Raw genomic sequence first — 86,262 nt, forward strand, 5'->3', positions numbered from 1 at the left:
TCCGGTGCAGTGCCTCCGCCAGCCGGGTCGGCGACATCGGGGCCGCCCCGTACCACAGGCACCGCAGCGAACCGAGGTCGCGGTCGTCCAGGTCCGGATGGTCCAGCACGCCGTAGACGACCGTCGGCGGGAGAAAGGCGTGCGTGATGCGGTGCCGCTCGATCAACGCGAGGAACTCGCCGATGTCGGGCGACGGCATGATCACGACCTCGCCGCCGAGGCTCAGGATCGGAAAGGTCAGCACGCCCGCCGAATGGGTCAGTGGCGCGAGCGCGAGATATCTCGGCCGCTCGCCGAACGGATAGCTCATCAGCGCCAGGGCCGTCGAGGTCATGATGTTGTCCTCGGTGAGCCGCACGCCCTTCGGCCGCCCGGTGGTGCCGCCGGTGCCGGCCAGCATGCACAGGCCGCCCTCGGGTCGGCGCGACTCGTCGGGTGCCGCGCGATGCGCGGCGACCCAGTCGTCGAAGCGCGTCGCCCACTCGATGTCACCGTCGAGGCAGACGAGCCATTCCAGGCGTGGCAGTTCCCCGCGGATCCGGTCGACGAGTGCGGCGAACTTCTCCTGGAAGAACAGCAGCCGGCAGCCGAACAGATCGAACAACTGCCGGTTCTCATCGGCCTCGTTGCGAGGGTTCACCGGGCACCACACCGCGCCGGCCCGCGATATGCCGAACACACAGGTGAGTGCGAGGGGGTCGTTGGCGGACAACACCGCCACCCGATCGCCCGCCCCGATGCCGGTGTGCTGGAGCGCACCGGCGATACGGACGGATCGATCCTGGACCTCGCCGTAAGTGGCGCTCACGCCGCCGGTCGTGAGGCAGGGCTCCGCACGACCGAGCGACGCGCCTTTGTCGAGATAGTCCGCGAGACGCATCGTCGACCTCAGTGGTGAACGGTGACAATCGGGTCCAGCACGAGGCCGAACGAGCGGAGCGTCCCGAGCAGTTCGCGGTGGCCGAAAGCCTGGCAGCTCGAGGCGAATCCGACGCGCCGTGGTGGGCCCTGCAGCAGTTCCGCGGCGGCGTGCGCGTTGAGCAGGGCCGTCTGCTTGTAGTTGCAGTTGCCGTGAATCACACAGTGCGCGCGCCCGAGCGGGCCCGAGGCGTATACCGAGTCCAGCGAGGTGTTGATCCGGGGGTTCTCCCGTGGCGGCATCTCGCTGCGGATCGCCGCCGACTGCTCGTCGATGATCCGGTACTTCTCCTCCTCCGACTTGCCCTCCATCTGCTGTAGCGCCGCGGCCACCAGCACCGGAACGCCCTGCATCAGTGGACGATTGAACACGCCGCCCAGTGCGCGGGCGTTGGCCACGCGCGGGTCGTTCTTGAACCACACCGGGTGCGAGGTGCCGCCCCACGGCAACGCCAGCCCGAGCTCGTGCTGGCCCGGCACGCTGACCGTGTAGAGCCCTTCCTCGGAAGGCCATTCGACGTACTCGTTCTGTTCGAGGTAGAACGCCTTGGCGAACGCCGCGTTGGTCAGGATGGTGTTGGTCGACGCGACGGTCGGATGGCCCTTCCAGAACACCTGGATGTCCAAGGTGTCCAGGCCGGGGTTCTCCAGGCAGATGTTCGCGGCGATCTCTCCGATCGAGTACATCTGCGCGAGGCCGGGCGTGAGAAGCAGTCCGCGCGAGGCGAAGTCGGCGCTATAGCTGCTCTCGGCGTCGATCATCCAGTTCTGCTCGCCGTTGGTGTCGGTGTAGTGCGCCCCGATCTCGAGGCAGGCCTGTACGACCTCGTGACCGTAGCGGGCGAAGGGGCCGACCGTGTTGAGCACGACGCCCGCGCCCCGGAACGCCTCGGTCAGTGCGGCGGTGGTGTGCTCGACCTCGACGATCTCGTGGTCGACGGTGTCGATGCCCGGTACGGCCTCGACCGCGGCCTTGACGCGTCCGTGGTCGCGTCCGGCGGCCAGGAAGGGAATGTTGTACTCGCGCAGGTATTCACAGATGAGACGACCGGTGTAACCGGAGGCTCCGTAGACGACGACGCGCTTGTCGGTGGGCATGGCGGTACTCCTCGAAAGATCGGATATGAGCGAAAGCTGTTGTGGTAGTGCGGAACCGACGGGTTACATGCCCATGCCGCCGTCGACGGGCAGACCCGCTCCGGTGATGAATTTCGCCGCGTCCGAGGCGAGGAAGACCACGGCGTCGGCCATATCGTCGACCTGGCCGAGGCGGCCGAGCGGGGTCAGTTCGGCGACCGCCTGCGCGGCTGCCTCGGGGGAGGGGAACAGACCGAGTTCGGCGCAGTCGACGGCGAGCTTGTTGCCCATGGCGGTCGGGGTCAATGCCGGGTAGATGCAGTTGACCCGCACGCCGTACCCGAGTTTGCCGGATTCTGCCGCGGCGACCCTGGTCAGGCGGTCGATACCGGACTTGGTCGCCGAGTACATGCTGATGCCCGGGAACGCGATCGTCGCGGCGACCGACGCGATGTTGATCACCGCTCCACCGTTCCCGGCCGTGCCGCCGGGACGCATGGTGCGAAAGGCGTGCTTGATGCCCAGGGCCGTACCGAGCAGGTTGATCTCCAGCATCTTCGACGCGGCGACGGGGTCGAGGTCGACCAGCAGATCCGTGACCTCGATACCCGCGTTGTTCACGACGATGTCCAGCCCACCCAGGGCCTGCACCGTCGTGGCGACCGCCGTCTCCCAGGCTGCGTCGTCGGTGACGTCGAAGGCGACGAACTCGGCCTTGACCCCCGTCTTGCGGAGCGCATCGACAGCCTGCTGACCTCCGTCGACGTTGACGTCACCGATCGCCACCGAAGCTCCCGCCGCCGCCAGCGCCTGTGCCATGCCCGCCCCCAGGCCCTGCGCCCCGCCCGTCACCAATGCGGTACGTCCGGCCAGGTTGTAGCTCGTCATGTGGATACCTCTTCGTTGAGATCCGCAAGCGCGAGGGGCTCGCGGGTGTGATGTAAGGCACATGTGGTGTGCCGTAGGCCACAGTAAGTGAGAGTCTTGACAGTCGTCAAGACTTTCTTTGACAGTCGTCAAGATATTCTTGGACGCTTGTCAAAGGATGCTGATCCGCTACCGCTACACTCGGAGGGCAGATACGACGTGACCCGACAGGATTCGATGTGACGCAGGTCGTCGGCCCCAAAGCTCGTGTGGAAGAACGCGCCCGCGACAAGTTCCAGGCGCGGCGTACCGAGCTGGCCAGGGCGACCCTGCACACGCTGGCGGAACTCGGCTACGCACGCACCAGCCTGCGTGAGATCGCGCAGAACTCCGAGTACTCGCACGGTGTGCTGCACTATTACTTCTCGGACAAGCTCGATCTGATCGCCCACGCCGTGCGCGAGTATGAAGCGGTCTGTGTCACCCGATACGACGAGGTCGTCGCCGCGGCCGAGAGCGCCGAGGAACTCCGCGCCGAGTTCACCGCCACCTTCTTCGGCACGTTGGCGGCCGATGCCGCGGTCCACCGGCTCTGGTACGACCTACGCAACCAGAGTCTGTTCGACGACTCCTTCCGTGCCGACGTCCTCGACATCGATGCTCGCCGCGAGCAGATGATCTGGCGGGTGGTCGCGCGCTATTGCGAACTGTCCGGCACCGAACCGGCCCTGAGCTCCGCTACCGCCTATGTCACCATCGACGGGATCTTCCAGCGCGCGCTGCTGCACCACATCGCCGGCCGAACAGCCGAGACCGATACGGCCCGCGATCAGCTGAACGCGGTGTTCGCCCTGCTGGCCACTCCTTGCGGTCGAGCTCGGGCCACGGCCGGCGATTCACCGGCGAATCCGTCCTGAGGCGTTGCGCGCCAACGCAATTCGCGTGGGCCGGGTGGAGTTGCGGCCCGCGGGCGATCGCCGAGCCCGCCGTCACCGCTCGTGGCGGTAGATGGGCGTGAGCAGGTCCGCCTCGAGCGGTTCGCCGGTATTGCGGTCGTAGCGGACGCCGACCACAGCGGAGAACGGGTGCGTGCCCGCGCGTTCGTGGAGGGTGGCCAGGCGGGTCGCGAGCAGGCGGATCGCGCCGAGGGATCCGGGCGGGTGCAGGCCGTCGATGAGCAGGACGGTGCCCTGGCTGTCGGGCCGGTGTAGACGGGCCAGATAGGCGATGTCGTAGGGTTCGGTGCCGCCGGGGCGGTAGACGCGGCGGGCCGCCCGATCCTCGATTCCGCGACGCACCCGTCCGGCGCGGGCGATGGTGCGGCGCAGGCGCGGATCGGCGGCGGCCAGATAACGCAGGCTCGGTGAGAGCTCCGGACCGCCCAGGACGATCAGCCCGTCCCGTTCGAGATCCAGCACCCGGCCGGGTAGGAAACGTTCGACGGTCACCGAGAAGCCCAGCTCACGGAGTAATTCCTGGAGGCGGTGCGGCGCCGTGGCATCGGGCGCGCCGACCAGCGGTGCGGTGCGGGTGGTGCTGCGTAGCTCCGGGGTGAGGATGGTCAGCGGGCCGTGTCCGAAGAACAGGCCCTCGGGTACCGGCCCCTGCGTGCTCACCTGATGGATTCGGGCTCGCGAAAGCCCCGCGGCCGCACCGATTTTGGCGAAGGTCCACCCTTCGGCATGCAGGTCTCGGATGACCGCGCGCCGGATGCGCGTGAGCTCGTTGATGGTCTGTTGCGCTTGGGCAACTCCGTCGGTGGCCGCCTTGAGGCGCTCGACCTTGTCATCGATCGCGAACACCCGTGCCACCTCATCGGCCGACATGTGCGCAGTCTAGATACCTCGACAGCGGTATGCGTCTAGACCGCTTGACGTGGCATTTCCGATCAGCGCCCCTCGTCGGGGCTCTACCTTGCCGAACACCGCTGGACGACCGGCCGGTCCGGCTCGAAATCGTTATGTCGCGTCGGAATCGATGGGTGGCTTCTCGTTGTGTCCCAGCGGTTTCGGCGAGGGCGCGGCCGGCGGGGTGTACGGCGCAACCGGCTCCGACGAAGTACCGCTCGGTTTGTCGAAATTGCCGGTGAACAGCGAATCGTCCCCGTTCAACAGGTGTTTGGTCACCATCGAACGCGGCGACATCCCGCGCAACTCGTCCAGCGGCTTGCGCAACTCGTTGAATTCGTCGAGGGGTTTGCGCAGTTCGTCGAACTCCGGACCGAGTTCACTGCGCAGCTGGCTGGTGGCGCCACTCGCGTAATCGCGCACCTGACGCAGACTCTGCGCGGTCCAGCGGATAGCCCCGGGCAACCGTTCCGGCCCGAGCACGACCAAGGCGGCAACCACCAGGATCATCATCTCGGGCCAGCCGATATCGAACATGAGACCAGGTTACTGGGGCGGCTTGGGTGCGTTCCGGTCGGATTCGAGCGTCACCGGAATCGTGACCTGCCGGCCATCCCGCACGATCTGGAAATCGACCTTCTGACCGATCTGCTGGGACATCACCGCGACGGTGAGTTCGGCCTGCTCGGTCACCTCGCGATCGCCGACCTTCACCACCACGTCGCCCTCGGTCAGACCGGCCTTGGCCGCCGGACTGCCGGCCACCACGTCGGCGATGGCCGCGCCGCTGAGCGTGTCGTTCTCGACCTGCTTGGTCTTGGCGCTCACCCCGAGCCAGGGGTGTTCGATCCCGCCGTGGTGGATGATCGTCTGCGAGACCCGCTTGACCAGATCGACCGGGATCGCGAAACCGAGACCGACCGAACCGCCGCTCTCACTGCGGATCGCCGTGTTGAGGCCGATGAGCCTGCCCTGACCGTCGACCAGCGCGCCACCGGAGTTGCCGTGGTTGATCGCCGCATCGGTCTGCACGGCGTCGAAGGCGCCGGCGGTGTCGTCCCCTGCCTCCGGGGTTTCCACCATCGCGCGATGCAGCGCGCTGACGATGCCCGCGGTCACCGTCTTCTGCAGACCCAGCGGGGAGCCGATCGCGAGAGTGGCGTCGCCGACCTGCACGTCATCGGATTTACCGAGCCGCGCGACGGTGAGGTTCTTGACGTTGTCGACCTTGAGCACGGCGAGGTCGGTCTTGGGGTCGCGGCCGACCAGCGAGGCCGGCACCCGGGAACCATCGGAGAAGGTCACCTGGATCTTGCCGTGATTGGTCTTGTCCATCGCGACCATGGAGATCACGTGATTGTTGGTGACGATATATCCGCCGCCGTCGATGACCACGCCCGAACCGAGCGCGCCGTTATCGCCGACGGTTTCGCGGATCTGTACCACCGAGGGCATCACGGAGTCGACCACCTTGGACACCGAACCCTGCGGTTTCCCCGACACGCCGTCCTGGGCCAGCGTGACCTTCTTGGAGGTCAGCACCGAGGTGGCCTCTGCGGTGAGCCGACCGACCAGACCACCGGCCAGGCCGATGACCAGAGCGATCGCGCCGAGAATGGCCAGAGCCTTGGGCGCCACGCGGCTGCCGAAGAGAACCTCGCGAGCGGTGAGTTCGATGCCCGGAAGCAGGCGTGCGGGCTGCGGAGTCTCGATCGCGGGCGCGCCGAGCCGGGCCGCGGCCTCCGGATCCCGCCACGGGTCGGCGGGCGGGGCGGGTGCGGCGGAATCGCCGGCCGCGTCCGGATCGCGCTGGAGCAACTCGTCGGAACCCGCGGGCCGCCCGAATGCCTCGGCCAGCACCGCGTCGGGCGGCCGGTTCACCAGTTCGGGTGCGTCGGCCTGCTGCTGCGGCGTCGCGGTGTGCGGGGCGAAGGATCCGCTCTGCCCGTCGGGGCGGCGGAACGCGCGTGCGGTGTGCTTGTCGATCTCGGGCCGGTAAACCGGCCGTGGGCCCAGTACCGGTGCGTCCGACGGCCTCAGATTCCCCCGATCGGCCGCCGAATCCGACGCGGGCGACTGCCCGGCAGCCCCGCCCGCCGCGGATTGTGATCCGGTGTTCGTCGATTCGGTAGTCACGACGACACCTCGCTAGCGCTCGGCCCCGCCGCGCCCACGCGGTGCTCTGTTAATGGTTCACTCCGCTGCGCTCCGTTCACGGTCCAGACTCTACTTGCGCCACCAACCGGTCCACCGCTTGCTGTCGGAACTCAATTCCCGGTCCGCCGAAAAGGCGAAACGGAACGAATCCGTGCGCAGGCCCAGGAAACTCGCGCCGCGGGAGATATCCTCCACGCCACTGCCGGCGAGGTCGGCCAGCGGAATCCGGCTCAGCGTGTCGTGCAGATCGTGCGGTGCGGAAATCTGCATCTGGGCGGCTTGACGCAGGGCGATGCGGGCCTGCTGTTGCGCGTCGACCTCCGCGGCGCATTCGGGGCAGCGGGCCAGATGCTCGGCCGCGCGTAGGTACGGGTTCATCCGCAGCTCACCGTCGACGTAGGCGGCGATGGCCTCGCTGGCCAGGTGTTCGGTCGGAGCGAAGCGAGGCCGGCGTTGGGGCGCTCTACCGGCCGCGTTACCCGAATCGCGCTCCTGGCCACTCATACGGTGCACACACCCTTCCGACCTGACAACAGCTGGCACCAACAGAATTCTCGCCGTCGGCGACGGCCGTAAATTACCCGACCTTCTCCGCGGCGGCGAACCGCGGCTGAGATCCATTATGCGCAAGGTACTCCCGCAGCGCTTGACGCCCGCGGTGGATGCGACTGCGCACGGTGCCCAATTTGACGCCGAGCGTGGCGCCGATCTCCTCGTAGGACAGGCCCTCGATATCGCACAGGACGACCGCGGCGCGGAATTCGGGCGCGAGTGCGTCGAGTGCGGATTGCAGGTCCGGGTCCAGGCGCGCGGCGTGATACGCCTGTTCGGGATCGGGGCCCTCGGAGGGCACGCGGTCGTAGTCCTCGGGCAGCGCCTCCATCCGGATCCGATTGCGTCGTCGCACCATGTCCAGGAACAGGTTCGTGGTGATGCGATGCAGCCAGCCCTCGAACGTGCCGGGCTGATAGCTCTGCAACGACCGGAAGACGCGGATGAACGTCTCCTGGGTGAGATCCTCGGCGTCCTGCGGATCGCCGGTGAGACGGTATGCCAGCCGGTAGACCCGATCGGCGTGCTCGCGGACCAGCTCGTCCCAGCTCGGCATCATGGCGCGGTCGCCGGTGGCGTCGAAGGCCGCGGTGCCCGACAAGGGATCGGGCTCGGCGAGTTCGGCCTCGACGGCCTCGTCGGGGTGGACGGTGACCACGACAGGATCGCTGCCGTCCGCCGCGGGCAGGGCATATTCGGCCGAGTCGTTGTCGACCGGCAGACTCGACTCGGGAAGGGTGGCGAACTCACGCGCCGCATCGACCATGTGGATGGGGTTACCTCCTACTCGGGACCGTGCCCCGGCATGCGCACGACTCGTATCGTGTATCGGGTACAACCGCCGATCCGTATCGGGTTGTTCCCGGGTGCCGGGCCGACGGTCGGTCGGCCTTTGCGTAGTGCTTACTAAACGTGGTCCCGATGTGGCCGTGGTATGGGGAGCCTGAGCGACACCTGAGAAAAACTGCGCTGCGTCGCCGGGCCGTCCCGGTGATCCGCGATTAGCCTCATACGCGTGAGCGTCATACCCACCGCATCGGCCCTGCAACGCAACCTCGCGTATGTCGAGGATTCCGTGGTCGAGGACGAGGTTCTGCTCGCCGCGCGGGAGCGGGCCACCGAATTGGGCGCCACGCCCGTGCCGCCGTCGGTGGGCGCGCTGCTGAGTATGTACGCGCAGCTGCTCGGTGCGCGGGCGGTGGTCGAGGTGGGCACCGGTGCGGGGATCAGCGGCCTGTGGCTGCTGGACGGCATGCGTGAGGACGGCACGCTGACCACGATCGATTCCGAACCCGAACACCAGCGCTCGGCCCGCGACGCGTTCCGCGCCGCCGAGGTCGCCCCCGCGCGCACCCGGCTGATCAACGGCCGCGCCCTGGACGTACTGCCCAGGCTCGCCGATGGCGTTTACGACCTGGTGTTCATCGATGCCGCACCACTCGAGCATCCGCAGTACGTCGAACAGGGTGTCCGGTTGTTACGCGAGGGCGGCGCGATCATGTTGCACAACGCGTTACTGGGCGGGCGGGTGCCCGATCCGTCGCAACGGGACGCCGCTACCCAGGCGGTGCGCGCGGCCACTCGGGCGATCGCCGAGGATCCGCGGTTGACGAGTGTGCTGATTCCGCTCGGCGACGGCTTGCTCTGCGCTTCGCGCGGATAGCACCGCAGGTCACAGGCCCGATCGCGGTTCGTCGCGCCGAACCGCGAGTACGACACGCCGGAAAAACCGGACAACTCTTGCGTGCGGATTGAACGGCTGTTTAGTATATTGAACATGTGTTTAAAGATGTCGCCGTACCGGAAGGATCCCCCGAGGATCTGAGTACTCGCGCCCGCATCCGTGAGGCCGCGATAACAATTTTCGGGGAGCAGGGTTTCGGGGTCGGGGTGCGTGCCATCGCCGCCGCGGCGGGCGTGTCACCCGGCCTGGTCAACCATCATTTCGGCTCGAAGGACGGGCTGCGGCAGGCATGCGACGACCATGTCCGCGGGTTCATCCGCAAGGCCAAGATGGAGTACATGAGCAACCCGTCTCCGAAGGGGCTGCTGCAGGCGATGGCCGAGGTCGAGGAGTTCGCGCCGTACCTGGCCTACCTGATGCGCACCCTGCAGGCCGGCGGTCCGCTGGCGGTCGAGATGTTCGACCACATGATCGCCGATATGGAGACCTATCTGAAGGTCGGCATCGAGAACGGGTCGTTGCGGGCGCCGCTCGACCTGAAGGCGACCGCTCGCTACATGGGCCTGCAGAACGGCGGGGGCTTCCTGTTGTTCATGCAGCTCTATCTCGCCCGGCACGACGGCGTGCCCGACTATCCGAAGATGCTGCGGGAGTACGCCGACGTGATGATGCTGCCCGCGATCGACCTCTACACCAACGGCCTGCTCACCGATTCGATGGCGCTGGACACCTTGCTGTCCGGCCGCGAAAGCACTGACGCACAACATATTCCACCCACGAACCCATCCGGTGCGGGGGGCTGATTCCGGGGACGAATCCCGCGGAGTCACGGTCCGCGCCACGAATACAGGAGATCCGATGTCATCGGCAATCGTCGTCCGGCAGTTGCACAAACATTTCGGACAGGTACGCGCCCTCGACGGTCTCGATCTGGACGTCGTCGAGGGGGAGGTGCACGGCTTTCTGGGCCCCAACGGCGCGGGGAAGTCGACCACCATCCGGATTCTGCTGGGCATCCTGACCCACACGTCCGGCACCGCCGAGATCCTGGGGCGCGACCCGTGGACCGACGCGGTCGCACTGCACCGCGATATCGCTTATGTACCAGGCGATGTCACGTTGTGGCCGTCGCTGTCCGGCGGGGAGACCATCGATCTGCTCGCCCGGATGCGCGGTGGGCTGGACGCCGATCGCCGGGCCGAGCTGATCGAGCGTTTCGAACTGGATCCGCGCAAGAAGGCGCGAACCTATTCCAAGGGCAATCGGCAGAAGGTCGCCCTGGTCTCGGCCTTCTCCTCGCGGGCCCGGCTGCTACTGCTGGACGAGCCCACCTCGGGCCTGGACCCGTTGATGGAGCAGGTATTTCGCGAATGTGCCCGCGAGGCTGCCGAGCGCGGGGTGACGGTGCTGCTGTCCAGCCACATCCTTTCCGAGGTCGAGGCGCTGTGCGACCGGGTCACCATCATCCGCGCCGGGAAGACCGTGGAGAGCGGTTCGCTCACGGAGATGCGGCATCTGAGCCGCACCTCGATCAAGGCCGAATTGATCGGTGACCCAGGCGATCTGAGTCGGATCGCGGGTGTGGAGGACATCAACGTCACCGATCACACGTTGAGCTGTCAGGTCGACGGCGAACATCTCGGTGAGCTGATCCGCGTGCTCGGCGACGCGGGCGTGCGGAGTCTGGTCAGCCAGCCGCCGACACTGGAAGAGCTGTTCCTGCGCCACTATTCGCTCGACGCCGATGCCTCGTCCGCCGACGGCCATCACCTCGCGGAGGCGGCGAAATGAGCACAGCGACCCTGGCCGGACCTATCGGCCGTGCCGAATCATCCAGTACGGCATCGGAATTCACTGGTACCTGGCGGCTGCTGCGGCTGTATCTGCGGCGTGATCGGGTCGTGCTGCCGCTGTGGGTGCTGCTACTGTCCCTGCCGCTCGGCAGCGTCTACGTCAAGAGCACCGAAAAGGTGTACTCGAGTCCGGATCAGTTGGCGCACTTCGCGCATACGATCAACACCAGTCCCGCCCAGCTGGCCATGTACGGGCCGGTCTACAACACGACATCCGGCGCGGCCGCCGGACTGTGGAAGGCCGGGATGTTCTTCACCATCATCGGCATCGCGACGATTCTGACCGTCATTCGGCACACTCGCGCCGAGGAGGAGACCGGTCGCGAGGAGTTGCTGGCCTCGACCAGGGTCGGTCGTCTGGCCAATCTCACTGCCGCGCTGCTGGTTTCGTGTACCGGCGCACTGGCCACCGGTCTGCTCGCGGTGGTCAGCATCAAGGGGGCGGGCGTGGATGCGCACGGGGCCTTGGCCTTCGGGCTCGCGCTGGCCGGATCGGGCATGGTGTTCGCCGCCGTCGGCGCCGTGGCCGCCCAACTGTCCGCGAGTGCGCGCACCGCCCGCGGGGTCGCCTTCGCCGTACTCGCGGTGACCTACGTGCTGCGCGCGGTCGGTGATGCGCGCGCCGCCGACGGCCCCGCCGCTCCGCTCAGCTGGTTCTCCCCGCAGGGCTGGTCGATTCAGGTGCGTGCGCTCTCCGGGGATCACTGGTGGATTCTGCTGCTGCACCTGGCGACCACGATCGTGCTGATCGGAGTGGCGTATGCGCTGCTGCGGCGGCGTGACATCGGGAGCGGGCTGATCGCCGAACGTCCCGGTGCGCCCGTCGCCGCGGCGGCTCTGTCCGGACCCTTCGGGCTGGCCTGGCGGCTGCAGCGCGGCACCCTCGTGGCGTGGGCCGTAGGGCTCGGGCTGTACGGGTTGGTCATCGGCAGCGTCGTCAACGGGATCGCGAACGAGGTCGGCGGCAGTAAAGCGGTGCAGGACATCATCGCTCGGATGGGCGGGGCCAGTGCGATCGAGGACGCCTTCATCACGACCGCGTTCACGCTGCTGGGCCTGGCCGCGGCCGCCTACGCGATCTCGGCCACGCTGCGGCTGAATTCGGAAGAGTCGGCCGACCGCGCGGAGGTTGTGCTGACCGGATCGGTCGGCCGGATCCGCTGGGCCGCCTCGCATCTGGTGTTCGCGCTGCTGGGACCGGTTGTGCTGCTGCTGGTCTCGGGCGGGCTGGCCGGCCTGGCGTACGGGATCGCCGCGCACGATATCGGCGGCAAGGTGCCGCGGGTGCTGGGTGCGGCGCTCGTGCAACTGCCTGCCGTCTGGCTCTTCACCGGCGCCGCGGTACTGCTGTTCGGGGTGCTGCCGCGCTGGGCCTCGGTGGCCTGGGGCGTGTTCACCGCTGGCGTGGCGTTGTTCCTGCTCGGCTCGATCGCCGGTATGCCGCAATGGGTTCTGGACATCGACCCGTACAGCCATCTGCCGAAACTGCCCGCCGAACCGTTCGCCTGGACTCCGGTCGTCACCCTGGTGGTGATCGCCGCCGCGCTGCTCGGCGCCGGGGCGTACGCCTTCCGGCGGCGGGATCTTCGCTGAGAGTTCGTTCGCGGATTCCATTCGATACGCCCCCGCTCCGATCCGGGGGCGTATCCTTCTTCGTCGGATCGCTCCAAGTCTGTGCAACCACCTGCCCTACGGCTACCCGCAGAAAGCCGCCGCGCAGCCGGTCGAGTGGTCACGAGGGGTGACGCGGCATGATCGAATTCGTGGAAATCCAGGACGAACTGGGTGAGCACATGCCCGGCGGCTTCATCGGGCCACTGCTGGTGGTCTTCGGTCTGGTGGTCGCCGTCGCGCTCCTGGTCCTACTTCTGGTCAGCGGCGCCCACTTCGACGACCAGCAATCCTCGGTCCTCACCACCCCCGGCACCTGCGCCCCCTTCTGCGCCGCCGACCCCACCGCCACACCGCCATCCGTACATCCGAGTTGACCGATTTCGGCCTGCCGAGCCCGCGCCGCAGGGCGACCGGATTCTCGCGATTCGACACCGGTTGCGGCGCGAACCCCGACCGCTCACCCGGGCTGACCAGCGTGCCGACCGATCCGGAACCTCCGGCCACCGGATTCGTCCCGAACCGATATCATTGGGGCAGTTCGCGATTCGGTTGTGGGGTGATGGGCAGTGGTGATCCAGCGTGCAATCCTTATCGAGGTCTTGCCGCGCGGTTGGATCGTGCTCGTCGGAGTGGTCCTCGGCTTCGCCGTCTTCGTCGCCCTTCTGGTCATGCTTCTGGTGACCGGCGGGTTCAGCGGTCGTCACTCCACGACTCCCACGCCCACCCCGACCCCGGGTACCTGCTATCCCTTCTGCACGGCGGGGCCGAATACGCCTCCGCCGGGCTGGAAGTAGCGTTCGGCTCGGACAACCCTCGACTGGTGGCCGATCCGCCGCCCTATCGGCCCGCCGCCACCCTGCGCGGCCCTCGGCATCCGTGGGTCGACGTGGATCGAATCCTGCCCTGACCCGGCTACACCCAGACACCTTTGCCGACGGTCACCACGCCCCCGTTGCTGACGGCGAATCGCTCACGGTCCCGCTCCAGGTCGACACCGATTATCTCGCCCTCGCCGACCATGACGTTCTTGTCCAGGATCGCGCGCCGCACCACCGCCCCGCGGCCCACTCGCACGCCGGGGAGCAGGACGCTGCCCTCGACGGTCGCGCCGTCCTCGACGAACACATTCGAGCTGAGTACGGAATTGCGGACCGTGGCGGCGGACAGGATGCTGCCGGAGCCGACTATGGACTCCTGGGCCAAACCGCCCTGGGCGAATTTGGCGGGTGGGAAGTTTTCCGCGGCGCCGCGGATGGGCCAGTGCCGGTTGTAGAGGTTGAAGACGGGGTGCACCGAGACCAGGTCCATGTGGGCGTCGTAGAAGGCATCGATGGTGCCGACGTCGCGCCAGTAGCCGCGGTCGCGGTCGGTGGAACCCGGGACGTCGTTCTCGGCGAAGTCGTAGACCCCGGCCTCACCCTGGGAGACCAGGGTCGGGATGATGTTGCCGCCCATGTCGTGATCGGAATCCGAATCGTCGGCGTCGGCGCGTATCGCGTCCACCAGCGCTTTGGTGGTGAATACATAATTGCCCATCGAGGCGAAGGTCATATTCGGATCGTCCGGGATGCCGGGCGGATGGGCGGGTTTCTCCAGGAATTGGGTGATCCGGCCGGATTCGTCGGAATCGATACAACCGAACGCGCCGGCCTCGCTGCGCGGCACCCGAATTCCGGCCACGGTCACCCCGGCACCGGAATCGATGTGATGGGCAACCAGCTGTTCGGGGTCCATCCGGTACACGTGGTCCGCGCCGAACACCACGATGTAGTCGGGATCCTCGTCGTAGATCAGATTGAGCGACTGCATGATCGCGTCGGCGCTGCCGGTGTACCAGCGCGGCCCCAGACGCTGCTGCGCGGGGACCGGGGTGATGTATTCGCCGCCGAAACCCGACAGCCGCCAGGTCTGCGAGATATGCCGGTCCAGCGAATGTGACTTGTACTGGGTGAGAACGCATATCCGCAGATATCCGGCGTTGACCAGATTGGACAGCACGAAATCGATCAGCCGGTACGCACCCCCGAACGGGACCGCGGGTTTGGCGCGATCCTTGGTGAGCGGGAACAGGCGCTTGCCCTCACCACCGGCGAGCACGATCCCGAGTACGTGCGGCTGGCTCCTCACGAGTCCAACCTACCGCCCGAGGCGGGGACGGGTGGTGATGAAGAAGGTGAACGATTAGGTTGGACCGGTGAGTCCCCGTGTACTGAGCGGCGATCCCCAGGAACGCGACCGGCTCCGGGTCGCGATGATGACTCGTGAATATCCGCCCGAGGTTTACGGCGGTGCTGGGGTGCACGTCACCCAGCTGACCGCGAAACTGCGAAGGCTGTGCGATGTGACCGTGCACTGCATGGGCATCCCCCGCAACGACGCGGTGGTGCATCAGCCCGATCCCATGCTGTACGCGGCCAATTCCGCCATGCAGATGATGTCGGCGCAGCTGCGGATGGCCGATGCCACCGACGGTGCCGACGTTGTCCACTCGCATACCTGGTACACCGGCCTGGCCGGACATCTGGCCGGCGCGCTGTACGGGATTCCGCATGTGCTGACCGCGCATTCGCTCGAACCGCGGCGGCCGTGGAAGGCCGAGCAGCTCGGCGGCGGATACCGGTTGTCATCCTGGTCCGAGCGCAATGCGATGGAGTACGCCGACGCGATCATCGCCGTCAGCGCGGGAATGCGGCGCGATGTGCTGGACGCCTATCCGTCCATCGATCCGGACCGGGTGCACGTGGTGCACAACGGAATCGACGCACAGGTCTGGCATCCCGGCGGCCCGGTTCCCGAGGCTCGCGACGTGCTGGACGAGTTGGGTGTGCGTACGGATCTGCCGATCGTCTCGTTCGTCGGGCGGATCACCCGGCAGAAGGGCGTCGCCCATCTGCTCGCCGCCGCCCGCGACTTCGATCCCGGAATCCAGCTCGTCCTGTGCGCCGGGGCGCCCGACACACCGCAGCTCGAGGTCGAGGTGTCGGCGGCGGTGGCGAGTCTCGCCGAACGTCGTGGGCGAGTGTTCTGGGTGCGTGAGATGCTGCCGACCGAACAGGTGCGCCAGATCCTGGCGGCCTCGTCGGTATTCGTCTGCCCCTCGGTGTACGAGCCGCTGGGCATCGTCAATCTGGAGGCGATGGCCTGCGGTACGGCGGTCGTCGCGTCGGACGTCGGCGGAATCCCGGAGGTGGTGTCCGCGGCCACCGGGCGGTTGGTGCACTACGACGGCGAAACGCCCGAGGATTTCGAGCACGGTCTGGCGGAGGCGGTCAATGCCGTCGTCGGCGATGCGGCGCTGGTCGAATCCCTCGGTGTCGCCGGACGTGCACGCGCTATCGCCGAATTCGACTGGGCGCGGGTCGCCGCCCGCACCGTGGCACTCTACGAACGTATCCGCAAGGGCTGACCGCGCCGAATTATATTGCGGCGCAACGGTCTTCTATGCGCCGGCAGCGGACGTGCGTTCGGGCCCGCACGCCCGGCCGAATGTGGACACCGTGACCGAGGCCGTCACCCGGACGATCTCCGGCAGGTCGGCGATCCGCTCGGCGCGCTGTTCGGCGGCGTGGTGGGCAGAGGGACCCATGGCAGCGACATCGGCGATGTCGTTGTGGGTGAGGTTCATCGAGTACTCCACGATGCCGCGCTCGCGAAGGCTGAAATGCGCGGACATCGTCTCCGCGAGGCGGTCGTCCTTGGCGGTGTCCACGCCGATCATGGCCAACGGCTCGATCAGCTCGGACAGGTGGCGCGGCGTCGGGGTGACCACCGTGACCAGGCCGTCCGGGGTGAGCGTCCGGGCGATCTCCGCGGCGTTGCGTGGTGCGAACACCGACAGCGCGTGATCGATCCGGCCGTCCCCGATCGGCAGGCCGCGCCAGGCGTCGGCGAGGATCGAGGCGGCGCGAGGGTGGGCGCGAGCGCCGCGCCGGGCGGCGGGCTTGGACACGTCCAAGGCGATCCCGTGCGCATCCGGCGCGGCGTTCAATGCCGCGGCCAGGTAATACCCGGTACCGGCGCCGATCTCGAGAATCGAGAATGGAGACGATCGAGCGTCCCGGCGAACGGCGTCGGCCACCGCGTCGGCGATGGGTTCGAAATGGCGCGCATCCTGAAAAGCGGCCCGTGCGTCCAGCATGGCCGCGGTATCACCGGACATTTTCGTCGACGCACCCGTCAGCAGGCTGACGTATCCCTGCCGGGCGATATCGAAACCATGTCCGCGCGCGCAGAACAATGAACGATCGCGGACGGCCAGAACGTCACCGCATTCGGGACAGGCCAGCAAGAACGCGACCGTGGCGAGCTGTGTCGCCGGATTCACCACTTCGGGCGAGTCGAGCGACTAACTCGTGACTTGGGTGAGCTCTTTGCCCAGAGCCGCCGCCTCATCGGGCGTGAGCTCGACGACCAAACGCCCGCCACCCTCGAGTGGAACCCGCATGACGATTCCACGCCCTTCCTTGGTTGCCTCGAGGGGACCATCCCCGGTGCGGGGCTTCATGGCCGCCATCCTCTGCTCCCTCCAGATCCGCGCGGTCTTCTGCGCACTTTCTTGGAACTCGTGTTGTCACCAACAGGTAGCCCGCCGAGGCGGCGATCGCCGCGCCGAGGGGCTACACCAGGCCCATTCTTCCCTATTGCGGAACTGGGCGGGTACCGGAGCTCCAAAACCGACCAGCCGGGCGTGTGCTCACCCGTGCGCGTCGATCCAGCAATCGGCCAGATGATCGTTCACCATCCCGGTCGCCTGCATCAGCGCATATGCGGTCGTCGGCCCGACGAAGCGGAACCCGCGGCGCTTGAGTTCCTTTGCGAGAGCGGTCGATTCGGGTGTGACGGCGGGCACATCGGACAGTGTGCGCGGACGTGCGCGCGGCGCCGGAGCGAAGGACCAGATCAACTTGTCCAGACTAGTGTCCATCTCGCGGGCAACTTTTGCGTTCGTGATACACGACACGACTTTGGCTCGATTGCGCACGATGCCCGGATCCGCCAGGAGTCGGTCCACATCGGCCTCGCCGAATTCGGCGACCCGCTCGATCGAGAATCCGGCGAAGGCCGACCGGAAGGCCGGACGCTTGCGCAGAATGGTGATCCAGGACAGTCCCGACTGGAACGCCTCGAGGCTCATCCGCTCGAACATCGCGTCGTCGCCGTGTAGCGGGCGACCCCATTCCCGATCGTGATAATCCCGATAGAGCTGCGAGGATTCGGCCCAAGCGCAGCGCACGCGGCCGTCGAGGGTGGCGGGTCCGTCGGTGCTCACAGCTGCCCCGGCGTGGTCTGTCCAGGCTGTCCCGGCCAGGTAGCGGACTGGTTGTGCGGTGATTGGGTGGGCGTCGTGGTGGCGGGTGGTAGCGACAGGCTTCCGGTCGACGGCGCTGCCGGCTGCCCGAAACCGACCGGCTGGTCGGAAGTGGTTCCGGGGGCGTACGCGTTCTGGGCGGTGGAATATCCGCCCGGACCAGGGGCAGGCGTCGGGCCGAAGGGGCTGCTCGGTTGCTGCTGTCCGGGGACGGCGGGCGCGGGGAGCGGGCCCGTGCTGGTTCCCAGTGCCGGAGGCGTCCAGGGGCCCGTCTCGGCCGGGTTGTGCCAGGGAATCTGTCCGGTCGGATTCCCGGGCGTGTCGGACTGTGCGGCGGGTGCGTAACCGACGGCGAGTCCGGCCAGCGACGAGTGCATTCCATCGCTCCGGCCGGGCGTGTCTCCCGACGTTCCGCCACCCTGTCCGCTCGAACCGGCGCCCGGGCGTTCGATCCTGGACTCGCCGGGCGGATTCGGAGTTCCGGCGGGCGGTTCGACGGCGGGGTGGGCGCCGGTCCATGCGCCCGGGATCACGCCGGGACCCGTCTGCTCCACGGGTTCGGCGGCCTCGTGGTGGCGTGGCGCCTCGCCGCGGGCCTGGGCCAGCTGCGTCTCCAACTCGTCGATGCGGGCCGCGAGCCGGGCCAGCGCCCAATCCACCTCGCCCGCCTTGTATCCCCGGAAAACCTGCTGGAAGCGCAGATCTCGCACATCGGCGCCGCTGATGTCGTGGGCGGGCAGCACGGTCTCGGTCGTCCCCTCGGGCAGCGGCCCCAGTTCCTCCGCACGCCCGAACACCGCGCTCGCGACCAGAAACAGCAGCGCGGCGACCAATCCGACGATCAGCACGTACAGCAGCATCGTGAGCATGCGTTCGAGAATAGGGGGCGGGACCGACAGGACCTACCGCCGCTTCACCTTTCGCCGGTACGCCGGAAACAGTAGGCGGATGCGGCCAGGTACTGCCGGCAGCCGCCACCGTGCCCGGCGTGTACCGCCAGGATGAATCGCGCCAGCTCGTCGGTGAGTTCGGTGGGCTCATGGGAGCAGTTGCGGCTGTTCATCAACCACATGTCCCTGGTGTCGGAGGACGGTGTGTTCATGGGGATACCTCCTGGGTGATGGGCGCACCCGACGCCGGGAAAGGTGGCCCCGACGACGTTCGCGAGCTTCGTGAGGTTGCGCGCCGTTCGGTGAGCCCGCCGCTGCCGCCGTGATGGCGGGGATCGCCTGCCACGGTGCGCGATGACTCCGGCTGCGGTGGATCGACGCTCGGCGCCTGTACCCCTTCTACTTTGGTCGTTCTCGTACCGATGCGAAATCGCACACCGTTGGCGTTGGTGTTGGCCTACTGTTGGCACCAAGGCACGAAACACGGAATTAACAAATACTCACAACAGGACTCCCCATGGTGTTGGGTCGGCCGTGGACCGGCTTCGAAGCAGTGGCGCTGCAGGCGGCTACGCGAAAGTCCGTGCGGGAGTTCGCAGCCCACCTCGGCGTGGAGATGACGACGGTCGCCAACTGGCGCGCTGGATTGAGTGCGGTCACCCCGCGCCCGCTCACTCAGGAACTACTCGACACCCTGCTGGTTCAGGTGGGGCCGGACGTTCGCGAGCGTTTCGAGCAGATCCTCGCCGAGGGGGAGGCCGCGCTCGGCCCGCGGCGGCTGCCCGCCCGCCGCGCCGTCGCACCGGTCGCACCGCCCGTCGGCGACGACGCGACGCTGCTGGCCCGGCTCGACGATGCCCGCGCCCTCGTCGATCGCACCGTGGCCGCCTGCACGGTCGGCCCGGTGATGGTGGATCTGATCGAGGAGCGGGCCGCCGGACGCGTCCTGGCCTACACCCGCACGCCGCCGGCGCAGGTGCTGGCCACGGTCCTGTCGGATGTACTCGAGGTCCAGGCAGTGGCGACGCAGCGTCAGCCCGCGGCCATCCAGTCCCGGCTTTCGGAGGTCATCGCGGTCCTGGGCCTGCTGATCGCGGACGCGCTGATGAAGCTCGGCCAGATCGAGCGGGCGAACTTCTGGTACGGCACCGCGCGCATGGCCGCCGACGACACCGGCAATCTGCGGTTGCGGGCACAGGTGCGGGCTCAGCACGCGATGCTCCCGTACTACTACGGCAATCCGGAGCAGGCGGTGGTGCTCGCGCGGGCCGCGCAGGCACAGTTGCCGGAAACCGCTGATGACGCAACGGCTCTGGCCGCTGCCGCCGAGGCGCGGGCGCTGGCCCGGCTCGGTGATTCCGCCGGTGCGGATCTTGCCCTGACGCGGGCGGTGCACCGCACCGCCGAACTCGGCGACAGCACCACCGACGAGGCGTTCCGATTCGGTGAAAAGCGTCTGCTGCTTTACCAATCCGGCATTCTGACCAATCTCGGGCGCACCGCCGCGGCCCGGCGCGTGCAGGAACAGGCGCTGCGGCTGTACCGGATGAGTCCGGGCGTGGTGGTCGATCCCGCACTCATCGAACTCGACACCGCGATCGGCTACGCCGTCGACGGTGCGGTCGACGAGGCGTGCGAGCTGGCTACGCAGGTTCTGACCACGCTTCCTTCGGAACATCGCACCACGATCGTGCTGACCCGGGCGGCCGCGGTGGTAGATGCCATCGGGGACCGCGGCCGCGGCCGTCGTCCGGTGGACGAACTACGGCATCTGGTGTCCGTCGAAGCGGGGGGCGCGCGATGATCACCACGTTCGAACCGGCCGAATCGGTGGCCGCGGCGGCGTTCACCCCGGAGCGCACTCTCGCGATACTCGAAAGGGCCTGTAGTTCGGCCGGTTTCGAGCCCTCCGGCGCACAACTGCTGCGGCACCACACCAATGCGGTGTACCGGCTGGTCAGCGCTCCGGTCGTCGTGAAGATCGATCGGCCCTACCGGGGGAGGTCGACGGTCGACGTGGTCGCGCTGGTGCGCTGGCTGCACGCCCGGCAGGTGCCGGTGGTGGCACTCGCGCCGGTGCGGCAGCCGATGGAGATCGGCGGCTGCGCGGTGACGTTCTGGCGCTACCTGCCACAACATCGCGAGATCGTCGCCCCGGATCTCGCCGCGCCCCTGTCGAGGCTGCATTCGCTGCGCACCCGCCCGCCGCAGTGGCTGCCGGCCCGCCATCTGGCCGATACCTTCAGCCGGATAGCGCAATCCATTGCGGCGAGCCGGATCCTGACCGCCGAGGACCGCGCACTGCTGCGGGCCGAACGAGCCCGTCTGGCCGCTCGCGCCGCCGATATCACGTTCGTGCTGCCCCCGAGCCTCATCCACGGCGACGCCCATCACCGGAACATGCTGTGGGACAGCGCAACCGGCCGCGGCGTGCTGTGTGACTGGGAGAGCGCGGCCTTCGGCCGGCCCGAATGGGATCTGGTCACCCTCGAGGTGCACTGCCGCCGCTTCGCCCACCCCGCCGTGGAATACGAGAAGTTCTGTCACGCCTACGGTTTCGACATCCGCACCTGGCCCGGCTACTCCTGGCTCCGCGACCTGCGTGAACTCCGGATGATCACCACCAACGCCTACAAGTCCGCCCCCGACACCGCCTGTGCCCGAGAAGTCCTCCGCCGCATAGCCGCCCTCCGCTCGGGCACCCCATCCCGCTGGCACATCCTGTAGCGCAGCGCTTTTCGTTCTTGCGTGGGAGCGATACGACCTGTCGGCTACGCCCTTGCCGTCGGACGCCATCGCGGTTTCGCGGACACCCGTGATGAGCCGTCGAGGTAGCCGCCGCCCCGGCCTGTGCGGATCTCCTGCCGCTCGCGATGCCTGTATTCAAGGGATTGACGTGCCGCTATTTAACGTTACGCTAGTCAGTGGCAGATAGCGAAGTGAACTTCACACTCGGACGTCACATGGATGACGCTCGGGAACGAGGAGCAGAATGAGTCGACACCCATCCCGCCCTATCCGGACACTGCTGGTCCGCATAGCCAGCGCGTCCGCGCTGGCCCTACTGCCGGCGGTCGCGCTCGCGGCGCCCGCAGCCGCCGCGCCCGTGGCGCTCGAACCGGCCGACAAGCCCGTGTGGGACCACCACCCGGGCACATCGACTGAACACCACCCTGGCAAATCGGAACACCACCGGCCCAGGGCCGCACATCCCGGGCCGCATCCGCGCCACCGCCGGCCGCACGATCGCACCCAATTCAACCAATTCAACCAATTCAACCAGTACAACCGGTACGACGAGTACAACGATTACACCGAGGATGACGACGACGATTACGGCGATCCCGGCGCGGAGCTGGGCATCCCCGTTCTGCCCCCGAGTGGCAGCAGCCTGCCGAAACTCCCAGGCTTGCCGTGACCGCCGCTTACACAACACGTTCCGCTACTGCTGCCACACGGCAACAGCAGGACGGGATGCGATCCGGCCGAGAATCCCGGCCGCCACAACGTCTCGCAGCGGCGGCTAGGGCGACACTCTGGCCGAATTCAGCATCGCTCCGGACACATGTCGGCCGGATTCTCGACTGATAGACGGCAAGTGGACACAGATCACGCGGTACCCTCGGCAACATGTCCAGCGGCGATGCGTTGAGAGAGCGCACTGGTAACTCGTCGAGTATGTCCGGAAGGTGAATAGACTCCCGACCGTCGGCCCGACGTGAAAGCCTTCCCGCTCTCAGCGGCGCGCTGAAGCTACGGGGAGGCGGGGGAGCGTCTGGTGGTGTCGATGCCCAGGGACATGCCTGCCAGGCCGCGGCGGCGGACAGCCAATTTCTCGGCGATATCCCGCAGGACCTGTGCGGCCGGGTTGTCGGGAGCGCTCAGGACGATGGGCGTGCCTTCGTCGCCTGCTTCGCGGAGTTCCTGGGTGATCGGAATCTGGCCCAGCAGGGGAACTTTCGCGCCGACGGCCTGGGTGAGGCGATCGGCGACGTCCTGGCCGCCGCCGGAGCCGTACAGCTCCATGCGGGAGCCGTCGGGCAGATCCAGCCAGGACATGTTCTCCACCACGCCCGCGATGCGCTGCCGGGTCTGCAGGGCGATCGCCCCGGCCCGCTCGGCAACCTCGGCCGCGGCCGGTTGGGGCGTGGTCACCACCAGTATCTCGGCATTGGGGATGAGCTGGGCGATGGAGATCGCGACGTCACCGGTGCCGGGCGGCAGATCCAGCAGCAGGATGTCCAGATCGCCCCAGAACACATCGGCGAGGAATTGCTGCAGCGCGCGGTGCAGCATCGGTCCGCGCCACACCACGGGCGTATTGCCCTGGGTGAACATGGCGATCGAGATGACCTTCACATCATGCGAGATCGGCGGCATGATCATCCGCTCGACCTGTGTGGGCCGCTGATCGGCGCCGAGCATGCGGGGCACCGAATGGCCGTAGATGTCCGCGTCCAGCACACCCACCGACAGACCGCGCGCTGCCATCGCGGCCGCGAGATTGACGGTGACACTGGACTTTCCGACACCGCCCTTACCGGAGGCGACCGCGTAGACGCGGGTCAGCGAACCGGGCTGGGCGAAGGGAATCACCGGTTCGGCGGCATCGCCGCGCAACTGCTTGCGCAGTTCGGTGCGCTGCTCGTCGTTCATCACGTCGAGTTCGACGGTGACCGCGCCCGCGCCCGGCACATCGGCCACCGCGCGAGAGACCCGATCACTGATCTCGGTGCGCAGCGGGCACGCGGCGGTGGTCAGGTAGATCCCGACGTCGACGGCGCCGTCGTCGCCGATGCGAATGTCCTTCACCATGCCCAGTTCGGTGATCGGCTTGCGAATCTCCGGGTCGATCACCTTCGCGAGGGCGCCCCGCACATCCGATTCCGTAACCACTGGCATGCAGCCGAGTCTAGCGACTGTATTTTCGGCCTCCGCTCCGCTCCGGCGGGTTCGCGGCCCCGGGGTCTCACCGCTCGGCCCCGCGCCGGGTACTCGTTCCCCGCACCCGCCATGCGTCCGAGCGGTGAGACGGGCCGCGAACCTTGGAGTCGGCGTTGTCCGGGATGGGCGGGCCTGGGCGATGTTTGTCGTCCTTCGCCGGGGTGGTTCGGCCGGGGCCGGCGGCTGGGTCAGATCCTGGGCAGGTCCGCGGCGTGCGGGGTGACTCCGGTGCGGTAGGCGGTCTCCCACGCCATGACGTTCGCCACGTAGGCCATCGAGTTGTTGTAGCGCATGATGGCTCGCGACTGCTGGGACAGATCACGCATGTCCAGTCCGCCCTCGCACAGGTACTTGCCAGCCGTCAGCGAGGCGTCGTAGATGTTCTGTGGATCGGAGATTCCGGAGCCGCGGGCGTCGCCCGCGTACTTGCGATAAGTCTCGGGCAGGAACTGCATCGGGCCGACCGCGCGGGCGTAACTGGTCATCCCGTCGAGGGCGCCGCCATCGGTCTCCGGGACGACGTTGTTGCCGTAGAGGCTGCCGTCCAGGACCGGGCCGTAGATCGGCTCGAGTGGATTGCCGTCGGCGTCGAGTTTTCCGTACGCCTGATGTGATTCGACCTGACCGATACCGGCCAGCATCGACCACGGCATATGGCAGTTCGGGTCCTCCTGGGCCAGGATGTGCTCGGCGTTCTGGTAGGCGGAGTAGGCCACGCCGGGCATGCCCAGGGGCCCGGCCGGAGCCTGCGCCTCGGCCCGATTCTCCGGCAGCGCAACCGATTCCACGACCGGCGGCCCGGCATGTCGCGCCAGGTGCATGGTCTCCTCGGAGACCGCCGCAGCGGCGACCTGAGCCTGGTGTGCGCCCGAATTGTGTTGCGCCGCCGACAAGGCCGCGAACTCTCCGGTGTTCAGCTCCGAGGCGGAGGCGGTGCTGACCGTCACGACCCCTGCGGGGACGAGACCGGCCAGTGCGATAACAGATCCGCGCCGGAATACTGGCTCCGGCTGCTTGCGGTGACGTCCCACTGTGTGGTGACCCTCCAATGCTCGCTGTGAGCTTTGTGTGACACAACGATTGAAGGTTACCGCATCCGAGATCTTTTCGTTACTCCTTCGTGATGCTCTTCCCGGTTTAGCTTCAGCGTGGGGCCGGAGGCAGCGGGATGACGATGCCGAACGGCAACGTGATCGCGGGCGGCGGCGGCGCGACGGTGGGCGCCGGCGGTGGTGGCGGCGGGGCGGCCTCGGGCGTCTTCGCCGGTGCCGCAGGCTGTTGCGGCTGAGTTGCCGGTGCCGGCGGCGGGGTTTGCTGGGCATTCGGCGCGCCCGGGGCGGCCGGTGGCTGGGCTTGCGCTTGCGGTTGGGTGCAGGACGCGGGCTGCTGCGACTGCTGGGCGTTCGGGTCCTGTGGGCCGGGATTCGCGGCCGGATCGCCCGGCTTCGCCGGTATGCCCGGAATCACCTGGCCCGCAAGCGTTCCCGGAGCCCACCGCAGGAATCCGGCGAGCGGGTTGTTCGGATCCTGATTCTGTGCCGGAACGGGCGTCGTGGCGGGGTCGCAGGGCTTGGGCTGCTGCGGCGCCGGGCAGAAGATGCCGCACGGAATCGGCGGCAGCCCCGGGAAGTTGATCATCACCTGGGTCGGCGTCGGCGCGGGCTGGCTGTTGTCGGTGGTGACCGGAGCCTGGGTGGCCGGACCCGGGGTCGTGGTCACCTTCGAATTGGCCGCTGTCATCTGCGAACCCGCACCCTCGGGCATCGTGCCGGGCGGCACCGAATCGGGAGAGATGGTGACCTGGGTCGGGACGCCGCCGGTCCGGTAGGCATTGGCCCAGCTCAACACGTTCGAGGCATAGGCGAGAGAGTTGTTGTAGCGCAACACCGCCCGCAGTTGCTGCTGCGGATCGCGCAGATTCAGCCCGCCCGAGCACAGGTATTTGCCCGCGGCGAGTGCGGCGTCGAAGACGTTGTTGGGATCGGGATGACCGTTGCCCCGACCGTCGGAGGCGTATTCGGCCCAGGTTCCGGGCAGGAACTGCATCGGGCCGATGGCCCGCACGAAACCGCCGTCACTCGCCTTCAGTACCTCGTTGCCGGGCAGCGTGCCGTCCAGCGCGGGGCCGTAGATGACCCCGACGGTGGTCCCGTTGGCGTCGGTGCGGCCGTTCCCGGCATGGTTCGACTCGATCTTGCCGATACCCGCCAGCAGACTCCAGTTCAGCCCGCAGCCCGGATCCGAGGACGCCAATGCCAGTTCGGCATTGCGATAGGCCGCCAGCACGATTTCCGGGATGCCGAAGACACCGGCTCCGCCCGGGAGCGAAATGTCCTGCAGCGGCATCGTGCCCCCGAACAGCGGAAGGCCGTCGGTCGGGGCGGACATCGCGCGAAGTTTGCGGGGCGGTTCGGGCGCGGCGGGAACGAGACCGATGGCCTCGTCGGCGGGGGAGGCGGCCGCATCGGCGGGGTCGGTGGCGGCCGCGAGTTGCGGTTCGGCCACGGCTTGCGAGTGCGAGTGCGCGGCGGTCTGGGCCGCCGAACTCGAGGCTACTAAACCAGCCGCCACCAGCGCCGATACGGTAACCGGTCCAGATATTCGCATCGGCACACCAATCCCCTCTGGTCGTGTGAGCGGCTCGGGTACAACCCGCCGTTCCGGACAACGTGATCCAGGTTACCCATGGGTCACGGGGATGTTGTCGATATTTGCGGTCAGTTGCCGCTCAGCTGTGGCGAAATCGATACCTGTCCCCTCTTTCGATCGGTACCCTTTCGCGTTTTGGGCCCATCGCCCGTATCTTCATCGTCCAGCGGGGCGATGGACTCGATCCGGTTCAACATCCCCTTGATGTCCTCCAGCTCGCGGCGCAGGTAGTCGCGCGTGGCGACCTCGCCGACCGCGATCCGCAGCGCCGCCAGTTCGCGAGCCAGGAATTCGGTATCGGCCTTGGTTTGCGCGGCGCGGCGGCGATCCTCCTCGAGTGAAACCCGGTCCCGGTTGTCCTGCCGGTTCTGCGCCAGCAGGATCAGCGGCGCGGCATAGGCGGCCTGGGTGGAGAAGGCCAGGTTGAGCAGGATGAACGGATAGGGATCCCAGCGCAGGGTGATCGTGAAGACGTTCAGCACGATCCACGCGAACACGAGGACCGTCTGGATCGCCAGATAGCGGCCGGTGCCGAGGAACCGGGCGATCCGCTCACTGGTCCTGGCCATCGCCTCGGCGTCGAAATCGAAGCGGAATCTGCCCTCGACCGGGGTCTCCAGCCGGGCGCGGGGCTTATCGGCGCGGTCGGTCACTGTCGTTCTCCTTCGGCCGCTGTCCGCATGCCCGCGGCCGCGTGCGCGGCGGACTGCACGTCATGTGCCTCCTCATCCTGTTCCCGCCAGTCGTCGGGCAGCAGATGATCGAGGACGTCATCGACGGTCACCGCACCGAGCAGGTGATTCTCCGAATCGACCACCGGTCCGCAGACCAGGTTGTAGGTGGCGAAATAGCGGGTCACCGCCGGAAGCGAGGTGATCGGCCGCAGCTGGGACAGATCGGTGTCGACGATACCGCCGAGCAGGGTCGCCGGTGGTTCGCGCAGTAATCGCTGAGTATGTACGCAACCCAGATAACGCCCGGTCGGGGTGGCCGTCGGCGGCCGGACCACGAACACCATCGAGGCCAGCGCCGCGGGCAGATCCGGATCGCGCACCCGCGCCAGCGCCTCGGCCACGTTGGCCGCCGGGGGCAGTACCACGGGTTCGGGGGTCATCATGCCGCCCGCGGTGTAGGGCGAGTACTCCAGCAGACGACGGACCGGTTCGGATTCCTCCGGATCCATCTGCGCCAGCAGCGCTTCGGCCTCCCCCTTGGGCAGTTCGCCCAGCAGGTCGGCGGCGTCGTCGGGATCCATCGCCTCGAGCACGTCGGCCGCACGGGATACGCCCAGGTTCTGCACGACATCGATCTGGTCGGTTTCGGGCAGTTCCTGGACGACGTCGGCGAGACGTTCGTTGTCCAGGGCGCGCACGAGTTCGATGCGACGTTTCTCGGGCAGTTCGCGCAGCAGATGGGCGACGTCGGCGGGACGCAGGCCCTCGAACTGTTCCAGCAGGGCGGTCACGCTCTGGCCGGGCAGGTTGAGTTGTTGCAGATTCAGGCCGCGCACCTCGTTCCAGTCCACGACGTGCACCGCGCTGCGGCGCAGGGCCCGGCCCAGCCCGCGATATCGGCGCACCGCCACGCGCGAGACCACCCAGTCGCGAGTGCGGGTCTGTTCCATGCCCAGATCGGCCACGAAGACCTCGACACCGGCGAGTTCGGGCAGATCCGGATCCTCGACGTATACCCGCGAGTCGAGAATCTGGGCCAAGGCGAGCATCTCGCCGGGACGTTTCTGGAACCGGCGCAGGCTGACCGTTCCGGTGTTGAGGCTGATCGAACCGGGTTCGATCGAGGTGACTCGGAGCATGGGCACGAAAATGCGTTTACGCGTTGGCAATTCGACGATGAGTCCGAGGACCCTGGGTTGTTGTCGGTCGTACCGAATCGAGATGGCCGCGTCCCGGACACGGCCGATCGATTCGCCGTCCGGACCCAGGACCACCAGACCGGCGAGCCTGGCCGCGAAAACCCTCGTCGAAGCCATGACTCAAAGGTTAGAGGCACCGCTTGAACGGCGTGTCAATAGACTCACCACCGAACCCAGACTTGGAGGAGTCGCGCATGCCAACCCGCCGTTCGGTGCTCGCAGTCCCCGGCAGTAATGCCCGGATGATCGAGAAGGCCAAGGGTCTTCCGGCAGATGAGATATTCCTCGATCTCGAGGACGCGGTTGCTCCGGCGGCCAAGGCCGCGGCGCGGGGAAATATTGTCGCAGCGCTGAATTCACCGGGCTGGGGCGATCAGATCCGGGTGGTCCGGGTCAACGACTGGAGTACCGCGTGGACCTACGCCGACGTGATCGCCGTGGTCGAGGGCGCGGGAGCGCACCTCGACGCGATCCTGCTGCCCAAGGTGATCGACGCCGGTCAGGTGCGGGCGCTGGATCTGCTGCTGACCCAGTTGGAGAAGGCGTGCGAACTCGAGATCGGCGGTATCGGCATCGAACCGCAGCTGGAGAACGCGCTGGGCCTGCGCAATATCGATGAGATCGCCACCGCGAGCCCGCGGGTGCAGACGCTGGTTTTCGGTCCCGCGGATTTCATGGCCAGCATCAATATGCGCACGCTGGTCGTCGGAGAGCAGCCCGAGGGGTATGACACCGGCGATGCCTACCACCACATTCTGATGACCATTCTGCTCACCGCTCGCGCGCACGGTCTGCAGGCAATCGATGGCCCCTACCTGCAGATTCGCGATCTCGACGCGTTTCGACGGGCTGCGGCTCGCACCGCCGCGCTGGGTTTCGACGGAAAATGGGTGTTGCATCCGACCCAGATCGAGGCCGCTAACGAGATCTTCAGCCCGCGCCAGGACGATTACGACCGCGCCGAGGAGATTCTGGACGCGTACGCCTATCACACCTCGGCCGACGGCGGCGCTCGCGGCGCGGTGATGCTGGGCGATGAGATGATCGACGAGGCCAGTGCGAAGATGGCGCACGTCATAGCGGAGAAGGGGCGGGCCGCGGGAATGGTGCGAACCACGCGTTTCGTACCCCCGTCGGCCGCGGAGAACTAGCATGATGGAGTTATGACCAACCCACTCGGGAATTCGAACCGCAATCGGCAGGGCCTGCCGACCCCGCCGTCGGGCTGGCCGGTGGGGTCGTATCCGACATATGCCGAGGCCCAGCGCGCGGTCGACTATCTGGCCGACAATCAGTTCCCGGTGCAGAACGTGACCATCGTCGGGGTGGACCTGATGCAGGTCGAGCGCGTGCTCTACCGGTTGACCTGGGGCAAGGTCATCGGCGGCGGTATGGTTTCGGGCGCGTGGCTCGGCCTGTTCCTCGGCCTGCTGCTGAGCCTGTTCACCAGCGGCGGCGCGGTCGGGCCGCTGATCGTCGGCCTGGTGGGCGGCGTGATCTTCGGCGTGATCTCCACCTCGATCCCGTACGCGGCCACCCGCGGTCAGCGCGATTTCGCCTCCACCATGCAGTTGGTGGCCGGTCGTTACGACGTGCTGTGCGAACCGAAGGCCGCCGAACAGGCTCGTGACATGCTCGCCCGGCTGGCGATCTGACCGGTATGAGCGATCCGGTCCGCGCGTCTCGGCGGCGCGTCCGCACATCGTGGCGCGTTCACGGGAGCGGTGGTTCGGCATGGACGTGATCGAATCGGTCCGCACGGCGGTGCTCGAACACTTCGGCGTGCGGACCGCGGATTCGGCCTCGGTGACCTTTCTCGGGCTCGAGCCGATCGAGATCCTGCGCATTCCCGATGGTGAGTTCGTGCACTACGTCACGCTCGGCGGCGCGCGGCACCCGATGACCGATCCCGCCGCGGCCGTTGTCGATCCGGAGCGCGGGCCGCGCGCGGAATTGGTGCTGACCCTGCGCGGCGACGACGCGCGCAGCGGGCTGACCCGCGCACTGGGCGTGCTGATCGCCTCACCTGCGGTGGAAGGCGTTGTGCTGCAACCCGATGCGCTGCTGGACCTGGGCGAACCGTTGTGGCACAACGCCCCGTTCACCGCAGTCCTGATCGGCCCCGGTGACGTCCCGGAACTCGCCCTGCCCGAACCCGCGGATCCCGTGCGATTCCTGTCGGTCTCACCGATCACCGCCACGGAGGCCGCCTGGGTACGGCTGCGCGGCGCGCCCGCGCTGCGCGAGGCCTGGGCCGAGGCCGGTATCGACGTGCGCGATCCGGGCCGGGGCGCGGCGAACCTCTGACAACGCCCCACCTCGACCGTTGAGACCGAAGCCCGCGGGCACCCGAGTTCCACCGACCTCGGAAAACGCCGGCTCCGAAGGTCGCGGCCCGGGTCGATTCCGGACTGGAGGCAAAATGACACAGTGCGCATCGACCTCCATACCCACAGCACCGCGTCCGACGGCACGGACAATCCTGCCGAGCTGATCCGCAGTGCCGCCGCGGCGGGCCTGGATGTGATTGCCATCACCGATCACGACACGACCGCGGGTTGGGCCGAGGCTGCCGCGGCGTTACCGGCGGGGATGAGTCTGGTGCGCGGTATGGAGATGTCGTGTCAGGGGATGGGGGAGGACGGGTGGCCGGTGCCGGTGCATCTGCTGGCCTATCTGTTCGATCCGGCCGATGCCGCCTTCGCCCGCGAGCGGGAGCGGTTGCGCGGCGAGCGGGTCGCCCGGGTGCGGGCGATGGCCGAGCGGATGGCGGCGGACGGACTGCCCGTCGATCCGGCCGAGGTGCTGGCCACGGCGGGGCCGGCGGCGGGCCGTCCGCATCTGGCGCGCGCCCTGGTCGCGGCGGGGGTGGTGCCGACGGTGGACGCGGCCTTCGTGGAACTACTCGCCCCGCGCGGCCGCTACTACGCCGAGAAGGCCGATACTCCGCTGCGCACGGCGGTCGAAATGGTCACCGCAGCAGGCGGAGTCGCCGTGGTGGCGCATGCCCGCGCCCGCACCCGCGGCCGCCTGCTCGCCCTCGACGAGATCCGCGACCTGGCCACCGTCGGCCTCACCGGCCTGGAACTCGACCACCCCGACCACACCCCGTCCGACCGCGCCGTCCTGCGGGAGCTGGCCGCGGAACTCGGCCTGCTCACCACCGGCTCCTCCGACTACCACGGCGCGAACAAGGTCATCGCGCTCGGCGAATGCACTACGGACTCAGTGCAATTCGAGAAGCTGGTCAGCAAGGCGACCGGCGTCCCGGTGATCGCCGCATGACCCCCGCGGCACACGTCGGCTCGCGGCTTCGGCGGTTCCGCCGCCCGGATCTCCATCGCGGCCACGTCGGATCACCCCGCGCGTCCGCTCGCCGCACGCCGTATTTCGTTGTAGGCGAATATCTTTGCTCGGCGAAGGAGGGCCTCGGCGGGCTATCGCACCGTCCGCACGCCGATCGAGGGCGAACGATGTCACGCGCTGTGGCCGATGCTTGTCCGGGGTACTCCGTTGTGTATCAGGGAGTACGAGTGGATGGGTGTCCGAGAGATGGCGGCATGTGATGGATCGGTGCGGGATGGAGTGTGGGGCGTGAGGCTGCTGCGGGGGATCAGTGGGGTCGTGGCGGCCGGGATGCTGGTGCTGACCCTGGTCGTGGCCGGATCGGCGGTGCTGGGGGAGGTGTGGAGGTACCCGGGGCCGGGCGGGCGGACGGTGGGGTGGCATATCGGCTTGGCGGCGGTGGCCGTGGTGGCGCAGGTGTTCACCGATCGGCGTCGAGGTTTGGCCGCGTTTTCCGGATCGCTGGTCGTTTTTGTGGCGGCAGGTTATCTATTGGTTACGCAGTGGTGGAATTGAACCTCGTGTAATGGTTGCCAACGGGTGAATTGTGTCCGAACCTTATTCTTTGTGAGCAAGATCGCGAGCGAATCGACGACCCGGTCCGAGGTGCCGGCATACCCGCACCGGATGGGGTCGGACAGCCGCTGGCGGCGGCCGTGATCGACGTCGAGGCCGACGTCCTGGTATTGGGCGGCGGTCCGGCGGGGGTGTGGGCGGCATTGGCCGCCGCGCGTGCGGGAGTCCGGGTGGTGCTGGCCGACAAGGCGCGCTGCGGGCACAGCGGCCCGAACGCGAAAAGTATTGTCTCGCTGTGGAATATCCCACCCGGCCCGCTCCGTGACGCGGCGATCGCCCGCGGCCTGGCGGACGGCGGTTGCCTCGGCGATCCGGAGTGGATGGCGCGGGTGCTGGCCGAGACCCACCGGCACGCGGACCGGCTGGCCCGCTGGGGGCAGTGCGGCCCGGGGGAACGCGCGGCGCGAGCGACCCGGGTCCGGCTGGACGGTGCGCAGTATCTCGCTCGGATGCGTCGCGCGCTGGTACTTGCCGGGGTGCGGATCCTGGATCATCATCCGGCGCTGCAACTGGCCGTGGACACCGAGGGCGTGGTCTCGGGTGCGGCGGGTATCGAGCTGCACGGCGGATGCCGGAGCTGGTCCGTGCGGGCGGGAGCGGTGGTGCTGGCGACCGGGGGATGCGCGTTCCGGTCCGGCGGCGCGGGGACCGACGTCGACACCGGCGACGGGATGCTGATGGCGGCCGAGGTCGGTGGCGAACTGTCGGGTATGGAGTTCTCCAGCGCGTATTCCCTGGCTCCGGTGCCGGCACCGGAGCTCGCGGGTGCGGATCGACGGGCGGCCGCCGCCCGGGCGATGCTGCGGACGGCCACCCTCTGCGACGAGTCCGGCACGGTATTCGGCGGGGCGGGAGAGGGATTCGGCGCACAGGCCCTCGCGGCCCTCGCGGACGGCCGCCGCGTCTATGCCTGCTGGCAGCTCGATCCGCGTGATGCCGCGCCCGGCGTTCGGATCGACGGCGATACCGCCCGCATGCCGGTGCGGGCCGTGCTGGAGGGCACCATGCGTGGCACCGGTGGTGTGCACCTGGCTGGATTCGATTGTGCGACAACGGTTCCCGGGCTGTTCGCGGCCGGCGAGGTGGCCGGGCGCGAACCGATCACCGGTGCGGTCGGCGGATTCGGTGGTCAGGGCGGGGCCTGGGCGATGTCCTCGGGAGTGTGGGCGGGTGCGGGTGCGGCCCGCTTCGCGACGCGACGAGGCCGCAGGGGGGCGGTGCGGCTGGTTCCGGGCGCCGGGTTGCACGGCGGCTCCGGGCTCGATCCGCGTGCGGTGATCGGTCTGGTCCAGGAGCACACACTGCCCATGCGCCGCAGCTATCGACGCAGTGCGGACAGTCTGCGCAACAGCATCGCCGAACTCGACGCCCTGTGGCCCGCCACCGAATTCGCGCTCGGCGGCAGCGGCCCGGAGCGGCTGCGCGCACGGGAAGCCGCGGCGCTGCTGGCGGTGGCGCGCTGGACAAAATACAGCGCGCTGGCCAGAACCGAATCCCGCGGTATTCATCGGCGCACCGACCATCCGCAGGTCGTCGAGCACTGGTGCCGGCGCCTGCATGCCGGCGGGCTCGTCGCCGTCTGGGTGCGTCCGCAGGCGTGCGGGCCGATCCTTCCTGCTTCGCAGCCCCGGCCGGAACAGAACTCCGAGCTCGAGCGGCCGGATCTGGCCACCGCTTGATCCCCCGCACATCGCCGCCGGGCCGGTGGTGCGACAGTTCACCGAGCGACCGCGGAAATCGTCGGCCTTCGGTGATCCGGGGGTAATTTGCGCCACGTAGCCTCGGGAAATGGCGCAACCCAGCCGTTCTCGACCCGCCACCGAACGGGAGGATTTGGCAAGTCCCGGGGCTGCTGGCAGAATGTTTCGGATCCCGGCCGACGCCACCGCCCGGCCCGGGAAGGTTGGTGAACGGCGATCCGTGACGCACGGCTCCGGTCCGCGGATCACCACCGTAGTGCATTGCCCGGACAACCATCCGGCTCCGGCTCGACGGATCTGTGCAGCGATACGCCGACGGTATCCCGTAATACCCCTTGCGGCTTGCCGCGATGTAACTACTGAACGGTATTACGAGACATTCGTGAGCGTATTCGGCGCACCCTCGAGTAACCCGAAAAATCCCTTATTTCCATACCCGACGGTAACCGTCCCCCGGTTTAGCCCGTATCGAGCAGGAGTGAAATCGTGTCATCTGTGACTGACGCACCGAATACAACTGCCAGCCTGTCCGAGATCACGCACGAAGAGATTTTCGCCGGCCATCTCGGAGGCAAGCTCTCGGTGGAACTCAGCGCCCCGCTCGACTCGCAGCGCGACCTGTCGATCGCCTACACCCCGGGAGTGGCACAGGTCAGCCGGGCCATCGCGGCGGACGACGCGCTGGCCAAGCGTTACACCTGGACCGACCGCCTGGTCGCGGTGGTCAGCGACGGCACCGCGGTGCTGGGTCTGGGCGATATCGGCCCGCGCGCCTCCCTGCCGGTCATGGAGGGCAAGGCCGCGCTGTTCAAGAAGTTCGCCGGGCTAAATTCGATCCCGATCGTGTTGGACACCAAGGATGTCGATGAGATCGTCGAGACCCTGATTCGGCTGCGTCCCAGCTTCGGCGCGGTCAACCTGGAGGACATCTCGGCTCCCCGCTGCTTCGAGATCGAGAAGCGCGTCGTCGAGGCGCTGGACTGCCCGGTCATGCACGACGATCAGCACGGCACCGCGATCGTGGTGCTGGCCGCGCTCAATGGTGCGGCCACCGTGCAGGGCCGGCGCATCCAGGATCTGAAGGTCGTGGTGTCCGGAGCGGGTGCGGCGGGCGTGGCCTGCACCAACATCCTGCTCGCCGCGGGCGTGAGCGACGTGGTCGTGCTCGACTCCAAGGGCATCGTCGGCACCGATCGCACCGACCTGAACTCGGTGAAAGCCGAATTGGCGCAGCGCAGTAACCCGCGCAAGCTCAGCGGCGGCGCGGCCGAGGCGCTGGCCGGCGCGGACGTGTTCATGGGCCTGTCCGCGGGCACCATCGCCGAGGAGCTGATCGCCTCGATGGCGCCGGGTGCGATCGTGTTCGCCATGTCCAACCCGGACCCGGAGATCCACCCCGAGATCGCGCAGAAGTACGCCTCGATCGTGGCCACCGGCCGGAGCGACTTCCCGAACCAGATCAACAACGTGCTCGCCTTCCCCGGCGTGTTCAAGGGTGCGCTGGACGCCGGTGCGCGCCGGATCACCGAGGGGATGAAGGTGGCCGCCGCCAACGCCATCTTCGGCGTGGTGCGCGAGGAGCTGGCCGTGGACAAGATCATCCCGAGTCCGCTGGATCCGCGGGTCGCCCCGGCGGTGGCCGAGGCCGTCGCTGCCGCAGCGCGCGCGGAAGGCGTTGCGTAACAGGTGTTTTCGGAGGTAGGACGCCCCACCCGGGGACGGGTGGGGCGTCCTGCGCTGTCCGGGGACGGGTCCGGCTCGCCGCGGAGCGGGCGGCCCGGCGCACGTCACGGCGTGGTGGTGGCGCTGGTCGCCGCTCTGACGGTGGCGCTGGCGCTGATCGGCGGCGCCGCCTCCGCACCGTTCGCCGATACCGTGCGTCTGGGCGCTGCGACGATCGCGATTCCCGGCGTGGCGCGGACCCCGCCGATGGGCTGGAACTCCTGGAACGCCTACGGCTGTTCGGTGGACGAGCACACGGTGGAGCAGGCGGCCGACGCCATGGTGGCCAGCGGTATGCGCACGGCCGGCTACCGGTACGTCGTGGTGGACGACTGCTGGTTCGCGCGCGGGCGCACGCCTTCCGGTGCGCTGCAACCGGACCCGACGCGCTTTCCGCACGGAATCGCGGCGCTCGCAGCGTATGTGCACGCGCGCGGATTGAAATTCGGCATTTACGAGAGCCCGAATTCTCGAACGTGCGCACAGATTGCCGGAACCTATCCGGGAAGTACCGGAAGTTCCGGGCACGAGATGCTCGACGCGCGTACATTCGCGTCCTGGGGTGTGGATTATCTCAAATATGATTGGTGCTCAGTCGATTCCAATATCGACCGGCAGGTTTCGGCATTTACGAAAATGCGAGATGCGTTGCGCGCCACCGGACGTCCGATCGTCTACAGCATCAATCCCAACAGTAGTGTGCGCGGCGCGCCGCCCGGCGCGATCTACGACTGGTCGGGCATCGGCACCCTGTGGCGCACGACCAACGATCTGCTGCCCGGCTGGGCGTTACACCAGGGCCCTGCCGGAGATCAGGGCCTGCGCGAAGTCATTTCCAGCACAGTGGCGTCGGCCGGCCGAGCCGGTCCGGGCCACTGGGCGGATCCGGATATGCTCGAAGTCGGAGTTCCGGGCGTGCTCGGTACGTCCTATCCCGGGCTCACCCGGGCCGAGCAACGGACCCAGTTCGGCATGTGGGCCCTGCTGGCCGCACCGCTGATCGCGGGTAACGCCCTGCCCTACATGGACGAGACGACCTGGCGGCTGCTGACCGATCCGGAAATCATCGCGGTGGACCAGGATGCGCTCGCCGCACCGGTCTCCGTCGTGTCGGGAACCGACGGAAAGGTTTGGCGCAGAACGTTATCGGACGGTTCGGTGGCCGTCGCGCTGTGGAACGACGACGATTCGACCGCCACGATCTCCATCCCGCTCGCGCGTCTCGGCCTGCCCGCGGCGGACGGTTTCACGGCCCGCAACCTGTGGTCGGGCGCGCACGCGACCGTGCGCACCACGGTCGGCGCCCAGATCGCCGCGCACGACACCGTACTGCTGCGGATCAGCCCCGCGCCGGTGACCTGACCGATCACCGGCGGGTGCGGCTCACCTGCTCAATTGCTGCTGGTTCTGCTGGTTCATGTAGTTCTGCAGCTGCTGATAATCGGTGATGCCCGAGGAGCCCCACAGGATCGGATGCGCGCCGGGGCCGCAGTCGCGAATCATGGTCTGCGTGGAGTTCGGGCCGATCCGCTCGGTGTGGTACCACTCGAACACCAGATTGGTGCACAGCAGTGAGTAGTTCATCGTGCCGGGGCCGAGATCGGTGTTGGTACACGTGGTGACGAGCCTGCTCCCGGTGGGCACCGAGGCGCAGTTGACGGTTCCGATCGGAGTGGCCTGTGCCGCAACAGAACCCAAGGCCGCGATGCCGCCGAGAGCCGCGGCGGTGAGCGCTGTCGCCATGACGACGCTGCGAATCATCTGATCCCCCCACTATTTCAAGGTCGAATGGATGCAACTGTTGTATCGCACAGGCGGTGTCGATACAACAGTTGCCGATCGATTCCAGCGTCGAGAGGTTCGATTACCGGTGGCAGGCGTGCCGGTAGTCGATCATCGGCTGACGCGCGCCGCGCAGGCCCGCCATCAGATCCGGATGAGCCCTGCGGTAGGACTGGCGTTCGGCCTTGCGCTGATCCTGCGGGAGAGTCCTGATGTGAGCGAGTTCGGCGGCGAGATCGGGGTGCGCGGCCAGGTAGGCGGCGACCTTCGGCGCGGCGGCGGCGTGGGCCGCGGCGCGGTTCTGCGCGGTGCACTGTGCGGGAGCCGCGGAGGCGGTCGCGGGCAGGGCGATCGCGAGGGTGGCCAGACCCGCCGTGGCGGCGAGTAAGGCGGTGGCGATGCGTTTCACAGTGGAACTCCGTTCCTTCGATTCGGGCTGTCGCAGCCGAATCTGCCCGCCGCAGCTGAGGCTGCGCTGAAATTCGGGTATTCGACCCGGTACCTTCAGGCGATCTTCAGGGTCAGCACGAACCGGGCTCCGCGACCGTCCTCTGGTTCGGTACAGCTCAGATCGCCGCCGTGGGCTCGGGCGATGCCGCGGGCGATGGGCAGGCCGAGGCCCGAACCACCCGAACGGGTCTCGCGGGCCGCGTCCAGGCGCACCAGGCGGTCGAAGACCCGCTCGCGGTCGTCCGGGGGGATGCCGGGACCGGTGTCGGCGATCGTGATCCGAGCCAGGTCGTCGCGCGCTTCGACGCGCACGGTGACCGTGCCGCTCTCGGACATGGCCTGACAGGCGTTGTTCAGGACGTTCACCAGGATCTGGCCGATGCGTTCCGGATCGGCGACCGTGCGCACCGGCTGTCCGGCGAGCCGGAATTCCACGCCGGGATGCAGCATCCGGACGCGATCGAGCTGAGTTCCGGTGAGCTCGTACAGGTCCACCGGTTCGCTGTGCAGCTGCAGGCCCGCGTCGATGCGAGCCATGTCGAGCAGATCGTCGACCAGCCGACCGGCCCGCTGGGCTTCGCGCGCCAGCAACAGATACATGCGCTGACGTTCCTCGGGATCGGTGTCGGCCGGTTCGTGCAGGACGGCCTCGGCGATGGCGCGGATTCCCGCGACCGGGGTGCGCAGCTCGTGCGCGGCATCGCCGACGAAGGCGCGCAACTGCTGTTCTGAACCGCGGGCCCGGGACTCGGCGCCCTCGAGCGCGTCCAGCATCTCGTCGAAAGCGCTTGCGGTACGGCCGAGTTCGGTGTCGGTGCGGTCGGGTGACAGGCGGCTGCCACGGTGACCGCGGGCGATGTCGCGGGCCAGCCGCGTCATCGAATCCAGCGGCGCCAGGGCCCGGCGCACCCCGAACCAGAGTCCGCCCGCGATCAGTAGCAGCGCCGCGGCGATCGCGGTGATCAGCACCCAGACCAGCCGGGACCGGATCCGCGCCAGCAGGGGTTCGTCGATCTGCACCGTGAGTCGCGCGCCATCGAGCTGACCCGGTCCGACCAGGATCACCCGCCGTGCCCCGGCGACATTCTCGGCCGCGCGACGCGGCGTGAGGCTGCCGTAGGTCCGGCCGTCGGCGAGTACCAGGCGGGCGCGCACCGAGCGATTGTCGATCCGGGCGATCAGCGTGCCGGGCGGAGTGCCCTGCCGGGCGAGCTGGCGGGCCAGCTGCACCCGGTCGGTGAGGGTGGTCGCCTCGCTGCGGGCGACCACGACGGCGAACAGGCCATGCACGACGATCGCGACGACCATCAGGGCGATGCCGGAAACGATTGCGGCGGTGAGTGTTACGCGGCGACGCAGGGATACGGTGCGCATGACGCCTCGGTCACCCGGGGGTCCGGCCGCGGCGGGGCGCGTGCTCATCGGTCCCCGGCCCGCAGGGCATAGCCCATACCGCGCACCGTGTGCAGCAGTCGCGGCCCGTATTCCTCGAGTTTCCGGCGCACCGCGCTGACGTGGACCTCCACCAGATTCGGGTCGTAATCCTCGTAACCCCATACGGCGGTGAGGATCTGGGTCTTGGTGACCACCCGGTCACGGTGTGCCGCCAGATAGGTCAGGAGTTTGAATTCGGTCGCGGTCAGCGCGACGGTATCGTTGCCGCGCAACACGATTCCCGATTCGACGTCCACCACCAGATCCGCGACCGTGATCTTGTCTCGCATTTTGCCCATGCGCCGCAGCAGTGCCTCCACCCGGGCCACGAGTTCGGCCAGATCGAACGGTTTGACCACGTAGTCGTCCGATCCCGCACGCAGTCCGCGTACCCGATCCCGCACCTCGTCGCGTGCGGTGAGCATCACCACGCCCGCCGCGCAGTGTGCGCGCACCGAATCCAGCAGGGCGAACCCGTCTCGGCCGGGCAGCATGACGTCCAGGACCACCACGTCCGGCCGGAACTGCGCCAGATCCCGTTCGAGCTCGCCGCCGTCCGGACGTGCGAGGACCTCGTGACCGGCCGCGCGCAGCCCGGACGCGACCGCCGCTCGGATGGCTTCGGCATCTTCGATGATCAGGATTCGCCCATTGCGCACACCCGACATTGTGGCGGTTGCGGGCTGAGGATTGGCTGAAGGTTGTCGTTACGGGGCCTGTGGGACGGCTGTGGACCGCCGATACTCGGAATATGGCCAGCCAATCAGCCCAGTGGATGCACAGCGCACGGGTGCTGCGCCGGTCCGGGTTCGGCGCGGCGGGCCCGGAGATCGACGCGGTGAGCGATCCGGCGGCGTATCTGCGCTCGGCGCTGGCGGCCGATCCCGAGGCCGATCCGGGGGCTCGCGCCACGCCCATGCCACAGTTCGCCATCGTTGCGGCGCCCGGTCGCAAGGCCACGACCGACCAGCGTCACCGCTACAACTCCGAGATCACCGCACAGCTGAACGACCTCACCGTGTGGTGGCTGCGGCGGATGGCCACCGTGCAGGTGCCGGTGCGGGAGAAGTTGACCCTGTTGTGGCACAACCACTTCGCCACCTCCGCGGTGAAGGTGCGCAGCGCCGCGGAGATGGCCGGGCAGAACCGGACGTTGCGAATTATGGGCGTCGGCGATTTCTCGGCGCTGGCCTACGCGATGCTCACCGATCCGGCGATGTTGCGCTGGCTCGACGGCCGGGCCAATACCGCCAAGGCTCCCAACGAGAACCTCTCCCGCGAATTCATGGAACTGTTCGCGCTCGGGCACGGCAACGGCTATACCGAAACCGATGTGCGCCAAGGGGCTCGGGCGTTGACCGGGTGGACGATCGAGAACGGCGCGGCGGTATTCGATCCGAAACGCCATGACGCGGGGATGAAAACCTTTCTCGGCGTGACCGGTCCGCTGGGTGTGCGGGAATTCTGTGCTGCGGTGCTGTCGCGGCCGGAGTCGGCACGGTATGTGGCCGGGCGGATGTGGCAGCAACTGGCCTCGGACGATCCGCCCTCGCAGGCCGCGCTGGAGCGCATCACCACGGCCTACGGGCCCGGACGTGATCTGCGGGCGATGATCACCGCGATTCTCACCGATCCCGAATTCATCGGTGCTCGCGACACAGTCGTGCACGCGCCGGTGGAATGGCTGATCGGCGCGGTGCGGGCGTTGCGAGTGCCGCTGAGCAGCGATGCCGAGGCGCACCGGGTGATGGGTGTGCTGCGCGCGCTGGGGCAACTGCCGTTCTATCCGCCCAATGTGGGTGGGTGGTCCCGCGGGCAGGCGTGGATGTCCACCGCGGCGGCGCAGATCCGGCTGACCGCGATCACCGCACTGCTGAAGGGCGCCGACCTGTCACCGATTTCGTCCGCGAGTGCCGCCGATCGGGTGGATGCCGCCGGACATCTGCTCGGTGTCGGCGCGTGGTCCGACCGCAGTGCGAAGGTGCTGCGCACGGCGGCCGGCAATCCGGCGCGCCTCGCCGCGATCGCCGTGAACACTCCCGAATACCTCACGAGCTGAGAGACGAACGCCATGGCATCTGTGAGTCGCAGACAATTCCTCGTCGGTTCCGGCGTACTGGGAACGCTCGGTGTGCTCGGCGCCTCGGCGGTCACCTGGGACGAGTTGCGGCATGCGGCGAGCACCACCCCGTTGCCCGCGGGGTCGGGCATTCTGGTGGTACTCACCATGTACGGCGGCAACGACGGCATCAATACCGTGATTCCGTACGCGGACAGCGCATATCACGACGCGCGTCCCGAATTGTCCTATCGCCCCGAGGAAGTGCTGCACCTGGATGGGCAGCTCGGTCTCAATCCGGCCATGAAGGGCCTGGCACAGCTGTGGGGGCAGCACGATCTGGCGATCGTGCGCGGCGTCGGATATCCGAAGCCGGACCACAGTCACTTCCGGTCCATGGACATCTGGCAGACCGCCGTCCCCGACGACCCGTCGCCGACCGGTTGGGTCGGCCGCTGGCTGGACGCGACCGGCGACGATCCGCTGCGCGCGGTCAATATCGGCTCGGTCCTGCCGACGCTGGCGATCGGCGCGAAACACACTGCCTCGGCGCTGGATCCGTCCTCCGCTCCGCTGTCGGCACAACTGAGGGCCGAACTCGCCGGACTGGCCGCATCCGATCCGAACGACAGTGCTGCACAAGGGTTCGTGTGCCGCGGTTATCACTCGGAACAGACTGTGTCACAAGCCTTCTCGTCGATCGAAACGGGTGGGCAGACGAAATCGGGGACCGGGTCGGGCGGCAATCCGCTTGCGACGCAACTGGATCTGGTTTCGCGCTGCATCAAAGCCGGTGTGCCCACCCGCGTCTACTCGGTCGGTCTGGGCGGTTTCGACACCCACGCCGACGAACGCGACACCCAGGAGCAACTGCTCGGCCGCATGGACCAGGCGGTTTCGGCGTTCCTGCGCGATATGGCCGGACATCCGCGCGGACGCGACGTCGTCCTGTTGGCCTACAGCGAATTCGGCCGCCGCGTGACCGCCAATGCCTCGCAGGGCACCGACCACGGCACCGCGGGCCCCGTCTTCGTCGCGGGCTCCCGGGTCGCCGGCGGTTTCCACGGCGAAGAACCCAGCCTCACCGACCTCGACGACGGCGACCTCAAATCCACCGTCGACTTCCGCGACGTCTACCACGAACTCCTGCACCGAGTGGTTGCCACCGACCCCGCTCCCGTCCTCGGTTCGGGTCGTCGCGACCTGGGACTGATCACTTGAGCGCGCACGGGCCGGCCCAGTGGTCCGACCTGCGCGCCACTCCGCGCCGAAATTCGCGACGCAACACCGCGTGGAGCGGTCATCACCGACCCGGGGCCCGGTTGTCGATTCAGGCCGCCGTGCGTGGGTCCTCGGTTCGGGCGCGGTGGCATCGGCCCGGTCGCACGGGAATTCGACTACACCATCCCTGTGCACCGCGGGGTGACGCCGCTGCGAGGCTCTGCTGTGCGTGGATCGGCATGTTGCGGGATCCGCGTGCCGGTGGACTTCCCGCCCGTCGATCTCCACCCCGGGTCCACCCGCGGGTGGTGGGGTGACCGGCTCGTTTGATCGACGCTATAGCCATGAGCTTGCAGAATGCGGTACTCGAAGGTGTTGTCGTCGTCCTGGTGCTTGGCTGGATCGTCTATCGCCAGACGCGGTGGCAGGTAATGGATCTCACGCGGGTGTGGCGCGGGCCGATCATTCTGGCGGTGATCGGCGTGCTGGTGTCGCGGTCGGCGGTGGCCGGAGCCTCGATCGGGACGCGGGCGGTGGCGCTGCTGGCGCTCGAGGCGGTGCTGAGCGTGGGTGTCGGTATCGGGATGGGGATGTTGTCGCAGGTGCGGCGGGTGGACGGGCAACTGCAGGCCCGGACGGGCCTGGTCGGGTCGCTGTTGTGGTTCGTCATGCTGGCGGCGCGACTGGGAGTGGACGTGTGGGCCTCGGCCGGCGGGGCGAAGATCGTGGCCTCCGCCGGGATCATCCTGCTGATGCTGGCGCTGAACCGGGCCGGGCGCACGGTCATGTTGCTGCGGCGGTCCCGGGAGCCGTACCGCAGGCCACCGCCTGTGCGCATCGCACCGGACTCGTCCGACGAGATGTCATGATGAGCCCATGGCGGATCAGAAAATCACCACGCAGCTGATGTTCGAGGGCGCCGCCGAGGCGGCCATGACCTTCTATACGAGTCTGTTCGAGGACGGCGCCGTGCTGGAGATCGATCGGTATGCCGCCGGTGAACCCGGGGCGGAGGGCACCGTCAAACGTGCCGTGTTCCGGCTGGCCGGTCAGCAGTTCAGCTGTATCGACAGTTTCGTGCATCACGAGTTCGGTTTCACGCCGTCGATGTCGCTGTTCGTCGAATGCGCCTCCGATGCGGAACTCGAGCGACTCTACGCGGCGCTGTCCGAGGGCGGCGGGGAGTTGATGCCGTTGGGCGAGTACGGATTCAGCAGGCGTTTCGGATGGGTGAACGACCGTTTCGGTGTTTCCTGGCAACTGAATCTGCAGTAGCGCAAAGCTTTCGGACCGGACGGCTCACCGGGCATCGGAACCCTTTGCGCTACGGCGCAATCGGCCCGTACCCGGTGTGCCGGCCCATACCGCCAGCGCGAGCAGTGCGTCCAGCACCAGCGCCAGCGCGGCCACCAGCAGTGCTCCGACCAGTACCCGGTCGTACTTGTACAGACTGATGCCATCGAAGATGTAGCGGCCCAGCCCGCCCAGATTCACGTACGCGGCGATGGTCGCGGTCGCCACCACCTGCAGTGTGGCCGAACGCAATCCGGTGAGCAGCACCGGCATCGCATTGGGCGTCTCGACCCGCAGCAGCACCTGGCGTTCGGTCATTCCCATCGCGCGCGAGGCGTCCACCACGGTCGGATCGACATTCGCGATGCCCGCGTATGTGCCCGCGAGCAGTGGCGGGATGCCGACGGTGACCAGCGCCAGCAGCGGTGGCAGCAATCCCAGTCCCAGTCCCAGCACGACGATGGTCAGCACGCCGAGCGTCGGCAGCGCGCGCATCGCGTTGGCGAAGCCGACGACCAGGCCGCCGCCGCGTCGGCTGTGCCCGATCAGCAGTCCGATCGGCACCGCGACCGCCGCGGAGATCGCGATCGCCAGGAAGCTGTACCACAGGTGCTGTAGCAGCCGATTCCCGATTCCGGCCGGACCGCCCCAGTTCGCCGCGGTGGTCAAGTAGTGCCAGGCGTCGATGAAGAGGTTCATGCGCGCACCCCGCGCAACCACGGCGTGGCCCAGCGGCCGAGCAGGAACAGCACCCGATCGACAACCAGGGCCAGGATCAGCACCACGATGATTCCGGCGACGATCTCGTCGGGATAGTCGCGCTGATATCCCTGGGTGAACAGCTTGCCCAGCCCGCCCACGCCGATCAGCGCGCCGACGGTCACCATGGAGATGTTGGTGACCGCCACCACCCGCAGATTTGCCACGAAAACCGGGATGGCCAAAGGGAATTCGACCATCAGAGTGCGGCGGAGCCGAGTGTGGCCGATGGCGTCGGAAGCGTCGAGCACATCGGCGGGTACCGAGTCCAGTGCCGCGGGGACCGCGATGATCAGCAGCGCCGCCGAGTAGATGCTCAGCGCGATGACCACATTCAGCGGATCGATGGTCGCGATACCCGCCAGCGGCGGAATGATCACCAGCAATGCCAGGGACGGAATCGTGAAGGCCAGGCTCGCGAGGGTGACCGTGATTCGCCGCAGCCACGGCACCCGGCGCACCGCCGCGCCCGCGGGAATCGCGATCACCAGCCCGATCAGCAGCGGGACCAGCGCCAGATACAGATGCGTGCGCGCGAATCCGGCGATCTCGGCGAAATTGTCGATCAGATATCTCATCGGGTGGTATCCGGTCTCACCGCGCCTGCTCCTGTTCGAAGAAGTGGCGATTGCGCGCGGCGTCCTCGTCCGAACGCTGCGCGGCGAGCCGATCGATGACCTCGGAGGCCAGCAGTCCACCGGCCACCGCGCCCGAATCGTCCACGGCCACACCGACTCCCGACGGTGAGGAGATCGCGGCGTCCAATGCCTGGCGCAGATCCGCGCCCGGGGGGAACAGCGATCCGCCCGCGGACATGCTCTCGGCCAGTGCGTGTCCCGCGCGCACGCGCTCGACGGCGGTGACGTCGACCCAGCCGATCGGTCGGCGCGAATCGTTCACCACCAGCACCCATTCGCCGCGCTCGAGCCGGAGTTCGGGAACCTGCGATCCGGTCGCGGTCCGGATGTCGTGCAGCGCGACACCGTCGGCGGGCCGGAAGGAAAGTCCGCGATAGCCGCGGTCCCGTCCGGCGAATTCGGCCACGAAATCGGTTGCGGGTTCGGCCAGTACTCGCTGGGGCGAATCATATTGCTGCAGAATGCCACCGCGGCCGAAGACCGCGATGCGATCGCCGAGTTTGATCGCCTCGTCCATATCGTGCGTGACGAAGACGATCGTCTTGTGCAGCTCCGCCTGCAGCCGCTGCATCTCGGCCTGCAACTCCTCGCGCACCACCGGATCCACGGCGCTGAACGGCTCGTCCATCAGCAGGATCGGCGGGTCGGCCGCCAAGGCCCGTGCCACGCCGACACGCTGCTGCTGCCCGCCGGACAGCTGCGCCGGATACCGGCTCGCCAGCGCCCGATCCAGCCCGACCCGATCGAGCACCTCGAGCGCGGCTCGGCGCGCGGCGCGACGGGATTGCCCGCGCAGCACCGGCACCGTGGCGACGTTGTCGAGCACCGTGCGATGCGGCAGCAGTCCCGCGTGCTGGATCACGTAGCCGATACCCAGTCGCAACCGCACCGGATCGACCGTCGAAATATCTTGGCCCGCAACGGTTATCGTGCCTGTCGTCGGCACGATCATCCGGTTGATCATGCGCATGGACGTGGTCTTACCGCAGCCCGACGGGCCCACGAACACGGTGACCGACCCGGATTCGATCCGCAGATCCAGACCGGAAACCGCGGTCGTCCCGTCCGGGTAGGTCTTGCCCACACCGCTGAATTCGATCTCGCTCACGACTCCACCTCGCTGGCGCTCGCCTCCGTCGTGCGCGATGCGCACTGTGTCCATGGTTCGCTGCGCTGCGCTGCGCTCACGACTCCACCTCGCCGGCGCTCGCCTCCGTCGTGCGCGATGCGCACTGTGTCCATGGTGCGCTGCGCTGCGCTTCGCTCACGACTCCACCTCGCTGGCGCTCGCCTCCGTCGTGCGCGATGCGCACTGTGTCCATGGTTCGCTGCGCTGCGCTTCGCTCACGACTCCACCTCGCCGGCAAACCTATCCGATCGGCTTGTCCAGTCCTTGTGCGGTGACCCAGGACTTCGCGGCGGCCGCGGGCTCGACCTTGGCCGCGCCGGACACCTGCTCGTTGAGCGCGATCAGCTGGTCGGTGGTCAATTTCGCGGAGATCGCGTCGAGCACCTTCAATGCCTTGTCGGACTTCTTCTTCGCGTTCAGCACCGGCACGACGTTCTGCGCGGCGAAATTGTGTTGTGGATCGTCGAGCACCACCAGGTTGTTCTCCTTTATGGCGGGGGAGGTGGTGAAGATATCGGCCGCGGTGACCTGCCCGGACGTCAGCGCGCGCACCGTCGCGGGGCCGCCCTCATCGCTGATCGGGACGTATTTGTTCGCCGGGATGTCCAGGTTGTAATGCTTCTTCAGGCCGGGCAGGCCGTCGGGGCGCTCGGCGAATTCCGGTGCGCCGCCGAAGCTCACCTCGGACGAGTGCGCGGCCAGGTCCGCGATCGAACGCAGATTCCACTTCCGCACCGTCTCCTGGGTGACCACCACAGCATCGGAATCCTGGCCCGACGCGGGTGTGCCGGTGACCAGGTCGCCGCCCAGCGCCTTGCTGAGCGCCTGATTCACCGCGGTGGCGTCGGTCGCGGTCGCCGACTTGTCCAGGTACTGCAGCAGATTGCCGGTGTAGTCGGGAATCACGCCGATCGAACATTCGCGCAGCGCCGGGATGTACGCCTCGCGACTGCCGATATTCAGTTTGGTGTCGACGGTGAAACCGTTGGCGCGCAGCGTCTCGGCGTACACGTCGGCGACGGTCTCCGACTCCGGGAAGTTGGCCGAGCCGACGGTGAGCTTGTTGGCATCACCCGTGCAGCCGCCCGATCCGGCGGCCAGCGGATCGGAACTGCCGCCACAGGCGGACAGCGCCATCGCCGCTGCCAGAGCGACGGCTGTGGCCACGAATCGGACGGCGGTGAACGCGGGGCGAAGTCCGCGCCGACGCGCGGAGAGGATGATCGTGGGTTTCACTGCTGTCCTTCCGAGGGCCCGGCGCTGCCGGGTGAGGTGCGGCGCGGCCCGGCTACCATTCGTCGTCGGGGTGGCCGCGGTCTGGCTGTCCATCCTTGCAGCCGGGTGTCGTTCTGACTATCTAACGGGAGTAGGTGTCGCCGGATGGAATTGGCAGCGTCGCTGCGAACGGCGGCTCGCGCGGTGCTCGCCGCGACGACGTTGACGCTGGTCGTCTCGTGTTCGCACAGCGATTCCGGCGGGACGATCACGGTCGGCGCGGGCAGTTCGGCGCAGTCGGAATTGATCGCCGAAATCTATGCCGGAGCCCTGGCCCGCACCGGCGCGCACACGGCGGTGAGCGCGCGACTGGGCGGCCGCGGGGACTATCTGGCCGCCCTGGACGCGGATCGGGTGACGCTGGTCGGTGACGACAGCGGCGATCTGCTGACCGCGCTGGACCCGCGATCGACCGCTCGCGTCTCCGATCCGGACGCGGTCTCGGCCCGGGCGAGCGAGGCGACCGGAACGACGGTCGCGCCGGCCGCGCCCGGCTCCTCGGTGTCGGATGCGTTGAGCCGGGCCATGCCCGAGGGGCTGGTGATCTCCGATATCGCCGACGGCACCGACCTGCGCCCGGATTTCGTGCTGACGGCCGCCGAGGCCGCCCGCGTACCGCATTCGCTGCCGGATCTGGCCGCGCACTGCGGTGAGCTGTCGGTGGGCATCGCCACGGGTAGCGAACTGGATCCGCTGCGCCCCGCACCGGACCCGCAGCGTGATGTGCTTACCCCGCTGCGGCAGGTCTACGGCTGCGATATCGCCCACTACACGGTCTACCCGAACGATACCGCGCTGCGGAACGCGTTGCGGGGCGGGCGGATTCAGGCCGGAGTGCTGACCGCTCCGGCGACGCTGCTGCCCGGGGGCCCGGGGGACCTGGTGGCGGCGGCCGATCCGGACTACGCGTTTCGTGCGCAGAACATCGTCCCGCTGTTCCGGCAGGGGTCGCTGACCGAGACCCAGATCAAGAAGCTGAACTACGTCGCGGGCGAACTCACCACCGAGGATCTGACCACGATGATCCGCCGCCTGCGCGACGAGCACGCCTCGGCTGCCGACCTGGCACGTAGCTGGCTGGACGAGTACGACCTCTAGGGCGTGCCGGCCTCGCCGGTTCCTGTCGCATTCGCCGGTATGTTGCCCTGGATTCCGATCTGTTCGTGGCCGCGGTTCCGCGTGCCGATCCGGGCCCATCGGTCGAATCCGGCGAGTAATCTCAGGTGGGTTGATCAAGCAGCCACCCGAGGGAGGCGCAGGCATGTTCAATCGGACGATCGTCGCGCGCACACTCACCGCCTGTGCGCTGGCCGCACTGCTGAGCACCGCCGCCTGTGCTGGATCGGGCGGCAAATCCGGCGGTCCGGCCACCAGTAGCAGTCGCCCACCCACCGTTACCCAGGCTGTCACCGCCACCTACCAGCGCTTCTTCGACGGGGCGACCCCCGCCGACCAGAAGATCGCACTGCTGGAGAACGGCCAGGCCTTCGCGGCCACCATCAAGGCCCAGGCCGATTCCTCGATGGCCAAGAGCACCACCGCGACGGTGTCCAATGTGGCCAGTTCGGGCACCGACCACGCCGATGTCACCTTCACCATCCTGTTCAACGGCAAACCCGCGCTGGCCGGGCAGTCCGGGACGGCGGTCCGGATCGAGGGCGCCTGGAAGGTCACCGCGGCGACGTTCTGCGCCCTGCTGACCCTCGAGGGCAACCCGCCGCCGGCCTGTGCCGCGCCGAGCCCCACGCAGCCACCCGCGCCGACGTCCTGAGCCGGACATGTCTCGCACATCTCCCGCACGAGGGCATCGAAATCGTTGTGGCACAACATGATATCGCGAGTACCCGCGCGGGGCGGCGCCGAGCGGCCGCGGGTCGCGCTCACCGTCGTGACCGCCGTGCTGTTCGTGACGTTCCTGGACACCACGATCGTCAGCGTCACCCTCGGCAATATCCAATCCGATGTGCACGCCGGGGTGGTATCGCTGCAGTGGGTGGTCAACGCCTACACCCTGGTATTCGCGAGCCTGATGCTGACCGCGGGTTCGCTGGGCGACCGCTGGGGCCGCAAACGCGTGATGATCGCCGGATTGGTGATCTTCTGTGCGGGATCGGTGATTTCGGCGCTGGCCGGGTCGGTCGCGGTGCTGATCGCCGGGCGCGGGGTGATGGGCCTGGGCGCGGCTGCCTCCGAGCCCGGGACGCTGTCGGTGATCCGGCACATTTATCCCGAGCGCAGCGCGCGGGCAAAGGCGCTGGGGGCGTGGGCGGCGGTCTCGGGGCTGGCGCTGGCCGCCGGACCCGTCGTGGGCGGTCTGCTGATCGGCGCGTTCGGCTGGCGATCGGTGTTCTGGTTCAACCTGATCATCGGTGCGGTGGTGCTGGTCGCCGCGTCGCGCTACGTCCCCGAGAGCTCGGATCCGCGGCCGGGTCCGGTCGATCTGCCCGGATTCGTCCTGGGCGCGACATTTCTCGCGTGTGTGATCTACGCGGCCATCTCCGGTGAACAGATCGGCTACAGCGCCGCCTCGGTGATCACGCTGTTCGCCGTGGGCGGCATCGCCGGCGTGGGGTTCCTGGTGGCGGAGGCCAGGGCTCGCAATCCGATGTTCGACTTCGCCTATCTGCGAAGGCCTTTGGTGCGCAGCGCGCTGATCGTCGCGTTCGCGGTGTATTTCGGCATCTTCTCGATCTTCTTCTTCACCGCGCTGTATCTGCAGGAGGTGGTGAATTATTCGGGCTGGCGGATCGCGGCCGTCTTCGCGCCGATGGCGGTGGCCATCATCGGCGGCTCGCTGATCTCCGGCTTCTGGGTGGCCTCGCGCGGTTCGCGCACGCCGATGATCGCGGGTTGCGTACTCGGTGGTGCGGGAATTCTGCTGACCCGTGAACTCCTCGGCGGCACCGTACATTTCACCCCGCTGGCGCTGGCGCTGATGCTCGCCGGGATAGGTTTCGGCGTCGCGGTAGTGCCGCTGACCTCGGCGGTGCTGTCCGGTGTCCCCGCCGAACATTCGGGCATGGCGGCCGCGGCCACCAACACCGTGCGCCAGGTCGGCGCGGTCGTCGGCGTCGCGGCCCTCGGATCGCTGGTCAACTCGTTCCTCAACTCCGACTTGACCTCTCGGCTGAATCAGTTGCAGATTCCGGCGAACTTCCAGGCCATCGTGATCGACGCGATCGAGACCGGTAACGTCCCCGCGGGCGGTGATCAGGCCGCCTCGGCGGCCTACGGGCCCATCGTCGACAAGGTCATCACCGCCACCTACGCGGCGTTCCATCGCGGACTCGATGTGGCGCTGCTGGTTTCGGCCGTCATGATGCTCCTCGCCGCGGTGCTGACCGCGATCTCGCTGCCTCGTTTCGATCGCGCGGGATACGAATACGACACCTGACGGCTCCGGAATTCCGGCCGTGTCCGGCGAGCCGGAAAGCGCGGATTCAGTTGCGCAGCAAAGCGATCAGCGTCGGATCGGCGGCCAGGCCGGGCAGTGATTCGACGAGCATGTCGATCAACTGCTCGCGGGTGACCGTCTCCGCGGTGAGCCAGCTCAGCGTGACCTCCTCGACGAAGGCGATCCACCCGCGCACGGCCAATTCCAGCCGGGGCCGGTCCGGATGGTCCGAGGGCAGCGGGATCTCGGCCATGATGCGGTCGGCCTGCGCGCCGCGGGTCGCATCGACCAGGGCCATGAGTTCGGTACCGGCGGGACGCCGCAGCAGGGCCAGATAGGAGGTGCGGTTCTCGCTGACGTACTCCACGTAGCGGCGCACCGCGTCGCGCAGCATATCGCCCAGCTCGAGGCGGCGGTCCGGTTCGGTGCGGGCAAGCAGCTCGGCATTCGCGTTGGCCACGATCGCCAGCTGGAATTCCTGTTTGGAGGAGAAGTAGTGGAACAGCAGGCCGCGGGAGATCCCGGCCTGCTCGGCGACCTCGCCGATCGAAATATCCTCCAGCGCGCGTTCGCGCAGCATCCGGGTGCCCAGGGTGATCAGCTGACGACGGCGTTCGTCGGGGCTCAGGCGCACCCGCTTACCGTTCCTGCCCGCAGTTCTTCCCGTCACGGCGACCATCTTACTGAACGTGAGTCAATACTGTTGACTCCGGCTCAATAAGCCCTTACGCTCGGATACATGAGTCGCAAGGTTACAGACAGTGGTGTCGGTGATCAGGGGGAGCCGGCCCGCCACGTGCACGTCCTGATCGTCGGCAGTGGCTTCTCCGGGCTGGGCATGGCCATCCGGCTCAGTCGGCAGGGCGTGCGGGATTATCTGGTGCTCGAGCGCGGCGGCGACGTCGGCGGCACCTGGCGGGACAACACCTATCCCGGCGCGGCATGCGATGTGCCCTCGCAGCTGTACTCGTACTCCTTCGCGCTCAATCCGGAGTGGTCGCGGTCGTTCTCCAAGCAGCCGGAGATCCAGCGCTACATCAGGGGCGTTGCCGAGCGGTACGGCGTGCGCGACAAGCACCTGTTCGACTGCGAGATGACCGGTGCGCGCTGGAACGATGCCGAGGCCCGCTGGGAGGTGCAGACCAGCCGGGGCGAGTTCACCGCCGACATTCTGATCTCCGCGGTCGGCGCGCTGTGCGAGCCGAATCTGCCGGATATCAAGGGCATCAACACCTTCGACGGGCAGATCTTCCACTCCGCGCGCTGGGATCACGATGCGGAGCTGGCGGGTAAGCGAGTCGCGGTGATCGGCACGGGCGCTTCGGCGATTCAGATCGTGCCCTCGATCGCGCCGAAGGTGGCGCACCTGGATCTGTATCAGCGCACCGCGCCGTGGCTGCTGCCGCGCATGGACCGGCCGTACACGCTGCCGGAGCGGCTGGCCTTCAAATACGTTCCGGGCGTACAGAAGTTGTCCCGCGCGGCCATCTACGCCGCCCGCGAGACGCAGGTCGTCGGCCTGGCCAAATTCCCGCCCGCGATGCTGGCGCTGGAGGCCATCGCCCGCGCCAAGCTGCGCTACGAGGTGCGCGATCGCGAATTGCGCAAGAAGGTCACCCCGAATTTCCGCATCGGCTGCAAGCGCATGCTGATCTCCAACGACTACTACCCGGCGCTGGTCCGCGACAACGTCGACGTGGTCACCGACGGCATCGCCGAGATTCGTCCCGGCTCGATCGTGACCAAGGACGGCGCCGAGCGCGAGGTCGACGCCATTATCGTGGCCACCGGCTTCCACGTCACCGATTCACCTGTGTACGAGACGATTTCGGGTCGCGACGGGCGCACCCTGACCGAGGTCTTCGAGGAGGGCGGTCAGCAGGCGTACAAGGGTTCGGCGATCGCCAACTTCCCGAACATGTTCTTCCTGCTCGGCCCGAACGTCGGCCTGGGGCACACCTCGATGGTGTACATGATCGAATCGCAGATCAACTACATCGCCGACGCGGTCGCCACCTTCGACCGCGCGGGTTTGCGCACCGTCGAGGTGCGCAAGGACACCCAGGACACCTTCAACAGCGCTTTGCAGGACAAGCTGGCCGGCAGCGTGTGGAGCACCGGCGGCTGCGCGAGCTGGTATCTGGACAAGCACGGCAACAACACCACGCTGTGGCCGGATTTCACGTTCCGATTCCGTAGGCTGCTGGAAATGTTCGACGTCGCGGCGTATCGGACCAGCGCCGCGGCCGATTCCGACACATCCGGGGCGCAGGCGCGCCCCGAAGCGAAAGTGGTGACAGGCAAGTGAGCAACGACGCGTACTTCACCGGCAAGGTCTGTGTGATCACCGGCGCCGGATCGGGGATCGGGCGCGCACTGGCGGAGAATCTGGCCCGCCGCGGCGCGAAACTCGCTCTCTCCGACATCGATACCGATGGGCTGGCCGAAACCGTCCGGCGCTGTGAGGCATTGGGCGCACAGGTCAAGTCCGATCGGCTGAACGTCGCCGAGCGCGAGGCCGTACTGCTCTACGCCGACGAGGTGAAGAAGCACTACGGCGTCATCCATCAGATCTACAACAACGCCGGCATCGCCTTCCACGGCGAGGTGATCGACTCGCAGTTCAAGGACATCGAGCGGATCATGGATGTCGACTTCTGGGGAGTCGTCAACGGCACCAAGGCATTTCTGCCGCATCTGATCGAATCCGGCGCGGGGCACGTGATCAACGTGTCCAGTCTGTTCGGGCTCATCGCCATCCCCGGCCAAAGCGCTTACAACGCGGCCAAATTCGCGGTGCGCGGCTTCACCGAATCGCTGCGCCAGGAGATGATGGCGCGCAAGCAGCCGGTCAAGGTCACCTGCGTGCACCCCGGCGGCATCAAGACCGCCGTGGCGCGCAACGCCACCTACGCCGAGGGGATCGACGCCCAACAGTTCGCCTCGTTCTTCGACAAGCAGTTGGCACTGCACACCCCGGAGATGGCCGCGCAGACCATCACCGAGGGCGTGGCCAAGGGCCACGGCCGGGTGCTGATCGGCTGGGAGGCGAAGGCTTTGGACCTGTTCGTGCGGACCACCGGCTCGTATTACCAACGGATCGCCAATCTGGTGAACCGGCGGTTCCTGCCCTGATCGGTATGAGAGTTCCCGCCATGCCCGCTGTTTCGCTGCCGCTGCCGATCGCCCGCGCGGTCCTGCACCCGATGTTCCGATACGCGATGCACGCCCGCCTGCCGTGGGTCGTGCAGCGCGCACTGCTGGACGCCGGTTCGGCGCTGCAGGTGCTTCCACCGGGCACCCGGGTGCACCGGATGCGCCTGGGCGCTCGCCCGGCCGAGCGGATCGGCTCCGGTTCGGACGCCGGTGCGGGTGCGCTGCTGTATCTGCACGGCGGCGGCTACACCATCGGTTCGATCGCCACGCACCGCTCGCTGGCCGCGCATCTGGCCCGCGAACTCGGGCGTCCGGTGTATCTGCTGGATTACCGGCTCGCTCCCGAACATCCGTATCCGGCCGCCCTCGACGACGCCGAGGCCGCCTACCTGGCGCTGCTGTCCACCGGCTTGCGTCCGGAAAGCCTTGCGGTAGCAGGTGATTCGGCTGGCGGCGGGCTGTCGTTGGCGCTGGCCCGCCGTCTGATCGACCGGCACGAAATCCGGCCCGCCGCACTGGGTTTGATCGCGCCGTGGTCCGATCCGAACGAATACGCGCCGCGGCAGCGGGATCTGGTGGTCAGCCGGCCCTGGTCGCGGGCCTGCGCCGCAGCCTATCTCGGTGACGGTGACGCTCTGGATCCCGGCTACGCACCGCTGCTGGGTGAGCTGAGCGGACTGCCGCCGATCTACGTCCAGGCGGACGAGGGCGAGATGCTGTACACCCAGTGCCTGCGTCTGGTGGCGGCGTTACGCGAGGCCGCCGTGCCGACGCGGTTCTCGGTGACGCACGGTCTGTGGCACGTGGCCCAGCTTCAGGCCTCGCTGGTCGCCCCGGCGGCGGTCGCGATGCGCGAGCTCGCCGATTTCCTCGGTGAATCGCTGCAACCTGCGCAAACCCGACCATAGGATGATGTGCGGACGATCCGGCGCCGGGAGACGGCCCGGTCGCGGCCACTGTGGCGGTCCCGCGTCGGCCGCTGGGTCGGCTAGCGTAAATTACTGGTGAGTAAACCACGTGGAAGGGCACCGATGCGAGAGTTCGAAGTCCCGGCTACCTACACCATCCCCGAAGACGTCAACGTTTCCGACGGCGTCTTCCGGCATGCCGAGCGCACGCCCGGCCTGGTGGTGTTCAACAGGCCGGACGGTAAGGGCGGCTGGACCGATGTGACTGCCAAGCAGTTCGCGCAGACCGTCACCGGTGTGGCGAAAGGGCTGATCGCCACCGGCATCGAACTCGGCGACCGCGTCGCGATCCTGGCTTCCACCCAGTACGACTGGGTCGTCGTCGATTTCGCCATCTGGGCCGCGGGCGGTTGCACCGTCGCGATCTTCGACAGCTCCTCGGCCGAGCAGGCCAAGTGGATCCTGCAGGATTCGGCGACCAAGCTGCTGGTCGTCGAGACGCCCAAGCAGCGCGCGATGATCGGCGAGATCGAGTCGGCGCTGCCGGAATTGCAGGAGACGCTGCTGCTGAGCGGCGGTGTGAGCGGGTCAGCGCCCCCGCTCACGCCCAATGGATACGGCGCGGTCGAGGAATTCACTCGTCGGGGTGCGGATCTCGACGATGCTGTCGTGCACGAGCGACGCGCTCAGGTCAAGGCCGCCTCCCCGGCGACCCTGATCTATACCTCGGGCACCACCGGGCGTCCCAAGGGCGTCATGCTCTCGCACGCGAATCTCTATGCCGAATCGGCCGCGGACCGTGCGGTCATGCCGCACGATCTGCGGCCGGGCAAGCGCTCGCTGCTGTTCCTGCCATTGGCCCACGTCTTCGCGCGGGCGGTGGCGCTGGCCGCGTTCGACGCGGGTGTCACCGTCGCGCACACCGCCGACTGGTCCACCCTGGTCGAGCAGTTCGGCCGGTACAAGCCCGATTTCATCCTCTCGGTGCCGCGCGTATTCGAGAAGGTGTTCAACGGCGCGAAGCAGAAGGCACACGACGGCGGCAAGGGCGCGATCTTCGACGCTGCGGCCGATACCGCCATCGCCTACAGTCAGGCCCTGGACAACGGCAAGCCCGGTCTCGTGCTGAAGCTGAAGCACACGATCTTCGACAAACTGGTGTACGGCAAGCTGCGCGAGGCGATGGGCGGTCGATGCGAGTCCGCGGTCTCCGGCGGCGGCCCGCTCAGCGCCCGGCTCGGACATTTCTTCCGCGGGGCGGGCGTCAACATTCGCGAGGGTTACGGCCTGACCGAGACCACCGCGGCCATTACGGTGAACACGCCCCAGTACACCCGCGTCGGAACGGTTGGCCGTCCGCTGCCCGGCCACGGCGCCAAGGTGGCCGATGACGGCGAACTGCTGGTGCGCGGCCCGGTCGTATTCTCCGGCTATTGGGGTAACGACGCGGCCACCGAGGACGCCTTCGCCGACGGCTGGTTCAAGACCGGCGACCTGGGTGCGATCGATGCGGACGGTTTCATCACGATCACCGGCCGCAAGAAGGAAATCCTGGTCACCGCGGGCGGCAAGAACGTCTCCCCGGCCCTGCTCGAGGATTCGCTGCGCTCGAACCCGCTGATCAGCCAGGTCATGGTGGTCGGTGACGGCAAACCCTTCATCGGCGCGCTGATCACCCTGGACGCGGAGGCGCTGCCCGGCTGGAAGGACCGCCACAACCTCCCGGCGGACACCCCGATCGAGAAGCTGATCGAGAACCCGGACCTCGTCGCGGAGATCGACGCCGCCGTCGCCGACACCAACAAACTGGTCTCCCACGCCGAGGCCATCAAGAAGATCCGCATCCTGCCGGTCGACTGGACCGAAGAGGGCGGGGAGCTGACGCCCAAGATGTCGCTCAAGCGCGCGGTCGTGATGAAAAACCACGCCGCCGACGTGGAGGCCATCTACGGCTGAGTCCTGCCGCGGGACAATGAATTCGGCGACGGACGGCCCAACCGCGTACTGCGGTTGGGCCGTCCGTGCCGAATCGTGGCGTCGTGATTTGTCCTGCGGCCGTTCAGCCTTCGGTGTCCGCGCTGGATCCCAGACGGTCCGCGCCCCAGCTGCGGTGGATGTATCCGGTCACGCGCTCGAGTTCATCGGGGGCCACCGAGGCCGATTCACCGGGCTCGAGCGGGTCGAAATGGAAGATGTACAGGCGTGAGGCGAACTGTTCGAAGGGCAGGGAGGCTTCACCGGGGCGCTCGCCGTGCCCGGACGTGCCGACGACCACGCCGTCACCCCAGTCCTGCCCGCTGTCGTTGTTGGGGTTGTAGAAGTAGACCCGCATCCGGTCCTGAGGGTCGAGGCTGACCCGCAGGATGGTGATCGCATGCCAGCCCACGAACCTGGCCGCACTGTCGGTGACGGCGATACCGGCGGGCTGCGGGTGGATCAGCGGCTGGTTGCCGTTGTAGAACGGGTGATAGCCGGCGTAGAAGTGCCGCAGGAACTCGTCCAGGTCGGTCAGCGCGCCGGTGGCCACGTCGACGTTGATCCGGAATCCGCGTCCGGACCACCAGCCGTGGAATTCCGGATTGATCCAGCGGTGTGGATCGCCCTCGCGGCCGATGCAGCGCCGCCCCATCTCCGCGTAGATCCGGTCGAGATGCGGTACCACCAGCAGTGATACCGGGTCCAGGTCGACGGTCAGCGTGGTCGCGCCCCCCGGCGCGAGCTCCCGTGAGGAGATGGCCTGCCCTTCGAAATGCATGACGACCTCGTCGTCACGCGCTGCCCAGGCCACGGTCTGCAACAGATAGTCGGGATCGTTGTAGGCCCACATCGATAGTGCGCGCGCCGATTGGCACGTGGGGTTGTCGCCCTGCCCGACGCCCAGCGGCAGGCCCAGGATGGACAACACACCCGAGAGCAGCCAGGCCCCCGCGTCGGGGGAGGGGCCGAACACCTGGGTCAACCGGGCGCGCGAGTCGGCCGACAACTCCAGCCCGAGCTGCCGCCACATCGCGGGTGCGACCGGCGGTTGGTACAGGATGCCGCGTTCGAGCAGCGATGCGAGACCGTAGACGCACTGGGCCGTTTCGGGGTGCACGGCCCGCTCGATGAGGGTGCGGACGAGCTCGTGGTAGCAGAGCAGACAGTCACGCCCGGTGCTGGACAGGCCCATCGCCTCGGCGAGCAGATATTCACCCCTGCCGAGCAGATGGCGCAGCAGCGTCGCGTGATATGGCGAGACCAATCCGGTGTCGTGCATGGACCGCGCGAAACCCGTTGCCTCGGACTGCAACGCGGCGTCGTCCATCGCTTCGAGCCGGGCGCGGTAGACCTCGACGCCGGGATCCTCCCGGCATGTGTCGGTGGTGCCGTAGAGACTGCTGATCAGTCTGTCCGCGCCGAGCGCGCCGGCGCCCAGATCGATATCGGGATTGGCTCGCGCCACGGCGATCTGGGTGATCATCCGCTTGACCGAATCGACCTGAATGGGGCGCTGGCGCAGGATGCGCCAGATCTCGTCGATCAGATTCTCGAGCACCTTCTCGTACCCGATCTCCTGAACCAGGTGGCGCAGCAGTTCCCGGGAGGCCAGAGCCATGCGGCCCTGCTGTTCGCGCTCCGCCTCCGAGGGCGGAGTGAACAACAGGGACAGATTGGTCGCCAGCACCTGCGAAAGGTGGTCGTGGGCTGCTTCGGCCGATACCGAGGGATGCGCGTACTCGCCCTTGGCGACGGCCAGCAGACGCAGATCGCTGACCGTCTCGAGCACCATGGTATCGGGGTTGGGGCTGCGCAGTGAACCCGTGCTCAGGGCCGGAATCAGGATCTCCGGTGTCGCCCAGTCCGTCCCGAGGAACAGTCCGGCCGCTTCGAGCCCGGCCGCGCGTGCCCGCACCGCCGCGCAGCCGCCGGGGAGGGGCAGCACCCGCCGTAGTGTGCCCAGAACCCTCGTCAGCTTGACCTGCTTACCGAATTCGGCGGCGGCCGCGAGGGATCCGGTGGCATCGTCCAGCGCGGCAAGGCGTTTGCCCAACGCCGTGCTGTCGCTGCTGAGTGGACTCAATTTCCGGTCCTCCCGTGAGCCGTTGCGGTCGAACGGATTCAAATGTAGAAGTCGAGTTCTTCCTGCCGCTTCAACAGATTTCGGAGAGTGTACGGGTCCTCTCCGAAGAAGTACAGTACGCCCCAATGGTTTCCGAACGCGGTGCGTTTGGTCACCATTTCTTCCAGGGGCGGGGTGAGCTCGTGCGAATCGAAGTAGTCGTGGTCCTCGGTTTCCTCGGGTATGGCCAGGCGACTGACCACGCGCCGCCGCGGATAAACTCCGAAGCATCCCGCATGCCCTTTCGCGTCCACCACCTCCTTCGGGAAGAAGGCCTCGATCTCCTCGGCGGTCGTCTTCGGATCGAACGCCAGCACCAGCGCGTGGTACGCATTGAACCCGTAGCATCGCTCGAGTAGTTCGAACACCTTGAAACCCGGTGGCCGGTAGGCGACCTCGCCGAAGTACATCTCGCCGTCGCTGGTGACGAAGTATTCGGGATGCACGAAGCCGAATTCGATATCGAACGTCTTGATCAACTTCTCGATCTGCCGGGTGATCTCCGGTCGATACCGCTCCAGCTCCGGCGTGGCCGGAACGAACACCGAATACCCGAGAGTCACGTATTCGGAGATGTTCAGGAAACAGATCTTGCCGTCGTGGATCCACGCCTCGACGGCGAATTCCCAACCGTCCAGATGTGATTCCATCAGGACCGGAAATTCCTCGTCGGGTATCGAATCGATCTCGTCGGGTGTGCGGATGACGCGATGTCCCAGGCAGCCCGCCTTGTCGAAGGCCTTGAGGTGGATCGGGTCGTTGGGATCGCCGTCGAGTTTGAGCAGGGTCTGATTGACTCGTTTGAGGAAGCGGATGACGTCGTCGCGCTCGTGGGCTTCCTCGAAGATCCCGACGCGAATACCGCCGAGCTGTGCGCGGCGCTTCATCAGCGACTTGTCGCGCAACAGCATCGCCTGCCCCAGCAGGCGAGGGTTCTCCAGCAGTACCGAGTTGATCGCCCCGGCCCATTCCACGGTCTCCTCGAAGATCGGAATGGCGACGTCGACGCCCCTGTTCTTCAGCGTCTCGGCGATCTCCATCGAGCGATCGTTGAGTCGCTCGAAATTCCAGCAGATATAAGGAATCTGGTGTTCGGTGCAGTATTCCTCTGCCCACTCCGGGGCCACCACGACATAGCGCCTGTCGAAACGATCCACCGCTTCGACGGCGCTCAAACTCCAGCCCAGCAGGGCGACATAACCTTTGTCCGGGTTACGGATCTCCGATTCCCGTGTTGAAGTCGACAAGACCGGTCTCCTCTCGACCCCAGGATCCAGCATGTCGATTCGGGGGCCGTCATCGCGGATATCGCGGTGCGATCGGTGTGCTACGCGCTATCCGTATCTCTTGCCGCTGACGGAGTGTCCCGATATCCTCGTCGATACCGGTATCCGGCGGCTGCATGATCGAAACGGCTTCCGGGCGTTGGGTATTGGACCGGACCCGTTTCGCCGTCATTGTCTGCGAGTACCCAGCAAGGTGCCCTGTCAAACGGAAGCGGTTCGTCCGATCCCGAAAACGTGGTGCGATCGGATGCGCGGGCGGGACACTACCACGCCGTGAAAATGTCGGCAGCAGAACGGATTTCGGTCGGGGCATATCCCACTGTCGGAATGCGGAAAGACCGGCACCGCCCTGGGCGGTGCCGGTCCGGCGACGCGAGCAGGAGATTCGGTTACCCGACCGGGCCCTGGGCGAGTTTCGTCTGGGCGGACCGGGCCTGCCCGTCCTGGTCGGTGAACTTCAGGGTGACCGTATCGCCGGGGTGATGTTGATCCATGGCGTCGGTGAGTTCCAGGGCGGAGCCGACCGCGGTGTTGTCGACGCCGGTGATCACGTCGCCGGGCGCCAGACCCAATTCCTCGGCGGGGCCGCCGGCGACGATATTGCGGACCAGCGCACCGCCGTCGGTATCGCTCACCGAGACGCCGAGGAAGGCGGACTGCCCGATGTGCACGGTGCTCGAGCCCTTACCGGCTCGAATCTGCTTGGCGATGGTCAATGCCTTGTTGATCGGAATGGCGAAGCCCTGCCCGCCGCCTTGCCCGCTCACGGTGCCCAAGCGGAAGCCCTGTGAGGCGGCGGTGTCCACGCCGACGACCTGTCCCGCACTGTTGATCAGCGGACCACCCGAATCGCCCGGCTGGATATTCGCCGCGACCTGGATGAGTCCGGTCAGCTTCTCCGAGGCCCCCGCGGCCTCGTCGCTCGCGGTGATCGAACGGTCCAGCCCGGTGACCTGCCCGGCCGACGCGGTCGGGCTGCCGGTGCCGCCCGCATTGCCGAGGCCGACGATGGCGTCGCCGACCGCCACCCGATCCGAATCGCCCAGCGGCGCGGTCCGCAGGCCCGATGCTCCCGACAACCGAACTACCGCGAGATCGTCGGAACGGTCGTAGCCGACCACCGTCGCGGGATAGGTTCTGCCGTTCCCCAGGTCGGTGACCGAGATCTTGGTGGCGCCCTCCACGACGTGGTTGTTGGTCAGGATCTCACCGTCGGAGGTGAGCACGATTCCGGTGCCCGCGCCCGCACCGTTCTGCAGGCCCAGTTGGGTGTCGATGTTGACGATTCCAGGGACGACCTTGTTCGCCGCGGCGGTGAGGTCCGCGGTGCTGGTCTGTGAATCGATCGGCTGCGACACGATGCCCGGCGATTGCGCCAACGGCGATCGCGTGCCCGCGCCGTTCATGGTCGATCGCGCCGCGACCATGCCGATGGTCACCGCCAGAACCAGTACGATCGCGGCCACGACGGTGAAGCCCAGCCCGTGGCGGGGTGGACGGTCACCCTGTGGGGCATGCGGTCCGTAAGGTGCTCCGTACGGGCCCGGCTGCCCGGGCCTGCTCCCCTGATTCGGATACACGGTCATCACGTCCTTTTGGTCAGGAACCTCTGCGTCAATTAAGCGCGCCGTTCCTGAGAGTGGGCTGGGGGGATGCCGTGGAACCGCCACAGTGAGCGTTGCCATATCCGCACTGCCCCGACGACGGATCGCGTGCCGTATTTCTCGTGCCGCATTTCTGACGAATCCGTGACGGTCCGGATTCCGGCCTTCTCGGCCGGTCATGGGGACCCGCACCGGCAGTACGCTCACGCTATGACCTCCTCGGGTACGCGCGGGACCTCGTCGAGCACCGGCACGACACGGCGCGGCGACACCCGCCCCCGGACCGATCCCGACTCGGCCGGATCGGGATTGCGCACGGCCGCCGGCATCCTCACCGCGGGATTCGCCCTCGGGGCGGCGGAGCTGGTGGCGGCCCTGATCGGATCGGGCAGTGCGCCACTGACCGCACTGGGCGGAACCGTGGTGGACCACACCCCCGACCGCGTGCGGGAATGGGTGATCGGCATCGTCGGCACCAACGACAAACTGGTGCTGTTCATTCTGATGGTGGCCGTCGCGGTCATCGTGGCGGCCTTCGCCGGCCGCGTCGAACAATCGCGTCGCCCGGTCGGTTCCGTGTTGTTCGCAATCTTCGGGCTGGTCACGGCTGGTATCGCGGTGACAAGGCCGGGCGCGTCCTGGCCGTGGGTGCTGCCCTCGGTGATCGGGGTCGGTCTGGCGATCGTGGTGCTGCGCGGGCTGATTCGGCGGGTCGAGGCGTACGAATCCAAGGTCGCGGTCGAGAGTGGTTCGGCCGCAGAGGTTTCCGGCCATGTTCCGGCCGAAACCGGCTCCGGGGCAGCGGATTCCGGTGCGGCGGATCGGAAGGGCGAGATCGCTTCGGATGCGGCAGTTACCTACGGTGCGACGACTTCCGGCTCCGGCGCCGAGATCGACCGGCGCGGCCTGATCCGCGCGCTCGCCGGTGTCGGGGCGATCGCGGTGGCCGCCGGGGTGGCGGGCCGGTTCATCGGATCCAAACTGCACAGCGTCTCGGCCGAGCGTGCCACCGTGCAACTGCCGGTCGCGCCCACGCCCCAGCCGCCGATCGATCCCGCGGCCGATCTGCGCATCCCCGGCCTGACCCCGTTTCTCACCTCCGACCGCGACTTCTACCGGATCGATACCGCGCTCACCGTCCCGCAGGTCAGCACCGAGTCCTGGACGTTACGCGTGCACGGCATGGTGGAACGCGAAATCCGGCTCGACTACAACGATTTGAAGGCGCGCCGTCCGATCGAACGACTGGTGACGTTGACCTGCGTCTCGAATCCGGTGGGTGGGGATCTGATCGGTAACGCCCGATGGCTCGGCTACTCCCTGGCCGATCTGCTCGCCGAGGCCGGACCCCATCCGGACGCCGATATGGTGCTCTCCCGCAGTGTGGACGGATTCACCGCGGGCAGTCCGCTGGCCACCCTCATCGATGGCCGCGACGCCATGCTGGCCATCGGAATGAACGGCGAACCGCTGCCCATCGAACACGGCTATCCGGTGCGACTCGTTGTTCCCGGCTTGTACGGCTACGTCTCGGCGACCAAATGGGTAACCGATATCGAGATCACGAGATTCGATCGGGCTCGCGCGTATTGGACCGAACGAGGCTGGTCCGAGCGCGGCCCGATCAAAACCGGCACCCGCATCGATACCCCGAAGGACGGCGCATCGGTGGGTCGCGGCCGGGTAGCGGTCGCGGGCGTCGCCTGGGCCCAGCACCGCGGCATCAACACGGTCGAGGTCCAGATCGACGACGGCCCTTGGCAATCCGCACGCCTGGCCGCCGAACCCAGCGTCGACACCTGGCGACAGTGGGTCTACGACTGGACCCCGACCTCCGGCACGCACACCATCCGCGCCCGCGCCACCGACGGCACCGGCCAGGTGCAGACCTCCGAAGTCCGGGATGTCGTCCCGGACGGTGCCACCGGCTACCCGTCGATCACCGTTCGGGCGGGATGATGCACACCCTGGCAGCCCGGCTCACGGCCGGTCCACCTGGTCGGAGCCGACGCTGCTGTATTCGGCGGGCCGCGCGCTGGGTGTGATCTCGTAGCCGAGGTTCACATCGTGGGTGAGGTTCGCTCCGTTGATCCACACCTGACTGCTGACCTGCGGATATCCACGCGCCACCACGGTGTAGTCGCCCGCGGGCAGATCCGGGATGCGGTAATTGCCCTCGGTATCGGTGAACACCGAGCTCACCACCCGGCCCGTCGAATCCAGAACCGACACCTGCGCATCGGCGACCACGTCCGAATCCGACCAGGCCCGGCCGCTGAGTACTGCCATCGACGCCAGCTCGATGTCGTAGCGCAGCGTGCCCGACTCCGGAACGCGGAGGGTCGTGGCGTGCGGCTGCCGGCCCTCGGCCACCGCGACCAGGGTATATGTCCCCGCGATCGTGCCCTGGCAGGCATAGGCGCCGTCGTCGCCGGTCACCCCGGCGGTGACGACCTCGCCGCGGGTATCGGTCAGCGTGATCGTGACTCCGGCCAGCGGCTGCCCGCCACCGGCGGTGACCACGCCCGACAGCTCGCCGTTTCCGCTCAGGGTCAACTCCCACAGGGCGTCGCGGTCGCCGGCGGTGACCGCGACCGCGGCAGGCTGATGCCCGCTCGCCGAGGCGATCAGTACGTACTGCCCGGCACTCGGGGCCGCGATGCGGTAGATCCCGTAGTCACCGGCGCCACGGGCGACCTGATGTCCGTGTTGATCGATCAGCGTGAGCGCCGCACCCGACACCGGCCGCCCGTCCTCCCGGTGTACACGCACCGACAGCGGTTTTTCGCCTCCGTCGGCCGGGGCCGCGAGCTGGCCGGCGCCGGTCCGATCGACCGGGGTGAACCGTGTCGTCGTGGCGGCGGCGGGTGCCTCGTCGATCGGCAGCGCCGCGGTCCCTTCGGCGTCGGCGGCACCGCGGGCGGCCGTGTTGCGCTTGTTGCTGACGAACAGGGCCGAGGCGACGACGCCGACGAGCAGGATGGTGGCCGGGAGGTACATTGCCTGGCTCAGCGCGGTGCTGAACGGGTGCACGATGAAATCCGGGAGCTTCGTCGCGGCCGAGCCCTCGGAGAATTTGCCGTCACCGAGGTGCTGGGCCGCCAAACGGTTGGACACCAGGGCGGCGATCACCGCACTGCCCAGGACGGAACCGATCTGCCGGGTCGTGTTGTACACGCCGGCGCCGGCGCCGGCCAGCTCCATCGGGAGGTCATGGGTCGCGGTCGAGGCCAGCGGCGCCCAGATGCAGGAGTTGGACAGACCGGCGACGCCGCCGATCACGATGAACAACGGCATCGAGCTGTCCGGTTTCATCAGCGTCGCGAATCCGAAGATCGACGCCGCGAACAGAGCGAATCCGATCGTCGGGATGATCCGCGGCGGCATCCGGTCGGAGATCTTGCCGATGATCGGCGCGGTGATACCGGTGACGATCGCCATCGGCGCGAAGACCAGGGCCGCCCTGGTCGGCGAAAACTCGCGCACCGCTTCGAGATAGAAGTAGGCGGGCACCATCAGAGCCGTGATCGCCGCGCCCATCGCGGCGATCGCCACACTCGACAACGCGAAGTTCCGGTCGCGGAACAGGCTCATCGGCACCAGCGGTTCACCGGTATTGCGCGCCTGGTTGATCACGAACAGACCCAGCACCACGACACCGGCGATGATCATGGTCCAGATCCAGGCGTTCCAGTTGTGCGCGTTGCCCTCCTGAATACCGAAGACCAGCAAGAACATTCCGATACCCGACAGGGCCACGCCGACGAAGTCGAACCGGTGCTCGTGCGTCTCCAGGGCGGGTACCAGCCACAGTGCCAGGACGAAGGCGACGACCCCGATCGGGAGATTGATGTAGAAGATCCAGTTCCAGCCCAGCTGGTCGACCAGGACACCGCCCAGGATCGGGCCGACCAGGGTCGCCAGTCCGGCGACGCCGCCCCACAGACCCATGGCCGCGCCACGCTTGTTCGGCGCGAACGTACGGGTGATCACGGCCATCGTCTGCGGGGTCATCAGCGCCGCGCCCAGCCCCTGCACCGCGCGGGCGGCGATCAGCATCTCGATGCTGCCGGACAGGCCGCACCACAGCGAGGCGAGGGTGAAGACCACCAGGCCGATCAGGTACATGTTCTTGGGGCCGAACCGATCTCCGAGCCGGCCGGTCACCAACAGCGGTACCGCGTAGGTGAGCAGGTACGCGCTGGTCACCCAGATGACCTTGGTCATATCGGTGTTCAGGTCGTGCATGATGGTCGGATTGGCCACCGCGACGATGGTCATATCCAGCAGAATCATGAAGAAGCCCACGACCAGCGCATACAGCGCGAGCCAGGGATTGTGTCGGGTGGTCATGGGTGTCTGTGTCCTATCGAGCGGGCAGCGATCGCGGGTGAACGATCGGTACGACATAGGGGGAATCTCGCGCATCGTGGGGGATGCGCCTCAGTGGTCGGCGGGAAGTGAACCGCCGTTCCGCAGTTGGGCAAGTACGTCGTCGGTGACGGCTGTGCCCCAGGCGGGACCCAGATCCTCGGTCTCACATGTTTCGACGCGTTCGCCATCGGGGGTGAACTGCTCCCATTCGAGGGTGCCGTCCCGGAGCTCGGCGCTGATGCGGCGCAGCCAGATGACCTCGGCGTCGGTCTGGGCACGGATGTATTCGATGACCATCCAATAGCGGCGTGGTACCCGTTTCGCGGGAAGCCACTGCAGGAGGGCGTCGAGCTCGGCGAGGTCGTTGTCCAGCCAGCCGATGCGCTCGGTGATCAGCTCGATCACCTCTTCCGCGGGCATGTTGTGCGCCTCGGAGATGGCCAGCGGGAAGATCGGGTATTCGCGGACGGGACGACGGATGATATCGGTGATCCGGTTGCGCAGGGCGGTCCTACCTGCGGGATTGATCCGGTAGGTGGTTCTTTCGGGACGATTGCCGGCTCGGTCGGTGCCCTCGGCGCGCACGAGCTCCTGCTCGGCCAGGCGGGTGACCGTGTGATACAGCGAGCCCGGCCGGACCTTGACCAGATAGTCCTCCCGGCGCTGCACGAGCAGTTGATACATCTCGTACGGATGCATCGGCCGCTCCTCGAGCAGCGAGAGCACCGCGAGCGCCAGTGGCGTCAGCGTGGCACCTCGCTGCTTGGTCATTGTGGTCGCTCCTGTTCGTCGATGGGGACTCTAATCGAGACCGCTGACATCTCCCGCTTCAAATATTCCACTCCGAATATACGACGCGGGTGAAGGTGAAACAAGGGAGAATTGCCACCGTCACACCGGATCGATCACCGCACGGGGCGCGGGGACAGCACACGAAAGCGCCGGGCCGGAATCATTGGATGCGATTCCGGCCCGGCGCTGTCGCGAACCGTATTCGGTTGTTGCCGTGCGGCGTTCGGTCAGGCCGTCGGCGAGAACGCCTCCGCCAGGATCTCCGCCTGCTCGACCGCGTGCACCTTCGACGAACCCGAGGACGGGGCCGACATGGCACGGCGCGAGATCCGGCGCAGCTTGGCGAACCGGTCCGGCAGGATCTCCGGCAGGTTCAGCCCGAAGAACGGCCAGGCGCCCTGGTTGGCCGGTTCCTCCTGCACCCACGCGATATCGGTCGCGTTGGGGTAGGTCGACAGCTTGTCGTTGAGCCGGTAGGAGGGGATCGGGTAGAGCTGTTCGATGCGCACGATGGCGACATCCTCACGGCCCTTCTTGGCCTTCTCCGCGACCAACTCGTGGTAGAGCTTGCCGCTGGTCAGCAGGATCCGCTTGACCTTCGCGCGGTCACCGTCGCCGCTCTCGTAGGTGGGCTCCTCGAGTACCGAGCGGAACTTGTTGTCGGTGAAGTCCTCGATATTGGACACCACGGCCTTGTTGCGCAGCATCGACTTCGGGGTGAAGACGATCAGCGGGCGGCGGATGCCGTCCAGCGCGTGACGGCGCAGCAGGTGGAAGTAGTTCGACGGGGTGGAGGGAACCGCCACCGTCATCGAACCCTCCGCACACAGCTGCAGGAACCGCTCGATGCGGCCGGAGGTGTGGTCCGGACCCTGGCCCTCGTGACCGTGCGGCAGCAGCAGCACGACCTCCGACAGCTGACCCCACTTGGCCTCACCGGAGGAGATGAACTCGTCGATGATCGACTGCGCGCCGTTGACGAAGTCGCCGAACTGCGCCTCCCACAACACCAGCGCGTCCGGATTGCCCAGCGAGTACCCGTATTCGAAGCCGACCGCGGCGTACTCCGAGAGCGCGGAATCGTGTACCGCGAACCAACCCGGGTTCGCACTGCCGATGTTGTGCAGCGGGGTGTACTCCGCGCCGGTCTTGCGATCTATGACCACCGAATGCCGCTGGGTGAATGTGCCGCGGCGAGAGTCCTGACCGGTCAGGCGCACCGCGCGGCCCTCGTCGATCAGCGTGCCGAAGGCCAGCAGTTCGGCGAAGGCCCAGTCGACCTTGCCCTCGTAGGACATCTCGCGCCGACGCTCCAGCACCGGCTTGACGCGCGGGTGCACGCTGAAGCCCTCGGGCACGTTGAGGAACGCGTCACCGATGCGCTGCAGCACGGTCTTGTCCACCGCAGTGACGACGGTGCCCGGGACGGTCTGCTCCTCCTCGACCGATTCGCTCGGCTCCGGCGGATACTTCTCCAGTTCCCGCACCTCGTTGAAGACTCGCTCGAGCTGGCCCTGGAAGTCGCGTAGCGCGTCCTCGGCCTCCTTCATCGAGATGTCGCCACGACCGATCAGCGCCTCGGTGTAGGACTTGCGGACGCTGCGCTTGGTGTCGATGACGTCGTACATGTACGGCTGGGTCATCGACGGGTCGTCGCCCTCGTTGTGGCCGCGGCGGCGGTAGCAGATCAGGTCGATGACCACGTCCTTGTGGAACTTCTCCCGGAAGTCGGTGGCCAGGCGGGACACCCAGGTGCAGGCCTCGGGGTCGTCGCCGTTGACGTGGAAGATCGGCGCGCCGATCGACTTGGCGATATCGGTGGAGTACTCGGTGGAGCGGCTGTTCTCCGGCGCGGTGGTGAAGCCGATCTGGTTGTTCACCACGATGTGCACGGTGCCACCGACGCGGTAACCACGCAGACCGGACATGTTCAGCGTCTCCGCGACCACGCCCTGACCGGCGAAGGCGGCGTCACCGTGCAGCATCAGCGGCACGACCGAGAAGGTGCGCGCCTCCTCGCCCTTGGTGACCAGATCCTCCTTGGTCAGCAGATCCTGCTTGGCGCGGACCAGACCCTCGAGCACCGGGTCGACGGCCTCGAGGTGCGACGGGTTGGCGGTCAGCGAAACCTCGATGTCGTTGTCGCCGAACATCTGGATGTAGGTGCCGTGCGCGCCGAGGTGGTACTTCACATCGCCCGAGCCATGGGTGGCGGCCGGGTTCATGTTGCCCTCGAACTCGGTGAAAATCTGCGAGTACGGCTTGCCGACGATATTGGCCAGCACGTTCAGGCGGCCGCGGTGCGGCATACCGATGACGACCTCGTCCAGGCCGTGTTCGGCACACTGGTCGATGACCGCGTCCATCATCGGGATGGTGGACTCCGCGCCCTCGAGCGAGAACCGCTTCTGGCCGACGTACTTGGTCTGCAGGAAGGTCTCGAACGCCTCGGCCGCGTTCAGCCGCGACAGGATGTACTTCTGCTGAGCGACGGTCGGCTTCGCGTGCTTCTGCTCGACGCGGTCCTGAATCCATTGCAGCTGTTCGGTTTCCAGGATGTGGGTGTACTCCACACCGACGTGGCGGCAGTACGCGTCGCGCAACACCGACAGCACGTCGCGCAGCTTCATCCGCTCCTGGCCGTGGAAGCCGGCGACGTTGAATTCGCGATCGAGATCCCACAGGGTCAGCCCGTGCTGGGTGACGTCGAGGTCGGGGTGGCTGCGGAACTTGTCCTTGACCAGCCGCAGCGGATCGGTGTCGGCCATCAGGTGGCCGCGACTGCGATACGCCGCGATCAGCTCCTGCACGCGCACGCTCTTGTCGACGCCGCGTTCCTTGATGTCCTTGCGCCAGCGGACCGGCTCGTAGGGCACGCCCATGCCGTGGAAGATCTCGTCGTAGAACTCGTCGGAGATCAGCAGGTTGTGCACGGTGCGCAGGAAGTCACCCGACTCCGCGCCCTGGATGATGCGGTGGTCGTAGGTGGAGGTCAGCGTCATCAGCTTGCCGATACCCATCTCGGCGAGCTGCTGATCGCTCATGCCCTGGAACTCGGCCGGGTACTCCATCGCGCCCGCACCGATGATCGCGCCCTGGCCGGGCATCAGCCGCGGCACCGAGTGGACGGTGCCGATGGTGCCCGGGTTGGTCAGCGAGATGGTGACGCCGGTGAAGTCCTCGGTGGTGAGCTTGCCGTCGCGGGCCCGGCGCACGATGTCCTCGTACGCGTTGTGGAACTGCGCGAAGTTCATCGTCTCGCAGTTCTTGATGGCCGCGACGACGAGGGTGCGCGCGCCGTTCTTACCCGGCAGGTCGATGGCCAGGCCGAGGTTGGTGTGCGCGGGGGTGACCGAATTGGGCTTCCCGTCGACCTCGGCGAAGTGCCGGTTCATGTTCGGAAAGGCCTTGACGCCCTGCACGATCGCGTAACCCAGCAGGTGGGTGAAGGAGATCTTGCCGCCACGGGTGCGGGCCAGGTGGTTGTTGATGACCAGGCGGTTGTCGACCATCAACTTGGCCGGGATGGCGCGGACGCTGGTCGCGGTCGGGATGGTCAGCGAGGCCGACATGTTCTTCACGATCGCGGCGGCGGGACCGCGCAGCACCTGCGAGGCGTCGGCCGACTCGGCGGACTTCGGCGCGCCGGAGGTCGCAGCGGCGTTGGAGGCCGGGGCCGGGGTGGTCTGCGGGGTGCGCGCCTGCGGCGGAGCGGCGGCGGCAGAGGTCGCCACGGCGACCTTCGGGGCGACCGGGTTCGGTGCGGCGACGGGGGCGGCGGCCGGGGCGGGCGCGGCCTCGGGGGCCGGGTTCGCAGCGGGAGCTGGGACGGGGGCCGCGGCTGTGGTCGCGGTGGCGGCGGCAGTCGGGGCGGCAGCGTTGCTGGCACCGTTGTCGGACGGACTCTCCGGCGTGTAGTCGGCGAGGAACTCGTGCCAGCTCTCATCGACCGACGACGGGTCTTGCTTGTACTTCTGGTACATCTCGTCGACGAGCCACTGGTTCTGTCCGAACTGGGATGTTGAGCTGCTCACAGCAGGTGTTCGCCTCATTTCGTTCTTCGCGCTGCGACGTTTGTGACGTGCTCGGCACGGGTATCGGCAATTTGCGCGCCGATGCGCCCTTTCTGAGGATAGGCCCAGCCCTGAACCGGCGCTTCACGGCGGTGCCTGCGGGTCGCTGCCTGATTACCCAAGCTGCCTCCTCCGGACCGCTCCGAACTCCGCACCCCGCTGGCGAATCCACGTTGCCAGGAATCTGCCGGACGGGACCGGCCTCATGACTCATAAAAGACGACTCGTCTCAGGTCGAGAATATTCCCTCACCTGCCCGTGCCGCTTCCCATAGTCGGCTGTAGATGCCGTTCGCCGCGACGAGTTCGGCGTGGGTGCCGATCTCCGCGATGCGCCCGGCGGCCACGACGGCGATCCGATCGGCCCGCGCCGCGGTGGCGAGCCGGTGCGCGACGATCACCGCCGTGCGGCCCTCGGTCATCGCGGCGCTGGCGGCCAGGACCTTCTCCTCGCTGACCGGATCCAGCACGGCGGTCGCCTCGTCCAGCAGCAGCAGATCCGGATCGACCAGTTCGGCGCGAGCCAACGCGATCAGCTGCCGCTGCCCGGCGGACAGGCCGCGCCCGCCCTCGCCGACCGGCTGGCGCATACCGTGCGGCATGGAGGCGATCATGTCCAGTGCGCCAACGGTTTCCGCGGCCCGCTCTACCTGCGCGGCAGTCGCGGCCGGTCGGCCGAAGGCGATATTGGCGGCGATGTCACCGGTGAACAGGTGCGCCTCCTGCGGGACGACACCCAGGCGAGCGCGGAAATCCGCCAACCGGTAGTCGCGCACGTCCGCGCCATCGACCAGGATCGCGCCCGTGGGGTCGGACGATGTAGCGGCCGCGTGCTGGGGCGCGTCGTCGAGCGGGATCGAGCCGGTCGGGCCATGCTGCGCGTCTTCCAGAACTGCGCCGTCGACGTGGATTGCGCCGGTCGAGGGCCGTGTGGTCGTGGCATCCAGCTCCGGTGCCACGATCTCCGGTGCCACGATGGGATCGCGTGGGGCCGCGATATCGGGAAAGGTGCCATCGACCTGCGGGTTCGGTGCGCCGGCGGCCGAATGCGCGGTCCGGTCTTCGCGGTTCGGTCCGTGGTCGATTCGCGGTGTGCCGCTGCCGCTGCCGGTGCGGGCCGGTTCGAGGCGACCGGGATCCTGAGGGGCGGCGGGCGGCAGGTCGTAGAGACGGGCGAGGAGTTTGACGATGGTGGACTTGCCCGCGCCGGTCTCGCCGACCAGTGCCAGGCTCGACCCGGCCGGAATGTGCAGGCGCAGGCCGTCCAGAGCGGGGGAGGGCGCCCCCGGATACCGGAAGTACACCGTGTCGAATACCACATCGGCTGCTCGGCCCGCGTCCGCCGGGACCGGTTCGGGCGGATCGGGTGCGATGGATGACGGTGTGCGCAGGAGTGTTTCGATGCGTCCGAGCCCCACTCGGGCCTGCTGGTATCCGTCGAACACCTGTGACAGCTGCACGATCGGATTGATCAGCAGGCTCAGGTACAGCACGAAGGCGACCAGCGTCCCAGGAGTGCTCACACCGTGCGCGATATCGCGCGCACCGACGAAGACCACCGCTGCCTGGGCCAGATCGGCCCAGGCGACGATGAAGCCGAAATACACCGCGATCGCCTTCTGCGCTCGCATCCGTGCCTTGCGGTAGGCATCGGAGTAGTTGGTGAAGCGCATCCCCGCATGCGGTTCGGACCGGTAGGCCTGGGTGGTGCGCAGTCCGGCGATGTTCTCCTGGAAATCCGCGTTCACCGTGGCCACGCGCTCGCGGGAGGCCGAGTACGCCGAGGCGGAGATCTTGCGGAACACCAGCGTCGCGATGGCCAGCGGCGGCAGGGCCGCGAAGACCACCAATGCGAGGCCTGCGTCGCAGATCACCAGCGCCACCATGACCCCGGCGACGGTGGCGATGCCGATCAGCGCTGTGCCGAGCCCGGTCTGCAGAAAGGTCGACATCGCATCGATGTCGGTGGTCATCCTGGTCATGATCCGGCCGGACAGTTCACGCTCGTAGAAGTCGAGACCGAGCCGCTGTAGATGCGCGTAGCTGCGAATGCGCAACCCATAGAGCACTCGCTCACCGCCGCGGGCGGACAGCATCGTGCCCGCGGCCTCGTCCAACCAGCTCAGCAGGGCCAGAACCAGCGCCCCCAGTGCAGCGGCCACCAGCGCCGCACCGCTGTGCGCCGCCACGCCGTGGTCCAGCGCGTAGCGCGTCAGCATCGGGAAGCCGACGCCGATGCCGCCGTCCAGGGCCAGCAGCACCACCACGGCCACGAGTAGCCAGCGCACTGGCCGCAGCAGTCGCAGTAACCGGAAATTCGGATCGGGACGTTCGTGCTCACTCGGATCGATACCCGGTGGCTCGTCCGCCGCGGGGAGCCGTGCGAGCGTGTCACGCAGCTCCGGGGGCACGTCGACGCCGGGCGATTCGATCTGCTGCGGCCGATTAGCTGCGAGGTCCGTGTCCGCGGGTGCTTGTTGCGGCTGACCGGTGGATGCTGCCGACGACGGAGTCTGTTGCGCTCGGCCTGCCGTGGCTTCGGTGGGCGCGGGAAGTTGTTGTGGCGCTGAGGAATCGACGCGCTGCGGTGTGGTGGCGGTTGCGGCTGTGGTGGCCTCGCCTGGTTCGGGCCAGAGGTTCGCGACCTCGCGGCGGGGTGGCGCTGGTAGGCGGATGACACGGTCGGCGTGGGCGAGGGTGGATTCGCGGTGCGCCAGGATGACGGTGGTGCGGCCGGTGTCGTCGGCGAGGCCGTCGAAGATCGCCGCCTCGGTCACGGCGTCGACCGCGGAGGTCGCGTCGTCGAGAACCAGGATGCGCGGGTCGGCCAGCAGGGCGCGGGCCAGGGCAAGACGCTGGCGCTGCCCCCCGGACAGGGTCAGGCCGCGCTCGCCGACGACGGTGTCGTAGCCATCGGGCAGGGCTGTGATGAACGTGTGTGCCGCGGCGCGCTCGGCGGCGTGCCGGATCTCCTCGGCGGTGGCCTCGGGACGGCCGAGGGCGATATTGGCCGCGACGGTGTCGGAGTACAGGAACGGTTCGTCGAAGACGACGCCGACCGCCGCGCGCAGATCCGCAGCCCGCAGCTGCTCGATATCGGCCGCGCCATTCGTGCCGTGCAGCACGATATGCCCGGCATCGGGGTGGTAGAAGCGCGGCAGCAGCATGGCCAGGGTGGATTTTCCCGAACCGGCGGGTCCGATGATCGCGACGGTCTCGCCTGGACGAACGGTCAGGTCGAAATCGTGCAGCACCGGGCGACCGGGGTCGAAACCGAAAGTGAGGGAATCGATCTCGATGCCCAGCGGTCCCTCGGGCAGCGGCCGCGGCTCCGGCCCGTCGACGGTGTCGGGTGCGTCGTCGATCACCGCGAACACCCGTTCCGCGGCCGCGCGGGTGAGCTGCGCCATCACGATGATGCTCGCCACCACGCGGGTGCTGCCCGCGAGAATCGTGACGTAGGCGGCGAAGGCCAGGAAGGTGCCGATGCCGATCGAGCCGTGCAGGGCGAGCATGCCACCCAGGGCGATCACCGCCACCATGCCGATCTGCGGGATCGCCGCGACCGTGGGCGCGAACCGGGACTCGATGCGCGCGGCGCGCATCCGCTCGCCGAAGAGCCGGCGCGCGTGCCCCTCCAGCACGCCCACCATGCGGGCCTCCTGGCCGAATCCCTTGACCACCCGCACGCCGGTGACGGTCTCCTCGACGTGCTGGGCCAGATCGGCCGCGCGCTGCTGCGCCGACCAGGTGGCCGCGTGCAGGCGCGGGCGGGTGCGATAAACCACCAGCATCAGGGCGGGCACGGTCAGCAGCGAGACCAGCGCCAACGGCGGAGACAGCACGATCATCACGATCGCCGCCAGCACCGCGAGCAGTAATTGCATCGCCGACATCGGCGCCATCGCCAGAAAGCCTTGTACCAATTGCAGATCCGAGATCGACCGGGACACCACCTGCCCGGTGCTCACCCCGTCCTGGCCACGCCCGTCATATCGGTGCAGCGCCGTCAACAGCGATACCCGCACCTGGTGTTGCACATCCAGCGCCAGCCGCCCGGCCAGCCACCGCCGACCGGTCGCAGTACCGAACCGCACGATCGCCAACATCACCAGAACCGCCGTGACACCGGTGATCGCTCGCATATCGCCGACTCGGGCGCTGTCCAGCGCCTGCTTCGCCGCCACCGGGACAGCCGCCTCGGCAACCGCACCCAACAGCAATGTGAGAACAACCGCCGACAGCAGTCGCGGACGCGCCCAGCACGCGATCCACAACCGGCGTAACCATCCGACCTCGCCGTTCCGAGCCACATCCGCCCCCGTTTCTACCGAGCTCCTCATCGGCCTCCGACATTACCGAGCGGAACCGACAACCCCCCTCACCCGCGAATTCTTCCCTGGTGATGCTTGTGTGCAGCGTCATCGGCCGCGTGAGCTCGTGCGGCCGCGCCCGGCGTGGCCGCGATTGCCGGTACCGAAGACGCCCGATCCGTTCGGCGGATTCCACCCCGGGCGGTGCGAGGACTACAGATCGCGCTGGCCCAGTTTCCACCAGGACAGTGCACCGATGGCAGCGGTCCAGATGACGAGCACGACGGCGGAGACGGCGCCCGGAGACAGGAAGGGGCTGCGCGAGAACGAGCCGACCGCGGCCGCGCCGATGGTGGCCGATTCGGGGAGCAGGACCGCGACGCCCGCGATGCCGATTCCCCGGACGATCAGCCACAGCATCGGCTCGGCGACCAGACACCAGCCGATCATGGCCGTCACCGCCAGCCCTGTGGAGCGCAGCAGCAACCCCATGCTCGCGCCGATGACACCCCAGCAGACCGCCGCGAGCAGGCCGCCGAGCAGAACTCCCGTCAGACGCAGGCCGAACTGGACCTCCGAATGTCCCAGTATCGCCAGCCCGATGCCCGCGCCGATCTCGGCTGCCAGTCCGAGCGCCAGCGAATACACCGCTGCCACACCGAGTTTCGCGCCGAACCGCAGGTCGCGGTCCGGGACGAACAGGGCCGTCAACGGCATGCTCTCGTAGCGGTATTCCGCACCTGTGGCCGAGGCGCCGCTCAGCGCCGCGGCGACGATCGCGACCAGCACGGCCAGATACAGCCCGACCGTGGCGGTCCCGGTGGCGATCTGCCCGCCGTCCTGTGGTCCGCTGCCGGTTCCGGCGCTGACCAGGCCGGTGACCAGCCCGATCGCGGCACAGAAGGCCGGGAGCAGCCACCCTGAACGCTGGGTCGTCACCCGGCGGATCTCCGAGTACGCGGCCCGGCGCACGGACACCGGAATCTGCGACAGGGACGGCAGTTTCGGCAGCCTGAGCATGGTCGGATTCATTGCGGCATCCCGTACGGTGTCGGCGCGGTCCTGGTCAGAGCGGTCAGCACCCGGTCCGGATGCACGGGCTCGGGGATCATCTCGGTCAGCCGCACCCGGGCGCGACCGGCTGCGGCCTCGATTTCGGCGCGGCCGGCCTCGGCGATCGCCAACCGGCCGTCCGAGCGCATGACGGTATCGGTGAAGCCCTCCGCGGCCAGCATCGTGGCCAGTGCGATCGGACTCGAGGCGGCCACCACCAGGCGGTCCGGATGGCTGCGCCGCAGCGAGCGCGGACTGCCCTGATACACCACCGATCCGGCGCTGAGTACGACCAGATTGTCCGCGACCGGCAGCACGGCCGACAGACTCTGCGAGGTCAGCAGGGTGGTGCCGCCACGGCGCGTGTGCCGGCGCAGGCGATCGAACAGCCATGCTCGTTCGGAGCCGTCGAGTCCGGTGAGCGGATCGTCGAGGATCAGCAGCGGCGGGTCGCCCAGCAGCGCCAGCGCCAGCGCCAACCGCGCGGCCATATTCGGCGGCAGTGTCTGCACCTTGTCTCCGGCCACCGAATCCAGGCGGGTCAGGCCGAGAATTCCGTCCACCTCGGTATCGGTGACGCCCGCTGCCGCGGCGTAGACGAGCAGCTGCCCACGCACGGTCCGTCCCGGTTGCAGCCCGTGTGGCTGGAACATCGCGCCCACCGGGCGGTTCCCGCGCACGCCGGAACCCGGTCCGCCGACCGACGCAGCACCGGACGAGGGTTTCAACTGGCCGAGCAGAATCTGCACGAGCAGCGACTTCCCGGCTCCGGGCGGCCCCACCAGGGCGGCTGTCGTCCCGGCCGGTACGGAGAAATTCACCTCGCGCAGGACCGTGACGCCCTCGAACTTCATGGTCAGCCCGCTGACGCCGAGGGCAAGCGGTCGTGCCGCATTCATCGTTCGCTCCTGCGGGCCGTGGTCGTCGGGCGGGACGGAAAGATCACAGCTGCTCCTCGCGCGGCTGGTCCAGGCCGGGCAGGGGATCCGCGTCGATCACCACCGGAGTGTGCCAGACCAGCGGTGCCGGGCCGAATGCCTGGTGTGCGTTGGCGATGGTCTGTTTACCCAGCGTCCGATTGCCGAACCCGCCGATGGCCGCGCCGATTCCGGCGGGCAGCACCTTGCCGAACATCAACGGGCTGCGCTTGGCCAGGAACCGCAGGATGAAGCGTCGCATCAGCGTGTCGTTGAGGCTGCGGATACCGGGAATGCGCTCGGTCAGCAGTGTGGCCCAGTTCTGCGCCGAGCGACCGACGTTCTTCTCCACGATCGCCATGCCGCTCTCGCCGAGCACGACCGCCAGCACCAGCGCGCGGCGTCGCTCGGCGTCGTCGGGGGCGACCCCGTGCACGGCCGCGACCGCGAGGGTATAGACCGCCGAGGCCTCCAGGAAGAAGGTGGTCTCCGCGCTGACGGCCGCGAGTGCGGCGAGGGTGCCGACCGCCGGTACCGCCGCGGTCGCGCCGACGGCCGTGCCGCTGCCGGTGACGGTCGTGAGGTACAGCGTCTCGATCCGTCCGATGATCTGCGCCGGTGATTCCTCGGGATGTGCGCGCCGGAAGCGGTCCACGTACTTGGCGACCGCGGGAGCCTGAAACTGCGCGCCGTTGTCGAGTATGGACCGGATCGCCTTCTCCACCCCGGCCTTGAATATCGGCATGTCACCCCTCTCGTCCGCGCCGAGTCTAGTGTGAGCGGTCCCGATGCCGCCGGTGCGGCGAAACCGGTTCGCCGGGATCAGGCCGGTGGACCGGTGGTCGACGAAATTGTCGGTGGTCCGGCCTACCGTGAAGGCGTGAGGGAGCTCACCAGTGACTTCCGCCGCCGCGTCTGCCCGGCGGCAGTGCGGGTGTGCACGAGTCGACGTCCTCGCATCGGAAGTACGAAAGCTGTCCAGGGGGTGGATGCGTGACTGTGATACCTGTTGTCGACCCGGCCGCCGACGGAGCCGGATCTCGTCGCCGGGGTGGTGGATCCCCGGCCGTGAGCGTGGGCGAACTCGTCGGGGAGTCGCTGGCGTGGCAGCGGGCGGTGGGCGGCGCTCGCGCGACGGATGGCGGAGGCATCTCCGAAGGCGCGCGTGCCGCGCCCGATCCGCGCTTGCGGCCGTATCTGCGGGATTACGTCGGTTATCTGCTGCGTGGTTTCCCGCCGGGAGTGCACATCGGGATGCCGTCCACGGCGCTGACGGTGATCATCACGATCGATGAGCCGATCGAATTGCCGGTCAGCTGTCATCCCGCCCAGTCCGGCGGCAGCTGGGATGCGCTGGCCAGCGGGCTCACCGTCCGGCCGTGCCTGATCGGGCACCGCGGATATCAACACGGTGTCCAGCTCGCGGTGACGCCGCTGGGAGCGCGGGTGCTGTTCGGCGTGCCGACCGCGGATCTGGGATCGTGGCTGGTCGACCTGACCGACCTGCTCGGGCCGCGGGCCGCGGAGCTGCGCGAACGGATGGCGGCCACCGCCGACTGGCCGCGCCGGTTCGCGATTCTGGACCGGATCCTGCTCGAACAGCTGCGGGAGGCCACGATCGAACCGGAGTTGTGGCGGGCATGGCAACTGCTGACCGGATCGGCCGGGCGCGTGCGCGTTGGCGCGGTGGCCGAGGAGATCGGTTGGAGCAGAAGGTATCTGAGCTCCCGATTCGCCGCGGAATTCGGGATCACGCCCAAGGACGCCGCTCGGCTGGCGCGTTTCGAGTCCTCGCACAGACTGCTGCGCACGGTGACCACCGACGCCGCGACCGATATCGCCACCCGGTCTCGTGCAGGCGCGACCCTCGCCGAGGTTGCCGCCGCGACCGGCTACTACGACCAGGCGCACATGGCGCGCGAATGGCGGGAGCTGGCCGGGCTGCCACCCTCGCGGTGGCTGGAGTGTGAGGTGTTCCCATTCGTCCAAGACCCGGTACCCGGATTGTTGGAAGGCTGACGAGCATGACCGACACAACCAACGAAATCAGCACCCGCGTCACGACCCCGGTGTGGCCGTGCCTCACCTATCGCGACGCCCCCGCCGCGATCGAGTTCCTCTGCCGCGCATTCGGTTTCACCGAACGGGCCCGCTACGGCGAGGGCGCCGTCATCCAGCACGCCGAACTCGGCCGGCCCGGCGGTGGCGGCATCATGCTCGGCTCGGTCCGCGAGGATTCGGTGCACAGCCAACTGCCGGTCGCCAGCGGTTCGGTGTACGTGGTCGTCGACAACCCCGACGAGCTGTACGCCCGCGCCGAGGCGGCCGGAGCCATCATCCTGCGCGGCCTGCGCGACGAGGACTACGGTTCCCGCGGCTTCACCTGCCGTGATCCCGAGGGCGTCGTCTGGAGTTTCGGCACCTATGCCGGAGCCCCGGAGGGAGAGTGATCATTCGGCGCGATGGACCAGACCGCCCCCGTCGATCTCGACCTGATTACCGGTGTGGAACCAGCTTCCGGTGAAACGGGATTCGGTGGTCTGGGGGTCGTTCCAGTACCGCGGGGTGACGTTCGGTCCGCGGCATAGCAGTTCGCCGCGGCCGGATTCTGCTCGCGGACCCCACAGAGCCAATTCCGTTCCGCCGAAAGGAAGTCCGAGTAGATCGCGGCAGTGCGGGTCGCCGCTGTCGGCCAGCGCCAAGCCGATACCGCTGGTTTCGGTCGCGCCCCAGACCGACCACTGCCGCGCCAGCGGGAAAACCTCGCGCAGCGCGTCGGCGACGATGGCGCAGGTGCTGGGATCGACGGCGGCCAGTTCGGCGCGATGGCCGGCGCTGCAAACCTGCCGCACCCCGTCGGCATGCAGTCCGGCCAGGTCGGGCAGGAGCCCGGCGAAGATGCGCGGCGTCGCGCAGACCGCGTCGATGCGTTCGGCCACAATGGTTTCCGCGATGAGCGCCGGATCGGGAGTCAGGACGACGGTGCCGCCGACCGCGAAGGTCGGCAGCATCTGGTCCACACACCCGCTGGCGTGGGCCAGCGGCAGCAAGACGAGATTGCGCATCCCATCTGTGGGCAGATCGAGTGCGCCCACCATGGAACGAACCGCCGAGAGCAGGTTCTCGTTGGTCAGTTCCACCCCTTTGGGATCGCCGTATGTGTGCGCACCGACCGGGCAGACCGTGCCGCTGGTGTAGCACAGCAGCGCCAGCTCGCTCAGGGACGCGCCGTCATCGATGAAGGCCGCACCGTCGGGCAGCTTCGCGTAGTGTGCCTCGGCCCCGCCGCCGTCCAGTACGAAATCCGCCGAGCTGTCCGCGAGGAGTTGATCGGCGAGCGCGTCGGGCAGTTGGTCGGGCACCAGCACGGGTACCGCGCCGGACAGCAGCGCGCCCAGGAATGCCTGTACCCAGCGCGCACCCACCGGCATGCGCACCGCGACCCGGTCGCCGTAGCCGATGCCGTGCTCCTGCAACCCTCCTGCGATCCTGGCGGCGCTATACCACAGCTGCCGGTAGGTCAGCCGTATCTCGTGCCCGCTCGCACCTCCGATCTCCACCACGGCCTCGCGGTTGGAGAATGCGTGCACCTGTACGTCGAGCAGTTCGGTGAGTGCCGGATTGAGGTTGCCGTAGCGCAGAACGCCATCGGCGCCACGGGCAAGAGGGTTGGTACACCAGGGATTTCGTGTCTGTGGATATTCGACGAGCTGTGGCATACGTCCCTCCGAGTGCCTCGTATCCGGCAGGCACCTGTGACTATATGACGCAGTTCACAATCGTGGGCTGATTGTCGGCAAACGTGTCTCGGCCGTCATCGCCCGGAGTAGTCGGCCTTGTCCGGCCCGACATCCAGGAAGCTGCGCACCGCACCGCGCAGATCCTCGGTCGCGAACAGTTCGCCCGAGACGCGCGGCGTCACCGAATCCGCGTGCGCCACACCGCCGGAGCGCCATGCCTCGATGATCTGCTTGGTCGCCGCGTGCGCACGGGTCGGGCCGTCGGCCAGCCGGGTGGCCAGGGCGCGGGCGGCAGCGTCGACATCCTCGTGCACGGCGTTTACCACACCCCAGTCGGCCATGGTGGCCGCGTCGTACAGGTCGCCGGTCATGACGAATTCGCGGGCGCGGCCCGAACCGGCGCGTTCGGCCAGCCGCTGCGGGCCGCCCATCGATGGTGTCAGCCCGACGACCGTCTCCACCAGCCCGAACTTCGCCTTCGGCGCGGCGAGGATGATGTCGCAGGCCAAGGCGATTTCGAAGGCGGCGGTGAGGGTCAGCCCGTGCGCGGCGAACACCACCGGGCACGGCAGCGCCTCGATCGGATGGATGACGCGGTTGAACAGGTCCTCCCACAGCTCGGTGCCCTGTTCGATCGACAACCCCTCGAAAACGTGCACGTCCACGCCCCCGGAGACGACCTTGCCCTCCGCGCGCAACAGCACCGCACGTGCAGGCGTGGCGGTCAGGTCGGCCACATTCGCGGCCAGCGAGTCCAACAGAGCGTTGTCGAACAGGTTCAGCGGCGGGTGAGCGATCGTGATGGTCGCCAGCTGCGCCCCGGCGTCCGTATCGGTGCGGTCCAGGCGGGTGGGTTGGGGAAGCTCACTCATGGGCCGAATCTAGCCATCCGAGGCCGTGCAGAGGAGAGCGACCCGGTTCGATCTGCCAGACTCGAGGCATGAGCGGCACCTCGGAGACGGCCGGTTATGTCGAGCCCGGCGCGTACGAGCGGGACACCAACTACATCAGCACCCGGATCACGGCCGACGGCCGTGCCGGGTATCCGGTCGAGCCGGAGCGTTATCGGCTGGTCGCGGCGCGGGCCTGCCCGTGGGCGAATCGGACGTTGATCGTGCGCCGGCTGCTCGGTCTCGAGGATGTGCTCTCGCTGGGTCTGTGCGGTCCCACCCACGACCAGCGCAGCTGGACCTTCGACCTGGATCCCGGAGGCGTGGACCCGGTGCTCGGCGTGCACTTCCTGCGCGATGCGTATCTGGCGCGCTTCCCCGATTATCCACGCGGTATCACGGTGCCGGCGGTGGTGGACGTGCCGACCGGACAGGTCGTCACCAACGACTACGCGCAGATCACCCTCGACTTCTCCACCGAATGGGTGCGGTATCACCGACCGGGCGCGCCGCAGCTGTATCCCGAACCGCTGCGCGCCGAGATCGACGAGGTGAACCGGCGCGTCTACACCGAGGTCAACAACGGCGTCTACCGCTGTGGATTCGCCGGTGACCAAGCCGCTTACGAGGCAGCCTACGATCGGCTGTTCACCGCGCTGGACTGGCTCGCACAGCGGTTGTCCGGCCAGCGCTACCTGGTAGGGCAGACCATCACCGAGGCCGATGTGCGGCTGTTCACCACACTGGCCCGTTTCGACGCGGTCTACCACGGTCATTTCAAATGCAATCGGGCCAAGCTTGCCGAGATGCCGGTGCTGTGGGCCTACGCCCGCGACCTGTTCCAGACTCCGGGCTTCGGCGACACCGTCGACTTCACCCAGATCAAGCAGCACTACTACCTCGTTCACACCGACATCAACCCCACCCGGATCGTGCCCAAGGGGCCCGACCTGTCCGGCTGGCTCACCCCGCACGGCCGCGAGGCGCTGCCCGGCACTCCCTTCGGCGAGGGCACCCCGCCGCCCCCGCCCCGACCCGCCGAACAGGTCCCCGACCAGTTCGCGGTCTGAGTCGGCCGCATCCGGTCACCGAACTGGGCGCGCGAGGCTCACTCCAGCAGGCGATCACTCAGCCGGGCACGCAGATCCTCGGTGAGTCCGATGGCGGTGAAGTAGCCGCTCAGGTCGGTGTGCAGGTCGTGCATCGAATCCGTTCCGGCGGCAAGATATTCCGGTCGGACGCCGAGCACCTCGGGCGGAAGGCTGAGGCGGCCACCGGAGTTGTGGTGGACGTCGGCGGCGAGGGCCTCGGCGGCGTGATTGCTGAGCAGGAACTCGGCCAGGATGTCGTCCTCGGTCACGCCGATCGCGCGCAGTAGCGTTGCGATCGCCCAGCCGGTGCGATCCTTGCCCGCGGCGCAGTGCACCAGCACGGCGCCGTCGCCGCGCAGGATCGATTCGGCGATGGCCAGCAGGGCCAGGTGTGCCTCGGACATCCCGGGGAACGATCGGTAGACCTGCAGCATCTCGGCGAGCCCGTCGCGCTCACCGGCCGCCTCGTGCGGCGGCTGTCCGCCGATGGCCGAGTCGAACGGGGTCAACCGCAGGCGCACGCCCCCGGGCAGGATGTCCGCGCCCAGGTGGTCGATCTCCCGCGGTCCGCGTAGATCGTGCACGGTGCGCACGTTGAGTTCACGTAACTTTTCCTGGCCCCGGGCGTCGATCCGGCACAGGTGCGCCGAGCGCAACAGCACACCGCTGCGCAATTTGCGTCCGCGCGCCGTATGTAGCCGGCCCACGTCGCGGTAGTTGAAGGTACCGGAGATCTGAAAGTGGTCTGGACGTGCGGTGTTCATCTGTCAAGGCTACGGTCGGGCTGGTTGCCCCCGGGTGTCGTTCACCGATCGAACCGGCGAATCTCCGGCGGCATGTGGTATCCGACACAGAGATCCGGAACCGAATCCGTGGTTCACTGGAACTTCAGCCCGATCACCGACTCGTCTCGTATTTCGGCGGGATGATGGGACGGATGTCCGTTGGATCGCATCCTGATTCCAAGGGGGTAACAAAACATTCTTCCAGTCCGTAAAACCACACTGAACTCGGTCGCCATCCCTGGAAACCTCCTATATTAGTGAAGGTTGAACGGGTCGACCGGGCGCGGGTCCGGTCCGATCAGCGAGGATCTGCAACCCGTTGAGCGGCCCGCGCCGGCGAGGTGCGCGTGTTCAGTTTGCCCAAGGGAGTCTTCGTTGAGCGCTAGTGGAGAGATGACCGAGCTCCGGCCCAGGCCGGCGCTTGCCGATGCGGTGGAACGGGCGTGCGCCGAGCTCGATTTTTCCGGCACGCGTGCGCTACGCGTCCTACTGCATGCCGGGGTGAGTGTGCTGTGGCCCGCGATCAAGGCCACGCCGGAGCGTCAGGTGCGCATCTACGAGACCACCATCACGGCTTTGCGTCGCAGGTGGGGCGGGCGGGACGAGTGTGCCGCCGATCAGTCGGCGGGCGCGCTGTTCCAGCATCAGGAAGCGGAGGTCACGGCGTTTCTGCGGCTGTGCGCGGAGCGGTCCGGAACCGAATGGATCGAGCCGGTCGAGGCGATCTCGGCTTATGCCGTCGCGGTCATGCGGGGGACGATACTGCGCTGGTTGGCCGACTGCGACGACGAGACGACCCTGGTGGTACTCGATGATCTGGTTTCGAGTCTGTCCACCAAGGCTGTCGACAAGTAGCCGCCAGGTGATCGCCGCCACGGGATTGCGGATGTGCGCCGCCGCATAACTGGACGTGTGACCAGCTTCGTGATTCAGTGGAGTCTGTGACAGACGCGTCGTCCATCGCCGGCCTGCATGCCGCCACCGCCGATCTGGATCCACCGCTGGCCGCGCTGGACTTGGCCGCGTTGCGCGCCAACGCCGCCGATCTGGTTCGTCGGGCCTCGGGTGTGCCGATCCGCGTGGCGAGCAAGTCCGTGCGCTGCCGTGCCGTCCTCGAAGAGGTACTCGGCTCCGGTCCGACCGCATCCGGCGGATTCGCCGGGATCATGAGTTATGCACTGCCCGAGGCGATCTGGCTGGTCCGCCACGGCGCCCGGGACGTTCTGCTGGGTTATCCGAGCGTGCATCGCGCCGGGTTGGCCGAACTCGGCGAGGACGAGATGCTGCGCGACTCGATCACGCTCATGGTCGACGACACCGCCCAGCTCGATCTGATCGAAACGACCGTCGGCGCCGACCGCGTGCGCCCGCGCATCTGCTTGGACGTGGATGCCTCGCTGCGAATCGGCCCGCTGCACCTGGGCGTTCGTCGCTCACCGATCCGTACCCCGGAGCAGGCCGCCCGGCTCGCTCGCGCCGCCCGCGATCGCGGCTTCGAGGTTGTCGGGGTGATGACCTACGAGGCGCAGATCGCGGGCCTGCCCGACACCAATCCCGCGGTACGACTGGTGAAAAAGCTCTCGGCCGCGGAGATCGCCACCCGCCGCACGAAGGTGCTCGACGCGGTTCGTTCCGTCGTGGGTGATCTACAGATTGTGAACAGTGGCGGCAGCGGTTCGATCGAGGTGAGCGTCTCCTCGCCCGGTGTCACCGAGGTGACCTCCGGTTCCGGACTGTACGTGCCGACGCTGTTCGACGGATATCGCAGCTTCGCTCCGCGTCCCGCCCTGTACTTCGCCGAGCCGGTGTTGCGCCGCCCTGCGCGCGATATCGCCACGGTGTTCTCCGGCGGTTACATCGCCTCGGGTCCGGCGGGTAAATCCCGCGTGCCGAAACCGGTGTGGCCCAGCGGGTTACGTCTCATCGGCACCGAGGGTGCGGGTGAGGTGCAGACCCCGCTCGCCGGAGCCGGTGAGCTGGCGATCGGCGATCGCGTCTGGTTCCGCCACGCCAAGGCGGGGGAGCTGTGCGAACGTTTCGACACGCTGCATATCATCGCCCCCGATGGCACCCGCACCACCGTCCCCACCTACCGCGGGGAAGGCAAGAACTTCGGCTGAGCTGGATTTTTGCCTCCGCTTCGCTGCGGTGTTTTTGGCCTCCGCTTCGCTG

77 protein-coding genes and 1 pseudogene (1 of these 78 running past the window's edge) are annotated in these 86,262 nt (G+C 67.8%); 36 read left to right on the forward strand and 42 right to left on the reverse strand.

What is annotated here, in order from left to right; genetic code table 11:
- From NV1_RS19110 to NV1_RS19120, 3 genes are all read right to left on the reverse strand, one after another.
- A protein-coding gene (locus NV1_RS19110) for an acyl-CoA synthetase (protein ID WP_067893112.1) crosses the window boundary here: on the reverse strand, nucleotides 1-880 show its 5' portion. 665 nt of this gene lie to the left of the window's left edge; only the first 880 of its 1,545 coding nucleotides appear in the window; it begins with the start codon at nucleotides 878-880; the stop codon falls past the left edge of the window.
- 8 nt (nucleotides 881-888) lie between these two features.
- Nucleotides 889-2,016, reverse strand: a complete 1,128-nt coding sequence (locus NV1_RS19115) for a DUF5938 domain-containing protein (RefSeq protein WP_067893115.1) — start codon at nucleotides 2,014-2,016, stop codon at nucleotides 889-891.
- Between the two features lie 63 nt (nucleotides 2,017-2,079).
- Nucleotides 2,080-2,883 carry an SDR family NAD(P)-dependent oxidoreductase gene (locus NV1_RS19120; protein ID WP_067893117.1) on the reverse strand — a complete coding sequence of 268 codons (804 nt, stop codon included), beginning with the start codon at nucleotides 2,881-2,883 and terminating at the stop codon, nucleotides 2,080-2,082.
- Nucleotides 2,884-3,101: 218 nt separating this feature from the next.
- Between NV1_RS19120 and NV1_RS19125 the strand changes: the two genes are divergently transcribed.
- The gene (locus tag NV1_RS19125; protein ID WP_067893119.1) at nucleotides 3,102-3,779 is read left to right on the forward strand and encodes a TetR/AcrR family transcriptional regulator; all 678 of its coding nucleotides are present in this window, start codon (nucleotides 3,102-3,104) and stop codon (nucleotides 3,777-3,779) included.
- 72 nt (nucleotides 3,780-3,851) lie between these two features.
- On the opposite strand, the gene NV1_RS19130 is transcribed toward NV1_RS19125, so the two are convergent.
- From NV1_RS19130 to sigE, 5 genes are all read right to left on the reverse strand, one after another.
- Entirely contained in the window at nucleotides 3,852-4,688 is an 837-nt protein-coding gene (locus NV1_RS19130) for a hypothetical protein (RefSeq protein ID WP_067893121.1), read from the reverse strand.
- 132 nt (nucleotides 4,689-4,820) lie between these two features.
- On the reverse strand, nucleotides 4,821-5,246 hold the full coding sequence (tatB, locus tag NV1_RS19135) for a Sec-independent protein translocase protein TatB (RefSeq protein ID WP_067893124.1): 426 nt from the start codon (nucleotides 5,244-5,246) through the stop codon (nucleotides 4,821-4,823).
- A 9-nt stretch (nucleotides 5,247-5,255) separates the two neighbouring features.
- Nucleotides 5,256-6,845, reverse strand: a complete 1,590-nt coding sequence (locus tag NV1_RS19140; protein ID WP_084525519.1) for a S1C family serine protease — start codon at nucleotides 6,843-6,845, stop codon at nucleotides 5,256-5,258.
- 90 nt (nucleotides 6,846-6,935) lie between these two features.
- Nucleotides 6,936-7,370, reverse strand: coding sequence for a zf-HC2 domain-containing protein (locus tag NV1_RS19145; protein WP_067893125.1), 435 nt, complete (start codon nucleotides 7,368-7,370; stop codon nucleotides 6,936-6,938).
- Between the two features lie 73 nt (nucleotides 7,371-7,443).
- Nucleotides 7,444-8,184 carry an RNA polymerase sigma factor SigE gene (gene sigE, locus NV1_RS19150; protein WP_084525520.1) on the reverse strand — a complete coding sequence of 247 codons (741 nt, stop codon included), beginning with the start codon at nucleotides 8,182-8,184 and terminating at the stop codon, nucleotides 7,444-7,446.
- A 258-nt stretch (nucleotides 8,185-8,442) separates the two neighbouring features.
- On the opposite strand from sigE, the gene NV1_RS19155 reads away from it, so the two are divergent.
- The 6 genes from NV1_RS19155 to NV1_RS19180 all read left to right on the forward strand — a co-directional run bounded on the left by NV1_RS19155 (nucleotide 8,443) and on the right by NV1_RS19180 (nucleotide 13,363).
- Nucleotides 8,443-9,081, forward strand: a complete 639-nt coding sequence (locus tag NV1_RS19155; RefSeq protein WP_067893274.1) for an O-methyltransferase — start codon at nucleotides 8,443-8,445, stop codon at nucleotides 9,079-9,081.
- 116 nt (nucleotides 9,082-9,197) lie between these two features.
- Nucleotides 9,198-9,905, forward strand: a complete 708-nt coding sequence (locus NV1_RS19160; protein ID WP_067893127.1) for a TetR/AcrR family transcriptional regulator — start codon at nucleotides 9,198-9,200, stop codon at nucleotides 9,903-9,905.
- A 55-nt stretch (nucleotides 9,906-9,960) separates the two neighbouring features.
- Nucleotides 9,961-10,893, forward strand: a complete 933-nt coding sequence (locus tag NV1_RS19165) for an ABC transporter ATP-binding protein (RefSeq protein WP_067893129.1) — start codon at nucleotides 9,961-9,963, stop codon at nucleotides 10,891-10,893.
- A complete protein-coding gene (locus NV1_RS19170) occupies nucleotides 10,890-12,548 on the forward strand; it encodes an ABC transporter permease (protein ID WP_067893130.1) in 1,659 nt (552 codons plus the stop codon). The genes NV1_RS19165 and NV1_RS19170 overlap by 4 nt, the downstream gene beginning before the upstream one ends.
- A 158-nt stretch (nucleotides 12,549-12,706) precedes the next feature.
- Nucleotides 12,707-12,943 carry a hypothetical protein gene (locus tag NV1_RS19175; RefSeq protein WP_067893133.1) on the forward strand — a complete coding sequence of 79 codons (237 nt, stop codon included), beginning with the start codon at nucleotides 12,707-12,709 and terminating at the stop codon, nucleotides 12,941-12,943.
- Between the two features lie 192 nt (nucleotides 12,944-13,135).
- Nucleotides 13,136-13,363, forward strand: coding sequence for a hypothetical protein (locus NV1_RS19180; RefSeq protein WP_067893135.1), 228 nt, complete (start codon nucleotides 13,136-13,138; stop codon nucleotides 13,361-13,363).
- A gap of 118 nt (nucleotides 13,364-13,481) precedes the next feature.
- On the opposite strand, the gene glgC is transcribed toward NV1_RS19180, so the two are convergent.
- The gene (gene glgC / locus NV1_RS19185) at nucleotides 13,482-14,696 is read right to left on the reverse strand and encodes a glucose-1-phosphate adenylyltransferase (protein ID WP_067893137.1); all 1,215 of its coding nucleotides are present in this window, start codon (nucleotides 14,694-14,696) and stop codon (nucleotides 13,482-13,484) included.
- Nucleotides 14,697-14,820: 124 nt separating this feature from the next.
- On the opposite strand from glgC, the gene glgA reads away from it, so the two are divergent.
- Complete coding sequence (glgA, locus tag NV1_RS19190) at nucleotides 14,821-15,975, forward strand: glycogen synthase (protein WP_067893276.1); 1,155 nt, start codon at nucleotides 14,821-14,823, stop codon at nucleotides 15,973-15,975.
- 33 nt (nucleotides 15,976-16,008) lie between these two features.
- Here the strand turns inward: glgA and NV1_RS19195 are convergent, their stop codons facing one another.
- From NV1_RS19195 to NV1_RS43635, 5 genes are all read right to left on the reverse strand, one after another.
- Complete coding sequence (locus NV1_RS19195; RefSeq protein WP_067893278.1) at nucleotides 16,009-16,893, reverse strand: putative RNA methyltransferase; 885 nt, start codon at nucleotides 16,891-16,893, stop codon at nucleotides 16,009-16,011.
- Between the two features lie 21 nt (nucleotides 16,894-16,914).
- Entirely contained in the window at nucleotides 16,915-17,082 is a 168-nt protein-coding gene (locus NV1_RS42215) for a DUF3117 domain-containing protein (RefSeq protein ID WP_083895957.1), read from the reverse strand.
- Nucleotides 17,083-17,262: 180 nt separating this feature from the next.
- Nucleotides 17,263-17,838 (reverse strand): DNA-3-methyladenine glycosylase I, encoded by a 576-nt coding sequence (locus NV1_RS19200; RefSeq protein WP_067893139.1) that lies wholly within the window; start codon nucleotides 17,836-17,838, stop codon nucleotides 17,263-17,265.
- A complete protein-coding gene (locus NV1_RS46840; RefSeq protein ID WP_373864629.1) occupies nucleotides 17,835-18,746 on the reverse strand; it encodes a DivIVA domain-containing protein in 912 nt (303 codons plus the stop codon). Before NV1_RS46840 ends, NV1_RS19200 begins: the two co-directional genes overlap by 4 nt.
- Before the next feature lie 44 nt (nucleotides 18,747-18,790).
- Nucleotides 18,791-18,979, reverse strand: a complete 189-nt coding sequence (locus NV1_RS43635; protein ID WP_157117128.1) for a hypothetical protein — start codon at nucleotides 18,977-18,979, stop codon at nucleotides 18,791-18,793.
- A 305-nt stretch (nucleotides 18,980-19,284) separates the two neighbouring features.
- On the opposite strand from NV1_RS43635, the gene NV1_RS19210 reads away from it, so the two are divergent.
- The 3 genes from NV1_RS19210 to NV1_RS19220 all read left to right on the forward strand — a co-directional run bounded on the left by NV1_RS19210 (nucleotide 19,285) and on the right by NV1_RS19220 (nucleotide 22,185).
- Complete coding sequence (locus tag NV1_RS19210; protein WP_157117130.1) at nucleotides 19,285-20,571, forward strand: NsdA family TPR-like regulatory protein; 1,287 nt, start codon at nucleotides 19,285-19,287, stop codon at nucleotides 20,569-20,571.
- A complete protein-coding gene (locus NV1_RS19215) occupies nucleotides 20,568-21,494 on the forward strand; it encodes an aminoglycoside phosphotransferase family protein (RefSeq protein ID WP_084525521.1) in 927 nt (308 codons plus the stop codon). Before NV1_RS19210 ends, NV1_RS19215 begins: the two co-directional genes overlap by 4 nt.
- Nucleotides 21,495-21,759: 265 nt before the next feature.
- Nucleotides 21,760-22,185 (forward strand): hypothetical protein, encoded by a 426-nt coding sequence (locus tag NV1_RS19220; RefSeq protein WP_067893143.1) that lies wholly within the window; start codon nucleotides 21,760-21,762, stop codon nucleotides 22,183-22,185.
- A 335-nt stretch (nucleotides 22,186-22,520) separates the two neighbouring features.
- Here NV1_RS19220 and NV1_RS19225 read toward each other — a convergent pair whose 3' ends face one another.
- The 5 genes from NV1_RS19225 to NV1_RS19245 all read right to left on the reverse strand — a co-directional run bounded on the left by NV1_RS19225 (nucleotide 22,521) and on the right by NV1_RS19245 (nucleotide 28,350).
- Nucleotides 22,521-23,669, reverse strand: coding sequence for an Mrp/NBP35 family ATP-binding protein (locus tag NV1_RS19225; RefSeq protein ID WP_067893145.1), 1,149 nt, complete (start codon nucleotides 23,667-23,669; stop codon nucleotides 22,521-22,523).
- A 230-nt stretch (nucleotides 23,670-23,899) separates the two neighbouring features.
- Nucleotides 23,900-24,742, reverse strand: a complete 843-nt coding sequence (locus NV1_RS19230; RefSeq protein ID WP_067893147.1) for a lytic transglycosylase domain-containing protein — start codon at nucleotides 24,740-24,742, stop codon at nucleotides 23,900-23,902.
- A gap of 112 nt (nucleotides 24,743-24,854) precedes the next feature.
- Entirely contained in the window at nucleotides 24,855-26,216 is a 1,362-nt protein-coding gene (locus NV1_RS19235) for a lytic transglycosylase domain-containing protein (protein ID WP_245713796.1), read from the reverse strand.
- A 212-nt stretch (nucleotides 26,217-26,428) separates the two neighbouring features.
- Entirely contained in the window at nucleotides 26,429-27,013 is a 585-nt protein-coding gene (locus NV1_RS19240; RefSeq protein WP_067893152.1) for a DUF1003 domain-containing protein, read from the reverse strand.
- The gene (locus NV1_RS19245) at nucleotides 27,010-28,350 is read right to left on the reverse strand and encodes a magnesium transporter MgtE N-terminal domain-containing protein (RefSeq protein ID WP_067893154.1); all 1,341 of its coding nucleotides are present in this window, start codon (nucleotides 28,348-28,350) and stop codon (nucleotides 27,010-27,012) included. Before NV1_RS19245 ends, NV1_RS19240 begins: the two co-directional genes overlap by 4 nt.
- 77 nt (nucleotides 28,351-28,427) lie before the next feature.
- Between NV1_RS19245 and NV1_RS19250 the strand changes: the two genes are divergently transcribed.
- From NV1_RS19250 to NV1_RS19285, 8 genes are all read left to right on the forward strand, one after another.
- Entirely contained in the window at nucleotides 28,428-29,384 is a 957-nt protein-coding gene (locus NV1_RS19250; protein WP_067893156.1) for an HpcH/HpaI aldolase/citrate lyase family protein, read from the forward strand.
- Nucleotides 29,385-29,396: 12 nt separating this feature from the next.
- A complete protein-coding gene (locus NV1_RS19255; RefSeq protein ID WP_067893159.1) occupies nucleotides 29,397-29,888 on the forward strand; it encodes a YflT domain-containing protein in 492 nt (163 codons plus the stop codon).
- A 79-nt stretch (nucleotides 29,889-29,967) separates the two neighbouring features.
- On the forward strand, nucleotides 29,968-30,540 hold the full coding sequence (locus NV1_RS19260) for a suppressor of fused domain protein (protein ID WP_084525522.1): 573 nt from the start codon (nucleotides 29,968-29,970) through the stop codon (nucleotides 30,538-30,540).
- Nucleotides 30,541-30,663: 123 nt separating this feature from the next.
- On the forward strand, nucleotides 30,664-31,518 hold the full coding sequence (locus tag NV1_RS19265) for a PHP domain-containing protein (protein ID WP_067893161.1): 855 nt from the start codon (nucleotides 30,664-30,666) through the stop codon (nucleotides 31,516-31,518).
- A 309-nt stretch (nucleotides 31,519-31,827) separates the two neighbouring features.
- Nucleotides 31,828-32,094 (forward strand): hypothetical protein, encoded by a 267-nt coding sequence (locus NV1_RS19270; protein ID WP_067893284.1) that lies wholly within the window; start codon nucleotides 31,828-31,830, stop codon nucleotides 32,092-32,094.
- A gap of 140 nt (nucleotides 32,095-32,234) precedes the next feature.
- Complete coding sequence (locus tag NV1_RS19275) at nucleotides 32,235-33,833, forward strand: FAD-dependent oxidoreductase (RefSeq protein WP_067893163.1); 1,599 nt, start codon at nucleotides 32,235-32,237, stop codon at nucleotides 33,831-33,833.
- A gap of 507 nt (nucleotides 33,834-34,340) precedes the next feature.
- Nucleotides 34,341-35,537, forward strand: a complete 1,197-nt coding sequence (locus tag NV1_RS19280) for an NAD(P)-dependent malic enzyme (RefSeq protein WP_067893165.1) — start codon at nucleotides 34,341-34,343, stop codon at nucleotides 35,535-35,537.
- 39 nt (nucleotides 35,538-35,576) lie between these two features.
- A complete protein-coding gene (locus NV1_RS19285) occupies nucleotides 35,577-36,938 on the forward strand; it encodes a glycoside hydrolase family 27 protein (protein ID WP_245713797.1) in 1,362 nt (453 codons plus the stop codon).
- A gap of 21 nt (nucleotides 36,939-36,959) precedes the next feature.
- Here the strand turns inward: NV1_RS19285 and NV1_RS19290 are convergent, their stop codons facing one another.
- From NV1_RS19290 to NV1_RS19305, 4 genes are all read right to left on the reverse strand, one after another.
- Nucleotides 36,960-37,337, reverse strand: a complete 378-nt coding sequence (locus NV1_RS19290) for a hypothetical protein (protein WP_067893169.1) — start codon at nucleotides 37,335-37,337, stop codon at nucleotides 36,960-36,962.
- A gap of 103 nt (nucleotides 37,338-37,440) precedes the next feature.
- Nucleotides 37,441-37,767 carry a hemophore-related protein gene (locus NV1_RS19295; protein WP_067893171.1) on the reverse strand — a complete coding sequence of 109 codons (327 nt, stop codon included), beginning with the start codon at nucleotides 37,765-37,767 and terminating at the stop codon, nucleotides 37,441-37,443.
- 95 nt (nucleotides 37,768-37,862) lie between these two features.
- Nucleotides 37,863-39,182, reverse strand: coding sequence for a sensor histidine kinase (locus NV1_RS19300; protein WP_067893173.1), 1,320 nt, complete (start codon nucleotides 39,180-39,182; stop codon nucleotides 37,863-37,865).
- 44 nt (nucleotides 39,183-39,226) lie between these two features.
- A complete protein-coding gene (locus NV1_RS19305; protein ID WP_067893175.1) occupies nucleotides 39,227-39,910 on the reverse strand; it encodes a response regulator transcription factor in 684 nt (227 codons plus the stop codon).
- An 83-nt stretch (nucleotides 39,911-39,993) separates the two neighbouring features.
- Between NV1_RS19305 and NV1_RS19310 the strand changes: the two genes are divergently transcribed.
- The 4 genes from NV1_RS19310 (at nucleotide 39,994) to NV1_RS19325 (ending at nucleotide 43,797) form a co-directional block, all read left to right on the forward strand.
- The gene (locus NV1_RS19310; protein WP_067893286.1) at nucleotides 39,994-41,301 is read left to right on the forward strand and encodes a DUF1800 domain-containing protein; all 1,308 of its coding nucleotides are present in this window, start codon (nucleotides 39,994-39,996) and stop codon (nucleotides 41,299-41,301) included.
- A 12-nt stretch (nucleotides 41,302-41,313) separates the two neighbouring features.
- On the forward strand, nucleotides 41,314-42,522 hold the full coding sequence (locus NV1_RS19315) for a DUF1501 domain-containing protein (protein ID WP_067893177.1): 1,209 nt from the start codon (nucleotides 41,314-41,316) through the stop codon (nucleotides 42,520-42,522).
- Nucleotides 42,523-42,866: 344 nt separating this feature from the next.
- Nucleotides 42,867-43,391 carry a hypothetical protein gene (locus tag NV1_RS19320; RefSeq protein WP_067893180.1) on the forward strand — a complete coding sequence of 175 codons (525 nt, stop codon included), beginning with the start codon at nucleotides 42,867-42,869 and terminating at the stop codon, nucleotides 43,389-43,391.
- Between the two features lie 7 nt (nucleotides 43,392-43,398).
- Nucleotides 43,399-43,797, forward strand: coding sequence for a VOC family protein (locus tag NV1_RS19325; RefSeq protein ID WP_067893181.1), 399 nt, complete (start codon nucleotides 43,399-43,401; stop codon nucleotides 43,795-43,797).
- 24 nt (nucleotides 43,798-43,821) lie between these two features.
- Here NV1_RS19325 and NV1_RS19330 read toward each other — a convergent pair whose 3' ends face one another.
- From NV1_RS19330 to NV1_RS19345, 4 genes are all read right to left on the reverse strand, one after another.
- On the reverse strand, nucleotides 43,822-44,514 hold the full coding sequence (locus NV1_RS19330) for an ABC transporter permease (RefSeq protein ID WP_067893288.1): 693 nt from the start codon (nucleotides 44,512-44,514) through the stop codon (nucleotides 43,822-43,824).
- The gene (locus NV1_RS19335) at nucleotides 44,511-45,152 is read right to left on the reverse strand and encodes an ABC transporter permease (protein ID WP_067893183.1); all 642 of its coding nucleotides are present in this window, start codon (nucleotides 45,150-45,152) and stop codon (nucleotides 44,511-44,513) included. Before NV1_RS19335 ends, NV1_RS19330 begins: the two co-directional genes overlap by 4 nt.
- Nucleotides 45,153-45,168: 16 nt before the next feature.
- Nucleotides 45,169-46,320, reverse strand: a complete 1,152-nt coding sequence (locus NV1_RS19340; RefSeq protein ID WP_067893290.1) for an ABC transporter ATP-binding protein — start codon at nucleotides 46,318-46,320, stop codon at nucleotides 45,169-45,171.
- A gap of 261 nt (nucleotides 46,321-46,581) precedes the next feature.
- The gene (locus NV1_RS19345; RefSeq protein WP_067893292.1) at nucleotides 46,582-47,478 is read right to left on the reverse strand and encodes an ABC transporter substrate-binding protein; all 897 of its coding nucleotides are present in this window, start codon (nucleotides 47,476-47,478) and stop codon (nucleotides 46,582-46,584) included.
- Nucleotides 47,479-47,721: 243 nt separating this feature from the next.
- Here NV1_RS19345 and NV1_RS19350 point away from each other — a divergent pair, with 243 nt between their 5' ends.
- The 3 genes from NV1_RS19350 (at nucleotide 47,722) to NV1_RS19360 (ending at nucleotide 51,010) form a co-directional block, all read left to right on the forward strand.
- The gene (locus tag NV1_RS19350) at nucleotides 47,722-48,714 is read left to right on the forward strand and encodes a glycine betaine ABC transporter substrate-binding protein (RefSeq protein WP_067893185.1); all 993 of its coding nucleotides are present in this window, start codon (nucleotides 47,722-47,724) and stop codon (nucleotides 48,712-48,714) included.
- 163 nt (nucleotides 48,715-48,877) lie between these two features.
- Nucleotides 48,878-49,387: an MTB12 C-terminal domain-containing protein gene (locus NV1_RS19355; RefSeq protein ID WP_067893188.1), complete on the forward strand. Its 510-nt coding sequence runs from the start codon at nucleotides 48,878-48,880 to the stop codon at nucleotides 49,385-49,387.
- A gap of 57 nt (nucleotides 49,388-49,444) precedes the next feature.
- Nucleotides 49,445-51,010: an MFS transporter gene (locus NV1_RS19360; RefSeq protein WP_067893190.1), complete on the forward strand. Its 1,566-nt coding sequence runs from the start codon at nucleotides 49,445-49,447 to the stop codon at nucleotides 51,008-51,010.
- A 46-nt stretch (nucleotides 51,011-51,056) separates the two neighbouring features.
- On the opposite strand, the gene NV1_RS19365 is transcribed toward NV1_RS19360, so the two are convergent.
- Nucleotides 51,057-51,689 carry a TetR/AcrR family transcriptional regulator gene (locus tag NV1_RS19365; RefSeq protein WP_067893192.1) on the reverse strand — a complete coding sequence of 211 codons (633 nt, stop codon included), beginning with the start codon at nucleotides 51,687-51,689 and terminating at the stop codon, nucleotides 51,057-51,059.
- A gap of 60 nt (nucleotides 51,690-51,749) precedes the next feature.
- On the opposite strand from NV1_RS19365, the gene NV1_RS19370 reads away from it, so the two are divergent.
- The 4 genes from NV1_RS19370 to NV1_RS19385 all read left to right on the forward strand — a co-directional run bounded on the left by NV1_RS19370 (nucleotide 51,750) and on the right by NV1_RS19385 (nucleotide 57,030).
- Nucleotides 51,750-53,318, forward strand: a complete 1,569-nt coding sequence (locus tag NV1_RS19370) for a flavin-containing monooxygenase (RefSeq protein ID WP_067893194.1) — start codon at nucleotides 51,750-51,752, stop codon at nucleotides 53,316-53,318.
- On the forward strand, nucleotides 53,315-54,145 hold the full coding sequence (locus NV1_RS19375) for an SDR family NAD(P)-dependent oxidoreductase (protein WP_067893196.1): 831 nt from the start codon (nucleotides 53,315-53,317) through the stop codon (nucleotides 54,143-54,145). Before NV1_RS19370 ends, NV1_RS19375 begins: the two co-directional genes overlap by 4 nt.
- Before the next feature lie 20 nt (nucleotides 54,146-54,165).
- On the forward strand, nucleotides 54,166-55,074 hold the full coding sequence (locus NV1_RS19380) for an alpha/beta hydrolase (RefSeq protein WP_067893198.1): 909 nt from the start codon (nucleotides 54,166-54,168) through the stop codon (nucleotides 55,072-55,074).
- 123 nt (nucleotides 55,075-55,197) lie between these two features.
- The gene (locus tag NV1_RS19385) at nucleotides 55,198-57,030 is read left to right on the forward strand and encodes an AMP-dependent synthetase/ligase (protein ID WP_067893200.1); all 1,833 of its coding nucleotides are present in this window, start codon (nucleotides 55,198-55,200) and stop codon (nucleotides 57,028-57,030) included.
- Nucleotides 57,031-57,133: 103 nt separating this feature from the next.
- On the opposite strand, the gene NV1_RS19390 is transcribed toward NV1_RS19385, so the two are convergent.
- The 3 genes from NV1_RS19390 to NV1_RS19400 form a co-directional block, all read right to left on the reverse strand.
- On the reverse strand, nucleotides 57,134-59,134 hold the full coding sequence (locus NV1_RS19390; protein ID WP_067893294.1) for a hypothetical protein: 2,001 nt from the start codon (nucleotides 59,132-59,134) through the stop codon (nucleotides 57,134-57,136).
- A gap of 38 nt (nucleotides 59,135-59,172) precedes the next feature.
- Nucleotides 59,173-60,213 carry an ATP-grasp domain-containing protein gene (locus NV1_RS19395; RefSeq protein WP_373864632.1) on the reverse strand — a complete coding sequence of 347 codons (1,041 nt, stop codon included), beginning with the start codon at nucleotides 60,211-60,213 and terminating at the stop codon, nucleotides 59,173-59,175.
- 635 nt (nucleotides 60,214-60,848) lie between these two features.
- Complete coding sequence (locus NV1_RS19400) at nucleotides 60,849-62,045, reverse strand: S1C family serine protease (RefSeq protein ID WP_245713799.1); 1,197 nt, start codon at nucleotides 62,043-62,045, stop codon at nucleotides 60,849-60,851.
- Nucleotides 62,046-62,273: 228 nt separating this feature from the next.
- Here NV1_RS19400 and NV1_RS19405 point away from each other — a divergent pair, with 228 nt between their 5' ends.
- Nucleotides 62,274-64,022 carry a molybdopterin-dependent oxidoreductase gene (locus NV1_RS19405; protein ID WP_084525526.1) on the forward strand — a complete coding sequence of 583 codons (1,749 nt, stop codon included), beginning with the start codon at nucleotides 62,274-62,276 and terminating at the stop codon, nucleotides 64,020-64,022.
- Between the two features lie 21 nt (nucleotides 64,023-64,043).
- On the opposite strand, the gene NV1_RS45750 is transcribed toward NV1_RS19405, so the two are convergent.
- From NV1_RS45750 to NV1_RS19440, 8 genes and pseudogenes are all read right to left on the reverse strand, one after another.
- A complete protein-coding gene (locus tag NV1_RS45750) occupies nucleotides 64,044-64,835 on the reverse strand; it encodes an MSCRAMM family protein (protein ID WP_245713801.1) in 792 nt (263 codons plus the stop codon).
- Between the two features lie 126 nt (nucleotides 64,836-64,961).
- Nucleotides 64,962-66,416 (reverse strand): annotated as a pseudogene (locus tag NV1_RS45755) (DHA2 family efflux MFS transporter permease subunit); the annotation flags it as partial.
- A gap of 90 nt (nucleotides 66,417-66,506) precedes the next feature.
- Nucleotides 66,507-67,208 carry a PadR family transcriptional regulator gene (locus NV1_RS19415; RefSeq protein WP_067893204.1) on the reverse strand — a complete coding sequence of 234 codons (702 nt, stop codon included), beginning with the start codon at nucleotides 67,206-67,208 and terminating at the stop codon, nucleotides 66,507-66,509.
- 248 nt (nucleotides 67,209-67,456) lie between these two features.
- Nucleotides 67,457-71,281 (reverse strand): multifunctional oxoglutarate decarboxylase/oxoglutarate dehydrogenase thiamine pyrophosphate-binding subunit/dihydrolipoyllysine-residue succinyltransferase subunit, encoded by a 3,825-nt coding sequence (locus NV1_RS19420; RefSeq protein WP_169813352.1) that lies wholly within the window; start codon nucleotides 71,279-71,281, stop codon nucleotides 67,457-67,459.
- 250 nt (nucleotides 71,282-71,531) lie between these two features.
- On the reverse strand, nucleotides 71,532-75,644 hold the full coding sequence (locus tag NV1_RS19425; RefSeq protein WP_084525529.1) for an ABC transporter ATP-binding protein: 4,113 nt from the start codon (nucleotides 75,642-75,644) through the stop codon (nucleotides 71,532-71,534).
- Nucleotides 75,645-75,827: 183 nt separating this feature from the next.
- Nucleotides 75,828-76,634, reverse strand: coding sequence for an ABC transporter permease (locus NV1_RS19430; protein WP_157117132.1), 807 nt, complete (start codon nucleotides 76,632-76,634; stop codon nucleotides 75,828-75,830).
- 8 nt (nucleotides 76,635-76,642) lie between these two features.
- Nucleotides 76,643-77,566 (reverse strand): ATP-binding cassette domain-containing protein, encoded by a 924-nt coding sequence (locus NV1_RS19435; protein ID WP_067893210.1) that lies wholly within the window; start codon nucleotides 77,564-77,566, stop codon nucleotides 76,643-76,645.
- 43 nt (nucleotides 77,567-77,609) lie between these two features.
- A complete protein-coding gene (locus NV1_RS19440; RefSeq protein WP_067893212.1) occupies nucleotides 77,610-78,329 on the reverse strand; it encodes a hypothetical protein in 720 nt (239 codons plus the stop codon).
- A gap of 371 nt (nucleotides 78,330-78,700) precedes the next feature.
- On the opposite strand from NV1_RS19440, the gene NV1_RS19445 reads away from it, so the two are divergent.
- The gene (locus NV1_RS19445; RefSeq protein WP_067893302.1) at nucleotides 78,701-79,603 is read left to right on the forward strand and encodes a helix-turn-helix domain-containing protein; all 903 of its coding nucleotides are present in this window, start codon (nucleotides 78,701-78,703) and stop codon (nucleotides 79,601-79,603) included.
- Nucleotides 79,604-79,608: 5 nt separating this feature from the next.
- Nucleotides 79,609-80,034, forward strand: coding sequence for a VOC family protein (locus NV1_RS19450; RefSeq protein WP_067893214.1), 426 nt, complete (start codon nucleotides 79,609-79,611; stop codon nucleotides 80,032-80,034).
- Here NV1_RS19450 and NV1_RS19455 read toward each other — a convergent pair whose 3' ends face one another.
- Together NV1_RS19455 and NV1_RS19460 are read right to left on the reverse strand one after the other, a co-directional pair.
- Nucleotides 80,035-81,303 (reverse strand): class I adenylate-forming enzyme family protein, encoded by a 1,269-nt coding sequence (locus NV1_RS19455; protein WP_067893216.1) that lies wholly within the window; start codon nucleotides 81,301-81,303, stop codon nucleotides 80,035-80,037.
- A 95-nt stretch (nucleotides 81,304-81,398) separates the two neighbouring features.
- Entirely contained in the window at nucleotides 81,399-82,196 is a 798-nt protein-coding gene (locus NV1_RS19460) for an enoyl-CoA hydratase/isomerase family protein (RefSeq protein ID WP_067893218.1), read from the reverse strand.
- A gap of 68 nt (nucleotides 82,197-82,264) precedes the next feature.
- Here NV1_RS19460 and NV1_RS19465 point away from each other — a divergent pair, with 68 nt between their 5' ends.
- On the forward strand, nucleotides 82,265-83,284 hold the full coding sequence (locus NV1_RS19465; RefSeq protein WP_067893220.1) for a glutathione S-transferase family protein: 1,020 nt from the start codon (nucleotides 82,265-82,267) through the stop codon (nucleotides 83,282-83,284).
- Nucleotides 83,285-83,322: 38 nt separating this feature from the next.
- Here the strand turns inward: NV1_RS19465 and NV1_RS19470 are convergent, their stop codons facing one another.
- Nucleotides 83,323-84,069: a tyrosine-protein phosphatase gene (locus NV1_RS19470; RefSeq protein WP_067893222.1), complete on the reverse strand. Its 747-nt coding sequence runs from the start codon at nucleotides 84,067-84,069 to the stop codon at nucleotides 83,323-83,325.
- A gap of 396 nt (nucleotides 84,070-84,465) precedes the next feature.
- Between NV1_RS19470 and NV1_RS19475 the strand changes: the two genes are divergently transcribed.
- Both NV1_RS19475 and NV1_RS19480 read left to right on the forward strand, forming a co-directional pair.
- Nucleotides 84,466-84,945: a TetR family transcriptional regulator gene (locus NV1_RS19475; protein ID WP_157117134.1), complete on the forward strand. Its 480-nt coding sequence runs from the start codon at nucleotides 84,466-84,468 to the stop codon at nucleotides 84,943-84,945.
- Nucleotides 84,946-85,031: 86 nt separating this feature from the next.
- On the forward strand, nucleotides 85,032-86,210 hold the full coding sequence (locus tag NV1_RS19480; protein ID WP_067893225.1) for an alanine racemase: 1,179 nt from the start codon (nucleotides 85,032-85,034) through the stop codon (nucleotides 86,208-86,210).
- The last annotated feature ends 52 nt before the right edge of the window (nucleotides 86,211-86,262 follow it).

The sequence above is a fragment of the Nocardia vaccinii NBRC 15922 genome (genome assembly GCF_001613305.1).
Classification (GTDB): Bacteria; Actinomycetota; Actinomycetes; order Mycobacteriales; family Mycobacteriaceae; genus Nocardia; species Nocardia vaccinii.

Coding starts and splice junctions, on each gene's coding strand:
- NV1_RS19115 (WP_067893115.1), bottom strand. CDS start 2,016: ATGCCCACCGACAAGCGCGTCGTCGTCTACGGAGCCTCCGGTTACACC.
- NV1_RS19120 (WP_067893117.1), bottom strand. CDS start 2,883: ATGACGAGCTACAACCTGGCCGGACGTACCGCATTGGTGACGGGCGGG.
- NV1_RS19130 (WP_067893121.1), bottom strand. CDS start 4,688: ATGTCGGCCGATGAGGTGGCACGGGTGTTCGCGATCGATGACAAGGTC.
- tatB (WP_067893124.1), bottom strand. CDS start 5,246: ATGTTCGATATCGGCTGGCCCGAGATGATGATCCTGGTGGTTGCCGCC.
- NV1_RS19145 (WP_067893125.1), bottom strand. CDS start 7,370: ATGAGTGGCCAGGAGCGCGATTCGGGTAACGCGGCCGGTAGAGCGCCC.
- sigE (WP_084525520.1), bottom strand. CDS start 8,184: ATGGTCGATGCGGCGCGTGAGTTCGCCACCCTTCCCGAGTCGAGTCTG.
- NV1_RS19165 (WP_067893129.1), top strand. CDS start 9,961: ATGTCATCGGCAATCGTCGTCCGGCAGTTGCACAAACATTTCGGACAG.
- NV1_RS19170 (WP_067893130.1), top strand. CDS start 10,890: ATGAGCACAGCGACCCTGGCCGGACCTATCGGCCGTGCCGAATCATCC.
- NV1_RS19175 (WP_067893133.1), top strand. CDS start 12,707: ATGATCGAATTCGTGGAAATCCAGGACGAACTGGGTGAGCACATGCCC.
- glgA (WP_067893276.1), top strand. CDS start 14,821: ATGATGACTCGTGAATATCCGCCCGAGGTTTACGGCGGTGCTGGGGTG.
- NV1_RS42215 (WP_083895957.1), bottom strand. CDS start 17,082: ATGGCGGCCATGAAGCCCCGCACCGGGGATGGTCCCCTCGAGGCAACC.
- NV1_RS46840 (WP_373864629.1), bottom strand. CDS start 18,746: ATGCTCACGATGCTGCTGTACGTGCTGATCGTCGGATTGGTCGCCGCG.
- NV1_RS43635 (WP_157117128.1), bottom strand. CDS start 18,979: ATGAACACACCGTCCTCCGACACCAGGGACATGTGGTTGATGAACAGC.
- NV1_RS19210 (WP_157117130.1), top strand. CDS start 19,285: ATGGTGTTGGGTCGGCCGTGGACCGGCTTCGAAGCAGTGGCGCTGCAG.
- NV1_RS19215 (WP_084525521.1), top strand. CDS start 20,568: ATGATCACCACGTTCGAACCGGCCGAATCGGTGGCCGCGGCGGCGTTC.
- NV1_RS19220 (WP_067893143.1), top strand. CDS start 21,760: ATGAGTCGACACCCATCCCGCCCTATCCGGACACTGCTGGTCCGCATA.
- NV1_RS19225 (WP_067893145.1), bottom strand. CDS start 23,669: ATGCCAGTGGTTACGGAATCGGATGTGCGGGGCGCCCTCGCGAAGGTG.
- NV1_RS19245 (WP_067893154.1), bottom strand. CDS start 28,350: ATGGCTTCGACGAGGGTTTTCGCGGCCAGGCTCGCCGGTCTGGTGGTC.
- NV1_RS19250 (WP_067893156.1), top strand. CDS start 28,428: ATGCCAACCCGCCGTTCGGTGCTCGCAGTCCCCGGCAGTAATGCCCGG.
- NV1_RS19255 (WP_067893159.1), top strand. CDS start 29,397: ATGACCAACCCACTCGGGAATTCGAACCGCAATCGGCAGGGCCTGCCG.
- NV1_RS19260 (WP_084525522.1), top strand. CDS start 29,968: ATGGACGTGATCGAATCGGTCCGCACGGCGGTGCTCGAACACTTCGGC.
- NV1_RS19290 (WP_067893169.1), bottom strand. CDS start 37,337: ATGATTCGCAGCGTCGTCATGGCGACAGCGCTCACCGCCGCGGCTCTC.
- NV1_RS19300 (WP_067893173.1), bottom strand. CDS start 39,182: ATGCGCACCGTATCCCTGCGTCGCCGCGTAACACTCACCGCCGCAATC.
- NV1_RS19305 (WP_067893175.1), bottom strand. CDS start 39,910: ATGTCGGGTGTGCGCAATGGGCGAATCCTGATCATCGAAGATGCCGAA.
- NV1_RS19310 (WP_067893286.1), top strand. CDS start 39,994: ATGGCCAGCCAATCAGCCCAGTGGATGCACAGCGCACGGGTGCTGCGC.
- NV1_RS19315 (WP_067893177.1), top strand. CDS start 41,314: ATGGCATCTGTGAGTCGCAGACAATTCCTCGTCGGTTCCGGCGTACTG.
- NV1_RS19320 (WP_067893180.1), top strand. CDS start 42,867: ATGAGCTTGCAGAATGCGGTACTCGAAGGTGTTGTCGTCGTCCTGGTG.
- NV1_RS19325 (WP_067893181.1), top strand. CDS start 43,399: ATGGCGGATCAGAAAATCACCACGCAGCTGATGTTCGAGGGCGCCGCC.
- NV1_RS19330 (WP_067893288.1), bottom strand. CDS start 44,514: ATGAACCTCTTCATCGACGCCTGGCACTACTTGACCACCGCGGCGAAC.
- NV1_RS19335 (WP_067893183.1), bottom strand. CDS start 45,152: ATGAGATATCTGATCGACAATTTCGCCGAGATCGCCGGATTCGCGCGC.
- NV1_RS19345 (WP_067893292.1), bottom strand. CDS start 47,478: ATGGCGCTGTCCGCCTGTGGCGGCAGTTCCGATCCGCTGGCCGCCGGA.
- NV1_RS19350 (WP_067893185.1), top strand. CDS start 47,722: ATGGAATTGGCAGCGTCGCTGCGAACGGCGGCTCGCGCGGTGCTCGCC.
- NV1_RS19355 (WP_067893188.1), top strand. CDS start 48,878: ATGTTCAATCGGACGATCGTCGCGCGCACACTCACCGCCTGTGCGCTG.
- NV1_RS19360 (WP_067893190.1), top strand. CDS start 49,445: ATGATATCGCGAGTACCCGCGCGGGGCGGCGCCGAGCGGCCGCGGGTC.
- NV1_RS19365 (WP_067893192.1), bottom strand. CDS start 51,689: ATGGTCGCCGTGACGGGAAGAACTGCGGGCAGGAACGGTAAGCGGGTG.
- NV1_RS19370 (WP_067893194.1), top strand. CDS start 51,750: ATGAGTCGCAAGGTTACAGACAGTGGTGTCGGTGATCAGGGGGAGCCG.
- NV1_RS19380 (WP_067893198.1), top strand. CDS start 54,166: ATGCCCGCTGTTTCGCTGCCGCTGCCGATCGCCCGCGCGGTCCTGCAC.
- NV1_RS19385 (WP_067893200.1), top strand. CDS start 55,198: ATGCGAGAGTTCGAAGTCCCGGCTACCTACACCATCCCCGAAGACGTC.
- NV1_RS19395 (WP_373864632.1), bottom strand. CDS start 60,213: ATGGAGATCGCCGAGACGCTGAAGAACAGGGGCGTCGACGTCGCCATT.
- NV1_RS19400 (WP_245713799.1), bottom strand. CDS start 62,045: ATGACCGTGTATCCGAATCAGGGGAGCAGGCCCGGGCAGCCGGGCCCG.
- NV1_RS19405 (WP_084525526.1), top strand. CDS start 62,274: ATGACCTCCTCGGGTACGCGCGGGACCTCGTCGAGCACCGGCACGACA.
- NV1_RS19415 (WP_067893204.1), bottom strand. CDS start 67,208: ATGACCAAGCAGCGAGGTGCCACGCTGACGCCACTGGCGCTCGCGGTG.
- NV1_RS19420 (WP_169813352.1), bottom strand. CDS start 71,281: ATGAGGCGAACACCTGCTGTGAGCAGCTCAACATCCCAGTTCGGACAG.
- NV1_RS19425 (WP_084525529.1), bottom strand. CDS start 75,644: ATGAGGAGCTCGGTAGAAACGGGGGCGGATGTGGCTCGGAACGGCGAG.
- NV1_RS19430 (WP_157117132.1), bottom strand. CDS start 76,634: ATGCTCAGGCTGCCGAAACTGCCGTCCCTGTCGCAGATTCCGGTGTCC.
- NV1_RS19435 (WP_067893210.1), bottom strand. CDS start 77,566: ATGAATGCGGCACGACCGCTTGCCCTCGGCGTCAGCGGGCTGACCATG.
- NV1_RS19440 (WP_067893212.1), bottom strand. CDS start 78,329: ATGCCGATATTCAAGGCCGGGGTGGAGAAGGCGATCCGGTCCATACTC.
- NV1_RS19450 (WP_067893214.1), top strand. CDS start 79,609: ATGACCGACACAACCAACGAAATCAGCACCCGCGTCACGACCCCGGTG.
- NV1_RS19455 (WP_067893216.1), bottom strand. CDS start 81,303: ATGCCACAGCTCGTCGAATATCCACAGACACGAAATCCCTGGTGTACC.
- NV1_RS19460 (WP_067893218.1), bottom strand. CDS start 82,196: ATGAGTGAGCTTCCCCAACCCACCCGCCTGGACCGCACCGATACGGAC.
- NV1_RS19465 (WP_067893220.1), top strand. CDS start 82,265: ATGAGCGGCACCTCGGAGACGGCCGGTTATGTCGAGCCCGGCGCGTAC.
- NV1_RS19470 (WP_067893222.1), bottom strand. CDS start 84,069: ATGAACACCGCACGTCCAGACCACTTTCAGATCTCCGGTACCTTCAAC.